The organism is Enterobacter sp. JS8-1 (assembly GCF_049187015.1).
Lineage (GTDB): Bacteria > Pseudomonadota > Gammaproteobacteria > Enterobacterales > Enterobacteriaceae > Enterobacter > Enterobacter mori.
In genome coordinates, this window is record NZ_CP185805.1 from 3,769,106 (window position 1) to 3,884,448 (window position 115,343).

Here is a 115,343-nt window from a genome sequence, read left to right on the forward strand (position 1 = left end):
CCGCCAGCGCGCAGCAGGCGCGCGACGTGATGTTCTGGCTGCTGGGCAGCTTCAGCGGCGTACGCTGGCCGGAATTCCAGCTGGCGCTGGTGGTCGTGCTGGCGGGCCTGGCCGTCTGTCTTTACTATTCCCGGGCGCTGGATGCGTTCACCTTCGGTGACGATGCCGCCGCCTCTTTAGGCATTGCCGTACCCTGGGTGCGTCTTGCCTTGTTCACCACCACCGCACTGATTACCGCGACCATCGTCAGCATGGCGGGCTCAATCGGCTTTGTGGGTCTGGTGGTGCCTCACGTCATGCGCTTCCTGTTCGGGCCGCTGCACCGCACGCTGCTGATTGCCAGCGCGCTGGCGGGCGCGATCCTGATGGTGCTGGCCGATATCGCCTCGCGCATGCTGATTGCCCCACAGAGCCTGCCCGTCGGCGTAGTCACCGCGCTGGTGGGCGTGCCGTTCTTTGCCGTAATTATCTACCGTTCAAGGAATAAGTGATGAGTATCTGCGCTGAAAATATTACCTGGAAGGTAGGCAAAAAGGTCATCGTCAACGGCGTCTCGCTGAAGGTTTCACGCGGCGAAACGGTAGGACTGCTCGGCCCTAACGGCTGCGGAAAATCGTCGCTATTGCGCATTCTGGCAGGCCTGCGTCGCCCGGACAGCGGCAGCGTTACCCTGGACGGTCAGGACATCTCCCGCATCGCCAAAAAGCAGCTGGCGCGCCGCGTGGCGTTCGTTGAGCAGCACGGTATGACCGATGCCAACATGCGCGTGCGCGACGTGGTGAAGCTCGGGCGCATTCCGCACCACTCCCCTTTTTCGAACTGGAGCGCGCAGGATGACGAAACCGTCACTGCCGCCTTGCAGCGTGTCGATATGCTGGACCGCAGCGAGCAGGGCTGGATGAGCCTGTCCGGCGGGGAACGGCAGCGGGTGCATATCGCCCGCGCGCTGGCGCAAACGCCAACAGAAATCCTGCTCGATGAACCCACCAACCACCTGGACATTCACCATCAGATGCAGCTGATGCATCTCATCAGCGAGCTGCCGGTGACCAGCATCGTCGCCATCCACGATCTTAACCACGCCTCGATGTTCTGCGATTCGCTGATCGTTATGCAAAAAGGGCAGATCGTCGCAACCGGCACCCCGCAGGCGATCCTGTCGGAGGAGCTGCTATGGGACGTTTTCAGAGTGAAAACCAAAATTGAGATCTCGCCGTATCATGGTAAAAAGCACATTCACTTTATTGTGTAGAGCCGAGTAAACAGCATGCCATTGCGCCCTGCCGCCACCCTCTGGCCGCCCGTTCTGCTGGGCAGCCAATTTGTTTTCAACATTGGCTTCTATGCCGTTGTGCCCTTCCTGGCGATATTCCTGCGCGATGACCTGCTGCTTTCCGGCGGGCTGATCGGGCTGGTGCTTGGTCTGCGCACGTTTTCGCAGCAGGGGATGTTTATCGTTGGCGGCGCGCTGTCGGACCGCTACGGCGCGAAAATCGTTATCCTGAGCGGCTGCGTCATCCGCGTAGCGGGTTATCTGCTGCTGGCCTTCGGGCAATCGCTGTGGCCTATTATTCTCGGGGCGTGTCTGACCGGCATCGGCGGCGCGCTCTTCTCGCCCTCCATTGAAGCGCTGCTGGCGAAAGCGGGAACGCAAAGTGAGGCAAAAGGTAAACGGAGCCGCGCAGAGTGGTTTGCGCTCTTTGCCGTTTGCGGGGAACTGGGCGCGGTGCTGGGCCCGATTGCGGGTGCCCTGCTGACGGGGCTTGGCTTTCGTCAGGTTGCGCTGGCAGGCGCCGGCGTGTTTGTTGTCGCGCTCGCGGTGCTCTACTTCTGCCTGCCGGCTGCCCGCCATAGCCAGCGTCCGCTCGCTATTCAGCCCTGGTGGACAACATTTCGCCAGACGCGATTCGTCGCCTTTATCATCGCCTACAGCTCGTGGCTGTTGAGCTATAACCAGCTTTACCTGGCGCTACCGGTGGAGATCCAGCGTTCCGGAGGCAGCGAGAAAGATCTGGGCCCACTGTTTATGCTGGCCTCGGTGCTGATCGTCGCGTTTCAGCTCCCCCTTGCGCGTGTTGCAAGGCGGATCGGCGCGGTCAGAATTTTGCCCGTGGGCTTTTTGCTGCTCTCTGCGGCCTTTGCCAGCGTGGCGCTGTTTGCTGCAAAGGAGCCGCCGGAAGGCTGGCTGCGGCTGTTGCCCTCTGCGAGCATGGTCACGCTGTTAACGCTGGGGCAGATGCTGCTGGTGCCGTCGGCAAAAGATCTCATCCCCCGCTTCGCCGAGGAATCGACGCTTGGGGCCCACTATGGCGCACTCTCAACCGCCGGGGGCGTTGCGGTACTGGCAGGAAACCTGCTGTTTGGCAGCCTGCTGGATCGCGCGCTGGTGCCTTCGCTGGAGGCCGTTTATCCCTGGCTGCTGCTGGCCATTTTCCCACTCTGCAGCGCTGTCGCCTTGAATATTATCTGTCGACCGCTTCGGTAATAAATACGTTACGTTTTCGGACGATACTTTTGCGGCAACGCCGGTACTGGACGACGATCGTCAATCAGATGACGAAGAGTCAGAATCGGATGACGCCACAGCATTCTCGGCCCCGCCCAGCGCATAACCTGCTTCATCTCTTCTCGCTTCGCGGGCTGGTAGCAGTGAATGGGACACTGTTTACAGGCCGGCTTTTCTTCCCCAAACGCACATTTATCGAGACGCTTATCGGCATAGGCCTTAAGCGCCTGATAATGCCCCTCCTCTGTTGAAGCCTGAGGACATTTTTTCTCATATAAAGCGATCATTTTGGCGATCGTCACTTTTTCTCTTGCGATGCGTTTACCGGACATGGGAGATCACCCTCTCATAAATTGCATTCATGATACTCCTTTACGCAGTGATTTTCAGTCGTTGCATTCCGCTTTCTGAAGACGCCTTCCGCTTTTAAGCCAGCGCGAGGCCAGGGTTACTGGTATTTTATACAGCCAATACGTTCCCCTGTTAGCCAGCCAAGAGGAGTGCCTATGCAAGCGATTACCGCTACAAAAACGTACCGTCATTTAAAAGTCGGCTATTTTAGAAAGCGCCATGAAGATCGTAAAACCAAGATCCCGCGCCGCTATAGCATGCATGCTGCCCTGAGCCTGAAAGGTGATTGGCTAGAGAAAGCGGGCTTTACAACCCATTCGCGGGTCAGAGTGGGCGTCGAACAGGGGAAAATCATCATTGAGCTGGTGGAAGAAGACGGGAAATGACCATGCCGCCGTGCAGGCGGCGACATCACCTATTCCCGGCCAGTCAGCGCGCGCAGAAGAATATTGGGCGCTTACCCACGGAGAACATAAACCCCTTAGGTCCTTGTTTTGTAATTGAATAATTTAATTTTTTATTGGGGTAAACAAAGAAGTCGGGCAGAACATCGCTGATAACGTCATTGGGTAGTGATTCATCATCGTTCACATGAAGGATATTGAGCGACGTAAAGTGGAAGGAGTCCTTATTTTCCGTCCAGACGTAGGAGACATCCCTGCGGATAACCCCTATCACTTTATCGTTCTTATAATACGTGCCGCTTACCGCAACGATGCCGGTTTGCGTCTTCATCGTGTACATGAAGTCGAGCGTAATGTGAGCGCGGGCATCCTCGTGATAAACCACGATTGACGCTGAGCAGGCCTCTGTGTTTTCCCGTTTTTCCAGACGTAAATGATACAGCCAGGAAATCAGCGCGCCCGCGGCAAAAAACATCAGGCACAATAACACTATCGTGCGTTTCTTCATTGCATATACCCCCTGAAATACAATGCCGTGCATTCTGCATTGGGTTCTGCTTCATAAGGCTTTCTGCAGGCGAGCACGGACAGGGCAGGCGCATTGCTGGAAGAAGAGAAATAAATCCACGGATACTTTTTACAATCAAGCCCGGTTTTCATGATAATTTTAATAAAGCGCGAGAAATTACCAATACTTTTAATATCATCACTTTGCGAGAAATAGTGGCAACCGTTTTCGGTTCGGTTAATGGTGTAATTCTGGAAAAAATCTTTATCCGGATTATCTCGGAAGATGTGATGCAGCATGAAATAGCCCAGTGCAAAGGAGATAATCATTAAGAGCACAGGAAAAAACAGGCGACGTAATTTACGCGGCGATTTTTTTTCGACCAGCACCTGAGACGTATTCACCGCCGGTTGTTCGACAGGCACCGTCAGAGGCGCTTCGGGCAACGAAACCTCTGCTGGTTCTTCTGTATCCACCCCATCCGTTTCAACGCGGGTGACCTTTACGCTTTTATGAATCTGGAAACCTTTTCTCGGCACCGTCGCAACCAGCGTGTCGCTCGTTTCTCCAGCCGAACGCAAACCGCGCCGGATAATAGAGATATTCTGATAAAGCGTATTTGCCGGGACGATCATCCCGTCCTCGCCCCACACTTTATCGAAGAATTCTTTCTGGTTCACCACCTCTGGCGAGGATTCCAGTAAAAGCGCGAGACAACGACTTGCTGGCGTTGTCAGAATTACGCTTAATTCAGGTTTATTCAACGAGACAAGGACGTTTTTGTCAGGACAAAATTTAATATTATCGTTAATTATCCAAAACATACGCTACTCGCTCGACAGCAAACAGAATCGGGAAACTATTGATATGAATGATAATTATACGCTGCGGCTATTTCTTGTCAAAGCAAGAAGTTACGGTATAAGTGAGCGAAAGAATGCGTTCCTGAATGAATAATATAACGAGTGCTCTTATGCGGAAGGTACGTGCAAAAAGCCCCGTTTTCGCATAGATGGAATCCGGTACGCACTTTAGTCGAAAGAGCCTTCTCCTTCTGTTTTCCTGCTCTACAGACTCCGTTATCATGGTCACCAAACATTGCATGATAAGACGCTCAGGATTTCATGAGTTCCAATGAGACAGGAAGACACCTGACAATAAAAACAAAAGCCAACTCATTGAAAGTTAATAAAATGGACACGATACGCTAATGAGTACACTAGAGAATTTCGACGCACATACCCCCATGATGCAGCAGTACCTGAAGCTGAAAGCACAGCATCCGGAAATTCTGCTGTTTTACCGTATGGGCGACTTTTACGAGCTCTTTTATGACGATGCTAAACGTGCGTCGCAGTTGCTCGACATCTCCCTGACCAAACGCGGCGCATCGGCAGGTGAGCCCATCCCTATGGCCGGTATCCCGCATCATGCGGTGGAAAACTATCTGGCGAAACTGGTGAATCAGGGAGAATCCGTCGCCATTTGCGAGCAGATTGGCGATCCCGCCACGTCAAAAGGCCCGGTTGAGCGCAAAGTCGTGCGCATCGTCACGCCCGGCACCATCAGCGACGAAGCGCTGCTGCAAGAACGCCAGGATAACCTGCTGGCCGCACTCTGGCAGGATAGTAAAGGATTTGGCTATGCGACGCTGGATATCAGCTCCGGGCGTTTTCGCCTGAGTGAACCGGCTGACCGTGAGACGATGGCTGCCGAATTGCAGCGTACTAACCCGGCAGAGCTGCTCTACGCCGAAGATTTCGCTGAAATGGCGCTGATTGAAGGTCGTCGTGGTCTGCGTCGTCGTCCGCTGTGGGAATTCGAAATTGATACTGCGCGCCAGCAGCTCAATCTGCAGTTTGGCACGCGCGACCTGATTGGCTTTGGCGTGGAAAACGCCCCGCGCGGACTGTGTGCGGCAGGCTGTCTGCTGCAATATGTAAAAGATACCCAGCGTACTGCCCTGCCGCATATCCGCTCTATCACCATGGAGCGTCAGCAGGACAGCATCATCATGGACGCCGCCACGCGCCGTAACCTGGAGATAACCCAGAATCTGGCAGGCGGCGTTGAAAATACCCTGGCTTCCGTCCTCGACAGTACCGTTACGCCGATGGGCAGCCGCATGCTTAAGCGCTGGCTGCATATGCCGATTCGCGACACCAATACGCTTATCGGCCGCCAGCAAACCATCGCCGCATTGCAGGACAGTTACACCGAATTACAGCCGGTACTGCGTCAGGTAGGCGATCTGGAGCGTATCCTCGCCCGCCTGGCTCTGCGTACGGCACGCCCGCGCGACCTCGCACGTATGCGCCATGCCTTCCAGCAACTGCCGGAACTGCGCGCTCAGTTGGGCAACGTCGACAGCGCACCGGTGCAAAAATTGCGCGAAACGATGGGCGAATTCACCGAGCTTCGCGAACTGCTTGAGCGCGCCATCATCGATGCGCCTCCGGTACTGGTACGCGATGGCGGCGTGATTGCCCCCGGATATAACGAAGAGCTGGACGAGTGGCGCGCGCTGGCAGACGGCGCAACGGACTACCTTGATAAGCTGGAGAGCCGTGAACGCGAGCGTCTGGGTCTTGATACCCTGAAAGTGGGCTATAACGCGGTCCACGGCTACTACATTCAGATCAGCCGCGGGCAGAGTCACCTGGCGCCGATTCACTACGTGCGCCGCCAGACGCTGAAAAACGCTGAGCGCTACATTATTCCCGAGCTGAAAGAGTACGAGGACAAAGTCCTCACCTCGAAAGGAAAAGCGCTGGCGCTGGAAAAGCAGCTGTATGACGAGCTGTTCGACATGCTGATGCCGCACCTGGCCGATCTGCAGCTAAGCGCCGCCGCGTTGGCCGAACTGGACGTGCTGGTCAACCTTGCTGAACGCGCTGAAACGCTGAACTATACCTGCCCGACCTTTACCGACAAGCCCGGCATTCGCATTACGGAAGGGCGTCATCCGGTGGTGGAGCGCGTACTGAACGAACCGTTCATCGCTAACCCGCTCAGCCTGTCGCCGCAGAGACGCATGCTGATCATTACCGGACCGAACATGGGCGGTAAGAGTACCTATATGCGTCAGACGGCGCTGATTGCGCTGCTCGCGTATATCGGCAGCTACGTCCCGGCGCAAAACGTGGAGATTGGCCCAATCGACCGCATCTTTACCCGCGTCGGGGCTGCGGACGATCTGGCGAGCGGTCGTTCAACCTTCATGGTCGAGATGACCGAAACGGCTAACATTCTGCATAACGCCACCGAGCACAGCCTGGTGCTGATGGACGAAGTCGGGCGCGGAACATCAACCTATGATGGTTTGTCCCTAGCGTGGGCCTGCGCGGAAAGCCTCGCGAATAAAATCAAGGCTATGACGCTGTTTGCGACCCATTACTTCGAACTGACGCAGTTGCCGGAGAAAATGGAAGGAGTGGCGAACGTGCATCTTGATGCACTGGAGCACGGCGACACCATCGCCTTTATGCACACGGTGCAGGATGGCGCGGCAAGCAAGAGCTATGGGCTGGCCGTAGCGGCGCTGGCAGGTGTACCGAAAGAGGTGATCAAGCGCGCGCGTCAGAAACTGCGCGAACTGGAAAGCCTGTCGCCGAACGCGGCGGCGACGCAGATAGATGGTACGCAGATGTCGCTGCTGGTGCCTGCGGAAGAGACGTCGCCAGCCGTGGAAGCGCTGGAGAATCTCGACCCGGATTCACTGACGCCGCGTCAGGCGCTGGAGTGGATTTATCGGCTGAAGAGTCTGGTTTAGTTCTCTGCGGTCTGTTTTGTCGGGTGGCGGCTTCGCCTTACCCGACCTACAAAACCCGTAGGCCCGGTAAGCGCAGCGCCACCGGGCTTTTTTTTACAGCAACGGTGGGATCGTCGGCACCTGCGGTGCCTCGTCAATATCCTTCTGCGTCATGCGAAACGCTTCAGGGTAGTGCTCGCGGCTGGTACGGCGCAGCGGTTCGGTATCGCGCCAGGTATACAAACAATGCTGGCACTGGTAAACGGTCCAGACCCCTTTCACCGGTGACGTCGCCATCACTTCAATATGCTCATCGGCACAACGTGGACAAATCATCTTTTCCTCCTTATTGGCGTGCTGCCAGCATCGCGGTCAATTTTTCAGCCCAGGCTTTGGTTTCAGGCAGATCCTGTACCGGCTGGCTGTAGTGGCCACGGGTGTCCGGTGCAACTGGCGTGGTGGCATCAATAATCAGCTTGTCGGTAATGCCCGCCGGGCTGGAACCAGGGTCAAGTTCAAGGACCGACATGTTCGGCAGCTGTACCAGATCCCCTGCCGGGTTCACTTTCGACGACAGCGCCCACATCACCTGCGGGAGGTTGAACGGATCGACATCTTCATCCACCATGATTACCATCTTCACGTAGCCCAGACCGTGCGGCGTGGTCATAGCACGTAAACCGACCGCGCGGGCAAAACCACCGTAACGTTTTTTGGTGGAGATAATCGCCAGCAGGCCGTGGGTGTACATCGCGTTCACCGCCTGCACTTCCGGGAATTCTGCTTTTAGCTGCTGGTAAAGCGGTACGCAGGTTGCCGGGCCCATCAGATAATCAATCTCGGTCCACGGCATGCCGAGGTAGAGCGACTCAAAAATCGGTTTGGTGCGGTAAGAGACTTTGTCGATACGTACAACCGTCATGTTACGTCCACCGGAATAGTGCCCGGTAAACTCGCCGAACGGCCCTTCGATTTCACGCTTGCGGCCTTCGATGACCCCTTCAAGGATAACTTCAGAACCCCAGGGCACGTCGAAGCCGGTCAGCGGCGCGGTGGCAATCGGGTACGGGCTTTCACGCAGTGCGCCGGCCATTTCATACTCGGACTGATCGTATTTCAGCGGCGTCGCGCCCATCAGCGTGATGATCGGATCGTTGCCGAGGGTAATCGCAATCGGCAGATCTTCACCGCGCTCTTCCGCTTTATGCAGATGCAGAGCGATATCGTGCATCGGAACCGGCTGCAGGCCGAGCTTGCGCTTGCCCTTCACTTCCATGCGGTAGATGCCGACGTTCTGCTTGCCGAAGTGGTCCGGGTCGAGCGGATCGCGCGAGACGACGCACGCTTTATCGAGATAAAAACCGCCGTCACCGTCGTTCAGGCGAAATAGCGGCAGAATGTCGAACAGGTTGATCTCTTCACCATCCACCGTATTCTGCGCCCAGGCGGGGTTAGCGCGACGCTCTGGCGTAACGGGGAATTTATCCCAACGGCGAATAAACTCGTCGATCTGTTTTTTTACCGGGGTGTTCGCAGGCAGCCCCATCGAAATGGCGTGGTTTTGCCAGGAGCCGATGGTGTTCATCACCACGCGGGCATCGGTAAAGCCGCGAATATTGTCGAACCACAGCGCGGGCGCGCCGTCGCCAATGCGGCCGGTCGCGTTGGCTGCCGCCGCCAGATCCGGCTCGGCGTTCACCTCTTCCTCAATTTTCAGCAGTTGCCCTTGCTCATCGAGCGCCTGCAGGAAGCTTCTCAAATCATCAAATGCCATCGTTATTCTCCTGTGAAAAATGTTTCGCCTCACGCAAGCCGTTCCAGCGGCGCGCCTTTTTATGCTCCAGACCGAACTGGTCGAGCACGCGGGTCACGATATGCTGGGTAATGTCATCGGCGGTTTGCGGGTGGTTGTAATACGCAGGCATGGGCGGCACCATCGCCACGCCCATGCGGGAAAGTGCAAGCATGTTCTCCAGATGAATGGTGCTGAGCGGCGTTTCACGCGGGACCAGCACCAGCTTTCGCCCCTCTTTCAGCACCACATCCGCCGCACGCCCCACCAGCCCTTCGGCGTAGCCCGCGCGGATGCCCGCCAGCGTTTTCATGCTGCAGGGAATGACGATCATGCCGTCGGTGCGAAACGAGCCGGAGGAGATGGTGGCGGCCTGGTCAGCCGGGCTGTGAACAACGTCAGCCAGTGCGGTGACGTCCTGCGCGGTGTAAGGCGTTTCCAGCTCAATGGTGGTTTTTGCCCACTTCGACATCACCAGATGGGTTTCCACCTCCGGCATCTCTCGCAGTGCCTGCAATAAAGCCACACCCAGCGGCGCGCCCGTTGCTCCCGTCATTCCTACTATCAATCTCATTCAGTACCTCAATCATTTTGTTCGTATACGAACATATTGAGTAACCTACTCCTGGAACCTGTTCATGACAAGATCGTTCGCATACGATCACACTAAATGCTAAAAACTCCCGCGTTATAATCCAGGGCGTTAGCGGCTATCATAGAGAGTGATTTTTTTCGTCGGAGTGTTCATGGAACTAAGACAAGAAGCGTTCCACCTGTTGCGCCAGCTTTTTCAACAACATACTGCGCAATGGCAGCATGCTTTGCCGGAGCTGACCAAGCCGCAATATGCGGTTCTGCGCTCAATTGCCGAACATCCGGGTATCGAACAGGTGGCATTGACCGAAGTGGCCGTCAGCACGAAAGCGACGCTGGCAGAGATGCTCAGCCGCATGGAGGCGCGTGGGCTGGTAAAACGCGAGCACGATCCCGCAGATAAGCGCCGCCGGTTTGTCTTCCTGACGCCAGAAGGTGAAGCCCTGCTTGCAGGCTGTAAACCGGTCGGCAATGACGTGGATGAGGCGTTTTTAGGACGCCTGAGCAAGACCGAACGCGAGCAATTTTCTGCGCTGATCAAAAAGATGATGCACGACTAATTCACCCTCGCACGCATAAAATCGATAAACTTTCGGACTTTCGCGGGCACGTGTTGGGCATCGGGATAAACCGCATAGATGCCCTGCTGTGCAAAGGTGTAGCCGGGTAATACCGACGCCAGTTGCCCTGCATCCAGCGCATTTCGCACCAGCCATTCAGGCAGTAACGCCACGCCGCCTCCGGCACGTGCGAAAGCCATCAGCGCCTGAGCACTGTCAGCATACAGACGCGGGGCTTTCGTGATTTCAAACGAGACAAGCTCTCCGCTGCTCGCTTTCACCTGCCAGCGCAGTGGAGAGGGCAAACGCTCGTGAATGATCCAGTCGGCTTTCGCCAGCTGTTCAAGGGTCTCTACCGGATGGTTAGCCAGCCATTCCGGCGCTGCCACCGGCAATATGGCGAAAGAGGTAATCATCGCGGCGTGGTAGCGTGAATCGGCGAGCGTTCCCAGTCGGATGGCGACGTCAAAGCGCTCAGAGATAAGGTCGGCATGCAAAGAGGACGAAACGTGGCGCACGCGAAGTTCCGGGTGCTGCTGACTAAATTCCGCCAGCAAAGGCACCACAACCTGCGAGCCGTACTCGGGCGTGGTGGTTATCCGCAATTCTCCGGAGAGTCCCGCATGATTCGCGCGGACATCGTCCTGCAGCTGTTCTGCCTCCTTCAGAAGCGCGACGCTTCGCTGATGAAAAAGCGCGCCCGCCTCGGTTAACGTCAGACGGCGGGTTGACCGCAGCAGCAGCGTAACGCCCAGCTCGTCTTCAAGCTGGCGAATGTTGAAACTCACCACGGCTTTTGTCAGCCCCATTGCCTCTGCCGCGGCGGTGAAGCTGCCCGCCTCCGCGACTGCGATAAACATCGCCGTACGCTGTAGAGTAAACATCGTTAACCTTTATCACTGTCAAAAATATTTTGACAGTATATCGCTGTTTGTCGCGTTTATCCGTAGCTCGCGGGCCGATACGATACGCCACCTCACCGGAGGATCCACCATGACGTATCGCAGCAAAGTCGCCGTTGTCTATCTGCTCGGCTTTTTCCTTGATTTGATAAATATGTTTATTGCCAGCGTCGCCTTTCCGGCCATGGCGCGCGCGTTCAACACCACTCCCTCAGCGCTTGCCTGGGTCAGTAACGGGTACATTGCCGGTCTGACGCTAACGATCCCTTTCGGCAGCGCGCTGACGCGACGTATCGGGCCAAAGCGCGTCATCCTCCTCTCTCTGGCTCTCTTTAGCGCGGCCTCCGCTGCTGCGGGATTGTCTTCCTCACTGGAAAGCCTGATTGCCTGGCGTGCACTGCAAGGGATTGGCGGTGGCTTGCTGATCCCGGTGGGACAGGCGCTAACCTGGCAACAGTTTAAGCCTCACGAACGCGCCAGACTCTCCTCGGCGGTGATGCTGGTCGCGTTGCTTGCCCCTGCCTGCTCTCCTGCTATCGGGGGACTGCTGGTGCAGACGCTAAGCTGGCGCTGGATCTTTTTTGCTACGTTGCCCGTCGCCATCGTCACCTTTGTTTTAGCCTGCGTATGGCTTAACGCTGAAATGCCGCCGAAGAAAACAGCCAGGCTATTAAACCTCTCCTTGCTGACCGATCCACTTTTGCGTTTTTCCATGCTTGTCTACGTGTGCGTGCCCGGCATCTTTATCGGGGTAAACGTAACGGGAATGTATTATCTTCAGAGCGAAGCCAGCATGACGCCCGCCGCAACGGGCATGCTTATGCTGCCATGGTCCGCGGCATCGTTTATGGCCATTATGGTAACAGGACGCTATTTTAACCGCGTCGGCCCCCGGCCTCTGGTGGTTATCGGGTGCCTTTTGCAGGCGACGGGCATTCTGCTTTTACTGAACGTCAGTTCGGCATCGCCAGCGCTGTTATCTGTCGCGGCCTTTGTGTTGATGGGGGCCGGAGGCAGTCTTTGCAGCAGCACGGCGCAGAGCAGCGCGTTTCTGACGACAGCCAGGGACGATATGCCTGACGCCAGCGCCCTGTGGAATCTTAATCGTCAGCTAAGCTTTTTTGCGGGAACCCTGCTACTGGCGCAGGCGCTGAGCATTGCGCAGGTTTATCTTGCGCCGCTCGTCGCCTGGCACGGGATGTTTATTTTTGCCGCAGGCATCACTTTAGTGCCTGTATTGTACGTTTTTCGTCTTAACACGATGCAGGTGCTCAGCCAGCTGCGACAGGAGAATTCATGACGCTTTTTGAACACGACATTATCGACCTCCACATTGCGCTTGAAAACTGGTTAGGCAAAGGTGAAGGTGAGGCTGAAACCTTGCTCACCCGCTTTCGACCGGATTTTCTGATGATACCACCAGGCGGCGCACATCTTGACTATCACGCCCTTGCCCATTTTCTCGACACCCAGCGTGGAAGCCGGCCCGGCCTGAAAATCGTCATTGATGAACTCGCCACGATAGAAGCCTGGGATAACGGCGCAGTACTTCACTATCGCGAGACACAAACCCGCCCCGATATGCCGGTAAACGTGCGTTGGTCGACGGCGGTGCTGAATCAGGAAGGCGACAGAATTACGTGGCGTCTGCTGCACGAAACGGCACAGCCGTAGCACCAAAGAAAAATGGCCCGTCTTACGACGAGCCATTTTTTGACGAAAGGTTGCTTATTCGCGGAACAGCGCTTCGATATTCAGACCTTGCCCCTGCAGGATTTCACGCAGGCGACGCAGACCTTCAACCTGAATCTGACGAACACGTTCGCGGGTCAGGCCAATTTCGCGGCCGACGTCTTCCAGTGTCGCAGCTTCATACCCCAGTAAACCGAAACGACGTGCCAGCACTTCACGCTGTTTGGCGTTCAGTTCGAACAGCCATTTGACGATGCTCTGTTTCATGTCATCGTCCTGCGTGGTGTCTTCCGGGCCGTTGTCTTTTTCGTCGGCCAGGATGTCCAGCAGCGCTTTTTCGGAGTCGCCACCCAGCGGGGTGTCAACCGAGGTAATGCGCTCGTTGAGACGCAGCATACGGCTTACGTCATCAACCGGTTTATCAAGCTGTTCGGCAATCTCTTCCGCGCTCGGTTCGTGGTCCAGTTTATGGGACAACTCACGCGCGGTACGCAGATAGACGTTCAGCTCTTTGACGATGTGGATCGGCAGTCGAATCGTACGGGTTTGGTTCATAATTGCCCGTTCGATGGTCTGACGAATCCACCAGGTCGCGTAGGTTGAGAAGCGGAACCCGCGTTCCGGGTCAAATTTCTCAACTGCGCGGATGAGACCTAAGTTGCCCTCTTCAATCAGGTCCAGCAGAGCCAGACCACGATTGCCGTAACGGCGAGCAATTTTCACGACCAGTCGCAGGTTACTTTCAATCATGCGACGGCGCGAGGCAACATCACCACGCAAAGCACGACGTGCGAAATAGACTTCTTCTTCGGCCGTTAACAGTGGGGAGTAACCAATCTCCCCAAGGTAAAGCTGAGTCGCGTCCAGTACACGCTGTGTGGCGCCCTGCGATAACAGCTCTTCTTCAGCCAAATCGTTATCACTGGGTTCCTCTTCTACTAAGGCTTTTTCGTCAAAAGCCTCTGCTCCGTTCTCATCAAATTCCGCATCTTCATTTAAATCATGAACTTTCAGCGTATTCTGACTCATAAGGTGGCTCCTACCCGTGATCCCTGAACGAGACACCCTGGCTGGCATGCCCCGTCAAATTATCGCTGCGGCAAATACTGCAGCGGGTTTACGGATTTCCCCTTGTAACGAATTTCAAAATGCAAGCGTGTAGAACTGGTTCCGGTGCTACCCATGGTAGCGATTTTTTGCCCCGCCTTAACTTCTTGTTGTTCCCGGACCAGCATTGTGTCGTTATGGGCGTAGGCACTCAGGTAATCATCGTTATGTTTGATGATAATAAGATTACCGTAACCGCGCAGAGCGTTACCGGCATAGACAACGCGTCCGTCTGAGGTCGCGATGATAGCCTGTCCCTTACTCCCTGCGATATCGATCCCTTTATTTCCTCCCTCGGAGGAAGAGAAGTTTTCGATAACCTTGCCGTCAGTCGGCCAGCGCCATGCAGAGATAGGCGAACTGGTGGAAGTACTGCTGGCAGTCGGTTCAGTAGAGCTAACCACAGGTGCCGTAACCGGTGCTGTGACAGCAGTCGCAGTCCCTTTATTATTCGGCAACATTTTGTTAGCACTCTGATCACCTGAATCCTCAGAATACGTAATTACAGGTTGTGAAGCAACCACCGTGGTGGATTTTTGTGCAGGCATAACGCTGTTATTTTGCGCTGTCACATCCGCCGCAGAAACTGTGTTCCCCGGCGTGAGTGGCGTACCCGTCGCGTTGCCCACCTGGAGCGTTTGGCCGACTTCCAGTCCGTACGGGGCCTGCACGTTATTGCGTTGTGCCAGGTCACGGAAATCGTTCCCGGTGATCCAGGCAATATAGAACAGCGTGTCGCCGCGCTTCACGGTGTAGGTGCTGCCACCGGTATAGCTCCCTTTCGGAATGTTCCCATACTTGCGGTTGTATACTATGCGGCCATTTTCCGTCTGAACAGGTTGTTCAACTGGCTGAATCTGTGTTGGCTGCGTGGTTGGACGCTGAACCGGCTGGTTCTGCGGAGTTTGCTGCGCCGTAGAGGTGCCCATTTTCGGCGGAGGAGTGATCAACATTCCGCTGGACGTGTTACCCGAGCCGCTGTTCCCGCCGACGGAGCTTACAGGCGCAGGTGCGTTATTCGAACTTGTACAGCCTGCCAGCCAGAGCGAAACCAGTGATAATGCCGCAACACGGCTGATGGTGAATTTTGGGCTTCCCGCGCTCATTTATCCCCCAGGAATGTGTTAACTACCAGTGACTTAAAAATAACCGTGATGGCACGAACCTTTTGCGCCACACAATACGCTGAATTTGCCTTAATAACCCTGGATAAATCCGAGTCTCAGGCCAGCTCTCCCTTAACCAGAGGCACAAAGCGTACGGCTTCTACGGTATCGATAATAAACTCGCCGCCACGCCGACGAACACGCTTCAGAAGCTGGTGTTCATCGCCCACGGGCAAGACGAGAATGCCGCCTTCATCCAGCTGCGACAAGAGTGCTGCCGGGATCTCCAGCGGTGCGGCCGTGACGATAATGGCATCAAACGGGGCGCGAGCCTGCCAACCCTGCCATCCATCACCGTGACGTGTTGAAACATTATGTAAATCAAGTTGTTTCAGGCGACGACGCGCCTGCCACTGTAAACCTTTGATGCGTTCGACGGAACAAACATGGCGAACAAGATGCGCGAGGATCGCGGTTTGATACCCCGACCCGGTGCCAATCTCCAGCACGCGAGACTCCGGCGTTAGCTCCAGCAGTTCCGTCATGCGCGCCACCATGTAGGGCTGAGAAATAGTCTGGCCTTGCCCAATAGGCAGCGCCACGTTTTCCCACGCTTTGTGCTCAAACGCCTCGTCTACAAACTTCTCGCGCGGAACCTGGGCAAGCGCATCCAGCACATGCTCGTTGGTGATCCCTTGAGCGCGAAGTTGTTCCAGAAGAGTTTGTACACGTTTGCTTACCATTGCACGTTCACCCCGACCCGATCTAACCAGTCCGACACCACATCATGCGCGCTATACGCGGTTAAATCTACGTGCAGTGGCGTAACGGAAACATACCCTTCATCTACAGCAGCGAAGTCCGTATCTGGACCGGCATCGCATTTTTCGCCCGGAGGCCCAATCCAGTAGAGGGTATTGCCGCGCGGATCCTGCTGCGGAATAACCTGGTCAGCAGGATGACGGCTGCCACAGCGCGTCACGCGGATCCCCTTGATCTCATTGAGCGGGAGGTCGGGTACGTTGATATTCAGGATACGGCCGGTACGCAGGGGTTCGCGCCCCAGCGCGCGAAGAATCGCACAGGTGACCGACGCTGCCGTGTCGTAATGCGTATGGCCGTTAAGCGAAACCGCCAGCGCCGGGAAGCCCAGATGACGTCCTTCCATCGCTGCCGCCACGGTACCGGAGTAGATCACGTCATCGCCGAGATTGGGTCCGGCGTTGATACCTGACACCACAATGTCCGGGCGCGGGCGCATCAGCGCATTCACGCCGAGGAACACGCAGTCGGTCGGCGTGCCCATCTGTACGGCGATATCGCCATTTTCAAAGGTAAAGGTGCGAAGCGACGACTCCAGCGTCAGTGAGTTAGACGCTCCACTGCGGTTACGATCGGGAGCCACAACCTGCACATCCGCAAATTCGCGAAGGTGTTTCGCCAGGGTCTGTATACCTGGCGCGTGGATCCCGTCATCGTTACTCAGCAATATTCGCATAATCACCCGAGGTGTTGATAAGTTCCCTGACAACACTGGTGGCAAAGCTACCTGCAGGTAGCCAGAAGCGTAACTCAACGGTCACGTCATCCCACCAGTTCCAGCTTAACTGCTGCGGGTAGAGCAACATCGCGCGGCGTGCTGCTTCGACTTTTTCCCGCACCAGCAGTGATTGTAATTCTGGCGCGTCCGCGACGGCTGACTGCTCGGCAGCAAGCGCGTCGCCCTGCGTGCCCCAGTCGCCCGTTCCGGGCATCGCGGCAGTAATCATCAGCGCTTTGGCGTCCACACGAGACTGGACATCGGCCATTTCATCGACCGTTGCCACAAACCAGCTTCCGCGTCCCGCTAATTGTAGCGCATCGCCGACAACAACTTGATTAGCGTCCGATTTTTTCAGACGTTCGCTCACAATCTGATTAAACAACGCACTGCGGGCCGCAGACAACCAAAAACTGCGTTTATTCCTGTCGCGTACCGGCGCATCGCTTTGCGCCCAGCGCAATGCGCCCTGCAGGTTGCTGCCACCGATACCAAAACGCTGTGCGCCAAAGTAGTTCGGTACGCCGCGTTCGTTTATCGCCTGTAGGCGTTTTTCAACGTCTTCGCGGTCAGTCACTTCACGCAGCACCAGCGTAAAGGCGTTGCCTTTCAACGCGCCCAGACGCAGTTTGCGCTTGTGACGGGCGTACTCCAGCACTTTACAGCCTTCAAGCTCAAACTGGCTTAAATCCGGCATCGTATTGCCCGGCACGCGCGCGCAGATCCACTGTTCAGTGACCGCATGTTTATCTTTCTGTCCGGCAAAGCTCACTTCGCGGGCATGAATTTTCAGGAATTTTGCCAGCGCATCGGCCACAAACCGTGTGTTGCAGCCGTTTTTCAGAATGCGCACCAGAATGTGCTCGCCTTCGCCATCCGGCTCAAAGCCCAGATCTTCCACCACGAGGAAATCTTCCGGGCTGGCTTTCAGCACCCCGTTCCCCTGCGGTTTACCGTGCAGGTATGTCAGGTTGTCAAAGTCTGTCATTTGCTCGCCTTCACCAGCAGCGCCACGGCTTCACAGGCAATGCCTTCGCCACGGCCCGTGAAGCCCAGCTTCTCGGTGGTGGTCGCTTTGACGTTGACGTCGTCCATATGGCAGCCCAGATCTTCCGCGATAAACACACGCATCTGCGGAATGTGCGGCAGCATTTTAGGTGCCTGAGCGATGATGGTCACATCGACGTTACCCAGGGTGTAGCCTTTCGCCTGAATGCGGCGCCACGCTTCGCGCAGCAGTTCGCGGCTGTCTGCCCCTTTAAATGCCGGGTCGGTGTCCGGGAACAGCTTGCCGATATCCCCCAGCGCGGCAGCGCCCAGCAGTGCGTCGGTTAGCGCATGCAGCGCCACGTCGCCATCAGAATGCGCCAGCAGTCCTTTTTCGTAAGGAATACGCACGCCGCCAATGATAATTGGGCCTTCTCCGCCAAAGGCGTGTACATCAAAACCGTGTCCAATTCGCATTATGCCTTCTCCTGATGGGTCGAACGGGTAAGATAAAATTCCGCGAGCTGCAAATCTTCCGGGCGCGTCACTTTTATATTATCAGCGCGCCCTTCAACAAGCTCAGGGTGAAAACCGCAATACTCCAGCGCTGAGGCTTCGTCCGTGATGGTCGCACCGTCTTCAAGCGCACGCGTCAGGCAGTCGTGGAGCAGTTCGCGGGGGAAAAATTGTGGCGTCAGCGCATGCCATAAATCAACGCGCTCAACGGTATGGGCGATAGCCTGTTTGCCCGGCTCGGCGCGTTTCATGGTGTCACGCACGGGGGCAGCCAGAATCCCGCCGACCTTGCTTGTTTCGCTCAGGGCCAGCAGACGCGCAAGATCGTCCTGATGCAGACACGGACGCGCCGCGTCATGTACCAGTACCCACGAGGCGTTTCCGGCAGCCTGAATGCCCGCCAGCACGGAATCGGCGCGCTCGGCGCCACCGTCAACGACGGTAATCTGTGGGTGGTTTGCCAGCGGGAGCTGCGCGAAGCGCGCATCGCCTGGGCTGATGGCGATGACCACGTGCGTCACCCTCGGGTGCGCCAGCAGCGCCGCCACGGCGTGCTCAAGGATCGTTTTATCGCCAATTGAAAGGTACTGCTTGGGACATTCTGTCTGCATGCGCCGGCCAAAACCTGCGGCCGGCACCACGGCACAGACGTCCGAAAAAGTTGCTGCCATGTCGTAATCCTGGGCCTGATTATCGATTGTTTTGTGCTGAGCCCTGATTGCGTTTAGACGCATCCGGAACCAGACGATAAAAAGTTTCGCCCGGCTTAGTCATACTGAGTTCATTGCGTGCGCGTTCCTCAATCGCCTCTTGCCCGCCATTGAGGTCATCAATTTCAGCAAAGAGTTGATCGTTTCGCGCCTTGAGTTTGGCGTTTGTTGCCTGCTGAGCCGCGACGTCATCGCTTACCCGGCTATAGTCGTGCAGTCCGTTCTTACCGAACCACAACGAATATTGCAGCCAGACCAGCAAAGACAGCAACAGCAGCGTTAGTTTACCCATCCTGCCCCCTGAAAAAACGGCATCATCATCCCATAACTTTCCGTTCGACTCTACTCCGGGGTTTTAATTATGTCGCAAGTTAGCCCATCAGCCATAAAAACAGCAGGCCAAACATCACCACAACGGTCACAATCGTGATAACCGTACTATACAGGAGTCGGCCATTGAAGAGGGAGTGCAGCGCAATACCCACCACGACCGCCACAGGCATCAGCGCCAGGAAGAAAGGCCAGGTATAGAGGAAGAAGAACAGCGTGTTACCGCCGTAAATGAGAAACGGGATGCCCAGCGCCAGTAACCACGAGATAAAGCCGACAATGGCCCCAGGGAAGGACCAGGTCGTCTCGTCGTCGGTCGTTAACGGCTCCGACCCGGTGGTGATAATGTAGTTTTCACTGTTGCGCATAGCTGATCCTGTGACCATGACTCATCGTTCGGGAAGACAGCTCCCGAACGATACCGTCTCAGGATCTGATAATATCGTCCCGTCTGAGCAGGTCTAATAATTGGCTTACTAAATTTGTTACCAATTGTTGACCTTCCAGGTGAATCTCTGGCGATTCAGGCGCTTCGTAGACCGCGTCAATGCCGGTGAAGTTACGCAGTTCTCCGGCACGGGCTTTTTTGTACAGCCCTTTCGGGTCGCGCGCTTCGCAAATCTCCAGCGGCGTATCGACAAACACCTCGATAAAGCGATCCTGACCCACGCGTTCGCGCACCATCTGGCGCTCGGCGCGGTGCGGTGAGATAAACGCGGTCAGCACCACCAGCCCGGCATCCGCCATCAGGCTGGCGACTTCGCCCACCCGGCGGATGTTCTCTTTGCGGTCATCGTCGCTAAACCCCAAATCGCTGCACAGGCCGTGACGCACGTTGTCGCCGTCCAACAGGTACGTGCTTACGCCCTGCTGATGCAACGCCTCTTCCAGCGCGCCCGCCACCGTCGATTTACCCGAGCCGGACAGCCCGGTAAACCACAGTACAACGCCACGATGGCCGTGGAGTTGTTCGCGCTGGGCGACGGTGACCGGATGAGGATGCCAGACGACGTTCTCATCATGGGCGGCCATTACTTGCCTCCCAGTAGATCGCGTGCGCCCCAGTGCGGGAAGTGCTTGCGCACCAGCGCGTTCAGTTCCAGCTCGAAGGCGCTGAATTCAGACGCCACGGCAGCCTGTTCTTTAGGCTCGCGCACCATACCGGCCCCGACGGTCACGTTGGTCAGCCTGTCGATAAAGATCAGCCCTCCCGTAACCGGATTCTGCTGATACGGATCCAGCACCAGCGGTTCGTCGAAGGTCAGATCGACCAGACCAATGCCGTTCAGCGGCAGTTCGGTGACGTCACGATGGGTCAGGTTGTTGATATCCACCTGGAACTGAATACCGTCCACGCGGGCGCGGGTTTTCTTACCGGCAATTTTGATGTCATAGCTTTGGCCTGCGGTCAGCGGCTGTTCGGCCATCCACACCACATCCACGGACGCGCCCTGCACTGCCGCCAGCGTTTCGTGGGCATCCACCAGCAGATCGCCCCGGCTGATATCAATTTCGTCTTTCAGCACCAGCGTTACTGCTTCACCGGCGCCCGCTTCCTGCAGGTCACCGTCGAAGGTGACAATGCGGGCGATGGTGGATTCCACGCCGGATGGCAGCACCTTAACGCGCTGGCCAACCTTCACGAAGCCTGACGCGAGGGTGCCGGAGAAGCCGCGGAAATCGAGGTTAGGACGGTTCACGTACTGTACCGGGAAGCGCATCGGCTGGGTGTCGACCACGCGCTGAATTTCAACGGTTTCCAGCACTTCCAGCAGCGTCGGGCCGCTGTACCACGGCATGTTTGTGCTCTGGGAGGCGACGTTATCCCCTTCCAGCGCCGAAAGCGGTACAAAGCGAATATCCAGGTTGCCCGGCAGCTGTTCGGCAAAGGTCAGGTAGCTCTGGCGGATCTCCTCGAACTTCTCTTCGCTGAAGTTCACCAGATCCATCTTGTTGACCGCCACCACCAGGTGTTTGATCCCCAGCAGCGTCGAGATAAAGCTGTGACGACGGGTCTGATCCAGCACGCCTTTACGCGCGTCCATCAGCAGGATCGCCAGGTCGCAGGTAGACGCTCCGGTCGCCATGTTACGGGTGTACTGCTCGTGCCCCGGGGTGTCGGCAATAATAAATTTGCGCTTCTCGGTGGAGAAGTAGCGGTAGGCCACGTCAATGGTGATGCCCTGCTCGCGCTCTGCCTGCAGGCCGTCCACCAGCAGGGCCAGGTCGAGTTTTTCACCCTGGGTGCCGTGACGCTTACTGTCGTTATGCAGGGAAGAGAGCTGATCTTCGTAAATCTGGCGCGTATCGTGCAGCAGGCGGCCAATCAGGGTACTTTTCCCGTCATCCACGCTGCCGCAGGTCAGAAAACGCAGCAGGCTTTTATGTTGTTGCGCGTGCAGATACGCTTCCACGCCGCCTTCGTTGGCAATTTGTTGAGCAATAGTGGTATTCATGGCGGCTCCTTAGAAATAACCCTGACGTTTCTTCAGCTCCATGGAGCCTGCCTGGTCGCGGTCAATCACGCGCCCCTGTCGCTCGCTGGTGGTGGACACCAGCATCTCTTCGATGATCTCCGGCAGCGTCTGCGCGCTGGATTCCACCGCGCCGGTCAGCGGCCAGCAGCCGAGGGTACGGAAACGCACCATCTGTTGTTTGATTACCTCGCCCGGCTGCAGGTCGATGCGATCGTCGTCGATCATCATCAGCATGCCGTCGCGCTCCAGCACCGGGCGCTCAGCGGCCAGATACAGCGGAACGATTTCGATGTTTTCCAGGTAGATGTACTGCCAGATATCCAGCTCGGTCCAGTTGGAGAGCGGGAAGACGCGAATACTTTCGCCTTTGTTGATCTGACCGTTATAGTTGTGCCACAGCTCCGGGCGCTGGTTTTTTGGGTCCCAGCGGTGGAAGCGGTCGCGGAAGGAGTAGATACGCTCTTTGGCGCGGGACTTCTCCTCGTCGCGGCGCGCGCCGCCGAAGGCCGCGTCAAAACCGTATTTGTTCAGCGCCTGCTTCAGCCCTTCGGTTTTCATGATGTCGGTATGTTTGGCGCTACCGTGCACGAACGGGTTAATGCCCATCGCCACCCCTTCCGGGTTTTTATGCACCAGCAGCTCGCAGCCGTAGGCTTTCGCGGTACGGTCGCGGAACTCGTACATTTCGCGGAATTTCCAGCCGGTATCCACGTGCAGCAGCGGGAACGGCAGCGTACCCGGATAAAACGCTTTACGCGCCAGATGCAGCATGACGCTGGAATCTTTACCGATGGAGTACATCATCACCGGGTTAGAAAACTCGGCGGCCACTTCGCGGATAATATGGATACTCTCCGCTTCAAGCTGCCGCAGGTGTGTAAGACGTTTTTGGTCCATAACCGTTCCTTAAGCCAAATTTACGACAGAAGAACCAAAGCCTTCTGTATCGGTTGTGTTCTGAAACCAGGCTAGCGTGCTGTGCAACTGCACCACTTCCCCCACCACGATCAGGGCGGGCATCGGGGCGTCTTTCGCCAGGGTTGCAAGATGTTCCAGGGTGCCCGTCGCAACGTGCTGATCGACGCGCGTGCCGCGAGAAATCACGGCAACGGGCGTCGTCGCCTCGCGACCGTGCTGAATAAGTTGTTCGCTGATGTCTGCCGCTTTCATCGTGCCCATGTAGATCGCCAGCGTCTGGCGGCTCTGGGCGAGTTGCGACCAGTCAAACGGCGTGCTGTCGGCCTTGTAGTGTCCGGTCACAAAGGTCACGCTCTGGGCGTAATCGCGATGGGTTAGCGGGATACCGGCGTAGGCCGTCACCGCAGAGGCCGCCGTGATGCCGGGTACCACCTGGAACGGTACGCCCGCTTCGGCTGCCGCCTGCAGCTCTTCGCCGCCGCGACCGAAAATAAACGGATCGCCCCCTTTAAGGCGCACCACGGTTTTACCCGCTTTGGCGGCGTCAACCAGCATCTGGTTAGTGTCGTGCTGCGGCACCGAGTGCTCGCCAGCCCGTTTGCCGACGCAGATTTGCTCCGCGTCGCGACGGATCAGCTCGCGCACGCCGTCGGTGACCAGATGGTCGTAGAACACCACGTCCGCGTCCTGCAGCACCTGCAGGCCACGCAGCGTCAGCAGACCGGCATCACCCGGCCCAGCCCCCACAAGAATGATCTCCCCGCTCGTGCTGCCGGGGTTATCCAGTTCGTCCTCGAGGATTTTCTGCGCCGCCGTCTCATTACCGGTATGCATCAGGCTGGCAAAGCGGCCGCGAAACACGCGCTCCCAGAAGCGACGACGTTCCGCCACGCTGGTCAGGCGGGTTTTCAGGTGGTTACGCCAGAAGCTGGCTTTTTCCGCCATGCGTCCGAGGCTGGTCGGCAGCAGCGCTTCGATTTTTTCCCGCAACACGCGCGCCAGCACCGGCGCGGTGCCGCCGGAGGAGATCGCCACCAGCAGCGGCGAGCGGTCAACAATCGACGGGAAGATAAACGAGCACAAAGGCTGGTCGTCCACCACGTTCACCAGGCGGTAACGGGCTTGCGCCGCGTCAGAAATTCGACGATTGAGTTCACGATTTTCGGTGGCCGCAATCACCAGCACCACGCTGTCGATTTGCGACTCCTCGAAATCCGCCTCTTCGACTACCCGTACCTGCGCGCCTGCCCGTTGCAGGAACGCGATTTTGCGATCGGCAATGTCACCCGTACCAACAACCAGCACCGGTCTCTCTTTAATTGCGGCAAATAAGGGCAGATAGTCCACAGGCAACAACTCACTAACAACAGGAATAGTGGGACTATAGGGGGCGACTTAGACCGAATGAAATTACGAATTGGAATGAGTAGTTACTCAATGGAATAACGCCCTGGAAAAGCAAATATCAAAAAGTGCTTAACACGCGAAATTTCGGGCATTTAAGAGCAATTCAAATTGTGTATGCACGATCACAGTTTCATACTAAGCGGGTTAAAAATTTGCTCTGTTTTTAAGGACTCACTATGTTTTCCGCAACGCGCCACCGTATTGCTGCCCTGGCGCTCGGCGTTTGCTTCATCCTTCCGGTTCAGGCAAAAAACCAACCTTATGGTGAAATCGCCAATATGCAGGCGCGGCATATTGCCACGGTCTTCCCTGGACGCATGACCGGCACACCGGCCGAGATGCTCTCCGCAGACTATATTCGTCAGCAGTTTGCCGATATGGGCTACCAGAGCGATATCCGCTCGTTTCACAGCCGCTACATCTATACCTCACGTAATAAAACAAAAAACTGGCACAACGTGACGGGCAGTACGGTCATTGCCGCACACGAAGGGAAAGCGGCTGAGCAGATCATCATCATGGCGCATCTCGATACCTTCGCCCCGATGAGCGACGCCGACACCGACAATAACCTCGGCGGTTTGACGTTGCAGGGGTTGGACGACAACGCGGCGGGTCTGGGCGTCATGCTTGAACTGGCCGAGCGAATGAAAAATATCCCAACGAAATACGGGATTCGCTTTATTGCCACCAGCGGAGAAGAAGAAGGAAAGCTTGGCGCTGAGAATCTCCTTAAACGCATGAGCAATGAGGAGAAAAAAAATACGCTGCTGGTGATCAATCTCGATAATTTGATCGTCGGCGATAAGCTCTATTTTAATAGTGGGCAGAGCACCCCCAGCAGCGTGCGTAAATTAACGCGCGACCGGGCATTAGCCATCGCTCGTAGCCACGGTGTGTATGCCACCACCAATCCCGGCGGCAACCCGGATTATCCGAAAGGAACGGGCTGTTGTAACGACGGCGAAGTGTTTGATAAAGCGGGCATTCCGGTGTTGTACGTTGAGGCGACGAACTGGGGTCTGGGCAAGAAAGATGGGTATCAACAGCGGGCGAAAACGAAAGCGTTCCCGGAGGGGACAAGCTGGCATAACGTGATGCTGGACAATCAGCAGCACATTGACCGCGCGCTGCCTCAGCGAATTGAGCACCGCAGCCGTGATGTGGTGAAGGTGATGCTGCCGCTGGTGAAGGAGCTGGCGAAAGCCGGGAAAGCCTGAGGTTTTTAAGTATATCGAGGCCTGATGCCCTCACCCCACCCCTCTCCCACTGTACGGTCCGGGGACATAGTGAACACTTGTTCGGGGACATGGTAGACACTTACAACTAAGGCATAAGAACCCGTTTATGGAGTCGCTTATGCCCTGGGATGCGAGAGATACCATGTCATTACGTACCGAGTTTGTTTTGTTCGCCTCGCAGGACGGGGCGAACATCCGTTCCCTCTGCCGTCGCTTCGGCATTTCACCGGCCACCGGCTACAAGTGGCTTCGCCGCTGGGCGGAGGAAGGGGCTGCCGGCCTTCAGGACCGCCCGCGCATACCGCACCATTCCCCGAACCGCTCATCTGACGACATCACTGCCCTGCTGCGTATGGCCCATGACCGCCATCAACGCTGGGGCGCACGCAAGATAAAGCGCTGGCTCGAAGACCAGGGGCACACCATGCCCGCCTTCAGCACCGTCCATAACCTGATGGCCCGTCACGGCCTGCTGCCGGGCACTTCACCGGGCATTCCCGCCACGGGACGCTTCGAACACGACGCGCCGAACCGCCTCTGGCAGATGGACTTTAAGGGCCACTTTCCCTTTGGCGGTGGCCGCTGCCATCCGCTCACCCTCCTGGACGACCATTCCCGTTTTTCCCTGTGCCTGGCGCACTGTACCGATGAACGGCGCGAGACCGTGCAGCAGCAACTGGTCAGCGTGTTTGAACGTTACGGCCTGCCGGACCGGATGACGATGGACAACGGCTCACCGTGGGGAGACACCACCGGCACCTGGACGGCGCTGGAGCTGTGGCTGATGCGCCACGGTATCCGGGTGGGGCATTCCCGGCCTTATCATCCGCAGACGCAGGGCAAGCTGGAGCGTTTTCACCGCAGCCTGAAGGCGGAAGTGCTGCAGGGCAAGTGGTTCGCGAGCGAGGGTGAACTGCAGCGCGCCTTCGACCACTGGCGGACGGTGTACAACCTTGAACGCCCGCATGAGGCGCTGGATATGGCGGTACCGGGCTCGCGGTATAAGCCGTCTGCACGACAATACAGCGGCAACACCACGCCCCCGGAATACGACGAGGGCGTGATGGTCAGGAAAGTGGATATCAGCGGAAAGCTGAGCGTGAAAGGGGTAAGTCTGAGCGCAGGCAAGGCGTTCAGGGGAGAACGGGTCGGGCTGAAGGAGACGCAGGAAGACGGCAGCTACGAGGTGTGGTGGTACAGCACGAAAGTGGGGGTGATCGACCTGAAGAAAAAGTCGATCACCATGGGTAAAGGATGTTAAAAAGTGTTCACCATGTCCCCGAACACCTGTCTACCATGTCCCCGGACCGTACACCCACAGGGAGAGGGAGGAAATGGGATTTACCCTTCGTGCAGCCCGCACTCGCGCTTCAGCCCAAAGAATCGCGTCTCTTCTTCCGCCATTCCTGGTTCCCATTTACGCGTGGTGTGGGTATCCCCCACCGACAAATAGCCCTGGTCCCACAGCGGATGGTACTTCAGCCCGTGTTTTTGCAGGTACTGGTACACGGTGCGGTTATCCCAGTCGATGATCGGCAGCACTTTGAACACGCCGCGTTGAACCGCCAGCACCGGTAGCGTAGCGCGGCTTCCCGACTGCTCGCGGCGCAGACCCGCAAACCAGGTCTGAGCCTTCAGCTCTTTCAGCGCGCGGTTCATCGGCTCGACTTTGTTGATCTCATTGTATTTCTCAATGCCCTCAACGCCCTGCTCCCACAGCTTGCCGTAGCGTGCCTCCTGCCAGGCCGCACTTTCCGTCGCGCGGTAGACTTTCAGGTTCAGCTTGAGCTTGTCCGTGAGCTCATCGATAAACTGGTAGGTTTCCGGGAACAGGTAGCCGGTATCGGTGAGGATCACCGGAATGTCCGGGCTGATCTGATTCACCAGATGCAGGCTGACCGCCGCCTGAATACCAAAGCTCGACGACAGCACATAGTCTCCCGGCAGGTTTTCCAGCGCCCACGCCACGCGCCCTTCGGCGTCCAGCTTTTCCAGTTGAGCGTTGGTTTCTGCCAGCGCCAGAATGCGTTCGACTTTTGGCAGGTCATTAAGGGCGTTTAGATCGAGTACGGACATAATTACCTCTCGTGGTTACTCCCAGAAATCCCGTGCGGGATCGAGCACCGGGCGAATGATGCCCGCACGCACCGTAAAGTCGCCGAAGCCTTCACCCGCTTCGCGCTCTTTCGCCCAGCGCCCGACAAGCTCGTCAATGGAATCGAGAATTTCCGGTTCCGTAATATTTTCACGGTACATACGCGGAATGCGCGTCCCCATACGATTGCCGCCAAGGTGCACGTTGTAACGACCCGGCGCTTTGCCAACCAGTCCCAGCTCGGCCAGCATTGCACGACCGCAGCCGTTCGGGCAGCCGGTGACGCGCATCACGATATGCTCGTCCGGAATACCGTGTTTTTCCAGAATCGCTTCTACCTTGTCAGTAAATGATGGCAGGAAACGTTCCGCTTCGGCCATCGCCAGCGGGCAGGTCGGGAACGACACGCAGGCCATCGAGTTTTCACGCTGCGGTTTAACCGCATTCATCAACCCATGATCGCGCGCCAGCTTCTCGATTTTAGCCTTCTGGCTCTCCGGCACGCCGGCAATGATGAGATTCTGGTTGGCGGTAATGCGGAACTCACCTTTATGGATCTTAGCAATTTCCAGCAGACCGGTTTTCAACGGGCGGCCCGGATAATCCAGAATACGACCGTTTTCAATAAACAGCGTCAGGTGCCATTTATTGTCGATACCTTTCACCCAGCCAATGCGATCGCCGCGACCGGTGAATTCGTAAGGGCGGATCGGCTCAAACTTGATGCCTGCGCGACGCTCCACTTCCTCTTTGAACGTCTCTACGCCCACGCGCTCCAGGGTGTATTTGGTTTTCGCGTTTTTACGGTCGGTACGGTTACCCCAGTCGCGCTGAGTAGTCACTACCGCTTCCGCCACGGCCAGCGTGTGCTCCAGCGGCAGGAAGCCGAACTCGCTCGCGGTGCGGGCATAGGTTTTCTTGTTACCGTGCTCAATGGACAGGCCGCCGCCCACCAGCAGGTTAAAGCCAATCAGCTTGCCGTTTTCGGCAATTGCCACGAAGTTCATGTCGTTGGCGTGCAGGTCGATATCGTTCTGCGGCGGGATCACGACAGTAGTTTTAAACTTACGCGGCAGATAGGTCTGGCCAAGGATCGGTTCTTCGTCCGTGGTCGCGACTTTTTCCTGATCGAGCCAAATCTCTGCGTAGGCGCGCGTGCGCGGCAGCAGGTGCTCAGAGATCTTCTTCGCCCACTCATACGCTTCGGCGTGCAGCTCGGACTCATACGGGTTCGAGGTGCAAAGCACGTTACGGTTCATGTCGTTGGCGGTTGCCAGCGCGTCCAGCCCGACCGAGTGTAGCATCTGGTGCACCGGCTTTACGTTCTTCTTCAGAATGCCGTGGAACTGGAAGGTCTGACGGTTGGTCAGGCGGATGCTGCCGTAAATCGTGTTTTCACCCGCGAACTTGTCGATGGCCTGCCACTGTTTGGTGGTGATCACCCCGCCCGGCAAACGGCAGCGCAGCAGCATCGCGTGACGCGGCTCCAGCTTCTGTTCAGCACGCTCGGCGCGGATGTCGCGGTCGTCCTGCTGATACATACCGTGGAAGCGGATCAGCAGGAAGTTGTCGCCTTTGAAACCGCCGGTCAGACCGTCATTCAAATCTTCGGCAATGGTACCGCGCAGGTAGTTGCTCTCTACCTTCATGCGCTCGGCATCAGTCAGTTTGCCTTCGACCACCAGTGGGCCGGGATGTTTTTCGCTCATTAGTAGACATCTCGCTGATAACGGCGCTCTACGCGCAGCTCACTTAAAAATTCATCCGCCGTTTCGGCATCCATACCGCCGAATTCGGCAATCACTTCCAGCAGTGCCTGCTCAACGTCCTTCGCCATGCGATTGGCGTCGCCGCAGACATAAATGTGGGCACCGTCATTGATCCAGCGCCACAGCTCTGCGCCCTGTTCGCGCAGTTTGTCTTGTACGTATACTTTTTCTTTCTGGTCGCGGGACCAGGCCAGATCGATGCGGGTTAGTACGCCTTCTTTAACATAGCGCTGCCATTCAACCTGGTAGAGGAAATCTTCGGTAAAGTGCGGGTTGCCGAAGAATAGCCAGTTTTTACCCGGCGCTTCATCTGCCGCGCGCTGCTGCATAAAGGCGCGGAACGGCGCAATGCCGGTGCCCGGGCCAATCATGATGACCGGCGTTTCCGGGTTCGCAGGCAGGCGGAAGTTGTCATTGTGCTCAATGAAGACGCGCACTTCGCCCTCTTCTTCCACGCGGTCCGCCAGGAAACTTGATGCCCCACCCGCGCGGGCGCGGCCTTCGATGTCGTAGCGCACCACGCCGACGGTAACATGCACTTCGCTCTCCACTTCGGCCTGCGAAGAGGCGATGGAGTACAGGCGCGGGGTCAGCGGACGCAGCAGGCCGATCAGCGCATCGGCATCCAGCTGAGCCGGAGAGAAACGCACCATATCGACAATTGGCGTCGTCGCGGCGTAATGCTGCAGTTTCGCTTTGTCGCCCACCAGCGGCAGCAAGGATTCGCTGCGCGTTAAAGTGGCATAATTTTCGACGATATTCGGGGTGTTCACCGTCAGCTCGAAATGCCACTGCAGGGCGTCTGAAAGCGGCTGGGTTTTACCGTCAACGGTGACGGGCTCGTCACCCTTCAGCCACAGCAGCTCAACCAGCTCTTTCACCAGCGCCGGATCGTTCTGATACCAGACGCCCAGCGCATCGCCCGGCTGATAGCGCAGGCCAGAATCGCCGAGATCGATCTCGATATGGCGCACGTCTTTTTCCGAGTCGCGGCCGGTAATTTTCTGGTTCACCGACAGGCTTGCCGTCAGCGGTGCCTCTTTGGTGTACGGGCTGGTGTGAATGTCGTTGACGGCCCCCGTCGCGGTGAAAGCGGCCTGCGCCGACGTCTCTTTCGGCACGCGGGCTTTCAGCACCTCAACAATGCGGGCACGCCATTCCGCGGCGGCGTTCTGGTACTCGACATCCGCGTCAACGCGGTCCAGCAGGCGCTCCGCGCCCAGCTCCGCCAGCTTGCTGTCGAAGTCTTTACCGGACTGGCAGAAGAATTCATAGGAAGTATCGCCAAGGCCGAACACGGCAAAAGCCGTGCCATCCAGCTTCGGCGCTTTTTTCGAGAACAGGAACTTGTGCAGCGCCACCGCTTCTTCAGCGGGTTCACCTTCGCCCTGCGTTGAGGCCACAACCACCAGCAGTTTTTCTGACGCGATTTGTTTAAATTTATAATCCCCGGCGTTGACCAGGTTCACGTTCAGTTTAGCGGCAAGCAGGTCATCACGCAGCGCTTCGGCCACGCGGCGGGCGTTACCCGTTTGCGAGGCGGAAATGAGCGTAATGGCAGGAATTTCAACGGCCGTTGCCGGCGCACCCGCCACAGCGCCAGGCTGCTGATTGAGCATTCCCCAGAAATAACCGGAGACCCAGGCAAGCTGAGTGGGAGAAAAATCAGAGGTGGCAGCCTGAAGGCGCGCCAGTTGCTCCGGGTTCAGGGGAAGCAAATTTGAAGGTGGGGCCTGTGTTGTCATGCGTCGTTATGTTCCAGTAGCCAAGCGGACTTTAAGCGAATAAATCCAAACTGAAGATAAGGTTAACGGCGAGGATAATAACAATTAAAGAAGGGATGGAAATAATAAATAACCAAATGGACTAACCTGTTTTACTTATCGTTCTTAACAGTAAAAGCGATTAATTAACCTATTGAAATGTAATACGAAAATCAACAAAAAAAGGGCATGTCGCGGTTCAGTACCTATTGAGCCGTTTTAGTTAATGCTAAAAATTGTGCTTTCCGGTACTATGCGGCGGTTTTTTCCGCATTACTGAGAGCGATCATGTCCACCACACTGTTTAAAGATTTCACCTTCGAAGCCGCCCACCACCTTCCGCATGTCCCTGAAGGGCATAAATGTGGCCGCCTGCACGGGCACTCGTTTATGGTGCGTCTTGAGATCACCGGTGAAGTCGATCCGCATACCGGTTGGATCATGGATTTTGCCGAGCTGAAGGCCGCGTTTAAGCCGACCTACGATCGTCTGGATCACTACTATCTGAATGATATTCCTGGTCTTGAAAACCCGACCAGCGAAGTGCTGGCAAAATGGATTTGGGATCAGATGAAGCCGCTGGTGCCACTGCTGAGCGCGGTGATGATCAAAGAGACCTGCACGGCAGGCTGCGTGTATCGCGGGGAGTGATGCTTGCCGGGTGGCGCTAACGCTTGCCCGGCCTACAAGAGCCTCGAACCGTAGGCCCGGTTAGCGCTAGCGCAACCGGGCTTTTTTTTATGCAATATTCAGGTACTTGTGCGTCTGCATCGACAGGCGCCAGTTACGCGCAATACAGGTTTCAATGCACAGGCGCGTCGCGTCGTCTTTCTGGCTGATCGGCTGTAGCGCAATGACGCGCTGCTTTTCATCCGCAAACGTTGCCAGCAGTTCATCCAGCGCTTCGATATCACGCACGCGTCCGACAGGGTGCTTGATCTCATCAGCACGCTCAAGTGCCTGAGAGAGAACGTCATACCCGCCGCGCATATTCACTTTTGGCGATACCGTCACCCAGGTCGTATGTGAGCAGCGCACTTCATGGGTGCCGCTGGTTTCAATCTGGCAGCTGTAGCCGTTCTTTTCGAGCAGCTCGGTCAGCGGCGTCAGATCGTGGATGCAGGGTTCACCGCCGGTGATCACCACGTGGCGCGCCGTCCAGCCCTGACGACCAATAATGGCCAGCAGATCTTCTGGACTGCCCGCGCCCCATTTATCGCTCTCTTTGGTTTTCGCCAGTATGCTAAACAGCGACACTTCCCGATCTGCGAGCTTATCCCACGTATGTTTGGTATCACACCAGGCACAGCCAACCGGGCATCCCTGTAAACGAATGAAAATAGCGGGAACGCCGGTAAAGTAACCCTCGCCTTGCAGGGTCTGGAACATCTCGTTAATCGGGTACTGCATAGTCATCTCAGTAAAGGGGATAAACGATAAGTATCGCAGATCCCCGCCGGATGGTCATGCTCCATCGGTGCTTTGCGCGCCAATCGCCGCCATAAAACGCTCGGTAATTTGCTGTGGACGGGTGATCGCGCCGCCGACGACGACCGTATGCGCGCCCAGCGCCAGACACCTCGCCGCACGCTCGGGGGTATCCACGTTGCCTTCGGCAACCACGGGAACCGTCACGGCAGCCAGCACGGCCTTCAGGAACGCGCAGTCATTCTCAGGAAGCGAATGCCCCGCCGTTTCCGCCGTATAGCCATAAAGCGTGGTGCCGACGCAGTCAAAGCCAAGCGCCTGCGCCGTCACGGCCTCGCCCACGGTGGCGATATCCGCCATCAGCAGTACCGCGGGATACCGTGAGCGGATGCGCGTGACCAGCGTTTCCAGGGATTCCCCACCGGGACGCTCCCGCGCCGTTGCATCAAGCGCTATGATTTCCGGCGAGACGCTCATCAGCTCATCCACCTCTTTCATCGTGGCGGTGATAAACACCTCGCTTTCCGGGTAATCCCGTTTGATGATGCCGATAACAGGCAAAGATACCTGCTGCTTAATGGCCTCAATATCTACCACGCTATTGGCACGAATGGCGGCGGCCCCGCCCTGCGCCGCCGCCAGCGCCATCCGCGACATAATAAACGGGCTATGCAGCGGTTCATTCTCAAGCGCCTGACAGGAGACGACCAGTTTTCCCTTCAGGTTATCCAGTACAGTTTTCATTACGATAAGATCTCTTCCACTTCGTTTTTGATAATCGTGACGTGCGGGCCATAAATGACCTGAACACCGTTACCGCGCACGATAACGCCGCGCGCACCGGTGGCTTTCAGCGCTGCGTCATTCACTTTGCTACCGTCCTTCACCGTGACGCGAAGACGCGTAGCGCAGCAGTCCACCTCTTCCAGATTCTCTTTTCCGCCTAATCCGGCGATCACCGCCGCCGCGCGTTCGCTTTGCGGGAGGGTCACCTCGTCAGCCACCGCCTCCTTTTCACGGCCCGGCGTGGCGAAATCGAAGCGGTTAATCAGGTAACGGAAGGTGAAGTAGTAAAGGAAGAACCACGGCACACCGACCAGCGGAACGAACATCCAGTTAGTTTTGGCCTCCCCCTGCAAAATGCCGAACAGCACGAAGTCGATAAACCCGCCGGAGAAGGTTTGCCCGATGGTGATATGCAGCATGTGTGCGAGCATGAACGCCAGCCCGTCAAACAGCGCATGAATGACGTAGAGTACCGGCGCAATAAACAGGAAGGAGAACTCGATGGGCTCGGTAATCCCGGTCAGGAACGAGGTTAACGCCGCAGAGAGCAGCAGCCCGGCAACGCGCTTTTTGTTCTCCGGTTTTGCCGTGTGGTACATCGCCAGACACGCCCCGAGCAGGCCAAACATCATCGTAATAAAGCGCCCGGACATGAAACGTGACGTGCCTTCGTAAAACTGACGCGTGGCAGGATCGGCCAGCTGGGCGAAGAAGATCCGCTGTGTGCCCTCAACCAGGTGACCGTTGACAATCTCACTGCCGCCGAGCGCGGTGGTCCAGAACGGCAGATAGAAAATGTGGTGCAAACCAAACGGACCCAGCATGCGTAGAATAAAGCCGTACAGCAGGGTACCCAGATAGCCGGTGGCATCCACCAGCCCGCCGAGACCAAAAATCAGTTTCTGGAAATGCGGCCAGACCACGGTCATTGCGGCCCCGACGAGTATCGCCGCCAGGGAGCTGATAATGGGGACAAAGCGCGAGCCGCCAAAGAACCCGAGGAACTGCGGAAGCGCAATTTTATTAAACCGATGATGGAGCGTGCAGGTCACCAGACCAATCACCACGCCGCCAAACACGCCGGTTTCCAGCGTCTGAATCCCCAGCGTCATGCCCTGCCCCACAGCGCCCGGGTTCTCGTGCGCCAGTTTGCCGGTGAGGATCAGCAGCGCGTTGATGGTGGCATTCATCACCAGAAACGCGAGTAGCGCCGCCAGCCCAGCCGTGCCCTTATCGTTTTTTGCCAACCCGACGGCAACCCCAACCGCAAACAGCACCGAGAGGTTCGCAAACACAATTGAACCGGCGCTGCTCATGATAGTGAAAATGGCCTGAAGCCAGCCCACATCTAAAAACGGATAAGCCGCCAGCGTATTGGGATTCGATAACGCACCGCCTATCCCCAGCAGCAGACCCGCCGCGGGCAACACGGCGATGGGCAACATAAAGGACTTACCAAAGCGCTGCGCTTTTTCAAACCATCCTCCCGAAGAAGCGCCACTGAACATTTGCATCATTTTTTTCATCTCCCCATTAAACGATGAAAATTTTTACCATATAAATATCATGTAGTGAAAATTATCATCAAAAAGCAGGAAGCCGATCATACTTTTTCAAAATGACTGGCATCTTTCCCCTCCTTTCCGCCACACTAGTCGCAGCGAAACACATTAAGGACGTGGCATGTCGGACCATGAAAATCTGCTGCTGAAGCTCCGCCAGGAGGCTTCCGGGTATAGCCCAACGCAACAAAAACTCGGCGAGTTTGTCCTCAGCGATCCTGCCCGGGTGCTCTACCTGACGATCACTGAACTGGCGCGCGAGAGCCACACCAGCGAGGCCAGCGTCACGCGCCTTTGCCGGACGCTGGGCTGCAAGGGCTATAACGAATTTAAAATGGCGCTTGCGCTGGATATACAGCAGGGCCAGCCCGTGCGTCAGGCGGGGGATGAGATTGATAACGTCGTGGATGAGTCGGTGCAGGCTTTGCAGGATACCGCCAGACTCCTCGACCGCACGCTGCTTGAAAAGGCGGCGCTGGCACTGCATCAGGCCCAATCCGTGCAGATTTATGGCGTCGCGGCCAGCGCGATCCTCGGGGAGTATCTGCATTACAAGCTGTTGCGGCTGGGCAAACCTGCACAGCTGTTTAGCGATATGCACCGCGCGGCCATGAATGCGACAACGCTTTCGAAAGAGACGCTGGTTGTGGCCATCTCCAGTTCGGGTTCAACGCGGGATTTACTCCACGTGGTGAAACTTGCCCGCAAGCGCGGCGTTAAGGTTCTGGCACTCAGCAACACACCCCGCAGCCCGCTGGCGTCTCTGAGCGACATGCAGCTGGTTGCCGCCAAACCAGAGGGTCCCCTTAGCGCAGGCGCACTCAATGCTAAGGTTGGGGTGATGCTGCTGGTCGAGCTGCTGACCACGTCCATGATTGCGCTGGATGGTCATTACGGTGACGTTAGCCAACAAACAGCCAGCGCCACGCTTCCCCTGTTACTCTAAAAAACCCTTCGCAGGCTAAATAAAACAGCCTGCGATTTATGCCGTCTGCTTTTAGTTAAGTGATGTTTAAATCATTTATTTGGTAAATGTTTGGTGTAACAAATTATTATATTTCTTACATTTTTAATCACGTTTTCCATTCAAGAAACCCTCTACAAAAAACATTAAATTCAACAGGTTAAAAATTAAATTTTAATAGAGTGAATTTTTACCCTTCCACTAATGTCGAATATAACCACCCGATTCCCTTTCCTTAAAATAAGCTTAAGATACTGTCGGTTTCGGCGATTTATTATTTAAATGCCGTTTACTTTTGCGCGCCTACAATCCGCCTCATCAATCATAATGAAACGGTATTAATGAAGATGTTATTAATTACAGGCGTGACCGGATTTCTGGGTGGTGCAGTTCTTGAAAAAATCCTGACCAACGATCAATCCGAAGAACTCCTTTTGCTTGCACGTGCTGGCGATCCGCAGAGCGGGCTGGAGCGCGTGCTGGAGAATATGCGCAAGTTCAACGTGCCTGAGGACAAACTGGCCTCCCTGAATGTGGATAATATCCTGACTGGCGACCTCAGCCAGCCTGAAGCTTTTCTGAACGATCCCCGTCTGGATCGCGTCACGCATGTCATTAACTGTGCGGCTGTCGCCTCATTTGGTAATAACCCGCTGATCTGGAAGGTCAACGTTGAAGGTACGCTCGCGCTGGCGCGCCGTATGGAGCAGGTCACAGGACTGCAGCGTTTCCTCCACGTCGGTACCACAATGTCATGCACGCCGGAGCAGGATTCACTGGTCGCTGAAAGCGCGGAATTCAGAGAGAATGCTGAACACCTGGTGGAATACACGTTTTCGAAGTCAACCATCGAACAGCTGATGCGCCAGGAGTGTCCGAACCTGCCGCTGCTCATCGCCCGTCCGTCCATCGTTGTCGGCCATACCCGTCATGGCTGCACGCCGTCGAGCAGCATTTTCTGGGTCTTTAGCATGGGCCTGATGCTGCAGAAGTTTATGTGCTCAATGGAAGACCGGATCGACGTTGTTCCGGTGGATTATTGCGCCGACGCGATGTTAATGCTGCTCAACAGCAACGCTCGTCCGGGGGAAGTGGTGCACATTTCTGCGGGAGAAGAGAACAGCGTTCGCTTTGCGGATATCGATCGGGCAATGGCGCAGGCGCTGGAGAAAGCTCCCGTCGGGGATAAATATGCGCAGGTCAGCTACGAAACGCTGGTCAGAATGCGCCGCGAGTTGAAACATATTTTTGGCCCGTGCAACGAACGTCTGATGCTGAAAGCCATGCGTTTATACGGTGCGTTTGCCACGCTTAACGTGCGCTTCAGCAACGATAAGCTGCTGAGCATGGGGATGCCGAAGCCACCCCGGTTTACGGATTACATCGCCCGCTGCGTGCAAACCACCCAGGGGTTGACCATTCCGGAGCAAATGGCGGTTGATTTTAAATAGCCAAAAAAAATGCCAGTCATTCGACTGGCATTTTCATTTTAAGGCTTAAGCAATTATGCCTGGCCTTTGATCTCTTTCAGACCGTTGTATGGTGCTTTTTCGCCCAGCGCTTCTTCGATACGAATCAGCTGGTTGTATTTAGCAACACGGTCAGAACGGCTCATAGAACCGGTTTTGATCTGGCCTGCAGCGGTACCCACAGCCAGGTCGGCAATGGTAGCGTCTTCAGTTTCGCCAGAACGGTGAGAGATAACAGCGGTGTAGCCAGCGTCTTTCGCCATTTTGATCGCAGCCAGAGTTTCGGTCAGAGAACCGATCTGGTTGAATTTGATCAGGATGGAGTTAACGATGCCTTTCTCGATGCCTTCTTTCAGGATCTTGGTGTTGGTTACGAACAGATCGTCACCAACCAGCTGGATTTTGTCGCCCAGTACTTTGGTCTGGTATGCGAAGCCAGCCCAGTCAGACTCGTCCAGACCGTCTTCGATAGACACGATTGGGTACTGTTTGGTCAGGTCTTCCAGGAAGTGAGTGAACTCTTCGGAGGTGAATGCTTTGTTGCCTTCGCCAGCCAGAACGTATTTACCGTCTTTGTAGAATTCAGATGCTGCACAGTCCATCGCCAGGGTGATGTCTTTGCCCAGCTCGTAGCCTGCTGCTTTAACTGCTTCAGCGATTACAGCCAGAGCTTCTGCGTTAGAACCCAGGTTTGGCGCATAGCCACCTTCGTCACCAACAGCAGTGTTCATACCTTTAGCTTTCAGAACTTTAGCCAGGTTGTGGAACACTTCAGAACCCATACGTACTGCTTCTTTCAGGGATTTCGCGCCAACTGGCTGAATCATGAATTCCTGAATATCAACGTTGTTGTCTGCGTGCTCACCACCGTTGATGATGTTCATCATTGGTACAGGCATGGAGTATTTGCCTGGGGTGCCGTTCAGTTCAGCGATGTGCTCGAACAGTGGCTGGCCTTTCGCTGCTGCTGCTGCTTTGGCGTTAGCCAGGGAAACAGCCAGGATTGCGTTCGCACCGAAGTTAGATTTGTTTTCAGTACCGTCCAGATCGATCATGATCTTGTCGATGCCAGCCTGGTCTTTGGCGTCTTTGCCAAGGATTGCCTGAGCAATAGGACCGTTTACAGCGCCAACCGCTTTCAGTACGCCTTTGCCCAGGAAGCGGGATTTGTCACCATCGCGCAGTTCCAGCGCTTCGCGGGAACCAGTAGAAGCACCTGATGGAGCAGCAGCCATACCAACGAAACCACCTTCCAGGTGAACTTCGGCTTCAACGGTCGGGTTACCACGGGAGTCGATGATTTCACGACCGATGACTTTAACGATTTTGGACATTAGATTTTCCTCAGTACAAGTTAAACTAAAACTCCAGACAAACAACGCGTACCAGAGGTACGCGTTGCCGTTCTAACTTTTTTTACTTCGCCTGACGCTTCTGGTAGTCGCTGGCGGCCTTCACGAAGCCTGCAAACAGCGGATGCCCGTCACGCGGCGTAGAAGTAAATTCCGGGTGGAATTGGCAGGCAACGAACCATGGATGGTTAGGCACCTCGATGATCTCGACTAACTGATCATCCCCGGAACGGCCCGCAACACGCAGACCCGCAGCTTCAATCGGTTTCAACAACATGTTGTTGACTTCATAGCGGTGACGATGGCGCTCGGTGATGGTTGGCTCGCCATACAGCTTGCGAACCACGCTATCGTCGGACAGCTGGCAGGCCTGTGCGCCAAGACGCATAGTGCCACCCAGATCGCTCTTCTCGGTACGGACTTCGACGTTACCTTCTTCGTCGCGCCATTCAGTGATAAGCGCCACTACAGGGTACTTACAGTCTGGCACAAATTCCGTAGAGTTCGCGTTTTCCATTCCCGCTACGTTGCGCGCAAATTCGATCAGCGCAACCTGCATACCCAGGCAGATGCCGAGGTATGGAATATTGTTTTCACGCGCATAGCGCGCGGTGGCGATCTTGCCTTCTACACCACGGTAGCCGAAGCCGCCCGGAATGAGAATCGCATCCAGATCTTTCAGAATTTCGACGCCACGCGTTTCAACATCCTGCGAATCAATCAGCTTGATGTTCACGGAGACGCGGTTCTTCAGACCACCGTGTTTCAGCGCTTCGATGACTGACTTATAGGCGTCCGGCAGTTCAATGTACTTGCCGACCATACCGATAGTCACTTCACCAGCCGGATTGGCTTCTTCGTAAATAACCTGTTCCCATTCAGACAGGTTAGCTTCCGGACAGTTCAAGCTGAATCGTTTACAAATATAATCGTCCAGGCCCTGTGATTTCAACAGGCCCGGGATTTTATAAATGGAATCGACGTCTTTCATTGAAATAACGGCTTTTTCAGGCACGTTACAGAACAATGCAATTTTCGCACGTTCGTTCGCTGGAACTGCGCGATCGGAGCGGCAAACCAGGATGTCTGGCTGAATACCGATGGAGAGCAGCTCTTTTACTGAGTGCTGAGTCGGCTTGGTTTTCACTTCACCTGCGGCGGCCATGTACGGCACCAGGGTCAGGTGCATGAACAGCGCGTGCTCACGACCAATATCGACAGCCAGCTGACGAATCGCTTCAAGGAATGGCAGGGATTCGATATCACCTACGGTTCCGCCGATTTCGACCAGCACCACGTCGTGGCCTTCGCCGCCCGCAACGATGCGTTCTTTGATTGCGTTAGTGATGTGCGGGATAACCTGAACAGTTGCCCCCAGGTAGTCACCGCGGCGCTCTTTACGCAGAACGTCTGAGTAGATGCGGCCAGTCGTGAAATTGTTACGACGGGTCATTTTGGTGCGGATGAAACGCTCGTAGTGGCCAAGATCCAGATCGGTTTCAGCGCCGTCTTCAGTAACGAACACTTCCCCGTGTTGGATTGGGCTCATGGTGCCCGGATCGACGTTGATGTACGGATCCAGTTTCATCATGGTCACATTGAGGCCACGGGCTTCAAGAATGGCTGCGAGGGAGGCTGCGGCAATGCCTTTACCCAGAGAGGATACGACCCCGCCGGTCACAAAAATATAGTTCGTTGTCATGCTGAACCTGAGAAGTTAGGGTGAAACGATGGAATAACCAGGACGGGAAAGTAGTATACCCGAACACGGCGAGCGCCACAAACTTTCATTCTCCGTCTCCATTCCAGGCCATGACAAACATAAGGAGTGAGAAAATAGCCCCTTTTGGGTAAATGTTTTTGACGCAAATCAAGCGCTTGTCATTTAAAAAATCACACAAATTGCGCTTGGTCGCAAAATCTCGTTAGAGATCATGTTCCTGGCGTTTTACTTCCTGCCAGACTTCTTCCATGGCTTCGAGGTCGATTCCGGTCATTTCCAGGCCGCGCGAGGCCACAATCCGCTCAACTTCGCGAAAGCGTCGCTCGAACTTAATGTTGGCTTTTTGCAGGGCGGTTTCCGCTTTTACACCCAAATGGCGCGAAAGATTGACGGTCGCGAAAAGCAGGTCGCCCATCTCCTCTTCCAGCTTTGCTTCATCCACAACCGCCTGCTGCGCTTCATGCATCACTTCGTCGATCTCTTCATGCACTTTATCCAGCACCGGCCCCAGGGAGTCCCAGTCAAAACCCACGGCGGAGCAGCGTTTCTGGATTTTATGCGCGCGCATCAGCGCGGGCAGACTTAGCGGAATATCATCCAGCGCCGAGTGCTGGGATTTTTCGGCGCGCTCGGCGCTTTTTATCTGCTCCCAGCGAGCCAGCACTTCCGCGCTGTTGCCTGCGGTGGCATCGCCAAAAATATGCGGATGGCGGCGCTCCAGCTTGTCGCTGATGGCAGCGCAGATGTCGTCAAAGTTAAAGCGCCCTTCTTCCTGCGCCATCTGCGCATAGAACACCACCTGGAATAACAGGTCGCCCAGCTCGCCTCGCAGGTCGTCAAAATCCTCGCGTGAAATGGCGTCCAGCACTTCATAAGTTTCTTCGAGGGTGTACGGGGCGATGGTCGCGAAAGTCTGCTCCTTGTCCCACGGGCAGCCGTTTTCCGGGTCGCGCAGGCGTTTCATGATGCCGAGCAGGCGGTCGATTTGAGTCATAATCTGTTCCATTAAAAAACAAGCCGGGTGGCGGCAAAGCCTTACCCGGCCTACAAAAGAAAGTGCAGTTAACCGCCGTGCAGACGACGCGCGTCTATCACATCCGGCACCTGGTTCAGTTTGCCGAGCACGCGGCCCAGCACCTGCAGGTTGTAGATTTCAATGGTCATATCGATGGTGGCAAGCTGCTCGCGAGTATCGCTGCGGCTGGCAACGCCCAGCACGTTAACCTTCTCGTTGGCGAGAATGGTCGTGATGTCGCGCAGCAGGCCGCTGCGGTCATTGGCGGTGACGCGCACCACCAGCGAGTAGCCTGCAGAGTAGCTTTCGCCCCAGACCGCTTCGACGATGCGCTCCGGCGCATGTGACTGCAGCTCTGCAAGCTGGTCACAGTCTGAACGGTGGATCGAAATCCCGCGCCCCTGAGTGATAAAGCCGACGATATCGTCACCTGGAATAGGCTGGCAGCAGCGGGCAATGTGGTGCATCAGATTGCCCACGCCTTCCACGACCACCCGGCCGTTATCTTTGCTGCGCTGCTGCGGCGCATGGGTTTTCTGCTGCAGCTGCTTCAGCGCCGCCGCATCCTGCTCCGCCGCACTTGGCTTGTTGAACTGCGCCTGCAGGAAGTTCACCATCTGATTCAGACGGATATCTCCGCCGCCAATGGCCGCTAACAGTTCGTCAAGCTCGTTGAAGTTGTAGCGTGGCAGCAGGAATTTCTCCGCCTCTTTCAGACTGATCCCCACATGCTCCAGTTCGTCATCGAGGATCTGGCGACCGGCAAGGATGTTTTTATCGCGATCCTGCTTGCGGAACCAGGCGTGGATCTTGGAGCGCCCGCGGCTGGTGGTGACATAGCCCAGGTTCGGGTTCAGCCAGTCGCGGCTCGGGTTGGGCTGCTTCTGGGTGATGATCTCAATCTGGTCACCCATCTGCAGCTGATAGGTGAATGGCACGATTCGTCCGCCGATTTTCGCCCCGATGCAGCGGTGCCCCACATCGCTGTGGATGTGGTAGGCGAAGTCGAGCGGCGTGGAGCCCGCAGGTAGGTCGACAACGTCCCCTTTCGGGGTAAAGACGTAGACCCGGTCGTCAAAGACCTGGCTGCGCACTTCATCGAGCATTTCGCCGGAATCAGCCATCTCTTCCTGCCACGCAATCAGCTTACGCAGCCAGGCGATGCGGTCTTCGTGGCCAGAACGCGCGCCGCCGGATGTACCCTCTTTGTATTTCCAGTGCGCGGCCACGCCCAGCTCGGCGTCCTCGTGCATCTGTTTGGTCCGGATCTGGATCTCAACCGTTTTGCCGCCAGGGCCAAGCACCACGGTATGAATAGACTGGTAGCCGTTCGGTTTCGGGTTCGCCACATAGTCGTCGAACTCGTCCGGCAGGTGGCGGAAGTGAGTATGTACTATCCCCAGCGCGGCGTAGCAGTCCTGCAAACGCTCCGCCACAATACGCACGGCGCGCACGTCAAACAGCTCGTCAAAGGCGAGGTGTTTCTTCTGCATTTTGCGCCAGATGCTGTAGATGTGCTTAGGTCGACCGTAGACTTCGGCGCGCACGTTCTCTTCTTTCATTGACTGACGCAGCCCGCTGACAAACTCGTCGATGTAGTGTTCACGATCGATACGGCGTTCATGCAGAAGTTTGGCAATGCGCTTGTATTCCGCAGGGTGCAGATAGCGGAAGCAGTAATCTTCAAGCTCCCATTTCAGCTGACCGATACCTAAGCGGTTCGCCAGCGGCGCATAGATATTTGTACACTCCTTGGCGGCAAGGACGCGCTCGTCTTCCGGCGCATCCTTCACTTCGCGCAGGTGCGCAATACGTTCGGCAAGCTTGATGACCACGCAGCGGAAGTCATCCACCATGGCCAGCAGCATTCGCCGGACGTTATCAACCTGTTCTGAGGAGACGGAATCGGTATGGGCAGCTTTAAGCTGGCGGATGGCCGCCATATCGCGCACGCCGTGGATCAGCGCGACGACGGAGGTTCCGACGCTGTCACGCAGCACGTCTTCGCTGACCACGTCAGCATCGGCGAGCGGAAACAGAAGCGCGGCCTGCAGCGTTTCGATATCCATGTTCAGCATGGAGAGAATTTCGACCATTTCGATGCCGCGCCACAACAGCAGCTCGGCGTCAGGATGTCCCTGCGTGGTGCGCAGACAATAGGTCCAGGTTTCGGTTAAGCGTTCACACGACTGCTGGCTGGAAATCCCCAGACTTGCGATCCATTTTTGAGGGTCAAACTCACCAGCTTTATTAAGATGTGCACTTCTTACCGCAACCATCGTCCTCTCCTTTAGGGACCAGGGCCTGTCGAAGTCGACAAGCCAAACAAATTAGATGTGCTCAAACAACGCCATCGATTCCAGATGTCCAGTGTGCGGGAACATGTCCAGCATTGCCAGACGCTGAATCTGGTAACCCGCACTGATTAATGCCTCGCTGTCCCGGGCAAGCGTCGCCGGGTTACAGGAAACATAGACCACACGCTTCGGCGCGAGTTTAATAATATGTGCCATTACGCCCGGAGCACCGGCGCGTGCCGGGTCGAGCAAAATTTTATCAAAGCCCTGTTTTGCCCACGGCTGTTGAGTCACATCTTCCTCAAGGTTTTGATGAAAAAATGTCACATTTTGCAAGCCATTCTGTAGGGCGTTTTCCTGTCCTTTGGCGACCAGCGCCTCAACGCCTTCCACACCCACCACGTTTGCCGCTTTCTGCGCCAGGGGCAGCGTGAAATTACCCATACCGCAGAAGAGATCGAGCACCCGGTCGGTCGGCTGGATATCGAGCCAGTCCAGCGCTTTTTCAATCATCTGCTGATTCACGCCGTCATTGACCTGGATGAAATCCCGTGGGCTGAACGTTAAGCGTAGCCCGTTTGACGCATACCAGGGAGCCTCTCCCGTAACCTGCTCAAGTATCTCGCTTTGTGGTGCCAGGAAAAGCGCAAGCTTGTGGGAATGCGAAAAGCGTTCCAGTTTTTCGCGATCTTTTTCGGACAGCGGCGCAGTATGGCGCAGCACCATCAGCGGGCCGTTGTTAGCCAGAACCAGTTCCACGTGTCCGAGATGGCGAACACCTTCGAGCCCGGACAAACACTGGTGCACATCAGGGAGCAATGCCTCAAGTTGGGGCACCAAAACAGGGCACTGCTTTATATCCACGATATCGCTGGCGCTGGCTTTACGAAATCCCATCTCCAGCCGCTCGATTTTTGGCTGATAACTGAGGCTCAAGCGCGCGCGCCGACGGTAGCCCCAGGGCTGCCCGGCGATAATCTCGTTAACCTCGTGCTTAAGCTGACGCGCCAGCGCGCTGCTTTTACTTTTTTGCTGTAAAACTACGCTGGCATGCTGTTGCTGGCAGCCCCCGCAGACGCCAAAATGGGGGCAGCGAGGCACTTCGCGTTCCGGGCTATCGCTCAGTCGGCGCTTTACCTGGCCGCGCGCGTACTGGCGTTTATCTTCCGTCAGCGTAATTTCTGCTCGTTCTGATGGCAGCAAACCTGTTATAAACAGTGTCTTACCGTTGTGCCGCGCCACCCCCTGACCAAAGGGATCGAGGTCCGTTGCTTCAACAGTTATGATCTGACGCGTCGTCACGCGTCGCTTTGCAGAGTAGAATTGCGCCATCGCTGAGATTTTTCTCACATATAAACATAATTGTCCTAATTGTCCCATAACGGAACGCCATGACCAACTACAGCCTGCGTGCACGCATGATGATTTTGATCCTCGCCCCCACCGTATTGATCGGTTTGCTGCTGAGTATCTTCTTTGTGGTGCATCGCTACAACGATTTGCAGCGACAGCTGGAAGACGCCGGAGCCAGCATTATCGAACCGCTGGCGGTCTCCAGCGAGTACGGGATGAACCTGCAAAACCGGGAATCCATTGGTCAGTTAATTAGCGTCCTGCATCGTCGTCATTCGGACATCGTGCGGGCTATCTCCGTTTATGATGAAAACAACCGTCTGTTTGTTACCTCGAATTTTCACCTTGACCCGACGTCCCTGAAAATTCCTGACGGCACGCCGTTCCCGCGCCATCTCACCGTATTGCGGCGAGGGGATATTATGATCCTGCGCACGCCAATCATCTCCGAAAGCTATTCTCCAGATGAATCCGCTCAGTCTGAAGCCAAATCCAGCAACAACATGCTGGGATATGTGGCGCTGGAGTTGGATCTCAAGTCAGTCCGGCTGCAGCAGTACAAAGAAATATTTATCTCCGGCGTGATGATGCTCTTCTGTATCGGCATTGCGCTGATTTTCGGCTGGCGACTGATGCGTGATGTGACGGGGCCGATTCGAAACATGGTCAACACCGTTGACCGTATCCGTCGCGGCCAGCTCGACAGCCGCGTGGAAGGGTTTATGTTGGGCGAGCTGGATATGCTGAAAAACGGCATCAATTCAATGGCGATGTCGCTGGCGGCGTATCATGAAGAGATGCAGCACAACGTTGACCAGGCCACTTCCGACCTGCGCGAAACGCTGGAGCAAATGGAGATTCAGAACGTCGAGCTGGATCTGGCGAAAAAACGCGCCCAGGAAGCCGCGCGCATTAAATCCGAATTCCTTGCCAATATGTCACACGAGCTGAGAACCCCGCTGAACGGCGTAATCGGCTTTACCCGTCTGACGCTAAAAAGCGAGCTTAACCCCACCCAGCGCGACCACCTGCATACTATCGAACGTTCGGCCAACAACTTGCTGGCGATCATTAACGACGTGCTGGACTTCTCGAAGCTGGAGGCGGGCAAGCTGATCCTCGAGAGTATTCCGTTCCCGCTGCGAGGCACGCTGGATGAAGTAGTGACGCTGCTTGCGCATTCGTCACACGATAAGGGACTGGAGCTGACGCTCAATATCAAAAACGACGTGCCGGATAACGTCATTGGTGACCCGCTACGTCTGCAGCAGGTCATCACCAATCTGGTGGGTAACGCGATCAAGTTTACCGAGAGCGGCAATATCGACATTCTTGTCGAAAAACGGGCGCTCAGTAATAACAAGGTACAGATTGAGGTGCAGATCCGCGATACCGGTATCGGCATACCGGAGCGCGATCAGTCGCGTCTGTTCCAGGCATTCCGTCAGGCGGATGCCAGTATTTCCCGCCGCCACGGGGGGACCGGCCTGGGGCTGGTGATCACCCAAAAACTGGTAAAAGAGATGGGCGGCGATATCTCCTTCCACAGCCAGCCTAACCGGGGTTCGACCTTCTGGTTCCATATCAATCTCGATCTCAACCCGAACGTCATGACCGATGGGCCAGTGACCGACTGCCTGAAAGGGATGCGTCTGGCCTACGTTGAGCCAAATGCCGCAGCGGCACAGTGCACGCTGGACGTGTTAAGCACCACGCCGCTGGAGGTTGTCTACAGCCCGACCTTCTCTGCGCTTGCCGTTGAGCACTACGATATCCTGCTGATGGGGATCCCGGTCACCTTTACGGGCGAACTGACCATGCAGCAGGAGCGCCTGGCGAAAGCGGCATCAATGACTGACTACCTGCTGCTGGCCCTGCCTTGCCATGCACAAATTAACGCCGAAGAGCTGAAAAACGACGGGGCCGCCGCCTGCCTGCTCAAACCGCTCACGGCCACACGCCTGCTGCCTGCACTCACCGAATACTGTCGTCTGAGCCAGCACGCGCTGCCGCTCGTCAGCGACGAGCAAAAGCTGCCGATGAGCGTGATGGCGGTGGACGATAACCCGGCAAACCTGAAGCTGATTGGCGTGCTGCTGGAGGATCAGGTTCAGCATGTGGAACTGTGTACCAGCGGTGCGCAGGCAGTGGAACAGGCTAAACAGATGCAGTTCGATTTGATTCTGATGGATATTCAGATGCCGGGTATGGACGGTATTCGCGCCTGTGAGCTTATCCGCCAGCTCCCGCATCAGCAGCAAACGCCGGTTATTGCGGTGACCGCGCACGCCATGGCCGGACAGAAAGAAAAATTGCTGAGCGCCGGGATGAATGATTATCTGGCCAAGCCTATCGACGAAGAGAAATTGCATAGCCTGCTGGTGCGCTACAAACCAGGGCATATTGGCGGGACGTACACTGTTGCAACAGAATCACCGGAGATTAGCGTCAACCAGAATGCCACCTTCGACTGGTCGCTGGCGCTGCGCCAGGCGGCAGGGAAAACCGATTTAGCCCGCGACATGTTGCAAATGCTGGTCGCCTTCCTGCCGGAAATCCGTAATAAAGTTGAAGAACAGCTGGTGGGAGAAAACCCCGAAGAACTGCTGGAAGCCATCCACAAGCTGCACGGCAGCTGCGGCTACAGCGGGGTGCCGCGGTTGAAGAACCTTTGTCAGTTGCTGGAGCAACAGTTACGCGCCGGTACGCCAGAATCCGAGCTTGAACCCGAGTTTCTGGAGCTGCTGGATGAAATGGATAACGTGACGCGGGAAGCGATGAAGGTGTTAGGGAGCTGATATAAAACCCCGGTGGCGCTACGCTTACTGGGCCTACAATTGCGGGTGCGGCCTGATGCCCTCACCCCAGCCCTCTCCCTCAAGGGAGAGGGGGTCGTCCGTGCAGGCATTATTTTGTGGGGAACCTTCAGCCCATAAGGAGAGGGAGAACTACATTCCCTGCCCCACTTTCAGCGCCGCTGCGATATTCCTTGCGGCCATCCTGACATTCTCGCTGGCATTTTCCAGCGCATCCTCCAGTGAACAAATGGTGTAAATCACGCTAAACACGGCGTCGATACCGTGCTCATGCACCACACCGACATCCGCCGTCAGGCTGCCCGCAATCCCGATAACCGGTTTGTTAAAGCGTTTTGCGACTTTCGCCACGCCAACGGGCACTTTACCGTGGATAGTCTGACTGTCGATGCGGCCTTCGCCGGTGATCACTAAATCAGCATCGGCGACCTGATCCGCGAGATGCAAGGCATCGGTGACGATCTCAATCCCCTGACGCAACTGAGCGCCGCAAAAGGCGTATAACGCGGCCCCCATCCCGCCCGCCGCACCGCCGCCGGACAGGTTCAGAACGTCGATATCCAGATCGCGGGCGATAACCTGCGCATAATGGGCAAGCGCGTTGTCCAGATTGACAATCATCTCTGGCGTCGCCCCTTTCTGCGGGCCAAACACCGCAGTGGCTCCCTCCTCCCCGGTTAACGGGTTGGTGACATCGCAGGCAACCTCAATCCGGCACGCTTTCAGCCGTTTATCAAGACCGGTAAGGTCAATATGTGCCAGCGTGGAAAGTTCGCCGCCCCCGAGTCCGACAGGCTTCTGAGCGGCATCCAGCAATTTCGCGCCCAGCGCCTGGACCATGCCCGCGCCGCCGTCGTTGGTGGCACTGCCGCCAATGCCGATAATGATATGCTTAACGCCCGCGTCCAGCGCGTGACGGATGAGCTCGCCGGTTCCCCACGAGGTCGTTTTCAGCGGGTTGCGCTGCGAAGGTGGCACAAGCTCCAGACCGCTCGCCGCCGCCATTTCTATAAACGCACTTTGATCGTCACCGGATAACCCGTAGAACCCTTCGACAGGCTCCCCCAGCGGACCTGTCACCGGGACATGAATGATTCGCCCCTGAGTGGCCGCAACCATCGCCTCAACGGTGCCTTCGCCCCCATCGGCAACCGGTAATTTTACGTAGTTAGCCGAGGGAAAAATCTCGCGAAAGCCGCGTTCTATCGCTGTCGCTACCTCAAGAGCACTCAAACTTTCCTTATACGAGTCCGGTGCGATAACAATTTTCATAAGCCATCCTTACGCATAGTCATTACGTTAAGCATACACCACGTAAACGACCGCTCATGGGAGCGGTCCCAATGCGTTTATCGTACCATGCACGGACGTTTATTGTCGAATGTCCAGTCCGGGATCAAATACTGCATGGCTATCGCATCGTCGCGCGCACCCAGACCGTGTTTCAGGTACAGTTCGTGGGCTTTCATCACCTGGTCCATATCCAGCTCAACGCCCAGACCCGGCGTGGTTGGCACCTGCACCATGCCGCCTTTGATTTCAAACGGCTGCTTAGTAAGCCGCTGATTGCCCTCCTGCCAGATCCAGTGGGTATCTATGGCGGTGATCGCGCCCGGCGCGGCAGCGGCAACGTGAGTGAACATTGCCAGCGACACGTCGAAGTGATTGTTGGAGTGCGAGCCCCAGGTCAGGCCGAACTCGTGGCACATCTGCGCCACGCGAACTGAACCCTGCATCGTCCAGAAATGCGGGTCCGCCAGAGGAATATCGACGGACTGAAGGGATAAGGTATGCCCCATCTGGCGCCAGTCGGTGGCGATCATATTGGTTGCCGTTGGCAAACCGGTGGCGCGGCGAAACTCGGCCATCACCTCACGCCCGGAGAAGCCCTGCTCGGCCCCACACGGATCTTCCGCGTAGGCCAGAACGCCTTTAAGCTGCTTACCAATTTTAATCGCTTCATCAAGCGACCATGCGCCGTTCGGATCCAGCGTGACGCGCGCCTGCGGGAAACGTTTTGCCAGCGCGGTAATGGCCTCCGCCTCTTCTTCCCCTGCCAGTACGCCGCCCTTCAGTTTGAAGTCGTTGAAGCCATATTTTTCGTAAGCGGCTTCGGCCAGACGCACCACCGCGTCAGGAGTCATCGCTTCATCGTGGCGAACGCGGTACCAGTCGCAGTGCTCATCCGGCTGGCTCTGGTACGGCAGCGGCGTCAGCTTGCGGTTGCCGACAAAGAACAGATAGCCCAGCATTTCCACTTCGGTGCGCTGCTGCCCCTCGCCCAGCAGGGACGCAACGTTCACGCCAAGATGCTGACCAAGCAGATCCAGCATTGCCGCCTCAATACCGGTGACCACGTGGATAGTCGTACGCAGGTCGAAGGTTTGCAGCCCGCGCCCACCCGCATCGCGGTCCGCAAAGGTGCTGCGCACGCTATTGAGAACATTTTTGTATTCGCCGAGGGTTTTCCCCACCACCAGCGGAATGGCGTCCTCCAGCGTTTTGCGGATCTTTTCCCCGCCCGGAATTTCGCCCACGCCCGTATGGCCGGAATTGTCTTTGATAATCACGATATTGCGGGTAAAGAACGGTGCATGCGCGCCGCTCAAATTCATCAGCATGCTGTCATGGCCCGCAACCGGAACGATCTGCATGGAAGTGACTACAGGGGTAGAAAATGTGCTCATGGTTCAATCCTTTTATCAGTGACGTCCAAAAACAGGGCGCTTACGGTCAAATGTCCAGCCGGGGATCAGGTACTGCATCGGGCCCGCGTCGTTACGCGCGCCGCCTGGTAACCTCTTATACGCCTCGTGCGCTTTGTGGATCTGATCCCAGTCAAGCTCCACGCCCAGCCCCGGCGCATCCGGTACGGCAATGCTGCCGTTTTTGATCTCCAGCGGATTTTTCGTCAGTCGGGCTTCCCCCTCCTGCCAAATCCAGTGGGTGTCGATGGCGGTCGGGTTACCCGGCGCCGCCGCGCCAACGTGGGTAAACATCGCCAGCGAAATGTCGAAATGGTTGTTGGAGTGACAGCCCCAGGTCAGCCCCCAGTCGTCGCACAGCTGCGCCACGCGCACCGCACCGGACAGCGTCCAGAAGTGCGGGTCAGCCAGCGGAATATCCACTGAATTGAGCATGACCGCATGGCCCATTTCACGCCAGTTGGTGGCGATCATGTTAGTGGCGACCGGCAGCCCGGTGGCACGGCGAAACTCGGCCATCACTTCCCGACCAGAGAAACCCTGTTCGGCACCGCACGGATCTTCCGCGTAGGTCAGTACATCGCCCAGACCTTTACACAGCGAGATGGCTTCATCCAGTAACCATGCACCGTTCGGATCCACGGTGATCCGCGCATCGGGGAAACGCTTTTTCAGCGCGCGGGCAGTTTCAATTTCCTGCTCGCCGGGCAGCACGCCGCCTTTCAGTTTGAAATCCTTAAAGCCGTAGCGGTCCTGCGCGGCTTCCGCCAGACGCACCACCGCCTCGCCGGTCAGCGCCTCCTGATGGCGCAGGTGATACCACTCATGGTTGCCCGGCGAACGGTCCAGATAAGGCAGATCGGTTTTATTACGGTCGCCTACGTAGAACAGGTAGCCCAGCACCGTTACCGCATCGCGCTGTTTGCCTGGGCCCAGCAGTTCGCAGACCGGGACATTCAGCGCCTGACCGAGCAAATCGAGCAGAGCGGCTTCCAGCGCGGCAACAGCGTTGACGCGCAGTTCAAACGTCCAGGCACCTTTTCCGAAGGTATCAAAGTCAGCAGACTGGTTACCCTTATGCACCCCTTGAACCACTTTATTCAGACGGGCCACTTCCTGGCCCACCACCTGTGGAATGGCATCAACCAGCGTCTGGTAAATCACCTCTCCGCCCGGCGCTTCGCCAACGCCGGTATTCCCCGCGCTGTCGGTCAGTACCACGATATTGCGGGTAAACCAGGCGTTATGCGCGCCGCCAATATTGAGCAGCATGCTGTCCTGTCCGGCCACCGGGATGACCTTCATCTCAGTGACGACAGGGCTTGATTGCGTTGTCATCATCCACGCTCCCCTACAGGTTTAAGTTCGACGCGTTTGATATCGCCGACCAGCACCAGGTAACTCAGCACCGCCACCAGCGCATGCACCCCTACGTAAATCAGCGCACCGTTAAAGGAGCCGGTGGTGCCGACGATGTAGCCGATAGCGATTGGCGTAACAATCCCCGAAATATTGCCGAACATATTGAACAGACCGCCGCTCAGGCCGCTGATCTCCTTCGGTGCCGTATCCGCCATCACCGCCCAGCCCAGCGCGCCAATGCCTTTGCCGAAGAAGGCCATCGCCATAAAGCCGATAATCATCCACTCAGCGCTCACGTAGTTACAGAACACCATGGTCATGGAGAGCAGCATCCCGAGCACGATAGGCGTTTTACGCGCGATATTGAGAGAGCCGGTGCGGCGCATCAGCCAGTCGGAAATCACCCCGCCGAGCACGCCGCCCACGAAGCCGCAGATGGCCGGGATCGAGGCAACAAACCCCGCTTTCAGAATCGACATACCGCGCGCCTGTACCAGGTAAACCGGGAACCAGGTGATGAAGAAGTAGGTTAAGGCGTTGATGCAGTACTGGCCCAGATAGATACCGATCATCATGCGCGAGCCAACGAGCTGTTTGATCTGCGCCCATTTCTGGCTGAACGGGACTTTTGCTTTTGCGGATTTCTGATCCATGTTGATCAGCGCCCCGCCCTCTGCGATGTACTCCAGCTCCTTCTTGTTCACGCCCGGGTGTTGATTGGGTTCATGGATCACTTTCAGCCAGATAAAGCTGATGACGATCCCAAGCCCACCCATGAAGAAGAATACGTGTGACCAGCCCACCTCATGCGTCAGCCAGCCCATGATTGGCGCGAAGATCACCGTGGCGAAGTATTGTGCGGAGTTGAAAATCGCGACCGCGGTTCCCCTCTCCTGTGCCGGGAACCAGGCTGCGACAATGCGGCTGTTCCCCGGGAAGGAAGGCGCTTCCGCTAAGCCAACCAGGAAGCGCAGCGTGAAGAGCGCAACGATAATGCCGAAGCCGCTGAAGATATCGACGAACCCCTGCAGCAGGGTAAACATCGACCAGATAAAGATGGACCAGAAATAGACCCGTTTTGAGCCAAAGCGGTCAAGCAGCCAGCCGCCAGGAATTTGGCCGATGACATAGGCCCATGAAAACGCCGAGAAAACGTAACCCATGCCGACCGGATCAAGTCCGATATCTTTTGCCATCTCAGAACCAGCAATCGACAGCGTGGCGCGGTCACCGTAGTTGAAGGATGTGACGATAAACAGCATCACCACTATCCAGTAGCGAGCGTTAGTGCGCTTCTCTGCGCTGCTCGCCGCCTGGCTTAATGAACTCATAGTTGCACTCCTGAATCATAGCTTTCGCCTGGTTCATTCTGTACAGCACCTGTAGGGTAATCAGAATGAGAGATAAGTGTTCGGCAGTTTTGGTACGGCTGAAGGCCGTTTTATGGTGAAGCGCTGCCTTATTGGGTAACTGACGGGAAAAGTATATGAAGGAGTGGCGCTCTTCCTCACCGTGCATCGACACAACATTGAAGGGGGAGTGAGACGTGGTTTGGGGCATAAGCCCAAAGCAGTGGAAGATGGTTCACGGAATTGAGGTTTTCGGGCGGCTTTGTTGCCGGGTGGCGGCTTCACCTGACCCGGCCAACAAACTACAAAACTAGTTAAGCAGCGTTGCCCAGTGCTCAACCCACGGGTTTGATTCGCTTTCTGGCTCCGGGTGTTCGCCTGCGTCAATCAGCAGCATCTCGCCGACGCGCTGGGCGCTCTGCTCCTGCAAAAGGGCATCGAACTGTTTACCGCCGCCACAGAAGTTGGCGTAAGAGCTGTCGCCCAGGGCAATGATGCCGTAGTGCACGTTCGGCTGATAGCCAAGCCGGTCTTTAATGCCCTGGAACAGCGGCACGATGCTGTCCGGCAGATCGCCCTGCCCGGTCGTGGAGGTCACCACCAGAATGTATTTATCTTGATACTTTTCCCAGTCTGCCAGTTCCGGGTCTTCATAGACCGTGGCTTTATGGCCCTGGCTGGCGAGTATTGCCTCAGCTTCTTCCGCTACCAGCAGCGAGTTGCCGTACATTGTGCCGACAAAAATGCCTACTTCAGCCATGCTTTGCTCCCTTAATTATTGCGCTTGCTGTTCATCCTGAACGTTGCCTGATACAAACTCAACCCTTTCATTTTCGGGGAGTTGCCCCAGCCAGCCAAATTGTGACAGCGCCTGCATCCAGACGTCGTCCAGCCCCGCGCGGATAGTCAGCGGTTCGCCAGTGAACGGGTGTGTCAGGCTCAGCTCGCTTGCGTGCAGCATCAGGCGATGGCAGCCAAAATGCTCGGCCGCGCTGCGGTTCTGGCGCAAATCACCGTGCTTGCTGTCGCCAATAATCGGGTGGCGCAGATGCGCAAGGTGGCGGCGAAGCTGGTGCTTGCGCCCGGTTTTAGGCAAAAGCTCAACCAGGCTGTAGCGTGTGGTCGGAAACTTACTGGTCGCCACCGGCATTTCGGTCGTCGCCATGCCACGATAATCCGTCACCGCTGGCTGCGGACCTTTATCATCACGGGCAAATTTATCGGCGATTTTATCCAGTTCCTCCACCAGCGGATAATCGAGCGTGGCGGCTTCCGTCAGCCAGCCGCGCACAATCGCATGGTAGCGCTTTTGCATCTGATGCTGTTCAAACTGCTGCGAAAGCAGACGTCCCGCCTCGCTGGAAAGCCCCATCAGCAGTACGCCGGAGGTTGGACGGTCCAGACGATGGACGGTAAATACATGCTGACCAATCTGGTCGCGAACGGTCTGCATCACCACCACTTTTTCATCGCGATCGAGCCAGCTGCGGTGCACCAGCCAGCCTGACGGCTTGTTGACTGCCACCAGCCACTCATCCTGATAGAGGATCTCAAGCGTCATGCATCGTCACCGGCAAAGAGCGCATCCAGGCGTTCTAACTCAACCAGCATAACCTCGCGGGCGGGATGGGTCGCTTCCAGCGCCATTTCATAATAGGGAGAGACGGCAAATGCCTGCGGCAGCGGATGACCACCGTCCAGCAGAGCGTGCATGCGCGGAATTAATACCCATTGCAGCCACTCAAAGGGAGCCAGCTTATCCAGGCAGAATGGCTGGGTACTTGCGAATGCTTCTGGCTGCGGCGCGATCTCCTGCCACAGCTGATGTTGGCGCAAGAGTGCTTCGATGGCGTGCAACTGGGCACGAACGCTATCGTGTTGCGTCATAGTCACCTCAACTGAAAAACTGAACGGCGCGCAGCATAGCATTGCAGAACGCAGAAATAAAAAAAGGGAGCACTGTAAAAACAGTGCTCCCGGTTCGTTCCGCAGCATTCCAGCTACAATTCGTGCTCCCTGCTCATCCGTGACAACTTTTCCTGAAGCCCGAAGGCCTGGTCATCCGTCTACCTTTCGCATCCTGCTCACATCATCCTGACGTGATTGTTTCATCCTGAAACGTCCTGGCCGTCCTGACCCACCGACCATCCTGACCGGCTCTCGTTCTCCTTCCTGGAGGTGTCCTTTACGCATCCTGCGCGATCCACTTTGCTTCATCCTGAAGCCTTCCTGCAGCGCCATCCTGACGAGTCCTGAGTAAGAAACGCCATCATCCTGATGTTCGTTTCTCGTGTCGGCTTCCTGTCGACGGAGATAGAATCCGCTATTCCGCTTCGTCTTACAACCCACCCCATGAGCGCTGTAAGACGTCAGAAATCCCTAAAAACGATGCGATAAACAAGTAATCCATTGAAAAACAGCGTAATATTAATCTTAATTAAATGAGGTAATACTGAATGATCCAGCGATCTCTCACAAACCTTGTAAGAGATCTCTCACACGCGCCGTAGCATCATGGATTACAGAAGTGGCTCAAGTTGGGTGAGGAAATCCGCAAGAGAGGGGGCGAGAGTCTCGCGATTGCGGGTACCGATCGTCTCTTTAACCACTTCACCGGACAGGTTGCAGACGGAGATAACATCCAGTTCGCTGTCCAGCGTGGCAATAAAGAGCGTCGGAGAAAGCTTAAGGCGCTTTTGCGTGACCAGGTGACCAATCAGGTTTTCCTGTACACGCTGCAGATCGTCTTCGCTCCAGGTCTGCAACAGCGTCAGCGTAATATCGGCAAAACGCGCAGGCATATCCCCTGCAAACTGCGCGGTATAAAACGCGTGAACCGCTGGTTGTACCACAATGTCCATTGCCCGTTCAACCGCATTTACATTTTGCTCGCCTGCAAAGGGTTTCGGCTGCCAGATAACGTAATCGTCGAGCGAAGAGATAATGCACGGCGAGGGTACGCCATATAAATCAGCGCTTTGCGGCCACGTCCCCTGTTTTTCATGCCATGCATCGCAATAGCGGGTCGTGAAGGTCGTTAGGGCATTTGCAGTTTCGATATCCACCGATTTCTCTCTTCTTGTAAGACAGGATAAACTCAGGCCATAAGTGTACCTGTAAAGTGGCTATGAAACATGTCTTACGAAAATCATCAGGCGTTAACCGGCTTAACGCTGGGTAAATCGACCGATTACCGCGACACCTACGATGCAAGCCTGCTGCAGGGCGTGCCCCGCAGCCTGAACCGCGACCCGCTTGGGTTACACGCGGACGCACTGCCGTTTGTCGGCGGCGACATCTGGACGCTGTACGAACTCTCCTGGCTTAACGCGCGCGGGCTGCCGCAGGTGGCCGTCGGCCATGTGGAGCTGGATTACGCCAGCGTTAACCTTGTCGAGTCCAAAAGCTTCAAGCTTTATCTCAACAGTTTTAACCAGACAACATTCAACAGCTGGGAAGACGTCCAGGCTACGCTGGAGCGGGATTTACGCGCCTGTGCACAAGGAAACGTTGCCGTATCGCTGTATCGCCTGAATGAGCTGGAAGGGCAGCCTATCGCCCACTTTAACGGTGCCTGCATTGACGATCAGGACATTGAAGTTGAAAGCTATGAGTTCAGTACCGACTACCTCGAAAACGCGGCAAGCGGAAAGGTGGTTGAAGAGACGCTGGTGAGCCATCTGCTGAAGTCCAACTGTCTGATCACCCACCAGCCAGACTGGGGCTCGGTGCAGATCCAGTATCGCGGGCCGAAAATCGACCGGGAAAAATTGCTGTGCTACCTGGTGTCGTTCCGCCATCACAACGAATTCCACGAGCAGTGCGTGGAGCGCATCTTTAACGACATTATGCGTTTCTGCCAGCCAGAAAAGCTGAGCGTTTATGCGCGCTACACCCGCCGTGGTGGACTGGACATCAACCCGTGGCGTACCAACACCGATTTTGTGCCTGCAACGGGCCGTCTGGTGCGTCAATAATATAAATATTTTCACAATATGCGCGGTATCTTCCGCGCTTTAGGTTGTGAAACGTCACGCGCCAGGGCTATTGTAATCAACAGGGAAAGACGATAATCGTCCCGTAAGGAGCTCACTTGATTACACATATTAGCCCGCTTGGCTCAATGGATATGTTGTCGCAGCTGGAAGTGGACATGCTTAAACGCACGGCCAGTAGCGATCTCTATCAACTGTTTCGTAACTGTTCACTTGCCGTACTGAACTCCGGAAGCCTGACCGACAACAGTAAAGAACTGCTGTCTCGCTTCGAAAGCTTTGACATCAACGTGCTACGCCGCGAGCGTGGCGTGAAGCTTGAAGTCATCAACCCGCCGGAAGACGCCTTTGTCGACGGGCGTATTATTCGCTCTCTGCAGGCCAACCTGTTTGCCGTGCTGCGCGACATTCTGTTCGTGAACGGGCAGATCCACAACGCTGGCCGTTTCCAGCATCTCGACCTGGAAAGCTCGGTCCATATCACCAACCTGGTGTTCTCGATTCTGCGTAACGCCCGTGCCCTGCACGTGGGCGAAGCACCGAACATGGTCGTCTGCTGGGGCGGTCACTCCATTAACGAGACCGAATACCTGTATGCGCGTCGGGTGGGCACCCAGCTTGGCCTGCGCGAACTGAATATCTGTACCGGCTGTGGTCCGGGCGCGATGGAAGCGCCAATGAAAGGTGCCGCAGTGGGACACGCGCAGCAGCGCTATAAAGAAGGACGTTTTATCGGTATGACCGAGCCGTCCATCATCGCGGCTGAGCCGCCTAACCCGCTGGTTAACGAACTGATTATCATGCCGGATATCGAGAAACGTCTTGAGGCGTTTGTCCGTATCGCCCACGGCATTATCATCTTCCCGGGCGGCGTGGGCACGGCGGAAGAGCTGCTTTATCTGCTGGGTATTCTGATGAACCCGGCCAACAAAGATCAGGTTCTGCCGCTGATCCTGACCGGGCCGAAAGAGAGCGCAGACTACTTCCGCGTGCTGGACGAATTTATCGTGCACACGTTGGGTGAAGCCGCGCGTCGTCACTATCGCATCATCATTGACGATGCCGCAGAAGTGGCTCGCCAGATGAAGAAAGCAATGCCGCTGGTGAAAGAGAACCGTCGTGATACCGGGGATGCTTACAGCTTTAACTGGTCAATCCGCATCGCGCCGGATCTGCAGATCCCGTTTGAACCTTCGCATGAAAATATGGCGAACCTGAAGCTCTATCCCGATCAGCCAGTGGAAGTGCTGGCCGCCGATCTGCGCCGCGCCTTCTCCGGCATTGTGGCGGGTAACGTGAAAGAGGTGGGGATCCGCGCCATTGAAGAATTTGGTCCGTATAAGATCCACGGTGACCCGGAGATGATGCGTCGCATGGATGACATGCTGCAGGGCTTTGTCGCACAGCACCGCATGAAGCTGCCGGGCTCGGCCTATATTCCTTGCTACGAAATCATCAAATAAGATTTAAACCTGCGCTTTTAAAGCCGGATCCTGTCCATCAGGGTCCGGCTTTTTTATTGCTGATGCAATTCATAGACATCATTTATGTTATTTATATCTTTCCCCCATACGCAAACGATTACCTCGTTTTCGGAACCGTAAAATATCAGCCTTAATCTAAATTACCTGCCAGAAAATCCTAAAAACCTATTTCTTTACAGCGTAACCCTCCTAACTCGCGGGCCAGCCTTTCAAGCTACATGTCGTTAATGGTAGCCTTCGCGCCCGTAAATTCTCTTTGACGTTTTTTTGACAGATAAATGGTCTAAACATGCCCACATAGAGAGTGGATTATTGCAATTGGGATCAGGATCACTGAAGGATTCATAACGAAAATGTATCTTTCCGCCCGCCAATAGTTACGGGTGAAAATTATTAAAAAACCGTCACTGAACGAATTTCATATTACCGTCAGGCACTTTTTCATCGGATTTGACTAAAAACCTGACAATTTGCTTCCTCCAGGAGATACAGATGGAAACCACTCAAACCAGCACCGTTGCTTCGATTGATTCCCGAAGTGGTTGGCGCAAAACGGATACCATGTGGATGCTTGGCCTTTACGGCACAGCAATCGGCGCTGGTGTACTGTTCCTTCCTATCAACGCAGGCGTCGGCGGTCTGATCCCGCTGATCATCATGGCTATCATCGCTTTCCCGATGACCTTCTTTGCACACCGCGGCCTGACCCGCTTCGTGCTGTCCGGTAAAAACCCGGGCGAAGACATCACTGAAGTGGTTGAAGAGCACTTTGGCGTCGGCGCAGGTAAACTGATTACCCTGCTCTACTTCTTCGCGATTTACCCAATTCTGCTGGTTTACAGCGTGGCGATCACTAACACCGTTGAAAGCTTCATGACGCACCAGCTGCAGATGACGCCGCCACCGCGCGCCATTCTCTCTCTGATCCTGATCGTCGGCATGATGACCATCGTGCGCTTCGGTGAGCAGATGATTGTGAAAGCAATGAGCGTACTGGTCTTCCCGTTCGTTATTGCTCTGATGGTACTGGCCTGCTACCTGATCCCACAGTGGAACGGTGCCGCGCTGGAAACCCTGTCCCTGAGCAGCGCATCCGCAACCGGTAACGGCCTGCTGATGACCCTGTGGCTGGCCATTCCGGTCATGGTGTTCTCCTTCAACCACTCGCCAATCATCTCCTCCTTCGCAGTAGCGAAGCGCGAAGAATACGGCAATGGCGCAGAGAAGAAGTGCTCCAGCATCCTGGCTCGCGCTCATGTGATGATGGTACTGACCGTGATGTTCTTCGTCTTCAGCTGCGTACTGAGCCTCTCCCCGGTGGATCTGGCGGCAGCGAAAGAGCAGAACATCTCTATTCTGTCTTACCTGGCGAACCACTTTAACGCACCGGTCATTGCCTGGATGGCGCCAATCATCGCGATTATCGCTATCACCAAATCCTTCCTGGGCCACTACCTGGGCGCGCGTGAAGGCTTCAACGGTATGGTGATTAAATCTCTGCGCGGTAAAGGCAAGAGCATTGAAATCAACAAGCTGAACAAAATCACTGCACTGTTCATGCTGCTCACCACCTGGGCGGTAGCGACCCTGAACCCAAGCATCCTGGGCATGATTGAAACCCTGGGCGGCCCGGTTATCGCGATGATTCTGTTCCTTATGCCGATGTACGCGATTCAGAAAGTCCCTGCGATGCGTAAATACAGCGGCCATATCAGCAACGTATTCGTTGTGATTATGGGCCTGATTGCCATCTCCGCCATTTTCTACTCGCTGTTCAGCTAATATCTCCAGCGCCGTCCTCGGGCGGCGCACTCCTCCCCTCTGACTGATAGCAATGGACGCATCATGATTAGCGTATTCGATATTTTCAAAATCGGTATTGGTCCTTCCAGCTCTCACACCGTCGGACCAATGAAAGCCGGTAAACAATTCACGGATGACTTGATTGCACGCGGCATCTTGCACGACATCACCCGCGTGGTCGTCGATGTATACGGTTCCCTTTCCCTGACCGGTAAAGGCCACCATACCGATATCGCCATTATCATGGGCCTGGCGGGTAACCTGCCGGATATCGTTGATATTGACGCGATCCCTGGCTTCATCCAGGACGTAAACACCCACGGTCGCCTGCTACTGGCAAACGGCGAGCATGAGGTTGAATTCCCGGTTGACCACTGCATGAATTTCCATGCGGACAACCTGTCGCTGCATGAAAACGGCATGCGCATTACCGCGCTGGCGGGCGACAAAGCGGTATACAGCCAGACGTATTACTCTATCGGCGGCGGTTTTATTGTCGACGAAGACCACTTTGGTCAAACCAACACTTCCGCTGTTGACGTGCCTTATCCGTACAAAAACGCGGCGGATTTGCAGCGTCACTGCCAGGAGACAGGCCTCTCCCTTTCCGGCCTGATGATGAAAAACGAACTGGCGCTGCACAGCAAAGAAGAGCTGGAACAGCACTTTGCAAACGTCTGGGACGTGATGCGCGGCGGTATCGAGCGCGGGATCACCACGGAAGGCGTCCTACCGGGTAAACTGCGCGTACCGCGCCGTGCGGCAGCGCTGCGCCGTATGCTGGTGAGCACCGACAAAACCACGACTGACCCGATGGCGGTGGTGGACTGGATCAACATGTTCGCGCTGGCGGTAAACGAAGAGAACGCCGCGGGCGGCCGGGTTGTTACCGCACCAACCAACGGTGCATGCGGTATCGTTCCGGCGGTGCTGGCGTACTACGACAAGTTTATCCGCGAAGTGAACGCAAACTCACTGGCGCGCTATATGCTGGTCACCAGCGCAATTGGCTCACTGTATAAAATGAACGCCTCCATTTCCGGTGCGGAAGTGGGCTGTCAGGGTGAAGTCGGCGTAGCCTGCTCCATGGCGGCGGCGGGTCTGGCTGAACTGCTGGGCGCAAGCCCGGCGCAGGTGTGCATTGCGGCTGAAATCGGCATGGAGCATAACCTGGGGCTGACCTGCGACCCGGTCGCCGGACAGGTGCAGGTACCGTGCATCGAACGTAATGCGATTGCCTCCGTGAAGGCGGTGAACGCGGCACGTATGGCGCTGCGCCGCACCAGCGAACCGCGCGTCTGTCTCGATAAAGTTATCGAAACCATGTACGAAACGGGTAAAGATATGAACGCCAAATACCGCGAGACCTCACGCGGTGGCCTGGCGATGAAGATCGTGACCTGCGATTAAGTCTCTCAGGAAGCCTCGTTTTGCGAGGCTTCTTCCTGTTTTCCCCACCATTCATAGTTTCATGCTGCTGACAGTGTTACCCTTCACGCATTAGATAGAAGGGAGATTATCTGTGGCCGTTCATTTACTTATCGTCGATGCACTCAACCTGATTCGCCGTATCCATGCGGTACAGGGCACGCCCTGTAAGGACACTTGCCTGCACGCGCTGGAACAGCTTATCCGCCACAGTGAACCCACCCACGCGGTCGCGGTATTTGATGACGAAGCCCGCAACACGGGCTGGCGACACCAGCGTCTGCCCGACTACAAAGCCGGACGCGCACCGATGCCGGACGATCTTCATGCAGAGTTACCCATGATACGCGCGGCATTTGAACAGCGCGGCGTCCCCTGCTGGGGCGCACACGGAAATGAAGCCGACGATCTCGCGGCCACCCTGGCTGTAAAGGTAGCGAGCGCCGGGCATCAGGCCACTATCGTTTCAACTGACAAAGGCTACTGTCAGCTGCTCTCGCCGACTGTCCGCATTCGCGACTATTTTCAAAAACGCTGGCTGGACGCACCGTTTATTGCCGGTGAGTTCGGCGTCTCGCCTGAGCAATTGCCGGATTACTGGGGGCTGGCAGGCATCAGCAGCTCTAAGGTTCCGGGTGTTGCCGGTATTGGGCCGAAAAGCGCCGCGCAGCTGCTAACGGATTTTCAAAGTCTGGAAGGGATTTACGCCCGTCTGGATGAGGTACCGGAAAAGTGGCGCAAGAAGCTGGAGGCGCATAAAGAGATGGCGTTTATCTGCCGGGAAATCGCAACGCTACAGACGGATTTACAGCTGGACGGGAATTTACAGCAGTTGCGATTAGAACGCAGCTAGTTCCCTCTCCCCAGTGGGGAGAGGGTTAGGGTGAGGGGACTATCGCTCGTCGCGACGTCCGCCGACCGCAGCCCACCAGCGACGAATATGCACCGTCACCTCTTCACGGTCGTGATACAGCTGACGCGCCTGAATCTCCACGTTAATACCGTGTTCATCCATCTGCTCCTGAATGTACGCCAGATTCTGAGAGACTTCCTCGTAGCGCTTTTTCATCGGCAGCTTAAGGTTGAAAATGGTCTCACGACACCAGCCGTTCACCAGCCAGGAGGCCATCAGCGCGGCCACTTTCGCCGGTTTCTCAACCATATCACACACCATCCAGGAGATGTTGTTGCGGGTTGGACGGTAGCGGAAACCGTCTTCACGCAGCCAGGTGACCTGTCCGGTATCCATCAGGCTTTGCGCCATTGGGCCGTTATCGACAGACGAAACCCACATATTGCGTTTCACCAGTTGATAGGTCCAGCCGCCCGGGCACGCGCCAAGGTCGACGGCGTACATGCCGTTTGCCAGACGCTCATCCCACTCATCCGCCGGGATAAAAACGTGGAACGCCTCTTCCAGCTTGAGCGTGGAACGGCTCGGCGCATCGGACGGGAAGCGCAAACGCGGGATGCCCATAAAGAAGGGCGAGTTGTTGGTGGTATAGGAATAGCCGGTATAGCAGCAGCCAGGGGCAATAAAGAAGATATGCACCACCGGACGCTTCGGTGTTTCGTAGTTCGTCAGCACGCCCGCGTCACGCAGCGCCGCACGCAGCGGCACGGTAAATTTGCGGCAGAACTTCATCAGCTCTTTGCTTTCGTTGGTATCGGCAACCTCAACGCGCAGATCGCCTCCCTTCTCCACCACGCCCTGCAGCATGCCGACAATCGGCGTGATGCGGTCTTCCGGCGGCAGATCTTTCAGCAGCTCGCCCGCGACAAACATCTGACGCGCGAAGATCAGCGAGCTAAACGGCAGCTCACGTGCCAGCTTGTCGGCGTCTTCAGGCTGATAACATTCGAATATCACATAACCCGCGTTCTCTTTTACGCGAGCAAAACCGAAGACTTCGCGCTTCGCGGCTTTATCCGTAATTTCCGCGGCGCACTCTTTCTCAAACCCCGGGCGACAATATAAAACAACCTTATTCATGAACAACGCCCTTGCGTTTCAGACGGATAGCTCCGATAAACATTAATACCCATCCCGCCAGGAAGCTGACGCCGCCGACAGGAGTAACAAACGCCCACAGGCGCAAATGAGAGAGCGCAAGGCAGTACAGGCTACCGCTGAACAGCACGGTACCCAGCGCCATAAACACGCTACTCCAGTAAAACCAAATGCTGATGCGGCGCTGCATTGCCACCGCCAGCCCAAAGATTGCCAGGGTGTGAAACGCCTGATATTCAAGGCCGGTCTGGATCCAGCCCATCTCTACCACCCCTAAAGTTTTGCTTAACACATGCGCGCCAAAAGCACCCAGTGACACAAAAATAAAGCCACTCACCGCGGCAAAAATCAGCATGAATCGGCTGGTCATGTTTCAGTCCTAAAGTGATGCGTGCACAGCACACAAAAGTTATTGTTCATACCTGAAGCGGAATTTTTCTTGCTCGTTTGCCGCTTTAGACAGGATCCACTGTCGGAAGGCGGCTATTTTACCCAGTTCTGCCTGACTGTCATGACAAACCAGATAAAACGCATTCTTGCTGACCAGAACATCATTAAACGGGCAGACCAGACGGCCAGCCTCAATTTCGGACTGTGCCATCACGTTGTTCGCCAACGCGACGCCCTGCCCGTGAATAGCAGCCTGTAACACCATCGCGCTGTGGCTAAAAATGGGTCCCTGCTGCACATTTATATGGTTAAGACCTAATTGGCGGGTATAAGTTTGCCAGTCACGGCGAGAAGCATCATGCAAAAGCGTATGTTGCGCCAAATCAGCGGGCGTTTTCAGCGCCTTGTCGCCTGTCAGCAGCAGCGGCGAACAAACAGGCAGCAGATATTCTGCGTATAATTTTTCAACACGCAAGCCCGGCCAGTTGCCGCGGCCATAAAAAATAGCGACATCCACATCGTCAGCCAGTTTATCTTCCTGACGATCCACGGCCTGGATTCGGACGTCGATTCCCGGATAAGCTGAGTTAAAGCTTGAGAGTCTTGGCACCAGCCACTGAATGGCAAAACTGGGCAATAAACTGACCGTCAGCGCGCCTTTGGCACTCCTGGCCTGCAGTTTCCGCGTGGCTTCCGTCAGTTGGGAAAAAATCTCTTTAATATCCTGAAAATAGCTCTGGCCTTCTTCAGTCAGAAGCAAGGAACGGTTGCGTCGACGGAACAGCTTAAGCCCCAGAAAATCCTCCAGGGACTTGATTTGATGACTTACTGCGGCCTGAGTCACAAAAAGCTCATCTGCTGCGCGGGTGAAACTCAGGTGACGTGCTGCTGCATCAAAAACACGTAATGCATTAAGAGGTGGCAATCGCTTCGACATGGTTATCTGGCTTAGATGTTAACAAGATTTAACATATAGGAAACAACGTTTAACCTATTAGTTTTTTTTATCTGAGCCATTATAATTTGTCCGTTGAGGAACTACCAGCAAATACCTATAGTGGCGGCACTTCCTGAGCCGGAACGAAAAGTTTTTTGGAATGCGTGTTCTGAAGGGCTTTTGGCTTACGGTTGTGATGTTGTGTTGTTGTGTTTGCAATTGGTCTGCGATTCAGACCACGGTAGCAACGCTACCAATTTTTCACTTCCTGTACATTTACCCTGTCTGTCCATAGTGATTAATGTAGCACCGCCAACTTGCGGTGCTTTTTTTTCGCTTATCTCGCTGTTAATGCTCGATTTCTTTCATCTCTTTCACATCACTGCGATTGATTTGCTGTTTGTTCCCGTTTGCATCTTTGTACGAAATCATCCCAGTATCATTATCGGTAGACGGTTTCCCTTCGGAAACGATAGATCGACCATCGTTGGTATGCATCACGTAGTTATTACCGGAACAGGCGCTCAGGGCAAAAGTAAACACACAGGCTGAGATGATTGCGGCTGTCTTTTTCATGATTATTCTCCTTTAGCAATTAATGCTATTCAAACCTCGATTTATAACAGGCTAAAACATCCACCTAACACTATTTAGCATAACCTGCTTTTCCGAGGTCGCCAGGATATGCAGACAAATCTTATAGATACCAACCTCCTTGCCCTGCCGATGAAATTGCGCGACGATCTCTTTATCGACACGAGGAATTCCATGAACGCTTTCAGTCCTGCGCACTTTCGCGCACAGTTTCCGGCGCTGGCCGATGCCGGTATTTACCTTGATAGCGCTGCCACGGCCCTGAAGCCTCAGGCGGTCATTGAAGCAACGCAGCAATTCTACAGCCTGAGTGCCGGCAATGTGCATCGCAGCCAGTATGCTGAAGCGCAGCATCTTACTGCGCGCTATGAGGCCGCTCGCGATCGGGTCGCACGGCTGATTAATGCCGAAAGCGGGAAAAATATTGTCTGGACGCGCGGCACCACCGAGTCCATCAATATGGTGGCCCAGTGCTACGCACGTCCTCGGCTTCAACCGGGCGATGAAATCATCGTCAGCGAGGCTGAACATCATGCCAACCTGGTGCCGTGGCTGATGGTGGCAGAGCAAACGGGCGCGCGCATTGTGAAGCTCCCGCTGGGTGCGGATTTACTACCGGACGTGGCGCGTTTACCAGAGCTTACCACCCCCCGCAGCCGGATTCTGGCGCTGGGGCAGATGTCTAACGTTACCGGTGGCTGTCCAGATCTGGCTAAAGCCATTGCGATCGCCCATGCCAGCAATATGGTGGTGATGGTCGACGGTGCGCAGGGCGTGGTGCATTTTCCGGCGGATGTGCAAACGCTGGATATTGATTTCTATGCCTTTTCAGGACACAAGTTGTACGGGCCAACCGGCATCGGGGCCTTGTACGGCAAGCCTGAACTGCTGGCGCAGATGACGCCGTGGCTCGGCGGCGGAAAGATGATCGCCGAAGTCACCTTCGACGGCTTTAAAACCCAGGAGGTGCCTTACCGTCTGGAAGCCGGTACGCCGAACGTGGCGGGCGTGATTGGCTTAAGCGCGGCGCTTGAGTGGCTGGAAGAAACGGACGTGGCTCAGGCTGAAAGCTGGAGCCGGGGTCTGGCTACGCTTGCAGAAGAAGAGCTTAAAAAACGCCCCGGTTTCCGCTCGTTCCGCGTGCAGGATTCCAGCCTGCTCGCCTTTGATTTTGCAGGCGTGCATCACAGTGATATGGTCACACTGCTGGCGGAATATGGCATCGCCCTGCGCGCCGGACAGCACTGCGCCCAGCCGCTGCTGACGGCGCTTGGCGTTAGCGGTACGCTACGAGCTTCCTTCGCGCCTTACAACACACAAAGCGATGTTGACGCGCTGGTTGCCGCCGTTGACCGCGCCCTTGAATTACTGGTGGATTAATGACTAGCGCTGCTTTAGCCGGGCATCCGTTCGGCACGGTCATCACAGAAGAGACCTTAAAACAGACCTTCGCCCCGCTTACACAGTGGGAAGATAAATATCGTCAGTTGATCCTGCTGGGTAAACAGCTTCCTGCGCTTTCAGACGATCTCAAAGCGCAGGCGAAAGAGATTGCAGGCTGTGAAAACCGCGTCTGGCTGGGGTATAGCCTCTCCGGCGAGAAACTGCACTTCTTTGGCGACAGCGAAGGCCGTATCGTCAGAGGGCTGCTGGCGGTGCTGTTAACCGCAGTGGAAGGGAAAAACGCGGCGGAATTGCTGGCACATTCGCCGCTGGCGTTGTTTGATGAGCTTGGGCTGCGCGCGCAGCTCAGCGCCTCGCGCGGTCAGGGGTTGATCGCGCTCAGCGACGCGGTACAGGACGCAGCGCGTCAGGCTCAGGCCTGACGTTCCGCCTTCGCCATCATCTTCTTCAGGGCGTGAGAGACCGCCACAAAGCCAAAGGAGGCGGTCACCATGGTGGCCGCACCAAAGCCGGAGGCGCAATCCATTCGTTTTGGCCCTTCCGCCGTACTCTTCATCGCACAGACAGACCCATCTGCCTGGGGATAAACCAGCGCTTCAGTTGAGAACACACAGTCAACACCCAGCTTGCCTTTGCTGTTCTTCACCACGTTGAAGTCGCTTTTCAGGCGTTCGCGAAGCTTCGCGGCCAGCGGATCCTGGATCGTTTTCGCCAGATCGGCCACCTGGATCTGCGTCGGATCGATTTGACCGCCCGCCCCGCCCGTCGTGACCAGCGGCACCTTGTAGCGACGGCAGTATGCGATCAGCGCCGCTTTTGGCCGCACGCTGTCGATGGCGTCAATCACATAGCTGTAGCCTTTGCTCATGTACTCCGCGACGTTATCTGCCGTCACAAAGTCGTCGATCACCGTCACGCGGCACTCGGGGTTGATGAGACGAATACGCTCCGCCATCACCTCAGACTTCGCCAGGCCGACGTTATCACGCAGGGCGTGAATTTGACGGTTGGTGTTGGTCACGCAAACGTCATCCATGTCAATCAGCGTGATTGCGCCAATACCGGTTCTCGCCAGCGCTTCTGCCGCCCACGACCCTACACCACCAATGCCCACGACGCAGACATGCGCATCCGCAAACAGCTGGAGGGCTTTTTCACCATATAAACGTGCCGTACCGCCAAAACGCTGGCGCCAGGCGTCGCTGATTACCACAGACATAAAACCTCAGATGTAAAAAGGGTGAGGTTTTCCTCACCCTGAACAGTAATCCGTATTGCGCTCAGAATACCACAATCAGCCGCTGAATACGTTTCCGACACCCGGTGCCGCCTTCAGCACCCATACGCGTCCGTAGTGGTTATACCAGCCCGCACGATGGCCTGCGTCAGGGCCAATACCCTGATAGATGTCGAAGTGCTGGCCTTTGATTGCGCCGCCGACGTCCAGCGCCACCATCAGGCGTAACTCATACTTGCCGTTAAATTTGCCGTTGTTGTCCAGCAGAGGAACCTCAGCAAGCAGCGTGGTGCCCGCAGGAATAATCGACCGATCCGAGGCGACCGATGCGCGACCAATCAACGGTACCGCACTCGCCCCTTTCACCGGCGCGAAGTTTTGCGGTTTGAAGAAGACGAACGACGGGTTCTGCTCCAGCAGCTCACGCACTTCGGCTTCGCTGTGTTTTTCGCCCCACTCGCGGATCGCCTGCATCGACATATCTTCTTTCTTTACTTCGCCACGGTCGATCAGCACCTTACCGATGCTGCGATAGGCATGACCGTTTTTACCGGAATAGCTGAAGAAGTTAAGTGGCGAACCATCACCGAAATCAATGTACCCGCTGCCCTGAACATCCATGATGAAGTTATCCATCAGCGAGTTGCTGTAGGCCAGGATGTAATTTTCGCTCAGCGCACCGGAGTAGATCTCAGCACGAGACGGCAAGCGGCCGCGCTTTGGTGGCATACGGTAGATAGGATACTGGAACTCGCCCTGGCGGGTGTGTCTCGCCTGAATCACTGGCGTGTAATACCCGGTGAACTGAACGTTGCCGTAATTATCCGCCCCTTCCATCTGCCAGGCATCAATACCAAACTGGCGCATATTGCGCGTATCACCGCCCGCACGCAGCCAGTCCTGTACCGCGCTATAGACATTATTCTGTGAGCCATACAGACGCGGTGACGCATTGCGGATCTGGTAGACCTGTTCGGAGAAATCTCCGGCATTGATCGGTGCGCCGACCGCATCAGGCTGATTAACTAAAGAGAAAGGCTGGGATAACTTCCCGTCTTTATATTGTTGACCGCGATCGGTCGGTTTGGAAGAACAGGCCGCAAGAATCGCTACCATTGCGCCCGTCATCAGATACTTCGCCCAACGTCCTTTCATTATATCTCGTCTTTAAGTTGCCCTTATCCGCGTGATGAAGATAACAAACCGCCAGGGCTAATGAAATGCAATCACATGCCCTTTGGCAAATTTTGCGCAAAAAATAGTCCAAACCAAGCCATGTCGTTCAATTTACATACAAAATCATGATTTATGTGAAAAAGGGGTTGCATCACAAACCTATCCGAGTATAGTGCGCATCCACGGACGCGGGGTGGAGCAGCCTGGTAGCTCGTCGGGCTCATAACCCGAAGGTCGTCGGTTCAAATCCGGCCCCCGCAACCAATTAAAATTTGATGAAGTATCTTCTACGACAGTAGAAATTTTTGCGAAGTAGTTCGAATCACAGCAAGGCGACGACGCAGTGAATCCTTAGGAACTTACTCAAGTAAGTGACTGAGGTGAACGAGGAAAGTCAACGCAGATGTGGTTTGAAATACGAAGCAAAAAGACGGACGCGGGGTGGAGCAGCCTGGTAGCTCGTCGGGCTCATAACCCGAAGGTCGTCGGTTCAAATCCGGCCCCCGCAACCAATCAAATTTGAAGAAGTAAGTTTCTACGACTGTAGAAAGACGGACGCGGGGTGGAGCAGCCTGGTAGCTCGTCGGGCTCATAACCCGAAGGTCGTCGGTTCAAATCCGGCCCCCGCAACCAACACGTCTAAAAACAATAAACACCCTTAAGGGTGTTTTTTTGTATCTGCAGTTTGTGAAACTGCCGGGCGATAACCCGGCTTACAGCGCTAACCACGTCGCGCCAGCGTCGCCCCGTCTGAGAAATACGCCCGTATCCCTGCCAGAATCGACTCCGCCACTTCCTGCTGGAACTTAGCGGTCTTCAGCTTGCGCTCCTCTTCCACGTTACTGATAAACGCGGTTTCGACCAGGATGGACGGAATATCCGGCGCTTTCAGTACCGCAAACCCGGCCTGCTCGACGCTGTTTTTATGCAGCTTATTGATATTGCCCAGCTTGCCCAGCACCGCTTTGCCAAATTTCAGGCTGTCGGTGATGGTTAATGATTGCACCATATCGAACATGGTGTGATCGACGTAGCGGTCGCCGCTCTTGCCCACGCCACCAATTAAGTCCGAGGCGTTCTGCGTATCCGCCAGGTATCTTGCCGCAGTACTGGTCGCCCCTTTGGTCGAGAGTGCAAAAACCGATGAACCACTCGGTTGGCGACTGGTAAAGGCATCCGCATGGATGGAGACGAACAGATCCGCGCGCTGCTTCTGCGCTTTTGCCACGCGAACTTTTAGCGGAATAAAGACATCCTCATTACGCGTCATGTAGGCGCGCATATTGCCTTCTTTATCAATCAATGCCTTCAGGCGACGGGCGATCTGCAGCACCACATCTTTTTCACGGGTGTGATATTTCCCGACGGCACCGGAGTCTTCCCCGCCGTGGCCGGGATCGAGCATGATCACAATAGGACGATCGCGCCCTGCTTTACCCGGCTGTGGGCCGCTTTGCGCGGGCGGAACCTGACGTTCGAGATCGCCTTTGTTGTAATCCTCCAGAAGCGCCAGAAGCGGATCCTGGATGTCCGTTGCGTTGGCAGGATAAAGATCCATCACCAGACGCTCTTTAAACGTTGCTACCGGCGCAAGCGCAAACAACTGCGGTTTCACGTTCTGCTTCAGTTCAAACACCATACGAACCGTCTGCGGATCAAACTGGCCAACGCGCGCTGACTTGATAAAAGGATCGTCACCGCGGATCTGCGCCGCCATCCCCTTAAGCACGGAATTGAGGTTTACACCTTCGAGATCCACGACCACACGTTCAGGATTGCTGAGGGCAAATTGCTTATATTTCAGCACGCGATTGGATTCGACCGTCACGCGCGTATAGGTCGACGACGGCCAGACGCGCACCGCCACCACCTGGCTTGTGGCAGCAAGACCGACCTGACTGACGCTAAGCAACCACATTGCCCCGGCCCCTTTTAACAAACGGCGGCGGCTTATTGCTGAATTGGATCCCGACATGCTTCTCCCGAGCAAGAAAACGAACTGATATACAAAATGTCCAGATTGACCGAAAACTTTAACGAATGACGCATAAACTGTCATCTATAAAAGGGTAAACAATCATACGTTAACGCACGGATTACTTATTCTTTTCTGTGTGTCGCGGAAAATTTAGGCTTGCACACGCGGCCATAATCGAATAAAAATACAGAAATTACGAATAAACATTCATTAAGGGTTGTGCCATGGTGAAGGAACGTAGAACCGAACTGGTCCAGGGATTCCGTCATTCTGTTCCCTATATCAACGCCCATCGGGGGAAAACGTTCGTCATCATGCTCGGCGGCGAAGCCATTGAGCATGAAAATTTTTCCAGTATCGTCAATGATATAGGTCTTCTGCACAGCCTCGGCATCCGCCTGGTTGTTGTGTATGGCGCACGCCCGCAGATCGATGCCAATCTGGCCTCTCATCAGCATGAGCCTATTTATCACAAACATACCCGCGTGACGGATGCGAAAACGCTTGAACTGGTGAAACAGGCTGCGGGTCTGCTGCAGCTGGACATTACCGCCCGCCTGTCGATGAGCCTGAACAATACGCCGCTGCAGGGCGCGCATATTAACGTCGTGAGCGGCAACTTCATCATCGCTCAGCCGCTTGGCGTGGACGACGGCGTGGATTATTGCCACAGCGGTCGTATTCGTCGTATCGATGAAGAGGCTATTCACCGCCAGCTGGACAGCGGTGCCATCGTGCTGATGGGTCCGGTCGCGGTTTCTGTAACGGGCGAAAGTTTTAACCTGACGTCTGAAGAGATTGCCACCCAGCTTGCTATCAAGCTGAAAGCGGAAAAAATGATTGGGTTTTGTTCCTCGCAAGGTGTCGAAAACGATGAAGGGATGATTGTGCCTGAACTATTCCCCAACGAAGCGCAGGCGCGCGTTGAAGCGCTCGAAGAAGCGGGAGATTACCACTCCGGCACCGTGCGCTTTCTGCGCGGAGCAGTGAAAGCCTGCCGCAGCGGCGTGCGCCGTAGCCACCTGATCAGCTATCAGGAAGACGGTGCGCTGCTGCAAGAGCTGTTCTCCCGCGACGGTATCGGTACGCAGATTGTGATGGAGAGCGCCGAGCAGATCCGCCGCGCGACCATCAACGATATTGGCGGCATTCTGGAACTGATCCGTCCGCTGGAACAGCAGGGAATTCTGGTTCGCCGCTCACGCGAGCAGCTGGAGATGGAGATCGACAAATTCACCATCATCCAGCGCGATAACCTGACCATCGCCTGTGCCGCGCTCTATCCGTTCCCGGAGGAGAAGATCGGCGAAATGGCCTGCGTTGCCGTGCATCCTGACTACCGCAGCTCTTCCCGCGGCGAGATGCTGCTGGAGCGTGTGGCAGCTCAGGCGCGGCAGATTGGGCTCAGCAAGCTGTTTGTTCTGACGACCCGCAGCATTCACTGGTTCCAGGAACGCGGCTTTACGCCGGTCGACATTGATTCACTGCCGGAAAGTAAGAAAGAGATGTACAACTATCAGCGTCGTTCAAAAGTGCTGATGGCTGACCTGGGATAATACAGCGCCCTCACCGTCCGGTGAGGGCGTTTTACTTAGAGGGTCTCGAATATCGCACTTAAGCCGCTTCGACGTTCCGTTCGCGCGGCAATGGCCTGTACCAGAACGCGTTCATCGGTATAGAGCGACAGCCGCTGGCGCGCGCGGGTAATGGCGGTGTAAATCAGCTCTCGGGTGATGACGGGTGACAGCTGCGTAGGCAGGATCAGCGCCGCATGATTAAACTCAGAGCCCTGGGATTTGTGTACCGTCATCGCCCACGCCGTATCATGCTCGGGCAGACGGCTTGGCTGTACGGACTTCACGCTTCCCTCCGGCATCATGAACCAGACGCGCAGCCCCTGACCGCGATCGAGCGCAATTCCGATATCCCCGTTAAACAAGCCCAGCGCGCTGTCATTACGGGAGATCATTACCGGTCGCCCCTCATACCAGCGCGAATGCGGCAAACGGTTGATTTTACGCTTCTGCGCCAGTAGCTGTTCCAGCCTGTCGTTTAGCCCACTGACGCCAAACGGCCCCTCCCTCAGCGCACACAGGAGCTGATATTCACCGAACGCGGCAATGACCTGCTCCGGCGTATTCTGCTGTTGTACACAGGTCAGGAAGTACTGATATCCCTCCAGCGCGTCATCCAGCATCGCCTGATACTCTTCACTGCTTTGCAGCGATTTTTTCTCGATGTCGGTAAAGGTGCCGTCAAACACCCCGCGCGTGCTGTGCCGATCGCCGCGGTTTACCGCAGCAGCCAACTGGCCGATGCCGGAGTCGCTGCCGAAACGGTAACTTTTTTGCAGCAGGCACAGGCTGTCGCGCAGCGCCCCCGCTACCGGGGAGTTATTGGGTTCGAGCCCGCAGCCGGTCAGGCGTACCAGCTCCTGAGCACGCGCAGCGGTATAGCCAAAACTGGCGTAGGTGCAAATGTCCCCCAGCACCGCCCCGGCTTCTACAGAGGCAAGCTGATCGCGATCGCCAAGGAAAATAACCCGCGCGTGAGGCGGCAGCGCATCAATCAGCCGCGACATCATCGTCAGGTCGATCATTGAGGCTTCATCCACCACCAGCACGTCCAGATGCAGCGGGTTGCCGGCATGATATCGCAGCCGCTGGCTGCCCGGCTGTGCGCCAAGCAGACGGTGTAAGGTGCTGGCCTCATTGGGGAAAAGTGCAAGCTGCGCCTCGGTTAGCGGCAGTTTTTGCAGCGCCCCACCCAACGACTCCGTGAGTCGAGCCGCGGCTTTACCGGTAGGTGCGGCCAGCCGGATACGGCATTTCTGCTCGCCAGATAGCTGAATCAGCGCCGCGAGGAGTTTTGCCACCGTAGTGGTTTTCCCCGTGCCCGGGCCGCCAGAAATCACCGAAATCCGCCGCGTTAAGGCCACGGCCGCCGCCACTTTTTGCCAGTCGATGGCCTCACCCGAGCTAAACAGGCCATCCAGCGTTTGTCGAAGCTGCGCTTCATCACACGGAAGCGGGGCATTCGTTTCGCTGAAAAAGCGCGCCACCGTCAGCTCGTTGCGCCACAGGCGGTTAAGGTATAAACGCTCGCCGGTCAGGATCATCGGCGTTTGCGTTTCGGCCCCGCTGACGGCGGGAGAGCGGAGTAATACAGCCTGCCAGTCCACCGATTTCCCCAGCAGAACGAAACAGGACTGCAATGCCGCAGGCATTTGTTCATCTGGCACCAGACGCGAAAGCGGCAGGCAAACGTGCCCTTCTCCCGCGTCTTTGCTGAGGAGAGCGGCAGCGAGCATCACCTCCGGCTCCTCGCCCGCCACCATCATGGCGAACTGAACGTCAAGGGGGCGCAGCACGCGTTGTTCCACGGCTTCCAGCAATAGTTCCTGCATCGTCATGCCATCTCCTCCGTGGTTGTGGCAAACAACTCATCCATCTTTTCTATCAATGCCGCGTCCGGGCGTGTGCTGAAAATGCCGGAGTTGGGATCCGTAGCGTCCACCCCGCGCAGGAAGAGATAAATAACGCCGCCGAAATGATCTTCATAACGGTAATCGGCAATGCGGTGGCGCAGATAGCGATGCAGAGCCAGCGTATAAAGCTGATACTGCAAATCGTAGCGATGCTGCTGCATGGCTGATGCCATCGCGTCTTGCGTGTAGGCGTCGCTGCTGTCCCCCAGCCAGTTCGATTTGTAATCCAGCAGGTAGTAACGCCCTTCGTGGCGGAAAACCAGGTCGATAAAACCTTTTAACATCCCCTGTACCTGGCGGAAATTCAAGGGCGGGCAGCCAGCGGAAAGCGGATCGTACTCACGGAGCAACGCATCAAGCGCATCGGCTTTAAGCGGGCTGGCGATAGGAAGATAAAACTCCATTTCCACCTGTTTGTCTTTAGCGGTCAACTGGCTGAGCGAAATCCCCTGCTGCGTGAGCGGTGCCTGTAAAATCGCAGTGACCCAGTCGGTGAGGACGGGCTGCCATTTCTCGTCAAAGCCGCCGCTCTGGAGCATTTTCAGCACCCACTCCGTAGAAACCGGCTGGGTGAAATCCAGTTCTTCAAACAGGCTGTGTAAAAAGGTGCCGGGTGACGCGCCGCGTGGGAACTGATGCGGGGTCAGGGCAGACTCAGGGAGTACGTCTCCCACTCCGGCGGCATCCACATCAAGCTTCGGCATCAGATCCAGCGCAATACTCTGCCCATGCTGCTGTAAACCGGAGTAACTGGTTACGCGCCAGTCGTCAGCGAGAGTTCGCTGGATTTGCCGGGCATTCAGATCGGCAACAGGCTGCTCCGGCATCTGCCAGCGGCTGTTATCCGGCGATGAGGGAATATGCAGAGCAATATGGTCACCACACAGCGCCTCGATGCACTGGCGCAGGCCAGCCGCATCTTTTGGCTCTCCGAGCTGAATAAGACGTCCCAGCGCGCTTAAGTGGAAATCGGTCTCTCCTGACTTCTCACCACGGCGACGGAACAGCGGCGCAATACCCAGACTGCAGTGCCAGATCGAGCGGGTCAGCGCCACGTAGAGCAGGCGTAAATCCTCTGCCAGACGTTCAGCCTCCGCCAGCTCAACGCTGGATTCCGCTTTACTGAGATCGAGCACGGCTTCAAATGATTCACGGTCATGGTAGAAGGCCTGGTCCTGCACGCGATAGTTGGCGATAAACGGGAGCCAGACCAGCGGATACTCAAGACCTTTCGACTTGTGAATGGTGACGATCTGCACCAGATGCTTATCGCTTTCGAGGCGCATCTGCTGACTGGATGAATTGCTGTTCGGATCGGCAATCTGCTGTGACAGCCAGCGCACCAGCGCATGCTCGCTTTCGAGCTGCGTTCCCGCTTCCTGCAACAGCTCGCTGATATGCAGAATATCGGTCAGGCGGCGCTCGCCGCCTGCCGTGGCGAGCATATTCTCCGCAATCTGACGCTTCGCCATCAGCTCGCGCAGCATGGCCATTACGCCGCGTTTTTGCCAGCGTTCACGGTAGTGGGCAAACTCTTCAACGACATTATCCCAGGCTTCCTCGTCGTTGTTTAGCGCGTCAATATCACGGGCATTCAACCCCATTATTGCGCTGGCCAGGGCGCTGCGAAGCGTGCTTTCACGCTCGGGGGCCAACACGGCCTGCAGCAGCCATAGTATCTCCTGAGCTTCCAGAGTTTCAAAGACGCTGTCGCGATTCGAGAGATAGACGGACGGGATGTTGAGCAAGGTCAGCGCATCGCGGACCAGCGCCGCCTCATGGCGACTGCGCACCAGCACCGTAATATCGGATGCCTTGACGGGGTTCGCCTGCTCCCCTCGCCATAACACGGCTTCACCATGCGCTCCGGCACTCAGCCAGTCGCGGATCTGTGCGGCGCAGTGCTGCGCCATCGCACTTTGATAATCCCCAACGCCACAGCCTTCACCATCGAGTAGCCAAAGGTTCATGGCTGGCTGAATCACGCCATTGAACTCAAAGCGCAACGAGGCATTTTTTTCAGCAAACTTGACCGGCAGGAAAGGAATTTCACGGAACATAAACGCCGCGTCCATCTGCTTAAAGAGCGTGTTGACGCTTTCCACCATACCCGGAGCGGATCGCCAGTTAGTCTCTAAGGTGTAATGGGCTGCAACTTCGCTACGGGCCTTCATGTAGGTAAAAATGTCGGCACCACGGAAGGCGTAAATCGCCTGCTTCGGGTCACCGATCAACAGCAGCGCGGTGTCGGGCTGCTGACGCCAGATACGGCGGAAAATACGGTACTGCTGGGGGTCCGTATCCTGAAACTCATCGATCATCGCCACCGGAAAACGCGTGCGGATTGCCGCAGCGAGCGCTTCGCCATTTTCACTGCACAGCGCGGCGTCCAGACGGCTTAGCATATCGTCAAAGCCCAGCTCACCCCGACGGCGTTTTTCACGCGCCACGGCTTCACGGATTTCCGTCATGGCGCGGGTAATCATTAAGTCGTTAAGCGTTAACGGCTCAGCCAGTAGACTCTCGATGGCAACAAAAAGAGGATGCTCTGGCACGATGCCATCGGCTTTCGTCCGCTCGGTCAAAAAACGCTGGGAGAACTTTTCCAGAGCATCCGGAAGCTGATAGCCTCGCGTCTCTTCCTGTGCCCAGGTGCTGATCTTGTCGATCCATTTGCCCTGATTGCCGCGGTTAAATTTTTTCCTGTCAATACCGGAGTTTTCGAGGATCGAGGCAATTTCACCGACGGACGCATTCCACTTTTGCTTCAAGGTCGCAATTTGCGTGACGATCTTTTCATGGCGTGATGCGAGCGTTTCGTCCGCTGGCGGCGGTGATTTGATGACGGGCGCTTCTCCCTGGAGATAGCGATCGATAGCACGCAAAAGCTCTTCAGGGCCTTTCCACAACGCATGCACCGCTTCGGCGATGTCACGCTGCAGGGGGTAGCAGTGGCGACGCCAGAAATCTGCACAGGCCTGATAGCGAAGCTCAGACTCGTCTTCAATGAGCTGCTGTTCAAACAGCATGCCGGACTCAAACGCATTCAGGCTCAGCATGCGCTGGCAAAAACCGTGAATGGTGAAGACGGACGCTTCATCCATCTGCCGCTCGGCCAGAAGCAGCCATTGTGCGGCCTGCTGCTTGTCGGCAATCTCTTCCAGAAGACTGGCGTAAAGCGGGTTATCGGTGCTCTGTCGCAGGCAAGCGATGCGCAGCTCGTGAATATTGGCACGGATACGGCCACGCAGCTCGGCGGTAGCTGCTTCGGTGAAGGTCACCACCAGCAGCTCCTCCACGCTTAACGGACGTGGAAAAGCGGCAGTACCGCCAAGCCCTAAGAGCAGACGCAGATAGAGCGCGGCGATAGTGTAGGTTTTTCCCGTTCCCGCTGAGGCTTCAATCAATCGTTCACCCTGTAGAGGTAAACGTAAGGGATCAAGGGACTCAGCGGTATCGGTCATTCTTTCTTACTCCAGGGCATTGATTGCTGCAGCGCAGTGACGCTCTTCCAGATTTTCCAGCCTTTCGGGTTTACGTAATCCGTTTTGCCATTTTGGCTGCCGGAAACCTGAGACAGAATGGCGATCCCCTGCGGTTTAATCACCGCCTGATGGAAGAAGTCGGCAACCTTCTGAGGCGTCAGCTGTTTTATTTCGGCCACTACTTTATCACGCGAATCAAACTTCAGATTACCCCGATCAAAATCTTTGCTCAGTTGAGAAGCTTCCTCACCCAGCGTTTGCGGTGCCTGCATCACCTGCGCGATAACCGCCTGCTGGATCTGGGCAAACTCGTCTGGCTTCATGGCGCGCAGTTTTGCTTCCGCCTGCGGGAAGAAAGCCTGATAGCGCTGCCAGAGGTAGGCAGGCTGTTTATCACTGCTTTGCAGCAGGAAGCCAAGACCCCACTGACGGCCCACGTTCATGGAAAAGGCGAAGACCGCATAGCCAAGCTGCTCTTCGGTACGCAACTGGTTGTAGAACCATGGCTGGATGATTTGTCCGAGAACAGCACTCTGCGCAGAGCTGGCAAACTCATCATACCCGGTCGGAACAAACACGGCGGCCAGCGCGGAATCGGTGCTGCTACCCGCTTTTTCGAAAATCACATTCTGCTTTTTCTCAACCAGCACGTCCTGATTGCGACACCACTCGTCACCTTTTGAACCCAACTGTGTACGGACATTTTGCGCCAGCGTTTTGGCCTGATCCTCACTCATGTTGCCGACGATCAGGAACTCCGGACGCGTGTTGGTTTTCAGCCCGTCACGGTAAGCCAGCACGTCTTTTAAGGTGATCGAAGGCAACAGCGCGCGGCGGTCTTCTCGCTGGAAATAAGGAACTTGCGAAAGCATTTGCGCTGGCATAAGCGCCAGATCGTAAGCTTTGCCCTTCTCCGCAGAATCCATCATCTGCGCATACCACGATTTGGCCTGCTCAAGCTGCTCTTCCGTCGGCGTGTAGCTGAAATACCCTTCCAGCAGTGCCTGGAACAGCTGAGGCAAACGCTGGGTATAGCCGTTTGCATTGAGCATCAAACCGTTGTTGGCGTTGGTGGAGAAACTGATGCCGCCCACGGCCGCCTGGTTGCTAAGCTGATCGAGCGCAATCCCGGCGAGATAGTCATTGAGCGCGAACATCACCTGATTTTTAGCGCTATTCATCGCTTTCGGGTTACGCAGCACCACGCTGACATCGGCTTTTGGCTCGCTTGCGAAATAGCGGCTGGGGGTATACACCACGCGCAGCGTCGGCTCATCAATGATAAGCGCCGGATGAGGGTAATCTTTAGTCGTTTTGGTCAGCGAGAAGTCATCCGGAATATAAGGGTTCAGCTCCGGCAGCTTTAACGCAATCTCTCCGGCCTTCTTCTGCCAGTCGGCGAAGGTCTGCGCGCTTATTTTATCCACCTGATAGGGGGCATCGACAAAATATGCCGTCTTGTTATGCGGTTCGTTCGGGCTAATGTACCAGATGCGGGCATTCTCCGGCGTCATCATCGCCAGGCGGGCTTTTACCGCCTCGGCGTCATACCGGTCGGCAATATTGACCGCATCAAGGGTGTGTTCCACCGGCACGCGGATCATGGTGTCCGCCAGCCACTCAACGTAATCCATGTCGCGGGTAATGGACGGGTACCGGAAATCGAGATCCAGCACGTGGGCGAGTTCATCAAAGTAGCGCTTATCGACGCCTTTCTCGCGCAGTAAAGAGAGGTAGCTGAAAATCGCTGCTACCACTTCATCACGGTTTGCCAGCCCTTTGTCGGTCAGGGTGGCGGAGATCGCCAGCACGCCGCTATTGCCGTTCACAACCGGATCGGAATCGGCACGAATACCTTCCACCAGCCCCTGTTTTTGCAGCCAGTCAGAAAGCGTACCCGGGCTACGGTTCCCTATCAGGTAGGTCACGAGCTCATCGGTTTTACTGCGAAACTGTGCGGTGTTGTTATCGATGCGGAATTCCACGCGCAGCACTTTGCGCGGCAGCGCCGGCACGTAGTGGATAACGATCCCTTTTTGCGCGTCCGTGACCACCGGGACGTCTATCTGCGGCCGGTCGATATTTTTATTCGGCACCCGGCCAAACGTTTTAGCCGCCATGCCTGCCAGTTCTGGCAACGGTTTATTGCTGTAGATGACCGCTTTCATCAGGTTGGCGGAGTAGTATTTATCGCGGAACGCGTGCAGGGCATCAAGCACCGGGCTGTTCGGTTTGTCGCTTAACGTCTCCAGGTTACCGCCGGAGAAACGCGACCCCGGGTGCGCAGGGTTGATGGTTTCAGCGCTGACCTGGGCCATGCGCATACCGTCTCGCGTGCGGGCCATGGTCAGCTCGGCATTCACCGCATTGCGTTCACGATCGGCATACTTTTTATCCAGCAAGGGGGCGGCGATGGAATCTGCAAGGCGATCGACTGCGCCTTCCAGCGCATCATTTTCGACTTCAAGATAAAAAGCCGTGCGGTACGGTGCCGTGCTAGCATTGTGGCTGCCGCCATGCATTTTCAGAAATTCGGACAGGCTATCTGGCTGCGGGTATTTTTTTGACCCCATCAGGGTCATATGTTCCAGATAGTGTGCAAGCCCAGGATGAGCCTCAGGATCTTCCAGCGATCCAACCGGCACCACTAATGCCGAAAGGGATTTCACCGCCTGCGGATCGGAAACCAGCAGTACGGTCATGCCGTTATCAAGACGAATAGCCTGATATTGGCGGGTATCTTTTTCGCTTTTACGAATAGTTTCCTGAACGGGTTGCCAACCGGAGTCTGCCTGAGTGACGGGTACCCAGAGGGCGAAAAACAAAACAAACGCTTTAAACAAGGTGCTACCTCTTTATCACGGCTACATCATTAATACATTGCGTGCTGGCACGCCAACATCTTTTTATTGGGTACATCAGTCCGTGATAAGAAGTGCATCATAAATGAACACCTCATACTGCGCAATTTTTATACAGCGCTCAGGACTGATTAAATTTGAACAACGGTAACAGGTAGTGCTGTGCCTCTTCAGTGATCATGTCGAAGTATTCTGGCTCAAGCGTTCGCCACAAACGTTGATACCAGACATCTTCCCCTTCGCCACGCACCATCATGTTACCTTCGTAGGCCTGCACAAACTTATTCCGCGCTTTCTGCAGTGAAGCATCATCCGTTAACATGGCATCATTCTGCGCGTCATAACAGGCTTTTATCCACGCGCCACCGCTTTCGGGCAACAGGAGCAGAGGTTTATTCATTCCCCGGCGGTAACCGTCGATGTAAAGCGACAAATAACACAAAGCCTGCTCAGCCTCCATCGGCGGAAAACGCCATTCGCCCTCTTTGCGCACGAAAATTCGGCTTTCACCCATATTGCCGCCAGCACTGTAGACAAGATGTTCGAGCCAGAGTTGCAAACCCTGTGAAACGCTGAGGATCGAGGGCCGCCAGCGCAGCAGTCCGTCCGGCTGAACCTGCGTCAGCCAGCCGGTCAAATGGACACCGTTACAGTCAAGGTCGATTTCGATGCTTTTACCGGGTTGTCTGCACTCAATAACGCGTTCAGCAAGTGCCTTCATTTCCTGACACTGCGCCTCCCAGACAATCTCCCCGAATGCACCGTAAGGCAACTGACCCGCGGCACGGTAGCGGCGAAATAGAGTGGCAGCATCTTCCTGTTCGACCAGGGCATTCAGGAGCTGGAGATTCAGCTTGTAGCGCTCCAACCCATCCAGAATAAAGGGTTCGGCATCAGGAATTTCACTCTCTTCAGAACGGAAGTTGACCTGCAAACGCTGCTGGAAGAACGCGCGCACCGGGTGTGCCCAAAAACGCTGAAGCTGTTCGAAGGTCAACGTTTCCAGGGGGAGTTCATCCAGTTCCTGAATGAAATTGGTATGCGCCATCCCTTCTTTCTTCGCAGCCGGAAGCCACTCGCGCGCATAACTCTGGTGTTCATTGGCGACATAGTTCACCGGATCGAAAGGCATACGGCTGTGACAGAAGGTGATGTGGGCCTTCACCCGCTGCTCGCTCTCATCACAATTACGCGCTTCGTCTCCCGGCAAATAGTGGCTCTGCCCGATATAGTCCACCAGCTCCTGCACAAGAACCGACGGGAAACGTTCACTGTTGTCCTGAATCGACCGGCCGATGTAACTGATATACAGCTTGCTCTGCGCTGAAATAAGCGCTTCCAGGAATAGATAACGGTCGTCATCACGGCGGCTGCGGTCGCCCCGCTTCGGTTTAGGACTCATCAAGTCAAAGCCTAACGGCGGTAGTGCCCGAGGATAAATGCCGTCATTCATCCCGAGCAGACACACCACTTTGAACGGGATGGATCGCATCGGCATCAGGGTACAAATATTGACCGGCCCTGCCAGGAAACGCTGGCTAATACGCTCCTGATCGAGACGCAGGGTCAACTCATCACGCAGAAGCGACAAAGGCACCGCCTCTTGATAGTGCGAATTCACGCCCTCATCCACGATGGCCTGCCACTGCTTTTCAATGAGCGCCATCGCCGCTTCGGTTTCACTGTCCGGCAGGAAGAAATCCGTGAGCATTTCCCGGCACACCGGCAGCCAGGCGTCCAGCGGGCGCGGCTGCATCAGCTCCCGTCGCCAGCGGTTGAGCTGCATCAGCAACGAGGCTAAATGCCCGACCAGCTCCGCGATTAACCCGGTGGACTCGTCGTATGGCAGAACGTCATTCCATTCACCCTGGCTGCTCTCCATTGCGTACCCGAGCAGCATTCGCGTCAGGCCAAACTGCCAGGTGTGCTGCCCCGTTGGTGGGAGTTCAAACTCCTGCACGTTGTCGTCATCAATACCCCAGCGAACGCCGGATTCGTTTACCCACTGGCGAAGATAGCGTAGCCCCTCTTCATTAATGTTGAAACGGGCAGCCAGAACAGGGACATCCAGCAGCGCCAGCACATCTTCAGAGATAAACCGGCTGTCCGGCAGCGACAGCAGGGAGATAAATGCCTGCAAGGCCGGATGGGACTGACGTGCCCGACGGTCAGAAATGGCGTAAGGAAGGTATCGCTCCCCCGTCGCGCTGCCAAAAACGGCCTGAATAAAGGGGCTATAGCTGTCGATGTCTGCCACCATCACCACAATGTCGCGCGGCGTGAGCTCAGGATCGTCCTGTAGCATTGCCAGCAAGCGATCGTGCAGGATTTCCACCTCACGCTGTGGGCTATGGCAAACGTGAAGGGTAATACTCCGATCGTCAGGATCCAGCTTCCGTTTCCTGCCGCTGCGTTCAAACTCTTCTTCCGTCACGCCCATAACGGCCCGGTTTTCCAGATCCAGAATATCTAACTGAATGTTGTGCAGCAGGCTGTCAGATTCGATTTCGACAAAGGCGTCCACGTCCCCCTCGCCAGATGACGTAATGTCAGAAAGCATGTGAATGTAGTCACGTCCCAGCTTGCCCCATGAGGCCAGCAACGGATTCGGCAGGTTCTGAATGCCCTCTTCATCGAAAAGCTGCGCAGCTGTCGAGCTATCCTTGAACAAGGGCACGGAGCGGTCTTCAAAGAGACGTCGACGCTGCCGCGTGACCAGCCGTGAAAGCCAGCGCGCATCCTGGATATCACCCCAGTAGTGGCGGCAGGGATTCGTGAACAAAATATGGATATCAATGTGTTTACCCAGCGCTTTTAGCGCATCCAGATAGACCGGCGGCAAAGCCGAAATACCGCAGATAAACACGCGTGACGGCAGACGAGCCGGTCGCTCCGACGCATTTTCGAGTATCGAGATAAACCGTTGGTAAAGGTTTGCACGGTGCCACTTTGGTTGACCGAGCGCCTCAGTATGTTCCACCAGTGCTTTCCATAACGGTGCCTGCCAGACTTGTGCTTCCGGCAAGCCCTCCACCCGTTCACCCGCTTCCCAGGCTGTCAGCCATTCAGGCCGGTACACTAAATACTGGTCGTAGAGATCGGCCGTGCGCGATGCCAGTTGGAACAGCTTGCGCTTATCGGTATCGTCATTAAGGTAGTGGCGCAGCATGGCGAACGCATCGCCTGACAGCATATCGGGCAGCAGGGACATCAGCTTCCAGCTCATGCTCTGCTTGTTGAAGGCGCTCTGTTCAGGGATGTCGGGCAGTACGCGCACAAACATCTCCCAGATAAAACTCGCGGGCAGCGGGAAATCAATGTTTGCCGCTATGCCAAATTTCCGGGAAAGCGACATTTGCAGCCACTGCGCCATACCGGTGCTCTGCACCAGCACCATTTCAGGCTCAAAAGGATCGTCAAGCCGCTCGCGCTCAACGATAAATTCCATCAGTGCTTCCAGCACATCCAGACGATTTGAGTGGTAGACCCTTAACATAGACGCTCCCGACTACTGGCTAACCGGGCAATGCAGACGCGTCATCGCGCCGCGCCGCCCCAGAGGAGAAATAAGTGTAACCGTGATGCTGACACATCTGGCGTTCGTTGTCTGCCCCCGACTGGCCTGCCAGCCTTCGGGGAGAATGGGGGTTGAGAGCTGAGCCTGATTCCAGGCATGATGCCAAAGCTGACGATACTGGTTATACAGGGTAAATCGCGCCGCCAGTGCCCGATGATAACCCGACAGTGCCGTGACGATTATCACCAGCAGCATCATCGCCAGCAGAACCTCAACCAGGCTAAATCCTTTTTCTCTGTTTACGGCAACTGGCATAGCGCCTTCTCCTTAAGTGGACAAAAATCACTCCAGCCGTGGGGCAAAAAATGAATCTTCCCGTCGATTACCTCTCCTGCACGCCAGAGCAAAAGGTCATTGTTTCCGGCGATGAGCAAAACACGCGACTCGCTCAGCCGCCGCATGCATGCTCGCCACGTCGACGCCTTTTTGCATTGCACCCCAGGGGAGACCAGCCAATCCTGAACGCGCCCCCACTCAAGGGCTGATTGCGCAGATGCCTGCTGCTGGAGTGAACGGCTCTCGCCGCCAACGAGTGCGCTAAATGTAGTCAGTTGCTGATTAAGTCCCGTGAGGATCAGCGTGCCTAACACCAGTAAAAGCAGTACCAGCGCCAGCGAAGACATCCCGCGCTGACGGTTCACAAGTTATACCCCGTGACGCCATAAATAGCCTGGAAGGGCTCACCCTTTTCACCCTGACGAATGGCGGCCAGCTCGATATTCAACTCAGCCGCGAAACCGGCGTGTTCAACCTTATCGACCCTAAAGTGCTGGATCACCAGCCTGTTCGGGTCAGTGAGTTTTTCCCATCCTTTTCCTTCACAGGATGTCGCCCCACGCAGCGTTTCTAGCGCACCAGACTCAAGACGAAACCCTGTGCTGTCGTTTTCTGCTGCAGAGGCATCCCAGATGCCGTTACTGTTTGCATCCCACTGCACAATGACGCAGCTCCCCTGCCTTGCCGTCACCAGGCCTTGCCCTGGACAGTTACCCGCGCAATATCCCGCTCTCTGCAGCTGTTTGCCGAGGGCAAAAAGCCTTTGCCAGACCTCTTCTTCCACCTCCCGCTGACCGGACTGCAGTAATACCGCCCGCTGTAAACCCGGTAAAAAACGCGATGCGCTTATGAGCAAAAGGCTGCTGATAGCCGTGGCAATCAAGACCTCTGTAAGTGAGAAACCGTGCTGGTTCATTGACATCCCCCTCCCTCTGAAGCATTGCACATCCTGATGCGCCCTCCATTTGAGACAATAATCAGCCATTCTCCTGCACGGCTGTTCACACGTATCCGCCCCGCCCACGCTGTATCTCTTAATCCATAGAACCCTAATGAGGGTGTTAACTCACTTATGGTGACGTCAGCCCAAAGTGGAATCAGCACAAAGGCACTCTCCTTCACACAGCCTTGTACGACAGAACTCAACAGACAGATGCCAGCCTCATCCCGCTGAAGCGTAATGAGGTGGTCACGATTGTGCCGATTCGCATCATTGCGAAGAAACACCAGGTAGTCGCGTATCTGTACGGCGGTTTGCCAGAGCCGCTGCTGTCGTTGCCAACTGTCCCAGCCGTATAAACCCGTTGCGCTCAGGATCACGACCAGCGAAATGGCCACCAGGGTTTCGATAAGCGTAAAGCCGTTCTCTTTTTTCATGCCGGGAGTGTGGCGAAATACGGGAAAAGCAGCGAGGGGCAAATCAGGTTTTTACGAGCCGTCATCCAGTGAATGTCGACTGTTGCAGGACGTTGCAGCGTCTCTGGAAAACGGCTCGTAAAACAAATCGAGAACGAAAAAAAACCGGCGCTAAAAAGCACCGGTTGTGTGAGTATCTGCCGTATCAGATAGCGACGGGCGCTTTGATGCCGGGATGCGGGTCGTAACCCTCAATCTCAAAATCATCAAAGCGGTAATCGAAGATCGAGTCTGGTTTACGTTTGATAATCAGCTTCGGCAGCGTACGCGGTTCGCGAGTAAGCTGGAGATGCGTCTGCTCCATGTGGTTGCTGTAGAGATGGGTATCCCCACCCGTCCAGACGAAATCGCCCACGTCGAGATCGCACTGCTGCGCCATCATGTGAACTAACAGCGCATAGCTGGCGATGTTAAACGGCAGACCGAGGAACACGTCGCAAGAACGCTGATAAAGCTGGCAGGAGAGCTTGCCATCCGCCACATAGAACTGGAAGAACGCATGGCAGGGTGCCAGCGCCATTTTGTCCAGTTCACCCACATTCCAGGCGGAAACGATGATTCGGCGCGAATCCGGGTCGTTTTTCAGCTGGTTCATCACGGTGGTGATCTGGTCAATATGGCGACCGTCAGGCGTTGGCCATGCACGCCACTGCTTACCGTAAACCGGGCCCAGGTTGCCGTTTTCATCTGCCCATTCGTCCCAGATAGAGACGTTGTTTTCATGCAGATAGGCAACGTTGGTATCGCCTTGCAGGAACCAGAGCAGTTCATGAATGATCGAGCGCAGATGGCAGCGCTTCGTCGTCACCAGAGGGAAGCCTTCTTGCAGATTAAAGCGCATCTGGTGGCCAAAAATGGAGAGCGTACCGGTACCGGTGCGGTCATTTTTCGGCGTGCCCTCATCGAGCACTTTTTTCATCAATTCAAGATACTGTTTCATGGTTCCTCAGGAAATTTGTTGCTGTGGACGACGACGATACGCCCAAATCATCATAATGGCACCCGCGACAATCATCGGAATGGAGAGGATCTGCCCCATGCTGATGTACTGCACCCACTCGCCGGTGAACTGTGCATCCGGCTGACGGAAGAATTCAACGATGATGCGGAACGCACCGTAGCCGATCAGGAACAGACCGGAGACAGCCCCCATAGGACGCGGCTTGCGGATGAAGAGGTTCAGGATGATAAACAGCACCACACCTTCCAGCGCCAGCTCATAAAGCTGGGACATATGGCGCGGCAGAACACCGTAGGTATCGAAAATGGATTGCCACTCCGGATGCGATGGCAGCAGCGCGATATCCTCTGCACGAGAGCCCGGGAAGAGCATCGTATACGGCACGCTCGGGTCAACACGGCCCCACAGTTCGCCGTTGATAAAGTTACCCAGACGCCCCGCTCCCAGCCCGAATGGGATCAGTGGAGCAATAAAATCAGCCACCTGGAAGAAGTTGCGTTTGGTGCGTTTGGCGAAGATCACCATCACCAGGATCACACCAATCAGGCCACCGTGGAAGGACATTCCCCCATCCCAGACGCGGAACAGATAGAGCGGATCGTTGAGGAATACCGGGAAGTTATAGAACAGGACATAGCCAATACGCCCGCCCAGGAATACCCCGAGGAAGCCAGCATACAGCAGGTTCTCAACTTCGTTCTTCGTCCAGCCACTGCCGGGACGACCCGCGCGACGTCCTGCAAGCCACATCGCAAAAATGAAGCCCACCAGGTACATCAAACCGTACCAGTGCAGCGCGACAGGTCCTACTGAGAAAATAACCGGATCAAATTCCGGAAAATGCAGATAACCACTGTTCATCTGTCACCACAAGATGTTGTTATTCCGCTGAAAGTGGACAGCGGTAGAAATGCGCTTCTGCGTGTCGCAGAGGCTCCAAAGGTGCGAATCATAGCATAAGGCAGGCATGGAGGATGCGCCTGAGATGTAAAAGATGTGTATAGGGTATTGTGCGGCCTGATGCCCTCACCCCAGCCCTCTCCCACGGGGAGAGGAGGAAAGGCTTCAGCGGCCGCCGCGGATTAGGCCACCCATGCCGCGTCGTTCCATAAACGCCGCAACCTGGTGCCGTACTTCGGCTGCCATCTGTGCGTCCAGACTGCGTTCCGCCAACTCGCGGGCATCTTCTATTTCAATATGACGTAACAGATACTTCACGCGCGCGACAGAACGGCCGTTCATGGACAGGTGACGGAAGCCCAGGCCAATCAGGATGGCAACGCACATCGAATCGCCCGCCATTTCACCACACAGACGCAAATCAAGACCGTGCTGCTCCGCTTCACGGGCAATCATGGCGAGAGCCCGGAGCATTGCCGGATGCAGGCTGTCATAGATACTCGCGACGCGCGTGTTATTTCGATCAACGGCCAGTATGTACTGCGTTAAATCGTTGGTCCCGACGGAGATAAAATCAACGCGGTTTGCCAGCTGCGGCAGCATAAAGACCATCGACGGCACTTCGAGCATCACGCCAATACGTGGTTTAGGGATCGCATAGCCGATCATCTCTTCCACTTCGCGGCCCGCACGTTCGATCAAGCGTTTTGCTTCGTCGATCTCGTCAATGCTGGTGACCATCGGCAATAAAATGCTGAGGTTGCCCGTTGCCGCATTTGCACGCAGCATGGCACGAACCTGGATCAGGAAGATCTCCGGTTGGTCGAGCGTGATGCGGATCCCGCGCCAACCCAGACATGGGTTTTCTTCACTGATTGGCATGTACGGCAGTTGTTTATCTGCCCCGACGTCCAGCGTGCGCAGCGTGACCGGTTTGTCGTTAAACATCTGCAGCATCCCTTGATACTGCGCCACCTGCTCCTCTTCTGACGGGAAGCCGCTTTGCAGCATGAACGGGATTTCAGTGCGGTATAAGCCGATACCGTCGATGCGGCTGCCGAGCTTCTCTTCGTGCTCGGGGCTTAACCCGGCGTTGAGCATGACTTTGATCCGCTCACCGCTTTTGAGCTGCGCGGGCAGGTTGACGTCATCTTCTGCCAGCTTGCTTAATTCATTCTCTTCACTAATGAGACGCTGGTATTCCTGCAGCAGTACGGGCTCAGGATCGACCAGCAGTTCACCGCGATAGCCATCCACCACCAGCGTGCGGCGGTGGAGCACCGAGGGCTGGATATCGGCCCCCATGACGGTTGGAATACCGAGCGCGCGCACCATGATGGCAGCATGAGAGTTGGCGGCACCATCGCGCACCACGACCCCAGCGAGCCTGTCTTGCGGTAGCTCTGCCAGCGTCGTCGCTGAAAGTTCATCTGCTACCAGCACAAACCGTTTTGGCCAGGCATTCGCGCCCTGAATGGTGTCATCAAGATGGAACAGCAAACGCTGCCCCAGCGCGCGTAAATCCCCGGCACGCTCCTTCAAATAACCATCGGTCAGTGCCGCAAACTGCTCGGCAAATTTTTCAATGACTTTTTTAACGGCCCATTCGGCCACCGAACCTTTATCCACTTCCGCGAAAAGCTCACGGCGCAGACGCGCATCAGAAAGCAGGTGCGAATAGAGGTCAAAGATCGCCGCCGTCTCTTTTTGCGCACCCGCAGCAAAGCGTTTGCTGTAGCGGCGAAATTCGTTGGAAGCTTCTTCCAGTGCAGCGGTAAGACGCTCGCGCTCGAGCGCTTCATCAAGCGTCGAGGCCTCGTAAACCTGCTCCATCAGCGGCAACGTGGCGTCCATCCAGCCTTCGGCAATTGCCACACCCGGTGACGCCGGGAGCGCACGTATGCGCGTGTGACGATACTGGCCAAACAGGGCAGCAAGCTGAGACTGAGAGAGGATGGCGGCCATCTGCGTGGCGAGCGTCACAAGGAATGACTCTTCGCTTTCATCGTACTGGCGCAGTTCCCGCTGCTGAACAACGAGAACGCCAAGCAGCTGACGACGCTGGATAATCGGCACGCCCAGGAAGGCGCGGAAGCGCTCTTCTTTTACGGAAGGAATATATTTGAAGCTAGGGTGTTTTTGCGCATCAGCAAGGTTAATGGGTTCGGCCAGACGACCAACCAGCCCAACAATACCTTCATCAAAAGCGAGCGTAACGGTGCGGCCTCGTGGTTTTTTCAAACCACGAGTCGCCATCAGGTAATAGCAACGCCGGTCATGGTCGGCCAGATACACCGAACAAACTTCGGTTTCCATCGCCAGACAGATATCAGTCACCAGAATATTCAGCGCCTCGTTCAGGCGAGGCGCACTGGCGACCTTCTCGACTATTTCGCGCAAGCGGGTGAGCATGATTTGCGTAGCTTAACCTCTTTTACGTCGCCAGGCAGGTGCGCTTTGCGGCTTAGGCGGGATCTCCTGAAGCTGCATGACAACACTTGCGAACTCTTTCATCACCCTACGGTAAACATCGCGCTTAAATGACACGACCTGACGAACAGGATACCAATAGCTCACCCAACGCCAGCCATCAAACTCCGGCGTACTGCTGGTTTGCATATTGATATCTGAATCGTTGCCCACCAACTGCAGAAGAAACCACTTCTGTTTCTGGCCGATACAAACCGGCTTTGTGTCCCAACGCACCAAACGTTTCGGTAACTTGTAACGCAACCAGTTGCGGGTCGAAGCCAGGATGCGAACATCTTTTCGGCTTAAACCGACCTCTTCAAACAGCTCCCGGTACATCGCTTGTTCTGGGGACTCTCCTGGATTGATCCCGCCTTGCGGGAATTGCCAGGAGTGCTGACCATATCGACGGGCCCACATGACCTGACCCAGACGATTACAAATTACTATTCCTACGTTCGGGCGGTAGCCATCGTCATCAATCACCGGACTACCCCAAACTAAACCTTATATATGAATGATTGTTTCACACTACAGGGAGGCGGTAAACCACTCTCTTACAGGCTTGCAACCTAATAACATTTGAATAACTCACAAATATGTGGGGAGTTATAAACAGATGAGGGACCGTAAGGGCAATTTTATTCACCTTTTCTGTGGATATAGTTGTGAAGAAGTATGGAATTACCGATGAACAACCTGAATCGTCGTTTAGAGCCGCTGACACCGCTCATTATAAAAAATACTATATTTCATTATGTTATACCTTTAATTATTGATGCCAGGACTGATAACGTGACGATCATCACATCAGCGATCGTTGTACTGATGAAAGATCGAACAGCGTCGGTTTTATCCACAGATTGTGCCAATAAGTTAGGCACAATTTGTCTGAAAATTCGATTTTCGTCGCACGTCAAGGCTGTAAATCGAAACAGTAGTGTGGGTTATTCCCAGTTATCCCACTTTTCTGTGGATAACAGGGTGTAAGATCCTGTTTATTGTCAGTGACCAGATTTGAACAACCTGTTTTTAGCCGCGGCCATAATAATTTTCCAGTAGTAAAAAAACCTATAAATCATATACATGGATTATTCGTACAGAAAACGGTAGACTCTATCCACAAGGGATAATTTCTTAGTTTATTTTTTAATCAGAAGGTTACCGTCATGCTTCCGCTTGCTCCCTTGCTTACTCCCCCCTCCAGCGAAACCGAGTTGCTGACTCAGGCGCAGCGCCTGGCAGGCTATTCGCTTGGCGATCTGGCGGCAATGGCGGGCCTACCGATCCCTGACGATCTGAAAAGAGACAAGGGCTGGATCGGCATGCTGCTGGAACTGTGGTTAGGTGCCAGCGCGGGCAGTAAGCCTGAACAAGATTTCGCCGCACTGGGCGTGGAGTTAAAAACGATCCCCATCGACAGGCAGGGAAGACCGCTGGAAACCACGTTTGTCTGCGTGGCGCCGTTGACCGGCAATACCGGCGTAACCTGGGAAACCAGCCACGTACGTCATAAACTGAAACGCGTACTGTGGGTTCCGGTGGAAGGTGAACGGCAGATCCCGCTAGCCGAACGGCGGGTGGGCGCGCCGCTGCTCTGGAGCCCTGATGAAGACGAAGAGCAGCAGTTGCGTCTGGACTGGGAAGAGCTAATGGACATGATCGTCCTTGGGCAGGTTGAGCGCATCACCGCCCGTCATGGTGAGGTGTTGCAGCTGCGTCCAAAGGCGGCCAACAGCAAGGCCCTTACCGAAGCGATCGGCGCTCATGGCGAGCCGATCCTGACGTTGCCTCGCGGCTTTTATCTCAAAAAGAATTTCACTGGCACGCTGCTCGCACGCCATTTTTTACTAAAAACGTAGGTTTTTAACGAATTTTGCGAGCTATCAAACATAATCACCTGGTTTTTAAGATTTTACTACTTCCTGCTTTCGTCATATCAGGTTATTACTACACTATGATTTAATACAAGCCAGGTGAGGACGATAACGATGAAAAAATGGGCAGTGTTAATTTCTGCAGTCGGGTTGGCGTTTGCGGTATCAGGCTGTAGCAGTGATTATGTTATGTCTACAAAAGATGGTCGGATGATCCTGACCGATGGTAAACCCGAAGTCGACGACGATACCGGGCTGGTGAGTTACCGCGACCCGGCAGGGAATAAAATGCAGATTAACCGCGACGAAGTCTCGCAAATTATCGAGCGCTAAACCCGTTAAAGGTCAGTCGCTTGCTGGCCTTTTTGATTTTTCCCTTCCCCTTTTGCTTCCCCTCTGCCATGTTTATATTCCTTTGTCGGGAAGTTCCTGACGCGTCCGTATGTTTAATGAAGGAAGCCGGCTATGCATTATCACCGTATCCCCCATAGCGCTCTGGAGATAAGCCAACTGGGGTTGGGCACGATGACATTTGGTGAACAAAACAGCGAAGCCGATGCCCATGCACAACTCGATTACGCCGTCAGCCAGGGTATTAACCTGATTGACGTCGCAGAGATGTACCCTGTTCCTCCCCGTCCGGAAACGCAGGGGCTGACTGAAACTTATGTGGGAAACTGGCTGGCAAAACGCGGCAATCGCGAAAAGCTCGTTATCGCCTCAAAAGTCAGCGGCCCCTCTCGTAATAACGATGCCGGGATCCGCCCAAACCAGATCCTCGATCGTAAGAATATTCGCGCCGCGCTGGATGCCAGCCTGAAGCGTCTGCAAACCGACTATCTCGACCTCTACCAGGTACACTGGCCGCAGCGTCCGACTAACTGCTTTGGCAAGCTCGGCTACAGCTGGAACGAGAGCGCGCCCGCCGTTACGCTGCTGGAAACACTGGAAGCGCTGACCGAGTGCCAGCGCGCGGGGAAAATCCGCTACATCGGCGTGTCTAACGAAACGGCATTTGGCGTGATGCGTTATCTGCACCTTGCCGATAAACACGATCTCCCGCGCATCGTCACCATCCAGAACCCGTACAGCCTGCTTAACCGCAGCTATGAGGTTGGTCTGGCGGAAGTGACACAGTATGAAGAGGTGGAGCTGCTGGCCTATTCCTGTCTCGGCTTCGGCACGCTGACGGGCAAATACCTGAACGGCGCGAAGCCTGCCGGGGCGCGTAACACGCTCTTCAGCCGCTTTACCCGCTACAGCGGTGAGCAAACGCAGAAAGCCGTTGCGGCCTATGTGGATATCGCGAAGCGTCACGGTCTTGACCCTGCGCATATGGCGCTAGCCTTCGTGCGACGTCAGCCGTTTGTTGCCAGCACCCTGCTGGGCGCAACCACTATGGAACAGTTGAAAACCAATATTGAGAGTTTCAATCTGAACCTGAGTGAAGAGGTGTTAGCGGAGATTGAAGCGGTGCATCAGGTTTATACTTATCCTGCACCGTAATAAAAGCAAAACGGCAACACACGTTGCCGTTTTTAGGGTTTGCCCCCTCTCCCTGTGGGAGAGGGCCGGGGTGAGGGCATCAGGCCGCACTTATCAACGCCGACGCTGCCAGATCCATAATCCCGTAATCGCCAGCGCAAACAGCGCGCCAAACCCGACGCCAATGGCCACCACCGGCACACCCACTTTGACCGCCAGCGAATAAAGGCCCAGCATCAGCAGCATCGCTACGTTTTCGCCAAGGTTTTGCACGGCAATGGCATTTCCGGCCCCCACGGTCTGCTTTCCGCGCTCCTGCAAAAGCGCATTCAGCGGCACCACAAAGAAACCACCCAGTATACCAATCAGGATAAGCAGCACGTACGCTGGCAACAACGCATGCTGAAGCGAGAAGAACAGCACGCCGACACCGATTAAAATCCCTGCAGGCATACAGCGCGCAACGGTCTCAAGCGTGACCAGTTTCGCCGCCGCCCCTGCCCCGACGACAATCCCAACGGCGACCATTGCATTCAGGTAGGTTGGCGTTGCGTTGTCGGTGATCCCCAGCGCCATCGGTACCCACAGCACCAGCAGGAAACGTAGCGTGACGCCCGCCCCCCAGAACATGCTGGTTCCCATCAATGAGAAACGCGTTTCACCGTTGCGCCACAGTACGCGGCAGGCGTTAAAGAAGCTGCCGGTCATCGGCCCGAAACGCCAGGACTGACCCGGACGCGCCACCGGCAGTCTGGGAATAAACAGGTTCGCGACAACCGCCCCGCCGTACACCACCGCACAAACGCCCAGAGCCGCCAGCACATGCCAGTCCGCCAGTACACCGCCCGCCACGGACCCGAGCAAAATCGCCGCGATGGTAGAGGACTCCATCAGACCATTGGCTTTAACCAGCTTATCGCCCGTCGTCAGCTCGCCCAGGATGCCATACTTCGCCGGAGAGTAAGATGCCGCGCCAATGCCTACCAGCGTATAGCCGATAAACGGGTTGATACCAAAGCAGATACTTGCCGCACCCAACAGCTTCAGGCCGTTGGCGAACATCATCACCCGACCTTTAGGGAAGCTGTCCGCCACCTGCCCAACAAACGGCGCGAAAATAATGTAAGCACCCACAAACACCATCTGGAGGATAGGCTGGCTCCAGTCGGGGTAAAACTCGGCCTTGAGCAACGCCAGCGTGGCAAACAACAGCGCGTTATCACCGAACGCAGAGAGAAACTGCGCGGCGATAACCGCCATCATGCCCTTCGACCGGAGTGAGTTGTTAGCCTGTGCTGACTCATGCATTTTGCTGTTCCGCCTCTTCCACCATGCCCTTGAGGGTCACGAAATCGGGCTTACCGCTGCCCAGCACCGGAAGCTGTTTGAGGTAGCGAATATCACGCGGCACGGCCAGTTCAGGGATACCATGCTCGCGCGCATGCTTAAGCAACGCGTCACGCTTAAGCTCACTGTCCGTGGTGAAGAGCACCAGCGCCTCACCTTTATTCGCATCGCTCTTCACAACCGTGGCGTGCAGTTTGTCAGCGGAGACCGCTGTTGCCAGCATCTCCACCATTTCAAGGGAGACCATTTCGCCCGCAATTTTAGCGAAGCGTTTTGCACGTCCCTGGATCTGCACGAAGCCCTGCTCGTCGAAGCGTACAATATCACCCGTGTCGTACCAGCCGGTCTCAACCTCCCCGTTGACGTTTTCCGCCGTTGGCGCTTCGAGCACGCCTGGGTTTTCTACGCGAAGATAGCCGTTCATCACGTTGGGTCCTTTCAGCTGCAGGCGCCCCCCCTCTTCAATCCCCGGTACCGCCAGCAGGCGCGCATCCATCCCCGGAAGAATGCGGCCAACCGTCCCCGGTTTCGCCGCCATCGGCACGTTGATAGAGACCACCGGCGCGCACTCCGTGACGCCGTAGCCTTCCAGAATGCGCAGGCCAAACTTGTCCTGCCAAATCTGCCGCGTGCTGTCCTGCAGTTTTTCCGCACCGGCAACCACGTAGCGCACGCGGAAGAAATCATACGGATTGGCGAAGCGCGCATAGTTGCCAAGGAACGTTGACGTGCCGAACAGCACGGTACAATTACGGTCATAAACCAGCTCCGGCACAATGCGGTAGTGCAGCGGGCTTGGGTAGAGGAATACTTCGGCACCGGTGAGCAGCGGCGTAAAGAGACCGACGGTCAGGCCGAAAGAGTGGAACAGCGGCAGCGCGGACATAAAGCGATCGTTAGCGGTAAAGTCGGCAATCGTTTTGATCTGCTCAACGTTCGCCAGAATGCTTTTGTGGCTGTGGACGACGCCTTTCGGGTTGCCCTCAGAGCCGGAGGTGAAAAGGATAATCGCATCATCTTCCGGCTGCTGTTTGACCTGCGCCAGGCGAGGCGCGAGCAGGTGAGCAAAAATCCACAGCTTGTCGAGCGTCGTGACGTCCGCTCTCAGATCTTCCAGGAAGACCCAGCGTACCTGGGTAAGCTGCTCCGGCAGGTGCCAGAGCTTGCCTTTTTCCAGGAACTGACGGGAAGTAAAGACGGTATTAATCTGGGCAGCAGTGATGGCGCTGGTAAGCCCTTTCACACCCGCCGTGTAGTTCATCATCGCCGGAATACGCCCGCGAGAAACGGCACCAAAAATCACCGCCGCGCTGATCCCGGCGTTAGGCAGCATCAGGCCAATTTTTTCGCCCCGCTTGCTGTACTTCTCAAGAATACGGCCCACGAACAGGGTTTTGGTCAGCAGTTTGCGATAGGTGTCCGGGGTGAAGTTGATGTCTTCAATGCAGTTTTTCTTCGCGCCGTAGCGGTACTGCGCCGACAGCAGAGATTCGTACAACGTCTCGCGCGGACGGACGGCCATGCGCGCTTCCATCATTATCTGATGGAGCATTTCACCGGCGATTTTACGACGATCGCGCGCGCGCGGCGCTTCCGGCATAGGGAGCGTTGTGGGCGGCAGAATATGCAGGGTAATCTTGGGGAACATGCGCTGCTTCACTAACCCCTTCAGGCGGCTGAAATAGGTCAGTTCTGCTCCATCAATGCGCAGCGGCACCACGGTGGCCTGTGACTTCGCCGCGACAAAACCGGCCCCGTCATAAATTTTCATCAGCGAACCGGTCACGGAAATTCTCCCCTCGGGAAAAATGACCACCGGACGCCCCTGCTCAACCAGACGCACCAGATGTTTGATCATCATCGGTTTTGTTGGGTCGAGCGGGACAAAATCAATCAGCGGCGCCAGCCAGCGCATGTACCATTTTTGGCTGATGGAGCTGTAGACCGCAAAGACTGGCCGCACGGGTAAAAACAGCGCCAGCAATATGCCATCAAGAAAAGAAACGTGGTTCGGCGTGATAAGAACACGTTCGCCATAAAGTGCCTGCGCATCGCCCGTGACGCGGAGACGGAAGAGAATACGGAACAGTGTGCGGAAGAACCCAAAAAGCATTTCAACTCCCTTTGCCAGCCAGAATGAAGGGTTGATAGTAAATGGTGGCAGATTACACGAGAAGTGGGGAGGGAGCGACAGCAAAAACGGAGGCGAAAAAAAACCTGCGCATCCGCGCAGGTTGGTGCAAGAGATGAGTACGAAACCGTACTAAGAATTCTCACCAATCAATACCTCTGGGATCTTGATTGTGGCCGTTCACCCGGCGCTTCGCCAGTGAGAAAACGCAAGGGAATGAGCCTAAGTGCAACCAGGTGTGTATATTCTCTTTTGCTGTTACAGGTTGAACTTACAGGCAAAAAAAACCTGCGTATAAACGCAGGTTGGTGTAAATCGTGTTAATCAACCGGAGTTGATTCCACCTATCAATACCTCTGGGATCTCGACTCTATCAACCTCGACATTGTCCCCGCTACCGGACAATCGCAACAGCCTGAGGAAAAGTGTAACTAAAGGTTCGGATTAACATTATTTTGACATGTCTGCCCGTGTAACGATTACACGACCTGGGGTGTTCTGCGTCACGTTTGGCGAGGGTGTTACCCCGCTCCCCTTGAATGCGTGCCGCTTTTCCGTAACACTAGTTAGTGTGTAAACGCTTACCCCTAATAAGAAGGTAATAAATGGCGACAATTAAGGATGTGGCTCGTCTGGCTGGTGTTTCCGTCGCGACCGTCTCCCGCGTGATTAATAACTCTCCTAAAGCCAGTGACGCATCACGCCAGGCCGTGCAGGACGCCATGGAAAACCTGAATTATCACCCCAACGCCAATGCGCGCGCCCTTGCGCAGCAATCTACCGAAACCATCGGTCTGGTCGTGGGCGATGTTTCCGATCCGTTTTTCGGGGCGATGGTAAAAGCAGTTGAGCAGGTTTCTTACCAGACGGGTAATTTTCTGCTGATCGGCAACGGCTATCATAATGAACTCAAAGAGCGCCAGGCCATTGAACAGCTGATTCGTCACCGCTGTGCCGCCCTGGTGGTTCACGCGAAAATGATCCCCGATGTCGAACTCATTCATTTGATGAAGCAAATGCCCGGTATGGTGATCATCAACCGCATCATTCCCGGCTTCGAAAAGCGCTGCGTGGCGCTGGATGACCGCTACGGCGCCTGGCTTGCCACGCGACACCTGATTCAGCAAGGTCATACCCGAATTGGCTACCTGTGCTCAAACCACCCTATTTCCGACGCGGAAGATCGTTTGCAGGGGTATTACGACGCGCTACGTGAAAACGGTTTGCCGTGTAACGACCGGCTGGTGGCGTATGGTGAACCCGATGAAAGCGGTGGCGAGCAGGCCATGACGGAGCTGTTAGGTCGCGGACGAAATTTCACGGCGGTGGCCAGCTATAACGACTCGATGGCCGCAGGGGCAATGGGCGTGTTAAATGACAACGGCATTGAGGTTCCGGCAGAAATTTCGCTGATTGGCTTCGATGATGTGCTGGTGTCTCGCTACGTGCGCCCGCGCCTGACGACAGTGCGTTACCCCATTATCACCATGGCGACGCAAGCCGCCGAGCTGGCGTTAGCGCTGGCTGAACAGCGCCAGCCACCGGATATTACGCATTTGTTCAGCCCGACGCTGGTGCGCCGTCATTCCGTTGCGTCTCTTGCAGAAGCACAGAGCGAATAACGGTAGAGGTGAACCTGCGTATTCGGGTATTCCAGCCCATCGCCAATGTACTGCCAGCCGTAGCGTTCGTAGAAGTCGCGGCAGGCAGACCACAGATGTAGCTCGGTGTACCCGGCCTGCGCGGCATACGCAATAACATGCTCCTGAAGCTTCCCCGCGAGTCCCTTTCCTCGCGCCGCCTCATCCACGTACAGCGCCGCCAGCCAGGGATAAAGATCCTGACGCGTGATGAGATCGCAGCGCCATAATCCGACGGTGCCCAGAAGCCGTTCATCCTCAACGGCAATAAACGTCAGCGGCAGCGCGCCGGGTGTCTGGCTGTGATCGATAACGCTCTGGAAAAATTCACGCGGCAGGCCGTCACCGAAGGCCCGCCAAATCCAGTCGATCGCCTGCTCCGCAAACTGCGGCGCGGCGTACAGCGGCAGGATCGTCATACCAGTTTCCCCTGGAACAGGGGAACAGATTCAAACAGATAGCCGTCGAAATCCGGCGCATCTTCATCCGACAGCTCCAGCAAACTCTTTTTCACGTTTTCCAGATGCTGGAACATGGCCTGCCACGCGCCCATGACGTCGCGACGGCGCAGGGCTGCAAGGATGGTCTGCCGGTCGCCCAGCCATTTAAGGCGATACGCGCGGCTGGCGATGTGGACGTTAAACTGCTGCCACAGCGGGCTGCTGTCCATGTGATGCCAGATGCTCTCGACGGTCGCCAGCAGCATCTGGTTTTGCGTCGCCCCCGCCAGTACCAGGTGGAACATCTTGTTGTTGTCCTGGCTGCGATCGTCCGCGGCAATGGCCCGCTGCTCCTGCTCGATGATGCGGCGCAGGTTGTCGATATCCGCGCGCGTTGCCATTTTGGCGGCAAAGGCGGCGATGTTGCTTTCGAGGAGCTGGCGCGCCTGTAAAATCTCAAACGGGCCAACGTCGCTATTGAGGAAGCGTTCTTCCTCGTTTTCATGTTCTTCAGGAATACGCATCACGTAGACGCCGGACCCCTGACGAATATCCACCGTGCCCTGTAGCTCCAGCATCAGTAGCGCCTCACGCACGATAGTACGGCTTACGCCGTAGGTCTCGGCAATGTTGCGCTCCGGCGGCAGGCGCGACCCAACGGGATAATGCCCCTGGATAATTTGCGCCCGTAAATCCTCGCCAATTTCCTGGTACTGTTTTTTTTCCGGCAGGATGACAGCCTTATCCACGTTTTCACCTGTGTTTTTCAGTTAAGCGCAGGCCGGGCGTCCTCCCGGCCAGTTTGTGCGCTATTTTATCAGAATGCCTGGTTCCATTCATCGTCAACACTGAGCGTCAGCACGCGCTCATCGCGCAGCTGACGAAACCAGGAGGCCGATGTTTTCGCGCGGCGGGCGCGGTTGTTTTCGAGGTCGATTTCAATTAACCCATAGCGGTTTTTGAAGGCGTTCATCGGCGAGACGTTATCGGTAAAGGCCCAGAGCATATAGCCGTGGCAGTTTGCCCCTTCTTCACGCGCCAGCAGCGCATAGTAGAGGTGCTCGCTGATAAAATCGATGCGGTACGTATCGTCGATAACGCCGTCACGATTGCGGAACTGGGCTTCGTTTTCAACCCCCATACCGCTCTCCGCCACGAACCAGTCGATATTGCGGTACTCCTTTTTAATCCGCATCGCCATGTCATAGATAATGCGCGGATAAATCTCCCAGCCGCGGGATCTGTTCATCCGCCGCCCCGGCAGCTCGAACGGCTCGTAGTAGTACGCCGGGTGGAACGGCGTCTCCGGGTGCCAGGCGCGGGAAGGCGCTTTCACCCGGTGCGGGTAATAGAGGTTGATGCCCAGCTCGTCCACGGTGTTGTCGGCAATCAGCGCCAGCTCATCCGCCGTGTAGTCCCAATCAACCTGATGCTGCTCAAGCAGAGTAACGAGTTCCTGCGGGTAGCGGCCGTGCACCAGCGGGTCGAGGAACACGCGGTTATAAAACAGATCGTAGATCTCCGCCGCCCGCACGTCGTGTGGCGCGCGGGAACGCGGGTAGGTCACTTCCGGGTTGAGAATACAGCCGACGGAGCCGTCATATCCCTTTTCCCGGAATAGCTTCACGACCTTCGCCGTCGCCAGCACCTTGTGGTGATTCCACTGCATCCACGTACCCGTGTTCTGCTCGTACGGCCAGCGCAGCGCGTCCAGGTAAACGCGGGTCTGCACCACGATCGGCTCGTTGAAGCTAAACCAGCGGGTGACTTTGCCGTGGTAACGGTCAAACACCTTTTCCGCGTAGCGGACAAACAGCTCAACCACATGCTTCGACGCCCAGCCGCCGTATTTTTCAAGCAGCGCGCCAGGGAGCTCGTAATGCTCCAGGCAGATCATCGGTTCGATGCCCTGACGATGCATCTCATCGAACAGCGCGTCGTAGTACGCGGCGTACTCTTCGTCCACCGTCGCGTTTTCATAGTCGGTCAAAAAACGCGACCAGTTGATGGAGGTGCGGTAGTGCGTCAGCCCCGCCTGCTTCATCAGGGCCACGTCCTCGCGAAAGCGGTTGATAAAATCGGTCGCCACCGCCGGGCCGTAGCCGTTATGCCAGACGTGACGATCGTTCTTGTACCAGAGATCGATCCACGAATCCTGACCCGGTTTTTTACCGCTCCAGCCCTCGGTTTGCCAGGCTGATGCCGCTGCGCCCAGAATGAAATCCTGCGGTACCGTAATATGTTTTGTGCTCATCACGTCCTCATACGTTATCGGTGGCTTGCTTCAACGCGGCCTGCTCCGCACGGCGTGAGGCAATTTTCACAAACGGCAGATAGATAATCACCGCCGTCACAATGCAGATAAGCTGGGTGATCACCGCCCCCATCGAGCCTGCGGTAGAGAGCCATGCGTTAATCAGCGGCGGCGTGGTCCACGGCACCATCACCACGGCTTTGCCGGCAAAACCGGTCACCGTCGCAAAATAACCGATGGAGCCCGTCACCAGCGGGGTAATGATGAACGGAATGGCAAGGATCGGGTTGAGCATGATTGGCATACCGAAAATCACCGGCTCGTTGATGTTGAACAGGCCAGGACCGATGGAGAGCTTGGCGATCTCCTTCATCTCTTTGCGTTTGGTGGCAATCATCACCGCGATCAGCAGGCCGATAGTGAGCCCTGAGCCGCCAATGCTCATATACACATCCCAGAACGGCATGGTGATGATGTTTGGCACCTCTTTGCCCTGCTCGAACGCGCTCATGTTGACGGTTATCGCCCCCAGCAGCAGCGGCTCGCGGATCGGCTTGATCATCTGGTTGCCGTGAATGCCGATCACCCAGAACAGCTGGGCGACAAACATCAGCAGCAGAATGCCCGGCAGGCTTTGCACCACGCGCTCAAGCGGCTGCTGCACCACCTGATAAACCGCGTCGTAGAGGTACATGCCGGTAAGCTGGTGGAACACAAAGCCAAAGGTGGCAATGGCGGTGGTAGTGATAATGGCCGGGATCAGCGCGGAGAACGACGCCGCCACGTTAGGCGGCACGGTGTCTGGCATTCTGATTTTCAGCCCCTTGCGGTTCTCCAGCCAGCAGTAAATCTCAACCGACAGAATGGCGATAAACATGCCGAGGAACAGGCTGCGGGTATCGGAAAACTGGCGCAGCAGCACGTCTTTCACCACGTGCATTTCGCCGTCCACCAGCATCTCTACGGTAGTCGGCGTGACGCAGATAAAGCAAATTACCGCCAGCAGGCCGGGGAACAGCGATTTAATGCCGTTAATGCGCCCCAGCTCAATACCGATCAGGAACACCGCGCCGATATTGAGGAAGTTCAGCGTGGCGTAATTGAGCGCACTGGTAATCGGTTTTAGCGCAGCGAGAAATGACAAAGACTCAAAGCTCGCCAGGCCATTTTTCGGATCCAGCACCATGTTGGAAATAAGAACAGAAAATGCCCCAACGATGATGACCGGCATTAAGGTAATAAAGGCAGACTTGATCGCCATGATATAGCGATAGCTGTTGAATTTGGTGGCAAAACTGCCCAGAGCGTCGATCAGTTTTTCCTGTAATGCCATAGGGTAATACCTCAGTAAAAGGGCTTTTATTGAATAAGGTGTACAGCCGGATACTATTGGCATACCAAAAATAGCTTCACGCCCCGATTTGTTCTGTGATTAAGCTCTCAACGCGACATCCGGTATTCCAGATTATGATTTATGACTGATTTGGCATACCACTTACAGCCGTTTGTCCTGACCTGATGGATCGTGACTGAAAAGCGTGATCCTGGTGGGCGTTTTGCCCTTCCCGCGTCGCTTATGCGACGGATGGTCTGTGTTAAACTGCATGCCATTACGTGGAAGCAGGAATTTCGAATGGCAACAATGCTGGATGTCTCACTGCGTGCGGGCGTGTCAAAGGCCACCGTCTCGCGCGTGCTGAACGGCACGGGTCAGGTTAAAGAGAGTACGCGTCAGCAGGTGTTCGCGGCGATGGAAGAACTGGGCTATCGCCCAAACTTTCTCGCGCGTTCGCTCGCCAACCAGACCAGCAACAGCATTGGTCTGGTGGTCTCCACCTTCGACGGATTTTACTTCGGCCGCCTGCTGCAGCAGGCCTCCCGACAAACAGAAACGCACGGTAAACAGCTGATCGTGACCGACGGTCACGACGCGCCGGAGCAGGAAGAGCAGGCTGTACAGATGCTGGCGGATCGTCAGTGCGATGCCATCGTGCTGTACACCCGCTACATGAGTGAAAAGGCGATCATCAAGCTGATGAACAGGGTGCAGACCCCGCTGGTGGTGATCAACCGGGAGGTCAGCCAGGCGGCGGATCGCTGCGTCTTCTTCGAACAACAGGATGCGGCATTCAAAGCGGTGGATTACCTGATAAGCCAGGGCCACAGGGAGATCGCCTGCATCACCGTTCCTATCCACACCCCAACCGGAAAAGCGCGTCTGATGGGCTACCGCAAGGCGCTGGAAAAGCACGGTATTCGGCTGGACGAGCGGCGGATTAAATACGGCGATGCGGGAATGACGCGGGGATATGAGCTGTGCAAAGCGTTGATTGAGGAAAAGGTACCGTTCAGCGCGCTGTTTGCCTGTAACGATGATATGGCGCTCGGCGCGTCCAAAGCATTACACCAGGCCGGGCTGAAGATCCCGCAGGATATTTCGCTGTTTGGGTTTGACGATGCGCCGAGTGCAAAATGGCTGGAGCCAGCGCTCTCATCGGTGTATCTGCCGATTGACAACATGATCGTCACGGCGATCGATCAGGCGATCCGGCTGGCAAAAAACCAGCCGGTCGAAGCGATCCCGCCGTTTACCGGCACGCTGGTGTTGCGCGACTCGGTGACAACGGGGCCGTATTTTACTCAGACGAGTTCTAACGCCAGCAGTTCCTGAATGGTCTGGCGGCGGCGAATCAGTCGCGCCACGCCGTTATCAAACAGCACTTCCGGCAGCAGCGGGCGGCTGTTGTAGTTTGAGGACATTGACGCGCCGTACGCCCCGGTGTCGTGCAGCACCAGATAATCACCCGGCTTCACTTCTGGCAGCGCGCGCGTTTCCACTTTGCCGCCCTCCTGCTGGGTAAAAACGTCGCCGGATTCGCACAGCGGGCCCGCCACGACGGTTTCTACGCGCGGCGCGTTAATCAGATCGCTACCGTCCGCAGCGAGCGCCGTGATGTGGTGATAGCTGCCGTACATAGACGGACGCATCAGATCGTTAAAGCCTGCATCAATCAGCACAAAGTGACGGCTTCCCATCTCTTTCACGCTACGCACCTGTGCCACCAGCACGCCAGCCTCAGCCACCAGGAAACGCCCCGGTTCGATCTCCAGTTTTACCGGATGGCCCAGATGGGCAGCAATTTTGTCGCGCGCCGCACTCCACAGTCCGTAATAGTGATCGGTATCGATCGCCTCTTCCCCTTCACGGTAAGGAATGGACAACCCGCCGCCTGCGGAGATCGCCTCCAGATCCTGCCCGAAGTCGAGCACCTGGCGCACCATCGCACCGCACACCTGCTCAAGGTGACCATAATCCACGCCTGACCCGATGTGCATATGAATCCCCACCAGCTTCAGGTTATAACGCTGCAATACCTCAAGCGCGGCGGGCATATCGGCAAACCAGATGCCATGCTTGCTGTTTTCGCCGCCGGTATTGGTTTTTTGACTATGACCGTGGCCAAAGCCCGGGTTCACGCGCAGCCAGACGCGGTGGCCGGGAGACACCTGACCCAGCTGTTCCAGCATATCCACAGAGCCCGCGTTGACCGGGATCTGCAGCTCATGCACGCGCGCAAGCGTAGCGTCGTCGATCACGTCGGCAGTAAAGACGATTGCGTCACCGTCGGCTTTCGGATCAAACCCGGCCGCCAACGCGCGCTCAATTTCGCCCAGAGAAACGGAGTCAACCTTTACCCCCTGCTCGCGCATCAGGCGCAGAATATGAATATTCGAGCAGGCTTTCTGGGCAAAACGCACCACGTCGAACTGATGCAGCGCGGCGATCTTCTCGCGAACGATCTGCGCGTCGTAGACCCACACCGGGCAGCCGAATTCGGCAGGCAGGCGCAGCAGGTTATCGGCGTTCAAATCAGTATCAGTCTGGTTCAGCGGGCGTGGCATGGTTATCTCCGGGGCATGAATCATTTTTTTATGATTACGCCACAAAATGAAGGGAATAAAAAATATCGTTTTATCCCGACTCTATGCAAAAATGATATGGAACCCTCACCCGCTTTCAGGTGCCCTATGCCCGCCGTTAACCTACGCCACATCGAGATTTTTCACGCCGTGATGACCGCCGGTAATCTCACGGAAGCCGCACAGATGCTGCATACCTCGCAGCCAACGGTCAGCCGTGAGCTGGCGCGTTTTGAAAAGGTGCTGGGGCTTAAGCTGTTTGAACGCGCGCGCGGCAGGCTTCACCCGACGGTGCAAGGATTACGTTTGTTCGAAGAAGTCCAGCGCTCGTGGTACGGGCTGGACAGGATCGTCAGCGCGGCGGAGAGTTTGCGGGAGTTTCGCCAGGGTGAGCTTTCCATCGTCTGCCTGCCCGTCTTTTCCCAGTCGTTTCTGCCGACGCTGCTGCAGCCGTTTCTGGCCCGCTATCCTGAGGTCAATCTCACCATTGTTCCGCAGGAGTCACCGCTGCTTGAAGAGTGGCTTTCCGCCCAGCGCCACGATTTGGGCCTGACGGAAACGCTCGCCACACCCGCAGGCACAGAGCGCACGGAGTTGCTCTCGCTGGATGAAGTTTGCGTCTTGCCCGCCGGGCATCGGCTCGCCGGTAAGGCCGTGCTGACGCCTGCAGATTTTCACGGGGAAAACTACATCAGCCTGTCCCAGACCGACAGCTACCGTCAGCTGCTGGATTCGCTGTTTGCCGAACATCAGGTGAAACGGCGGATGGTAGTAGAAACGCACAGCGCGGCGTCAATATGCGCCATGGTGCGCGCGGGCGTGGGCGTAGCGGTCGTCAATCCCCTCACGGCGCTGGACTATGCCGGAAGCGGGATCGTCATCCGCAGGTTTAGCGTGTCCGTTCCCTTCACCGTGAGCCTTATTCGCCCCCTGCATCGTCCGGCTTCGGCGCTGGTGGACGCTTTCACCGGGCATTTGACCGAGCACGCGCGTCAGGTGGCGCTTCGCTTACCTGACCTACAAAACGCCCTATGACAGCATAAACTCGACGGCATCGGCGGCGTGAATGGCCGCGGTGTCGAACACCGGAATGGCGCTGCGCTCGGCCGGCACCAGCAAACCGATTTCCGTGCAGCCGAAGATCACCCCTTCCGCTCCCTGCTGCGCGAGCCTCTCGATGACGCTGAGGTAGTACGCGCGGGACGTTTCGCTGAAGGTGCCGAGACATAGCTCGTCGAAGATGATCTGATTGATGCGCGCGCGGTCAGCCTCGTCCGGGATCAGGCTTTCAATCCCTAACTCGCTGCTCAGACGGCCGCGATAAAAATCCTGCTCCATCGTATAGCGTGTGCCCAGCAGCGCCACGCGCGACATCCCGGATGCACGAATCGCGCGCCCGGTCGCATCCGCGATATGCAGGAACGGCAGCGAACTGCGGTCTTCGATATGAGACGCCACTTTATGCATGGTGTTGGTACAGAGCAAAATGCCTTCCGCCCCCGCACGCTCCAGCCCCAGCGCCGCCAGCGCCAGGATCTCCCCGGCTTTATCCCACTCGCCGCTCGACTGGCAGGCTTCGATTTCATGGAAATCGACGCTGTGCAGCAGCAGGCTCGCGGAGTGCAGGCCACCCAGACGCTGTTTCACCCCTTCATTAATCAGGCGGTAATAGGGGATGGTCGATTCCCAGCTCATCCCACCCAACAGGCCGATCGTTTTCATGCATCCCTCCTAATGTGTTTCTCCCAGTGAAGCAAACTTGTGATCCTCTTTCCACTTCTTTGTCGCGTCATTTCTTTTTATCGCAGGGTGAGATAAGTTAAATGAAACATTGTTTCATTACATAACGGAGCGGAGAGATGTTTATTTTCCACAAAGAGACCACGCTTGAGGATCTGGGCAATGGCGTGACGCGGCGTATTCTGGCGCACGATGGAAAGATGATGGCGGTGGAGGTCAATTTTGAGCAGGGTGCGATTGGCCCGATGCACAATCACCCGCATGAACAGCTTACCTATGTGCTCTCCGGGGAGTTCGAGTTTACGATAGGTGAAGAAAAGCAGATCGTGACGGCGGGCGATACGCTCTATAAAGCGCCGCACGTGATGCACGGCTGCGTTTGCCTGAAGCCCGGCACCCTTCTGGATACCTTTACGCCGGTGCGCGACGATTTCCTGAAATAAAAAAAGGCGCTGAATCAGCGCCTTTTTTATATCGTCGTTACTCTGTTGCTGGCGTTACAGCCGTTATCGGTTCTGGCAGCGGATTGCGCGAGAGCATTGCCTCACGCAGCAGCACGCTGCCGCAGGCAAACAGGCCGCCCAGAATCCCTGCCAGCAGCACAATCAGGGCTTTGCCCGGACCGTCTTTTTTCACCGGCAGTGACGGTGAAAGCTGATACCTGAAGGGCTCAAGCTTCACGTCTTCCACGGACAGTTTTTGCAGCTGAGCCAGATAGAATTCCCGGTTCTGGAAATCCGCGTTCAGCTCGGCCACGTCCTTCAGATTCTTTTCAATCTGCAGCTTTTGCGCAATACCGTCAGCACCCAGCGCCACGGAGTAGTCAGGATCGTCTTTTACCGCCTGTCCGTTGCTATAAACCGGTTTCTTAATGCCTGCCGCGTTCGCCACTTCCAGCGAATAGTTGAGGCGCTGCAGGTTGGTGTTGTGGATATTGGTCAGACGCACGCGATCCAGCTCCAGCTGCTGCTGAACGACTTTCGTTTTCAGCGTGATCTGGTTACGGATATTTTCCATCGTCTCCTGCTCAACAATGCGGGAAATATAGTTGATGTAACCTTCCAGAACCGTCTGCGCGTCTCCCGCCGTCGGGGCGGTAAAGCTCAGCGTCCATGAGGTATACGGCGCTTTGTCTGCGTCTTTTGCCTGCGTGTTATCTACCGCTTTCATTTTTTCAGCAATATTCACCACCGCGCGATGCAGCTCCAGCGGGTCTACCTCGGTGCCTTCCAGCTGAGACATCACGTACGGGGAGGTTTTCATGTACTCTTCGAGCAGCGACTGCGACTGAAACTTTTTGATGAACAGGTTAAACACGTCTCCATGGCTCACCTTCGCGTCGACATCCAGCACCTGCAGCGTCACCATCATCTGGCGCAGCGTGTTCCACTGCGTCTGCTCGGCCGGTGTGATCACGGCTTTACTGGTCCATTTTTGCGGGATTAAAAACGCAATAGCCACCCCTACCACGGCAAACGCCAGGACGATCGTAACAATACGTTTTTTGGCCGCCAAAAGTACGTCTAACAATCCGAGAAGATCTATCTCTTTGGTGCTTACCGCCGGAGTGGCGTAACGGGGAAAATCGAGGTCCGTGTTTTTCTTGAAATCCATCGCTGACATAACCGTTCTTCTTTTTGGAGTGCAGTAAATTTCTGCCTGATTGGTTGCAGTGGTCGGATGATACAAGAAAGTAAGAATAATCTGAACGCCAGATTGATCTATCTGTAGACCGACTATCAGATTTAGTAGGAAGTTTCTAAGCGGTATTGTTCTTATTAATCATTCGGTTTCTTCCCCCTCCTTTCCTGACTGTCGGGTGCGATTGTGTGAAATAGCGCAAAAATGCCACCCTCATCACCTTATTGAAACAGCGTTTCGACGCCGATCACATTTCCATCATTAAGCGAATGACGCAGAAATAAATAGCAATAATATAAAATAAAACGTTGTTTTAGTATTCAAGAACACCGGTTCGTAAGTTTTGAAACTTAACCATGATGCATTAAGGCAACGCCAATAAAAGCCTTATAAAACATAATGTAAAAAGCAACGACCAACACATCACATGACATATTTCCTCTCATGCTGAGCAGGGCAAGCGCGAGAAAGTTGTAACAAACCAGATTCCGTTTTAACCATTGATCGCCAGGTAGGTATGTATGAATGAAAACAAGCTGCTGGGGTTAGCGTGGATATCTCCCTACATCATCGGGTTGATACTCTTTACCGCCTTCCCCTTTGTTTCATCGTTTTTCCTCAGTTTTACGGATTACGATTTAATGAGTCCGCCGGTGTTTAACGGCATTGAGAACTATCGCTACATGTTTACCGAAGACACGCTCTTCTGGACATCCATGGGCGTGACCTTTGCTTACGTATTTTTAACCATCCCGTTAAAGCTCGCGTTCGCATTAGGGATTGCGTTTGTTCTGAACTTTAAATTACGCGGCATCGGCTTCTTCCGTACGGCCTACTATATTCCGTCCATCCTCGGCAGCTCCGTGGCTATTGCCGTTCTGTGGCGCGCGCTATTTGCCATTGATGGTCTGCTGAACAGCTTTATCGGCGTGTTTGGTTTCGACCCGGTGAACTGGCTCGGCGAGCCGTCGCTGGCGCTGATGTCCGTTACCCTGCTGCGCGTCTGGCAGTTCGGCTCTGCGATGGTCATCTTCCTGGCAGCGCTGCAAAACGTTCCGCAGTCGCAATATGAAGCGGCGATGATCGACGGTGCATCCAAATGGCAAATGTTCACAAAAGTGACGGTGCCGCTGATTACGCCGGTGATCTTCTTCAACTTCATCATGCAGACCACCCAGGCGTTCCAGGAATTTACCGGACCGTACGTGATTACCGGCGGCGGACCAACCTACTCGACCTACCTGTTCTCGCTCTACATCTACGACACCGCGTTCAAATACTTCGATATGGGCTACGGGGCGGCGCTGGCGTGGATCCTGTTCCTGGTGGTGGCCGTCTTTGCCGGTATCGCCTTTAAGTCGTCGAAATACTGGGTGTTCTACTCCGCCGATAAAGGAGGCAAAAATGGCTGATATTCAGGAACTCTCCACGGCAAGAAGCGTTGCAGAGCGCGAAGTCGCCCGTACGCTGCGCAGAGAGAAAATCAACGCCAGCATTCGCTACGCGATCCTGCTGATTGTCGGCCTGCTGATGCTCTACCCGCTGGTGTGGATGTTCTCGGCCTCGTTCAAACCGAACCACGAGATTTTCACCACCCTGAGCCTGTGGCCTGCCCATGCCACCTGGGACGGCTTTGTGAACGGCTGGAAAACCGGGACCGAATACAACTTCGGCCATTACATGCTCAACACCTTTAAGTATGTGATCCCGAAAGTGATCCTGACCATTATCTCGTCCACCATCGTGGCGTACGGTTTTGCCCGCTTCGAGATCCCGTGGAAGAAATTCTGGTTCGCCACGCTCATCACCACCATGCTGCTGCCCAGCACCGTGCTGCTGATCCCGCAGTACCTGATGTTCCGTGAAATGGGCATGCTTAACAGCTATATGCCGCTGTACCTGCCGCTGGCCTTCGCCACGCAGGGGTTCTTCGTCTTTATGCTGATCCAGTTCCTGCGCGGCGTGCCGCGTGACATGGAGGAAGCGGCGCAAATTGACGGCTGTAACTCCTTCCAGGTGCTGTGGTACGTGGTGGTACCAATCCTGAAACCGGCCATTATCTCCGTCGCCCTGTTCCAGTTCATGTGGTCGATGAACGACTTTATTGGGCCGCTGATTTACGTCTACAGCGTGGATAAATACCCGATTGCACTGGCGCTGAAAATGTCCATCGACGTCACCGAAGGTGCGCCGTGGAACGAAATTCTGGCAATGGCGAGCATCTCCATTCTGCCATCCATCATTGTCTTCTTCCTGGCACAGCGCTACTTCGTACAGGGCGTCACCAGCAGCGGAATTAAAGGTTAAGAGGGAAATATCATGGCTGAAGTAATCTTCAACAAACTGGAAAAGGTCTACTCCAACGGCTTCAAAGCGGTACATGCTATCGACCTTTCCATCTCCGAAGGGGAGTTTATGGTGATTGTCGGGCCGTCCGGCTGCGCCAAATCCACTACCCTGCGCATGCTGGCCGGACTGGAAACCATCAGCGGCGGCGAAGTGCGTATTGGCAATAAGATTGTGAACAACCTCGCGCCAAAGGAGCGCGGGATTGCGATGGTGTTCCAGAACTACGCGCTCTATCCGCACATGACGGTGCGCGAGAACCTGGCCTTCGGCCTGAAGCTGAGCAAGCTGCCGAAAGATCAGATTGAGTCTCAGGTGAACGAAGCCGCGAAAATCCTGGAGCTGGAAGAGCTGCTCGACCGCCTGCCGCGCCAGCTTTCCGGCGGCCAGGCGCAGCGCGTGGCGGTAGGTCGCGCGATTGTGAAAAAGCCGGACGTGTTCCTGTTTGACGAACCTTTGTCCAACCTCGATGCCAAACTGCGCGCTTCGATGCGAATTCGTATTTCTGACCTGCACAAGCAGCTGAAAGCCTCCGGCAAACCGGCCACCACCGTCTACGTCACCCACGACCAGACCGAAGCCATGACCATGGGCGACCGCATCTGCGTGATGAAGCTCGGCCATATCATGCAGGTGGATACGCCGGATAACCTCTACCACAAGCCGAAGAACATGTTCGTGGCGGGCTTTATCGGCGCGCCTGAAATGAACATTCGTAAAAGCCTGCTGGTGGAAAAAGCAGGGAAGCTGCACATCGCCATCGGCAATGAAACCATGCCGCTGAACGCGGAAAAGCAGGAGAAGGTTTCCGCTTACGCCGGTCAGGAGGTCTTCTACGGCGTGCGCCCGGAGTTCGTGTCCCTCTCTGACGAGCCGTTCCATGACGGCGGCTGCAGCGGCGAGATGGTGCGCGTCGAGAACATGGGCCACGAATTCTTTGTATATCTGAAAGTCGCGGACTACGAACTGACCGCCCGAATTCCTTCCGATGAAGCTAAGCCAATGATTGATAAGGGACTTCACCGTAAGGTGTATTTCACGTTTGATATGAACAAGTGTCATATTTTTGACGCAAAAACTGAACAGAACCTCTCTCTCTGATGGAGTGATAAAAATGAAAAAAGTGCTTTTAAGCGCAGCAATCTCCGCGACTCTGGGCCTTACCGCTTTGCCATCGATGGCGCAAGATGTTGATTTACGTATGTCCTGGTGGGGCGGCAACGGTCGTCACCAGGTCACCCTGAAAGCCCTGGAGGCGTTCCACAAGCAGAACCCGGACATCAACGTGAAGGCTGAATACACCGGCTGGGACGGTCACCTCTCCCGTCTGACCACCCAGATTGCGGGCGGTACCGAGCCGGACGTGATGCAGACCAACTGGAACTGGCTGCCGATCTTCTCCAAAACCGGCGACGGCTTTTACGATCTGAATAAGATGAAGGACGTCATCGACTTAACGCAGTTCGATCCGAAAGAGCTGCAGTCCACCACCGTTAACGGCAAGCTGAATGGCATTCCGATTTCCGTGACCGCGCGCGTGTTCTACTTCAACGACGAGACCTGGAAAAAAGCAGGCGTTGAATACCCGAAAACCTGGGACGAGCTGATGGCGGCGGGCAAGACGTTCGAGAGCAAGCTCGGCAAGCAGTACTACCCTGTCGTGCTGGAGCATCAGGACACGCTGGCGCTGCTGAACTCGTACATGATCCAGAAGTACAACATCCCTGCGGTGGACGAGAAAACCAAAAAATTCAGCTACTCCAAAGAGCAGTGGGTGGAGTTCTTCCAGACCTACAAAAAGCTGGTGGATAGCCACGTGATGCCGGATACCAAATACTACGCGTCGTTTGGTAAGAGCAACATGTATGAGATGAAGCCGTGGATCCAGGGCGAATGGGGCGGCACTTACATGTGGAACTCGACCATCAACAAGTATTCCGACAACCTGAAGCCACCGGCGAAGCTGGAACTGGGCAGCTACCCTATGCTGCCGGGTGCCACCGATGCGGGACTGTTCTTCAAACCGGCGCAGATGCTGTCGATTGGTAAATCCACCAAAAACCCGGAAGCGGCGGCGAAGCTGATTAACTTCCTGCTGAACAGCAAAGAGGGAGTGGATACGCTGGGTCTGGAGCGCGGCGTTCCGCTGAGCAAAGCAGCGGTGCAGTTCCTGACCGAAGACGGCACCATCAAGGAGAACGACCCGTCCGTTGCGGGCCTGCGCCTGGCGCAGTCGCTGCCAGCGAAGCTTACCGTGTCGCCTTACTTTGACGACCCGCAGATTGTGGCTCAGTTCGGGACGTCGCTGCAGTATATCGATTACGGTCAGAAAACCGTGGAAGAGACAGCGGCTGATTTCCAGCGTCAGGCAGAGCGTATTTTGAAACGCGCGATGCGGTAATAGTCTCCTCCCTGCCCGTCCTGCGCTTAGCAGGGCGGCAAACTGTGCCTTTCCGCGATCCAGAAAGGCACAGCGGTATTAGAGATTACTCAAGTTGCCAGGCACCAGCCTCGGTTAAAACGGCCAAACCGCTCCAGGCGAATAACGCTAAATCCCGATGGTCGGCATCCGGATAAATACGGCTGCTCAGGCAAGCCTCACCGTCGTTAACAAAAACCTCCACTGACGAACTATCGAAGAACAGCCGTAGCGTCAGCGCCTTCCCGGCGGTTAATGGCACGCTGCGCACGCCGCACAGTCCATACTGCGGATAATGACGCTCCAGCACCAGTCGCTGCATCTGCGCATCAACATACACGCGCAGGCCATTACCGAAACGGAGTCCATACTGTTCTGCACTGCTGTTTGCGCAGTCCCAGTGAAGGATAACCTCCAGCGCCTCGCCGTTTTCCATCATAACGCTTTGCTGGTTTTTAACGGTGGCGATCGGCCACGGGAACCAGGCACCGCGCATCCCCTCGACCTCTTTGGCTGGACGCATTTGCAGGCGGTTATCCGCACTCAGACTCAGCTCGCGCGGCAGTGAAAGCATGCCCGCCCACCCGTCCCGTTGCTCCGGCAATGGCGATTCCCACATGTCCAGCCAGCCAATGACAATGCGTCGGCCATCTGGCGTCAGGAAACTTTGCGGCGCATAAAAGTCGTGACCGTGATCCATTTCAACAAAGTCGCCCTCGCGGGCAAACGCCTGCCCTGGCTGCCATTCGCCGAGCAGATACCCGCTCTGAAAAAGATTGCGGTTCTGGTAGCCGTTTGCCTCCAGTCCCTGGGGAGAGAACATCAGAACGCGCTTGCCGTTGAGGGTGAAAAAATCCGGGCACTCCCACATATAGCCCATCTCTTTTTCCGCTTCATCAAGCACACCCGCGTCCTGCCACTGGCGGAGATCGGCCGATCGATATAGCCGCACCTGCCCGGTATCACCGTCGCGAGCGCCAACGATCATGTACCAGTCATCCCCTTCACGCCACACTTTCGGATCGC

General features: G+C 55.7%; 101 protein-coding genes, 3 tRNA genes and 1 pseudogene (2 of these 105 running past the window's edge). 37 read left to right on the forward strand and 68 right to left on the reverse strand.

What is annotated here, in order from left to right:
* The 3 genes in view from ACOQH0_RS17915 to ACOQH0_RS17925 are tightly spaced (at most 15 nt apart) and all read left to right on the forward strand, a layout consistent with a single transcriptional unit that may run on beyond the window.
* Positions 1-491, forward strand: partial view of a FecCD family ABC transporter permease gene (locus ACOQH0_RS17915; RefSeq protein ID WP_042717167.1) — the 3' portion only. Its footprint begins 547 nt before the window's first position; only the last 491 of its 1,038 coding nucleotides appear in the window; the start codon falls outside the window, past its left edge; the stop codon is at positions 489-491.
* Positions 491-1,252 (forward strand): ABC transporter ATP-binding protein, encoded by a 762-nt coding sequence (locus ACOQH0_RS17920; RefSeq protein ID WP_010434502.1) that lies wholly within the window; start codon positions 491-493, stop codon positions 1,250-1,252. The genes ACOQH0_RS17915 and ACOQH0_RS17920 overlap by 1 nt, the downstream gene beginning before the upstream one ends.
* A gap of 15 nt (positions 1,253-1,267) precedes the next feature.
* Positions 1,268-2,485 carry an MDR family MFS transporter gene (locus tag ACOQH0_RS17925; protein WP_421510926.1) on the forward strand — a complete coding sequence of 406 codons (1,218 nt, stop codon included), beginning with the start codon at positions 1,268-1,270 and terminating at the stop codon, positions 2,483-2,485.
* 8 nt (positions 2,486-2,493) lie between these two features.
* On the opposite strand, the gene ACOQH0_RS17930 is transcribed toward ACOQH0_RS17925, so the two are convergent.
* Positions 2,494-2,838, reverse strand: coding sequence for a nitrous oxide-stimulated promoter family protein (locus ACOQH0_RS17930; protein ID WP_089601225.1), 345 nt, complete (start codon positions 2,836-2,838; stop codon positions 2,494-2,496).
* A gap of 174 nt (positions 2,839-3,012) precedes the next feature.
* On the opposite strand from ACOQH0_RS17930, the gene ACOQH0_RS17935 reads away from it, so the two are divergent.
* A complete protein-coding gene (locus ACOQH0_RS17935; RefSeq protein ID WP_010434511.1) occupies positions 3,013-3,243 on the forward strand; it encodes a SymE family type I addiction module toxin in 231 nt (76 codons plus the stop codon).
* Between the two features lie 43 nt (positions 3,244-3,286).
* Here ACOQH0_RS17935 and ACOQH0_RS17940 read toward each other — a convergent pair whose 3' ends face one another.
* Together ACOQH0_RS17940 and ACOQH0_RS17945 are read right to left on the reverse strand one after the other, a co-directional pair.
* Complete coding sequence (locus ACOQH0_RS17940) at positions 3,287-3,769, reverse strand: hypothetical protein (RefSeq protein WP_407585887.1); 483 nt, start codon at positions 3,767-3,769, stop codon at positions 3,287-3,289.
* The gene (locus ACOQH0_RS17945) at positions 3,766-4,593 is read right to left on the reverse strand and encodes a winged helix-turn-helix domain-containing protein (protein ID WP_089601224.1); all 828 of its coding nucleotides are present in this window, start codon (positions 4,591-4,593) and stop codon (positions 3,766-3,768) included. The genes ACOQH0_RS17940 and ACOQH0_RS17945 overlap by 4 nt, the downstream gene beginning before the upstream one ends.
* Positions 4,594-4,979: 386 nt before the next feature.
* Between ACOQH0_RS17945 and mutS the strand changes: the two genes are divergently transcribed.
* Positions 4,980-7,541, forward strand: a complete 2,562-nt coding sequence (mutS, locus tag ACOQH0_RS17950; protein WP_421510927.1) for a DNA mismatch repair protein MutS — start codon at positions 4,980-4,982, stop codon at positions 7,539-7,541.
* Positions 7,542-7,634: 93 nt separating this feature from the next.
* Here mutS and ACOQH0_RS17955 read toward each other — a convergent pair whose 3' ends face one another.
* From ACOQH0_RS17955 to ACOQH0_RS17965, 3 genes are read right to left on the reverse strand one after another with little or no spacing between them, the layout of a single operon-like run.
* A complete protein-coding gene (locus ACOQH0_RS17955; RefSeq protein ID WP_003862116.1) occupies positions 7,635-7,856 on the reverse strand; it encodes a non-oxidative hydroxyarylic acid decarboxylases subunit D in 222 nt (73 codons plus the stop codon).
* 10 nt (positions 7,857-7,866) lie between these two features.
* Positions 7,867-9,294: a non-oxidative hydroxyarylic acid decarboxylases subunit C gene (locus ACOQH0_RS17960; protein WP_010434519.1), complete on the reverse strand. Its 1,428-nt coding sequence runs from the start codon at positions 9,292-9,294 to the stop codon at positions 7,867-7,869.
* A complete protein-coding gene (locus ACOQH0_RS17965; RefSeq protein ID WP_421510928.1) occupies positions 9,284-9,886 on the reverse strand; it encodes a non-oxidative hydroxyarylic acid decarboxylases subunit B in 603 nt (200 codons plus the stop codon). Before ACOQH0_RS17965 ends, ACOQH0_RS17960 begins: the two co-directional genes overlap by 11 nt.
* Positions 9,887-10,058: 172 nt before the next feature.
* On the opposite strand from ACOQH0_RS17965, the gene ACOQH0_RS17970 reads away from it, so the two are divergent.
* The gene (locus tag ACOQH0_RS17970; protein WP_174341013.1) at positions 10,059-10,466 is read left to right on the forward strand and encodes a MarR family winged helix-turn-helix transcriptional regulator; all 408 of its coding nucleotides are present in this window, start codon (positions 10,059-10,061) and stop codon (positions 10,464-10,466) included.
* Here the strand turns inward: ACOQH0_RS17970 and ACOQH0_RS17975 are convergent.
* Positions 10,463-11,350 carry a LysR substrate-binding domain-containing protein gene (locus ACOQH0_RS17975; RefSeq protein WP_421510929.1) on the reverse strand — a complete coding sequence of 296 codons (888 nt, stop codon included), beginning with the start codon at positions 11,348-11,350 and terminating at the stop codon, positions 10,463-10,465. The genes ACOQH0_RS17970 and ACOQH0_RS17975 overlap by 4 nt on opposite strands.
* Positions 11,351-11,459: 109 nt before the next feature.
* On the opposite strand from ACOQH0_RS17975, the gene ACOQH0_RS17980 reads away from it, so the two are divergent.
* Together ACOQH0_RS17980 and ACOQH0_RS17985 are read left to right on the forward strand one after the other, a co-directional pair.
* Complete coding sequence (locus ACOQH0_RS17980; protein WP_421510930.1) at positions 11,460-12,668, forward strand: MFS transporter; 1,209 nt, start codon at positions 11,460-11,462, stop codon at positions 12,666-12,668.
* Positions 12,665-13,042, forward strand: coding sequence for a DUF4440 domain-containing protein (locus tag ACOQH0_RS17985; protein ID WP_089601212.1), 378 nt, complete (start codon positions 12,665-12,667; stop codon positions 13,040-13,042). The genes ACOQH0_RS17980 and ACOQH0_RS17985 overlap by 4 nt, the downstream gene beginning before the upstream one ends.
* 54 nt (positions 13,043-13,096) lie before the next feature.
* Here the strand turns inward: ACOQH0_RS17985 and rpoS are convergent, their stop codons facing one another.
* From rpoS to cysG, 13 genes are all read right to left on the reverse strand, one after another.
* On the reverse strand, positions 13,097-14,089 hold the full coding sequence (rpoS, locus tag ACOQH0_RS17990) for an RNA polymerase sigma factor RpoS (protein ID WP_013098493.1): 993 nt from the start codon (positions 14,087-14,089) through the stop codon (positions 13,097-13,099).
* A gap of 59 nt (positions 14,090-14,148) precedes the next feature.
* Positions 14,149-15,273, reverse strand: a complete 1,125-nt coding sequence (gene nlpD / locus ACOQH0_RS17995) for a murein hydrolase activator NlpD (protein WP_421510931.1) — start codon at positions 15,271-15,273, stop codon at positions 14,149-14,151.
* A gap of 116 nt (positions 15,274-15,389) precedes the next feature.
* On the reverse strand, positions 15,390-16,016 hold the full coding sequence (locus tag ACOQH0_RS18000; protein ID WP_010434533.1) for a protein-L-isoaspartate(D-aspartate) O-methyltransferase: 627 nt from the start codon (positions 16,014-16,016) through the stop codon (positions 15,390-15,392).
* Entirely contained in the window at positions 16,010-16,771 is a 762-nt protein-coding gene (gene surE, locus ACOQH0_RS18005; protein WP_421510932.1) for a 5'/3'-nucleotidase SurE, read from the reverse strand. The genes ACOQH0_RS18000 and surE overlap by 7 nt, the downstream gene beginning before the upstream one ends.
* Positions 16,752-17,801 (reverse strand): tRNA pseudouridine(13) synthase TruD, encoded by a 1,050-nt coding sequence (gene truD / locus ACOQH0_RS18010; protein ID WP_421510933.1) that lies wholly within the window; start codon positions 17,799-17,801, stop codon positions 16,752-16,754. Before truD ends, surE begins: the two co-directional genes overlap by 20 nt.
* Positions 17,798-18,277 carry a 2-C-methyl-D-erythritol 2,4-cyclodiphosphate synthase gene (gene ispF, locus ACOQH0_RS18015; RefSeq protein WP_008499607.1) on the reverse strand — a complete coding sequence of 160 codons (480 nt, stop codon included), beginning with the start codon at positions 18,275-18,277 and terminating at the stop codon, positions 17,798-17,800. Before ispF ends, truD begins: the two co-directional genes overlap by 4 nt.
* The gene (gene ispD, locus ACOQH0_RS18020) at positions 18,277-18,987 is read right to left on the reverse strand and encodes a 2-C-methyl-D-erythritol 4-phosphate cytidylyltransferase (protein ID WP_216357898.1); all 711 of its coding nucleotides are present in this window, start codon (positions 18,985-18,987) and stop codon (positions 18,277-18,279) included. Before ispD ends, ispF begins: the two co-directional genes overlap by 1 nt.
* Positions 18,988-19,006: 19 nt before the next feature.
* Positions 19,007-19,318, reverse strand: coding sequence for a cell division protein FtsB (ftsB, locus tag ACOQH0_RS18025; RefSeq protein ID WP_411356155.1), 312 nt, complete (start codon positions 19,316-19,318; stop codon positions 19,007-19,009).
* 79 nt (positions 19,319-19,397) lie between these two features.
* Positions 19,398-19,724 (reverse strand): DUF3561 family protein, encoded by a 327-nt coding sequence (locus tag ACOQH0_RS18030; protein ID WP_042716229.1) that lies wholly within the window; start codon positions 19,722-19,724, stop codon positions 19,398-19,400.
* Positions 19,725-19,782: 58 nt separating this feature from the next.
* Entirely contained in the window at positions 19,783-20,388 is a 606-nt protein-coding gene (cysC, locus tag ACOQH0_RS18035; protein WP_010434543.1) for an adenylyl-sulfate kinase, read from the reverse strand.
* Complete coding sequence (gene cysN, locus ACOQH0_RS18040; RefSeq protein WP_218308415.1) at positions 20,388-21,812, reverse strand: sulfate adenylyltransferase subunit CysN; 1,425 nt, start codon at positions 21,810-21,812, stop codon at positions 20,388-20,390. Before cysN ends, cysC begins: the two co-directional genes overlap by 1 nt.
* 9 nt (positions 21,813-21,821) lie before the next feature.
* Positions 21,822-22,730 (reverse strand): sulfate adenylyltransferase subunit CysD, encoded by a 909-nt coding sequence (gene cysD / locus ACOQH0_RS18045; RefSeq protein ID WP_010434549.1) that lies wholly within the window; start codon positions 22,728-22,730, stop codon positions 21,822-21,824.
* A gap of 9 nt (positions 22,731-22,739) precedes the next feature.
* Complete coding sequence (cysG, locus tag ACOQH0_RS18050; RefSeq protein WP_421510934.1) at positions 22,740-24,098, reverse strand: siroheme synthase CysG; 1,359 nt, start codon at positions 24,096-24,098, stop codon at positions 22,740-22,742.
* Positions 24,099-24,334: 236 nt separating this feature from the next.
* On the opposite strand from cysG, the gene ACOQH0_RS18055 reads away from it, so the two are divergent.
* Positions 24,335-25,378, forward strand: coding sequence for an aminopeptidase (locus ACOQH0_RS18055; protein WP_010434555.1), 1,044 nt, complete (start codon positions 24,335-24,337; stop codon positions 25,376-25,378).
* Positions 25,379-25,517: 139 nt separating this feature from the next.
* On the forward strand, positions 25,518-26,660 hold the full coding sequence (locus tag ACOQH0_RS18060; RefSeq protein WP_421510610.1) for an IS481 family transposase: 1,143 nt from the start codon (positions 25,518-25,520) through the stop codon (positions 26,658-26,660).
* A gap of 80 nt (positions 26,661-26,740) precedes the next feature.
* On the opposite strand, the gene cysH is transcribed toward ACOQH0_RS18060, so the two are convergent.
* Genes cysH through cysJ form a run of 3 tightly spaced genes read right to left on the reverse strand, consistent with a single transcriptional unit; the run spans position 26,741 to position 31,008 of the window.
* A complete protein-coding gene (gene cysH / locus ACOQH0_RS18065) occupies positions 26,741-27,475 on the reverse strand; it encodes a phosphoadenosine phosphosulfate reductase (protein WP_010434558.1) in 735 nt (244 codons plus the stop codon).
* 15 nt (positions 27,476-27,490) lie between these two features.
* Entirely contained in the window at positions 27,491-29,203 is a 1,713-nt protein-coding gene (gene cysI, locus ACOQH0_RS18070) for an assimilatory sulfite reductase (NADPH) hemoprotein subunit (protein ID WP_089601195.1), read from the reverse strand.
* The gene (gene cysJ, locus ACOQH0_RS18075; protein ID WP_421510935.1) at positions 29,203-31,008 is read right to left on the reverse strand and encodes an NADPH-dependent assimilatory sulfite reductase flavoprotein subunit; all 1,806 of its coding nucleotides are present in this window, start codon (positions 31,006-31,008) and stop codon (positions 29,203-29,205) included. Before cysJ ends, cysI begins: the two co-directional genes overlap by 1 nt.
* Before the next feature lie 306 nt (positions 31,009-31,314).
* On the opposite strand from cysJ, the gene queD reads away from it, so the two are divergent.
* A complete protein-coding gene (gene queD, locus ACOQH0_RS18080) occupies positions 31,315-31,677 on the forward strand; it encodes a 6-carboxytetrahydropterin synthase QueD (RefSeq protein ID WP_010434567.1) in 363 nt (120 codons plus the stop codon).
* An 87-nt stretch (positions 31,678-31,764) separates the two neighbouring features.
* On the opposite strand, the gene queE is transcribed toward queD, so the two are convergent.
* Genes queE through ACOQH0_RS18095 form a run of 3 tightly spaced genes read right to left on the reverse strand, consistent with a single transcriptional unit; the run spans position 31,765 to position 34,757 of the window.
* Entirely contained in the window at positions 31,765-32,436 is a 672-nt protein-coding gene (queE, locus tag ACOQH0_RS18085) for a 7-carboxy-7-deazaguanine synthase QueE (protein ID WP_421510936.1), read from the reverse strand.
* A 54-nt stretch (positions 32,437-32,490) separates the two neighbouring features.
* Entirely contained in the window at positions 32,491-33,198 is a 708-nt protein-coding gene (locus ACOQH0_RS18090; RefSeq protein WP_089601192.1) for an N-acetylmannosamine-6-phosphate 2-epimerase, read from the reverse strand.
* Positions 33,198-34,757: a PTS transporter subunit EIIC gene (locus ACOQH0_RS18095; protein ID WP_421510937.1), complete on the reverse strand. Its 1,560-nt coding sequence runs from the start codon at positions 34,755-34,757 to the stop codon at positions 33,198-33,200. The genes ACOQH0_RS18090 and ACOQH0_RS18095 overlap by 1 nt, the downstream gene beginning before the upstream one ends.
* A 166-nt stretch (positions 34,758-34,923) precedes the next feature.
* Here ACOQH0_RS18095 and ACOQH0_RS18100 point away from each other — a divergent pair, with 166 nt between their 5' ends.
* Together ACOQH0_RS18100 and ACOQH0_RS18105 are read left to right on the forward strand one after the other, a co-directional pair.
* Complete coding sequence (locus ACOQH0_RS18100; protein ID WP_421510938.1) at positions 34,924-35,748, forward strand: MurR/RpiR family transcriptional regulator; 825 nt, start codon at positions 34,924-34,926, stop codon at positions 35,746-35,748.
* Positions 35,749-36,107: 359 nt separating this feature from the next.
* A complete protein-coding gene (locus ACOQH0_RS18105; RefSeq protein WP_421510939.1) occupies positions 36,108-37,217 on the forward strand; it encodes an SDR family oxidoreductase in 1,110 nt (369 codons plus the stop codon).
* Positions 37,218-37,270: 53 nt separating this feature from the next.
* Here ACOQH0_RS18105 and eno read toward each other — a convergent pair whose 3' ends face one another.
* The 5 genes from eno to rlmD form a co-directional block, all read right to left on the reverse strand.
* Positions 37,271-38,569 carry a phosphopyruvate hydratase gene (gene eno, locus ACOQH0_RS18110; protein WP_010434599.1) on the reverse strand — a complete coding sequence of 433 codons (1,299 nt, stop codon included), beginning with the start codon at positions 38,567-38,569 and terminating at the stop codon, positions 37,271-37,273.
* Between the two features lie 82 nt (positions 38,570-38,651).
* A complete protein-coding gene (pyrG, locus tag ACOQH0_RS18115) occupies positions 38,652-40,289 on the reverse strand; it encodes a glutamine hydrolyzing CTP synthase (protein ID WP_010434601.1) in 1,638 nt (545 codons plus the stop codon).
* A 223-nt stretch (positions 40,290-40,512) separates the two neighbouring features.
* On the reverse strand, positions 40,513-41,304 hold the full coding sequence (gene mazG / locus ACOQH0_RS18120) for a nucleoside triphosphate pyrophosphohydrolase (protein WP_108416369.1): 792 nt from the start codon (positions 41,302-41,304) through the stop codon (positions 40,513-40,515).
* Positions 41,305-41,372: 68 nt separating this feature from the next.
* Positions 41,373-43,604 carry a GTP diphosphokinase gene (gene relA / locus ACOQH0_RS18125; RefSeq protein ID WP_010434605.1) on the reverse strand — a complete coding sequence of 744 codons (2,232 nt, stop codon included), beginning with the start codon at positions 43,602-43,604 and terminating at the stop codon, positions 41,373-41,375.
* Positions 43,605-43,655: 51 nt separating this feature from the next.
* On the reverse strand, positions 43,656-44,954 hold the full coding sequence (gene rlmD / locus ACOQH0_RS18130) for a 23S rRNA (uracil(1939)-C(5))-methyltransferase RlmD (RefSeq protein WP_089601186.1): 1,299 nt from the start codon (positions 44,952-44,954) through the stop codon (positions 43,656-43,658).
* A 59-nt stretch (positions 44,955-45,013) separates the two neighbouring features.
* On the opposite strand from rlmD, the gene barA reads away from it, so the two are divergent.
* On the forward strand, positions 45,014-47,773 hold the full coding sequence (gene barA / locus ACOQH0_RS18135) for a two-component sensor histidine kinase BarA (protein ID WP_089601184.1): 2,760 nt from the start codon (positions 45,014-45,016) through the stop codon (positions 47,771-47,773).
* A 150-nt stretch (positions 47,774-47,923) separates the two neighbouring features.
* On the opposite strand, the gene ACOQH0_RS18140 is transcribed toward barA, so the two are convergent.
* The 8 genes from ACOQH0_RS18140 to syd form a co-directional block, all read right to left on the reverse strand.
* Positions 47,924-49,063 (reverse strand): glycerate kinase, encoded by a 1,140-nt coding sequence (locus ACOQH0_RS18140; protein ID WP_421510940.1) that lies wholly within the window; start codon positions 49,061-49,063, stop codon positions 47,924-47,926.
* 77 nt (positions 49,064-49,140) lie between these two features.
* The gene (gene gudD / locus ACOQH0_RS18145; protein WP_108416365.1) at positions 49,141-50,478 is read right to left on the reverse strand and encodes a glucarate dehydratase; all 1,338 of its coding nucleotides are present in this window, start codon (positions 50,476-50,478) and stop codon (positions 49,141-49,143) included.
* A 15-nt stretch (positions 50,479-50,493) separates the two neighbouring features.
* Positions 50,494-51,834 (reverse strand): enolase C-terminal domain-like protein, encoded by a 1,341-nt coding sequence (locus ACOQH0_RS18150; RefSeq protein ID WP_421512369.1) that lies wholly within the window; start codon positions 51,832-51,834, stop codon positions 50,494-50,496.
* Positions 51,834-53,189, reverse strand: coding sequence for a galactarate/glucarate/glycerate transporter GudP (gudP, locus tag ACOQH0_RS18155; RefSeq protein ID WP_089601178.1), 1,356 nt, complete (start codon positions 53,187-53,189; stop codon positions 51,834-51,836). Before gudP ends, ACOQH0_RS18150 begins: the two co-directional genes overlap by 1 nt.
* A gap of 328 nt (positions 53,190-53,517) precedes the next feature.
* Entirely contained in the window at positions 53,518-53,967 is a 450-nt protein-coding gene (locus ACOQH0_RS18160; protein ID WP_042713494.1) for a flavodoxin, read from the reverse strand.
* Between the two features lie 15 nt (positions 53,968-53,982).
* Complete coding sequence (truC, locus tag ACOQH0_RS18165; protein ID WP_218308407.1) at positions 53,983-54,768, reverse strand: tRNA pseudouridine(65) synthase TruC; 786 nt, start codon at positions 54,766-54,768, stop codon at positions 53,983-53,985.
* A complete protein-coding gene (locus ACOQH0_RS18170; RefSeq protein WP_089601302.1) occupies positions 54,765-55,094 on the reverse strand; it encodes a YqcC family protein in 330 nt (109 codons plus the stop codon). Before ACOQH0_RS18170 ends, truC begins: the two co-directional genes overlap by 4 nt.
* 632 nt (positions 55,095-55,726) lie before the next feature.
* Entirely contained in the window at positions 55,727-56,272 is a 546-nt protein-coding gene (gene syd / locus ACOQH0_RS18175; RefSeq protein WP_100166312.1) for a SecY-interacting protein, read from the reverse strand.
* A gap of 69 nt (positions 56,273-56,341) precedes the next feature.
* Here syd and queF point away from each other — a divergent pair, with 69 nt between their 5' ends.
* The 5 genes from queF (at position 56,342) to xni (ending at position 62,770) form a co-directional block, all read left to right on the forward strand.
* Complete coding sequence (queF, locus tag ACOQH0_RS18180; protein WP_421510941.1) at positions 56,342-57,184, forward strand: NADPH-dependent 7-cyano-7-deazaguanine reductase QueF; 843 nt, start codon at positions 56,342-56,344, stop codon at positions 57,182-57,184.
* 116 nt (positions 57,185-57,300) lie between these two features.
* Positions 57,301-58,665, forward strand: a complete 1,365-nt coding sequence (gene ppnN / locus ACOQH0_RS18185; RefSeq protein ID WP_100166313.1) for a nucleotide 5'-monophosphate nucleosidase PpnN — start codon at positions 57,301-57,303, stop codon at positions 58,663-58,665.
* Between the two features lie 513 nt (positions 58,666-59,178).
* Positions 59,179-60,468, forward strand: a complete 1,290-nt coding sequence (locus ACOQH0_RS18190) for an HAAAP family serine/threonine permease (RefSeq protein ID WP_010435092.1) — start codon at positions 59,179-59,181, stop codon at positions 60,466-60,468.
* A 63-nt stretch (positions 60,469-60,531) separates the two neighbouring features.
* Positions 60,532-61,899 (forward strand): L-serine ammonia-lyase, encoded by a 1,368-nt coding sequence (locus ACOQH0_RS18195; protein ID WP_421510942.1) that lies wholly within the window; start codon positions 60,532-60,534, stop codon positions 61,897-61,899.
* A gap of 112 nt (positions 61,900-62,011) precedes the next feature.
* Entirely contained in the window at positions 62,012-62,770 is a 759-nt protein-coding gene (gene xni, locus ACOQH0_RS18200) for a flap endonuclease Xni (protein ID WP_089601168.1), read from the forward strand.
* A 39-nt stretch (positions 62,771-62,809) separates the two neighbouring features.
* On the opposite strand, the gene rlmM is transcribed toward xni, so the two are convergent.
* The 4 genes from rlmM to ACOQH0_RS18220 all read right to left on the reverse strand — a co-directional run bounded on the left by rlmM (position 62,810) and on the right by ACOQH0_RS18220 (position 65,831).
* Entirely contained in the window at positions 62,810-63,910 is a 1,101-nt protein-coding gene (rlmM, locus tag ACOQH0_RS18205) for a 23S rRNA (cytidine(2498)-2'-O)-methyltransferase RlmM (protein WP_010435097.1), read from the reverse strand.
* A complete protein-coding gene (locus tag ACOQH0_RS18210; RefSeq protein WP_421510943.1) occupies positions 63,903-64,298 on the reverse strand; it encodes a DUF423 domain-containing protein in 396 nt (131 codons plus the stop codon). The genes rlmM and ACOQH0_RS18210 overlap by 8 nt, the downstream gene beginning before the upstream one ends.
* Positions 64,299-64,337: 39 nt before the next feature.
* On the reverse strand, positions 64,338-65,255 hold the full coding sequence (gcvA, locus tag ACOQH0_RS18215; protein ID WP_010435102.1) for a glycine cleavage system transcriptional regulator GcvA: 918 nt from the start codon (positions 65,253-65,255) through the stop codon (positions 64,338-64,340).
* A gap of 348 nt (positions 65,256-65,603) precedes the next feature.
* Positions 65,604-65,831, reverse strand: coding sequence for a YgdI/YgdR family lipoprotein (locus ACOQH0_RS18220; protein ID WP_010435104.1), 228 nt, complete (start codon positions 65,829-65,831; stop codon positions 65,604-65,606).
* A gap of 192 nt (positions 65,832-66,023) precedes the next feature.
* Between ACOQH0_RS18220 and csdA the strand changes: the two genes are divergently transcribed.
* Complete coding sequence (gene csdA / locus ACOQH0_RS18225; protein WP_325828084.1) at positions 66,024-67,229, forward strand: cysteine desulfurase CsdA; 1,206 nt, start codon at positions 66,024-66,026, stop codon at positions 67,227-67,229.
* Entirely contained in the window at positions 67,229-67,675 is a 447-nt protein-coding gene (gene csdE, locus ACOQH0_RS18230; RefSeq protein ID WP_100166317.1) for a cysteine desulfurase sulfur acceptor subunit CsdE, read from the forward strand. Before csdA ends, csdE begins: the two co-directional genes overlap by 1 nt.
* On the opposite strand, the gene tcdA is transcribed toward csdE, so the two are convergent.
* Positions 67,666-68,472: a tRNA cyclic N6-threonylcarbamoyladenosine(37) synthase TcdA gene (tcdA, locus tag ACOQH0_RS18235; RefSeq protein ID WP_006811804.1), complete on the reverse strand. Its 807-nt coding sequence runs from the start codon at positions 68,470-68,472 to the stop codon at positions 67,666-67,668. The genes csdE and tcdA overlap by 10 nt on opposite strands.
* Positions 68,473-68,547: 75 nt before the next feature.
* Positions 68,548-69,645, reverse strand: coding sequence for a murein transglycosylase A (gene mltA / locus ACOQH0_RS18240; RefSeq protein ID WP_421510944.1), 1,098 nt, complete (start codon positions 69,643-69,645; stop codon positions 68,548-68,550).
* Between the two features lie 208 nt (positions 69,646-69,853).
* On the opposite strand from mltA, the gene ACOQH0_RS18245 reads away from it, so the two are divergent.
* From ACOQH0_RS18245 to ACOQH0_RS18255, 3 genes are all read left to right on the forward strand, one after another.
* Positions 69,854-69,930, forward strand: a tRNA-Met gene (locus tag ACOQH0_RS18245).
* 171 nt (positions 69,931-70,101) lie between these two features.
* Positions 70,102-70,178 (forward strand) — tRNA-Met (locus ACOQH0_RS18250).
* A 44-nt stretch (positions 70,179-70,222) separates the two neighbouring features.
* A tRNA-Met gene (locus tag ACOQH0_RS18255) sits at positions 70,223-70,299 on the forward strand.
* A gap of 88 nt (positions 70,300-70,387) precedes the next feature.
* Here the strand turns inward: ACOQH0_RS18255 and amiC are convergent.
* On the reverse strand, positions 70,388-71,641 hold the full coding sequence (amiC, locus tag ACOQH0_RS18260) for an N-acetylmuramoyl-L-alanine amidase AmiC (protein ID WP_089601161.1): 1,254 nt from the start codon (positions 71,639-71,641) through the stop codon (positions 70,388-70,390).
* 227 nt (positions 71,642-71,868) lie between these two features.
* Between amiC and argA the strand changes: the two genes are divergently transcribed.
* The gene (gene argA / locus ACOQH0_RS18265) at positions 71,869-73,200 is read left to right on the forward strand and encodes an amino-acid N-acetyltransferase (protein WP_010435120.1); all 1,332 of its coding nucleotides are present in this window, start codon (positions 71,869-71,871) and stop codon (positions 73,198-73,200) included.
* Between the two features lie 35 nt (positions 73,201-73,235).
* On the opposite strand, the gene recD is transcribed toward argA, so the two are convergent.
* The 12 genes from recD to rppH all read right to left on the reverse strand — a co-directional run bounded on the left by recD (position 73,236) and on the right by rppH (position 91,562).
* Positions 73,236-75,056: an exodeoxyribonuclease V subunit alpha gene (recD, locus tag ACOQH0_RS18270; protein ID WP_421510945.1), complete on the reverse strand. Its 1,821-nt coding sequence runs from the start codon at positions 75,054-75,056 to the stop codon at positions 73,236-73,238.
* A complete protein-coding gene (recB, locus tag ACOQH0_RS18275; protein ID WP_421510946.1) occupies positions 75,053-78,595 on the reverse strand; it encodes an exodeoxyribonuclease V subunit beta in 3,543 nt (1,180 codons plus the stop codon). Before recB ends, recD begins: the two co-directional genes overlap by 4 nt.
* Positions 78,592-81,459: a pitrilysin gene (gene ptrA / locus ACOQH0_RS18280; protein WP_407586459.1), complete on the reverse strand. Its 2,868-nt coding sequence runs from the start codon at positions 81,457-81,459 to the stop codon at positions 78,592-78,594. The genes recB and ptrA overlap by 4 nt, the downstream gene beginning before the upstream one ends.
* A gap of 139 nt (positions 81,460-81,598) precedes the next feature.
* Positions 81,599-84,973 carry an exodeoxyribonuclease V subunit gamma gene (gene recC / locus ACOQH0_RS18285; protein WP_421510947.1) on the reverse strand — a complete coding sequence of 1,125 codons (3,375 nt, stop codon included), beginning with the start codon at positions 84,971-84,973 and terminating at the stop codon, positions 81,599-81,601.
* A gap of 12 nt (positions 84,974-84,985) precedes the next feature.
* The gene (locus ACOQH0_RS18290; RefSeq protein ID WP_325827931.1) at positions 84,986-85,309 is read right to left on the reverse strand and encodes a prepilin-type N-terminal cleavage/methylation domain-containing protein; all 324 of its coding nucleotides are present in this window, start codon (positions 85,307-85,309) and stop codon (positions 84,986-84,988) included.
* Positions 85,294-85,695, reverse strand: coding sequence for a DUF2509 family protein (locus tag ACOQH0_RS18295; protein WP_237844760.1), 402 nt, complete (start codon positions 85,693-85,695; stop codon positions 85,294-85,296). Before ACOQH0_RS18295 ends, ACOQH0_RS18290 begins: the two co-directional genes overlap by 16 nt.
* Positions 85,692-86,252, reverse strand: coding sequence for a prepilin peptidase-dependent protein (locus ACOQH0_RS18300; RefSeq protein WP_421510948.1), 561 nt, complete (start codon positions 86,250-86,252; stop codon positions 85,692-85,694). The genes ACOQH0_RS18295 and ACOQH0_RS18300 overlap by 4 nt, the downstream gene beginning before the upstream one ends.
* Entirely contained in the window at positions 86,243-86,707 is a 465-nt protein-coding gene (locus ACOQH0_RS18305) for a prepilin peptidase-dependent protein (protein ID WP_303569154.1), read from the reverse strand. The genes ACOQH0_RS18300 and ACOQH0_RS18305 overlap by 10 nt, the downstream gene beginning before the upstream one ends.
* Before the next feature lie 184 nt (positions 86,708-86,891).
* Complete coding sequence (thyA, locus tag ACOQH0_RS18310; RefSeq protein ID WP_089601150.1) at positions 86,892-87,686, reverse strand: thymidylate synthase; 795 nt, start codon at positions 87,684-87,686, stop codon at positions 86,892-86,894.
* A gap of 6 nt (positions 87,687-87,692) precedes the next feature.
* Entirely contained in the window at positions 87,693-88,568 is an 876-nt protein-coding gene (gene lgt / locus ACOQH0_RS18315) for a prolipoprotein diacylglyceryl transferase (RefSeq protein ID WP_010435139.1), read from the reverse strand.
* Between the two features lie 204 nt (positions 88,569-88,772).
* A complete protein-coding gene (gene ptsP / locus ACOQH0_RS18320; protein ID WP_108416347.1) occupies positions 88,773-91,019 on the reverse strand; it encodes a phosphoenolpyruvate--protein phosphotransferase in 2,247 nt (748 codons plus the stop codon).
* A gap of 12 nt (positions 91,020-91,031) precedes the next feature.
* Positions 91,032-91,562 (reverse strand): RNA pyrophosphohydrolase, encoded by a 531-nt coding sequence (gene rppH, locus ACOQH0_RS18325; RefSeq protein ID WP_089601146.1) that lies wholly within the window; start codon positions 91,560-91,562, stop codon positions 91,032-91,034.
* A 454-nt stretch (positions 91,563-92,016) separates the two neighbouring features.
* Between rppH and ACOQH0_RS18330 the strand changes: the two are divergent.
* From ACOQH0_RS18330 to ACOQH0_RS18345, 4 genes and pseudogenes are all read left to right on the forward strand, one after another.
* Positions 92,017-92,091: pseudogene (locus ACOQH0_RS18330) on the forward strand (hypothetical protein); the annotation flags it as partial.
* Between the two features lie 154 nt (positions 92,092-92,245).
* The gene (gene mutH, locus ACOQH0_RS18335; protein WP_109081807.1) at positions 92,246-92,938 is read left to right on the forward strand and encodes a DNA mismatch repair endonuclease MutH; all 693 of its coding nucleotides are present in this window, start codon (positions 92,246-92,248) and stop codon (positions 92,936-92,938) included.
* Positions 92,939-93,067: 129 nt separating this feature from the next.
* Positions 93,068-93,286 carry a YgdI/YgdR family lipoprotein gene (locus tag ACOQH0_RS18340; RefSeq protein ID WP_010435144.1) on the forward strand — a complete coding sequence of 73 codons (219 nt, stop codon included), beginning with the start codon at positions 93,068-93,070 and terminating at the stop codon, positions 93,284-93,286.
* A gap of 132 nt (positions 93,287-93,418) precedes the next feature.
* Complete coding sequence (locus tag ACOQH0_RS18345) at positions 93,419-94,459, forward strand: NADP(H)-dependent aldo-keto reductase (protein ID WP_421510949.1); 1,041 nt, start codon at positions 93,419-93,421, stop codon at positions 94,457-94,459.
* Between the two features lie 93 nt (positions 94,460-94,552).
* Here the strand turns inward: ACOQH0_RS18345 and lplT are convergent, their stop codons facing one another.
* Both lplT and aas read right to left on the reverse strand, forming a co-directional pair.
* Positions 94,553-95,746 (reverse strand): lysophospholipid transporter LplT, encoded by a 1,194-nt coding sequence (gene lplT, locus ACOQH0_RS18350; RefSeq protein ID WP_126815946.1) that lies wholly within the window; start codon positions 95,744-95,746, stop codon positions 94,553-94,555.
* Positions 95,739-97,898, reverse strand: coding sequence for a bifunctional acyl-ACP--phospholipid O-acyltransferase/long-chain-fatty-acid--ACP ligase (aas, locus tag ACOQH0_RS18355; protein ID WP_421510950.1), 2,160 nt, complete (start codon positions 97,896-97,898; stop codon positions 95,739-95,741). The genes lplT and aas overlap by 8 nt, the downstream gene beginning before the upstream one ends.
* A gap of 623 nt (positions 97,899-98,521) precedes the next feature.
* On the opposite strand from aas, the gene galR reads away from it, so the two are divergent.
* Positions 98,522-99,538, forward strand: coding sequence for an HTH-type transcriptional regulator GalR (gene galR / locus ACOQH0_RS18360; RefSeq protein WP_421510951.1), 1,017 nt, complete (start codon positions 98,522-98,524; stop codon positions 99,536-99,538).
* Here galR and ACOQH0_RS18365 read toward each other — a convergent pair.
* The 4 genes from ACOQH0_RS18365 to ACOQH0_RS18380 all read right to left on the reverse strand — a co-directional run bounded on the left by ACOQH0_RS18365 (position 99,499) and on the right by ACOQH0_RS18380 (position 103,583).
* On the reverse strand, positions 99,499-99,975 hold the full coding sequence (locus ACOQH0_RS18365; RefSeq protein ID WP_089601138.1) for a GNAT family N-acetyltransferase: 477 nt from the start codon (positions 99,973-99,975) through the stop codon (positions 99,499-99,501). The two genes, galR and ACOQH0_RS18365, sit on opposite strands and share 40 nt — an antisense overlap.
* Positions 99,972-100,745, reverse strand: a complete 774-nt coding sequence (locus ACOQH0_RS18370) for a GntR family transcriptional regulator (protein ID WP_010435154.1) — start codon at positions 100,743-100,745, stop codon at positions 99,972-99,974. The genes ACOQH0_RS18365 and ACOQH0_RS18370 overlap by 4 nt, the downstream gene beginning before the upstream one ends.
* A gap of 68 nt (positions 100,746-100,813) precedes the next feature.
* Positions 100,814-102,250, reverse strand: a complete 1,437-nt coding sequence (locus ACOQH0_RS18375; RefSeq protein ID WP_421510952.1) for a glycoside hydrolase family 1 protein — start codon at positions 102,248-102,250, stop codon at positions 100,814-100,816.
* A 7-nt stretch (positions 102,251-102,257) separates the two neighbouring features.
* Positions 102,258-103,583 carry a PTS sugar transporter subunit IIC gene (locus ACOQH0_RS18380; RefSeq protein ID WP_010435159.1) on the reverse strand — a complete coding sequence of 442 codons (1,326 nt, stop codon included), beginning with the start codon at positions 103,581-103,583 and terminating at the stop codon, positions 102,258-102,260.
* 300 nt (positions 103,584-103,883) lie between these two features.
* Here ACOQH0_RS18380 and ACOQH0_RS18385 point away from each other — a divergent pair, with 300 nt between their 5' ends.
* The gene (locus tag ACOQH0_RS18385) at positions 103,884-104,921 is read left to right on the forward strand and encodes a LacI family DNA-binding transcriptional regulator (protein WP_089601134.1); all 1,038 of its coding nucleotides are present in this window, start codon (positions 103,884-103,886) and stop codon (positions 104,919-104,921) included.
* Here the strand turns inward: ACOQH0_RS18385 and lysA are convergent.
* Positions 104,891-106,153: a diaminopimelate decarboxylase gene (gene lysA, locus ACOQH0_RS18390; RefSeq protein WP_325827919.1), complete on the reverse strand. Its 1,263-nt coding sequence runs from the start codon at positions 106,151-106,153 to the stop codon at positions 104,891-104,893. The two genes, ACOQH0_RS18385 and lysA, sit on opposite strands and share 31 nt — an antisense overlap.
* A 126-nt stretch (positions 106,154-106,279) precedes the next feature.
* On the opposite strand from lysA, the gene ACOQH0_RS18395 reads away from it, so the two are divergent.
* The gene (locus ACOQH0_RS18395; RefSeq protein WP_010435167.1) at positions 106,280-107,206 is read left to right on the forward strand and encodes a LysR family transcriptional regulator; all 927 of its coding nucleotides are present in this window, start codon (positions 106,280-106,282) and stop codon (positions 107,204-107,206) included.
* Here the strand turns inward: ACOQH0_RS18395 and ACOQH0_RS18400 are convergent.
* Positions 107,201-107,893 (reverse strand): aspartate/glutamate racemase, encoded by a 693-nt coding sequence (locus tag ACOQH0_RS18400; RefSeq protein ID WP_421510953.1) that lies wholly within the window; start codon positions 107,891-107,893, stop codon positions 107,201-107,203. The two genes, ACOQH0_RS18395 and ACOQH0_RS18400, sit on opposite strands and share 6 nt — an antisense overlap.
* A gap of 137 nt (positions 107,894-108,030) precedes the next feature.
* On the opposite strand from ACOQH0_RS18400, the gene ACOQH0_RS18405 reads away from it, so the two are divergent.
* Positions 108,031-108,354 (forward strand): cupin domain-containing protein, encoded by a 324-nt coding sequence (locus tag ACOQH0_RS18405; protein ID WP_042715918.1) that lies wholly within the window; start codon positions 108,031-108,033, stop codon positions 108,352-108,354.
* Between the two features lie 37 nt (positions 108,355-108,391).
* Here ACOQH0_RS18405 and wzz(fepE) read toward each other — a convergent pair whose 3' ends face one another.
* Complete coding sequence (gene wzz(fepE) / locus ACOQH0_RS18410) at positions 108,392-109,534, reverse strand: LPS O-antigen length regulator Wzz(fepE) (RefSeq protein ID WP_421510954.1); 1,143 nt, start codon at positions 109,532-109,534, stop codon at positions 108,392-108,394.
* A gap of 539 nt (positions 109,535-110,073) precedes the next feature.
* On the opposite strand from wzz(fepE), the gene ACOQH0_RS18415 reads away from it, so the two are divergent.
* From ACOQH0_RS18415 to ACOQH0_RS18430, 4 genes are read left to right on the forward strand one after another with little or no spacing between them, the layout of a single operon-like run.
* Positions 110,074-110,964 carry a carbohydrate ABC transporter permease gene (locus ACOQH0_RS18415; protein ID WP_010435175.1) on the forward strand — a complete coding sequence of 297 codons (891 nt, stop codon included), beginning with the start codon at positions 110,074-110,076 and terminating at the stop codon, positions 110,962-110,964.
* Positions 110,957-111,859 (forward strand): carbohydrate ABC transporter permease, encoded by a 903-nt coding sequence (locus tag ACOQH0_RS18420; RefSeq protein ID WP_089601124.1) that lies wholly within the window; start codon positions 110,957-110,959, stop codon positions 111,857-111,859. Before ACOQH0_RS18415 ends, ACOQH0_RS18420 begins: the two co-directional genes overlap by 8 nt.
* Positions 111,860-111,871: 12 nt before the next feature.
* A complete protein-coding gene (locus tag ACOQH0_RS18425) occupies positions 111,872-112,999 on the forward strand; it encodes an ABC transporter ATP-binding protein (RefSeq protein WP_421510955.1) in 1,128 nt (375 codons plus the stop codon).
* Between the two features lie 13 nt (positions 113,000-113,012).
* Positions 113,013-114,299: an ABC transporter substrate-binding protein gene (locus ACOQH0_RS18430; protein WP_010435180.1), complete on the forward strand. Its 1,287-nt coding sequence runs from the start codon at positions 113,013-113,015 to the stop codon at positions 114,297-114,299.
* An 85-nt stretch (positions 114,300-114,384) separates the two neighbouring features.
* On the opposite strand, the gene ACOQH0_RS18435 is transcribed toward ACOQH0_RS18430, so the two are convergent.
* Positions 114,385-115,343, reverse strand: partial view of a glycoside hydrolase family 32 protein gene (locus ACOQH0_RS18435; protein ID WP_421510956.1) — the 3' portion only. It continues 475 nt past the right edge of the window; only the last 959 of its 1,434 coding nucleotides appear in the window; the start codon falls outside the window, past its right edge; its stop codon occupies positions 114,385-114,387.

Coding starts and splice junctions, on each gene's coding strand:
- ACOQH0_RS17920 (WP_010434502.1), top strand. CDS start 491: ATGAGTATCTGCGCTGAAAATATTACCTGGAAGGTAGGCAAAAAGGTC.
- ACOQH0_RS17925 (WP_421510926.1), top strand. CDS start 1,268: ATGCCATTGCGCCCTGCCGCCACCCTCTGGCCGCCCGTTCTGCTGGGC.
- ACOQH0_RS17930 (WP_089601225.1), bottom strand. CDS start 2,838: ATGTCCGGTAAACGCATCGCAAGAGAAAAAGTGACGATCGCCAAAATG.
- ACOQH0_RS17935 (WP_010434511.1), top strand. CDS start 3,013: ATGCAAGCGATTACCGCTACAAAAACGTACCGTCATTTAAAAGTCGGC.
- ACOQH0_RS17940 (WP_407585887.1), bottom strand. CDS start 3,769: ATGAAGAAACGCACGATAGTGTTATTGTGCCTGATGTTTTTTGCCGCG.
- ACOQH0_RS17945 (WP_089601224.1), bottom strand. CDS start 4,593: ATGTTTTGGATAATTAACGATAATATTAAATTTTGTCCTGACAAAAAC.
- mutS (WP_421510927.1), top strand. CDS start 4,980: ATGAGTACACTAGAGAATTTCGACGCACATACCCCCATGATGCAGCAG.
- ACOQH0_RS17955 (WP_003862116.1), bottom strand. CDS start 7,856: ATGATTTGTCCACGTTGTGCCGATGAGCATATTGAAGTGATGGCGACG.
- ACOQH0_RS17960 (WP_010434519.1), bottom strand. CDS start 9,294: ATGGCATTTGATGATTTGAGAAGCTTCCTGCAGGCGCTCGATGAGCAA.
- ACOQH0_RS17965 (WP_421510928.1), bottom strand. CDS start 9,886: ATGAGATTGATAGTAGGAATGACGGGAGCAACGGGCGCGCCGCTGGGT.
- ACOQH0_RS17970 (WP_174341013.1), top strand. CDS start 10,059: ATGGAACTAAGACAAGAAGCGTTCCACCTGTTGCGCCAGCTTTTTCAA.
- ACOQH0_RS17975 (WP_421510929.1), bottom strand. CDS start 11,350: ATGTTTACTCTACAGCGTACGGCGATGTTTATCGCAGTCGCGGAGGCG.
- ACOQH0_RS17980 (WP_421510930.1), top strand. CDS start 11,460: ATGACGTATCGCAGCAAAGTCGCCGTTGTCTATCTGCTCGGCTTTTTC.
- ACOQH0_RS17985 (WP_089601212.1), top strand. CDS start 12,665: ATGACGCTTTTTGAACACGACATTATCGACCTCCACATTGCGCTTGAA.
- rpoS (WP_013098493.1), bottom strand. CDS start 14,089: ATGAGTCAGAATACGCTGAAAGTTCATGATTTAAATGAAGATGCGGAA.
- nlpD (WP_421510931.1), bottom strand. CDS start 15,273: ATGAGCGCGGGAAGCCCAAAATTCACCATCAGCCGTGTTGCGGCATTA.
- ACOQH0_RS18000 (WP_010434533.1), bottom strand. CDS start 16,016: ATGGTAAGCAAACGTGTACAAACTCTTCTGGAACAACTTCGCGCTCAA.
- surE (WP_421510932.1), bottom strand. CDS start 16,771: ATGCGAATATTGCTGAGTAACGATGACGGGATCCACGCGCCAGGTATA.
- truD (WP_421510933.1), bottom strand. CDS start 17,801: ATGACAGACTTTGACAACCTGACATACCTGCACGGTAAACCGCAGGGG.
- ispF (WP_008499607.1), bottom strand. CDS start 18,277: ATGCGAATTGGACACGGTTTTGATGTACACGCCTTTGGCGGAGAAGGC.
- ispD (WP_216357898.1), bottom strand. CDS start 18,987: ATGGCAGCAACTTTTTCGGACGTCTGTGCCGTGGTGCCGGCCGCAGGT.
- ftsB (WP_411356155.1), bottom strand. CDS start 19,318: ATGGGTAAACTAACGCTGCTGTTGCTGTCTTTGCTGGTCTGGCTGCAA.
- ACOQH0_RS18030 (WP_042716229.1), bottom strand. CDS start 19,724: ATGCGCAACAGTGAAAACTACATTATCACCACCGGGTCGGAGCCGTTA.
- cysC (WP_010434543.1), bottom strand. CDS start 20,388: ATGGCCGCCCATGATGAGAACGTCGTCTGGCATCCTCATCCGGTCACC.
- cysN (WP_218308415.1), bottom strand. CDS start 21,812: ATGAATACCACTATTGCTCAACAAATTGCCAACGAAGGCGGCGTGGAA.
- cysD (WP_010434549.1), bottom strand. CDS start 22,730: ATGGACCAAAAACGTCTTACACACCTGCGGCAGCTTGAAGCGGAGAGT.
- ACOQH0_RS18055 (WP_010434555.1), top strand. CDS start 24,335: ATGTTTTCCGCAACGCGCCACCGTATTGCTGCCCTGGCGCTCGGCGTT.
- ACOQH0_RS18060 (WP_421510610.1), top strand. CDS start 25,518: ATGCCCTGGGATGCGAGAGATACCATGTCATTACGTACCGAGTTTGTT.
- cysH (WP_010434558.1), bottom strand. CDS start 27,475: ATGTCCGTACTCGATCTAAACGCCCTTAATGACCTGCCAAAAGTCGAA.
- cysI (WP_089601195.1), bottom strand. CDS start 29,203: ATGAGCGAAAAACATCCCGGCCCACTGGTGGTCGAAGGCAAACTGACT.
- cysJ (WP_421510935.1), bottom strand. CDS start 31,008: ATGACAACACAGGCCCCACCTTCAAATTTGCTTCCCCTGAACCCGGAG.
- queD (WP_010434567.1), top strand. CDS start 31,315: ATGTCCACCACACTGTTTAAAGATTTCACCTTCGAAGCCGCCCACCAC.
- queE (WP_421510936.1), bottom strand. CDS start 32,436: ATGCAGTACCCGATTAACGAGATGTTCCAGACCCTGCAAGGCGAGGGT.
- ACOQH0_RS18090 (WP_089601192.1), bottom strand. CDS start 33,198: ATGAAAACTGTACTGGATAACCTGAAGGGAAAACTGGTCGTCTCCTGT.
- ACOQH0_RS18095 (WP_421510937.1), bottom strand. CDS start 34,757: ATGATGCAAATGTTCAGTGGCGCTTCTTCGGGAGGATGGTTTGAAAAA.
- ACOQH0_RS18100 (WP_421510938.1), top strand. CDS start 34,924: ATGTCGGACCATGAAAATCTGCTGCTGAAGCTCCGCCAGGAGGCTTCC.
- ACOQH0_RS18105 (WP_421510939.1), top strand. CDS start 36,108: ATGAAGATGTTATTAATTACAGGCGTGACCGGATTTCTGGGTGGTGCA.
- eno (WP_010434599.1), bottom strand. CDS start 38,569: ATGTCCAAAATCGTTAAAGTCATCGGTCGTGAAATCATCGACTCCCGT.
- pyrG (WP_010434601.1), bottom strand. CDS start 40,289: ATGACAACGAACTATATTTTTGTGACCGGCGGGGTCGTATCCTCTCTG.
- mazG (WP_108416369.1), bottom strand. CDS start 41,304: ATGACTCAAATCGACCGCCTGCTCGGCATCATGAAACGCCTGCGCGAC.
- relA (WP_010434605.1), bottom strand. CDS start 43,604: ATGGTTGCGGTAAGAAGTGCACATCTTAATAAAGCTGGTGAGTTTGAC.
- rlmD (WP_089601186.1), bottom strand. CDS start 44,954: ATGGCGCAATTCTACTCTGCAAAGCGACGCGTGACGACGCGTCAGATC.
- barA (WP_089601184.1), top strand. CDS start 45,014: ATGACCAACTACAGCCTGCGTGCACGCATGATGATTTTGATCCTCGCC.
- ACOQH0_RS18140 (WP_421510940.1), bottom strand. CDS start 49,063: ATGAAAATTGTTATCGCACCGGACTCGTATAAGGAAAGTTTGAGTGCT.
- gudD (WP_108416365.1), bottom strand. CDS start 50,478: ATGAGCACATTTTCTACCCCTGTAGTCACTTCCATGCAGATCGTTCCG.
- ACOQH0_RS18150 (WP_421512369.1), bottom strand. CDS start 51,834: ATGACAACGCAATCAAGCCCTGTCGTCACTGAGATGAAGGTCATCCCG.
- gudP (WP_089601178.1), bottom strand. CDS start 53,189: ATGAGTTCATTAAGCCAGGCGGCGAGCAGCGCAGAGAAGCGCACTAAC.
- ACOQH0_RS18160 (WP_042713494.1), bottom strand. CDS start 53,967: ATGGCTGAAGTAGGCATTTTTGTCGGCACAATGTACGGCAACTCGCTG.
- truC (WP_218308407.1), bottom strand. CDS start 54,768: ATGACGCTTGAGATCCTCTATCAGGATGAGTGGCTGGTGGCAGTCAAC.
- ACOQH0_RS18170 (WP_089601302.1), bottom strand. CDS start 55,094: ATGACGCAACACGATAGCGTTCGTGCCCAGTTGCACGCCATCGAAGCA.
- queF (WP_421510941.1), top strand. CDS start 56,342: ATGTCTTACGAAAATCATCAGGCGTTAACCGGCTTAACGCTGGGTAAA.
- ACOQH0_RS18190 (WP_010435092.1), top strand. CDS start 59,179: ATGGAAACCACTCAAACCAGCACCGTTGCTTCGATTGATTCCCGAAGT.
- ACOQH0_RS18195 (WP_421510942.1), top strand. CDS start 60,532: ATGATTAGCGTATTCGATATTTTCAAAATCGGTATTGGTCCTTCCAGC.
- rlmM (WP_010435097.1), bottom strand. CDS start 63,910: ATGAATAAGGTTGTTTTATATTGTCGCCCGGGGTTTGAGAAAGAGTGC.
- ACOQH0_RS18210 (WP_421510943.1), bottom strand. CDS start 64,298: ATGACCAGCCGATTCATGCTGATTTTTGCCGCGGTGAGTGGCTTTATT.
- gcvA (WP_010435102.1), bottom strand. CDS start 65,255: ATGTCGAAGCGATTGCCACCTCTTAATGCATTACGTGTTTTTGATGCA.
- ACOQH0_RS18220 (WP_010435104.1), bottom strand. CDS start 65,831: ATGAAAAAGACAGCCGCAATCATCTCAGCCTGTGTGTTTACTTTTGCC.
- csdA (WP_325828084.1), top strand. CDS start 66,024: ATGAACGCTTTCAGTCCTGCGCACTTTCGCGCACAGTTTCCGGCGCTG.
- csdE (WP_100166317.1), top strand. CDS start 67,229: ATGACTAGCGCTGCTTTAGCCGGGCATCCGTTCGGCACGGTCATCACA.
- tcdA (WP_006811804.1), bottom strand. CDS start 68,472: ATGTCTGTGGTAATCAGCGACGCCTGGCGCCAGCGTTTTGGCGGTACG.
- mltA (WP_421510944.1), bottom strand. CDS start 69,645: ATGAAAGGACGTTGGGCGAAGTATCTGATGACGGGCGCAATGGTAGCG.
- amiC (WP_089601161.1), bottom strand. CDS start 71,641: ATGTCGGGATCCAATTCAGCAATAAGCCGCCGCCGTTTGTTAAAAGGG.
- argA (WP_010435120.1), top strand. CDS start 71,869: ATGGTGAAGGAACGTAGAACCGAACTGGTCCAGGGATTCCGTCATTCT.
- recD (WP_421510945.1), bottom strand. CDS start 75,056: ATGACGATGCAGGAACTATTGCTGGAAGCCGTGGAACAACGCGTGCTG.
- recB (WP_421510946.1), bottom strand. CDS start 78,595: ATGACCGATACCGCTGAGTCCCTTGATCCCTTACGTTTACCTCTACAG.
- recC (WP_421510947.1), bottom strand. CDS start 84,973: ATGTTAAGGGTCTACCACTCAAATCGTCTGGATGTGCTGGAAGCACTG.
- ACOQH0_RS18290 (WP_325827931.1), bottom strand. CDS start 85,309: ATGCCAGTTGCCGTAAACAGAGAAAAAGGATTTAGCCTGGTTGAGGTT.
- ACOQH0_RS18300 (WP_421510948.1), bottom strand. CDS start 86,252: ATGTCAATGAACCAGCACGGTTTCTCACTTACAGAGGTCTTGATTGCC.
- ACOQH0_RS18305 (WP_303569154.1), bottom strand. CDS start 86,707: ATGAAAAAAGAGAACGGCTTTACGCTTATCGAAACCCTGGTGGCCATT.
- thyA (WP_089601150.1), bottom strand. CDS start 87,686: ATGAAACAGTATCTTGAATTGATGAAAAAAGTGCTCGATGAGGGCACG.
- lgt (WP_010435139.1), bottom strand. CDS start 88,568: ATGAACAGTGGTTATCTGCATTTTCCGGAATTTGATCCGGTTATTTTC.
- ptsP (WP_108416347.1), bottom strand. CDS start 91,019: ATGCTCACCCGCTTGCGCGAAATAGTCGAGAAGGTCGCCAGTGCGCCT.
- mutH (WP_109081807.1), top strand. CDS start 92,246: ATGCTTCCGCTTGCTCCCTTGCTTACTCCCCCCTCCAGCGAAACCGAG.
- ACOQH0_RS18340 (WP_010435144.1), top strand. CDS start 93,068: ATGAAAAAATGGGCAGTGTTAATTTCTGCAGTCGGGTTGGCGTTTGCG.
- ACOQH0_RS18345 (WP_421510949.1), top strand. CDS start 93,419: ATGCATTATCACCGTATCCCCCATAGCGCTCTGGAGATAAGCCAACTG.
- lplT (WP_126815946.1), bottom strand. CDS start 95,746: ATGCATGAGTCAGCACAGGCTAACAACTCACTCCGGTCGAAGGGCATG.
- aas (WP_421510950.1), bottom strand. CDS start 97,898: ATGCTTTTTGGGTTCTTCCGCACACTGTTCCGTATTCTCTTCCGTCTC.
- galR (WP_421510951.1), top strand. CDS start 98,522: ATGGCGACAATTAAGGATGTGGCTCGTCTGGCTGGTGTTTCCGTCGCG.
- ACOQH0_RS18365 (WP_089601138.1), bottom strand. CDS start 99,975: ATGACGATCCTGCCGCTGTACGCCGCGCCGCAGTTTGCGGAGCAGGCG.
- ACOQH0_RS18375 (WP_421510952.1), bottom strand. CDS start 102,250: ATGAGCACAAAACATATTACGGTACCGCAGGATTTCATTCTGGGCGCA.
- ACOQH0_RS18380 (WP_010435159.1), bottom strand. CDS start 103,583: ATGGCATTACAGGAAAAACTGATCGACGCTCTGGGCAGTTTTGCCACC.
- ACOQH0_RS18385 (WP_089601134.1), top strand. CDS start 103,884: ATGGCAACAATGCTGGATGTCTCACTGCGTGCGGGCGTGTCAAAGGCC.
- lysA (WP_325827919.1), bottom strand. CDS start 106,153: ATGCCACGCCCGCTGAACCAGACTGATACTGATTTGAACGCCGATAAC.
- ACOQH0_RS18395 (WP_010435167.1), top strand. CDS start 106,280: ATGCCCGCCGTTAACCTACGCCACATCGAGATTTTTCACGCCGTGATG.
- ACOQH0_RS18400 (WP_421510953.1), bottom strand. CDS start 107,893: ATGAAAACGATCGGCCTGTTGGGTGGGATGAGCTGGGAATCGACCATC.
- ACOQH0_RS18405 (WP_042715918.1), top strand. CDS start 108,031: ATGTTTATTTTCCACAAAGAGACCACGCTTGAGGATCTGGGCAATGGC.
- ACOQH0_RS18415 (WP_010435175.1), top strand. CDS start 110,074: ATGAATGAAAACAAGCTGCTGGGGTTAGCGTGGATATCTCCCTACATC.
- ACOQH0_RS18420 (WP_089601124.1), top strand. CDS start 110,957: ATGGCTGATATTCAGGAACTCTCCACGGCAAGAAGCGTTGCAGAGCGC.
- ACOQH0_RS18425 (WP_421510955.1), top strand. CDS start 111,872: ATGGCTGAAGTAATCTTCAACAAACTGGAAAAGGTCTACTCCAACGGC.
- ACOQH0_RS18430 (WP_010435180.1), top strand. CDS start 113,013: ATGAAAAAAGTGCTTTTAAGCGCAGCAATCTCCGCGACTCTGGGCCTT.